The sequence below is a fragment of the Pedobacter nototheniae genome (assembly GCF_032678625.1).
In the GTDB taxonomy this organism is placed as follows: Bacteria; Bacteroidota; Bacteroidia; order Sphingobacteriales; family Sphingobacteriaceae; genus Pedobacter; species Pedobacter nototheniae_A.
In genome coordinates this window covers 1-115,343 of sequence record NZ_JAVTSO010000010.1, presented here as the reverse complement: position 1 = coordinate 115,343, position 115,343 = coordinate 1, and the positions used below count along the sequence as shown (strand labels likewise).

The 115,343-nt window shown below is 36.9% G+C and carries 98 protein-coding genes; 43 read left to right on the top strand and 55 right to left on the bottom strand.

Going from position 1 to position 115,343, the window contains the following annotated elements; genetic code table 11:
• Positions 1–161 precede the first annotated feature (161 nt).
• The gene (locus R2Q77_RS20510) at positions 162–1,142 is read left to right on the top strand and encodes an acyl-ACP desaturase (RefSeq protein ID WP_316805577.1); all 981 of its coding nucleotides are present in this window, start codon (positions 162–164) and stop codon (positions 1,140–1,142) included.
• A 60-nt stretch (positions 1,143–1,202) separates the two neighbouring features.
• On the opposite strand, the gene R2Q77_RS20505 is transcribed toward R2Q77_RS20510, so the two are convergent.
• The 5 genes from R2Q77_RS20505 to R2Q77_RS20485 form a co-directional block, all read right to left on the bottom strand.
• Positions 1,203–2,135 carry an MBL fold metallo-hydrolase gene (locus R2Q77_RS20505; RefSeq protein WP_316805576.1) on the bottom strand — a complete coding sequence of 311 codons (933 nt, stop codon included), beginning with the start codon at positions 2,133–2,135 and terminating at the stop codon, positions 1,203–1,205.
• A gap of 1 nt (position 2,136) precedes the next feature.
• Positions 2,137–5,526: a methylmalonyl-CoA mutase family protein gene (locus R2Q77_RS20500; RefSeq protein ID WP_316805575.1), complete on the bottom strand. Its 3,390-nt coding sequence runs from the start codon at positions 5,524–5,526 to the stop codon at positions 2,137–2,139.
• A gap of 132 nt (positions 5,527–5,658) precedes the next feature.
• Positions 5,659–6,027, bottom strand: coding sequence for a VOC family protein (locus R2Q77_RS20495; protein ID WP_316805574.1), 369 nt, complete (start codon positions 6,025–6,027; stop codon positions 5,659–5,661).
• 46 nt (positions 6,028–6,073) lie between these two features.
• The gene (gene pafA / locus R2Q77_RS20490) at positions 6,074–7,732 is read right to left on the bottom strand and encodes an alkaline phosphatase PafA (protein WP_316805573.1); all 1,659 of its coding nucleotides are present in this window, start codon (positions 7,730–7,732) and stop codon (positions 6,074–6,076) included.
• Positions 7,733–7,857: 125 nt separating this feature from the next.
• Positions 7,858–9,147: a folylpolyglutamate synthase/dihydrofolate synthase family protein gene (locus R2Q77_RS20485; protein WP_316805572.1), complete on the bottom strand. Its 1,290-nt coding sequence runs from the start codon at positions 9,145–9,147 to the stop codon at positions 7,858–7,860.
• A 436-nt stretch (positions 9,148–9,583) separates the two neighbouring features.
• On the opposite strand from R2Q77_RS20485, the gene R2Q77_RS20480 reads away from it, so the two are divergent.
• Positions 9,584–12,004, top strand: coding sequence for a gliding motility-associated C-terminal domain-containing protein (locus R2Q77_RS20480; protein WP_316805571.1), 2,421 nt, complete (start codon positions 9,584–9,586; stop codon positions 12,002–12,004).
• A 112-nt stretch (positions 12,005–12,116) separates the two neighbouring features.
• Here the strand turns inward: R2Q77_RS20480 and R2Q77_RS20475 are convergent, their stop codons facing one another.
• From R2Q77_RS20475 to map, 10 genes are all read right to left on the bottom strand, one after another.
• Positions 12,117–12,950 (bottom strand): energy transducer TonB, encoded by an 834-nt coding sequence (locus R2Q77_RS20475; RefSeq protein WP_316805570.1) that lies wholly within the window; start codon positions 12,948–12,950, stop codon positions 12,117–12,119.
• Positions 12,950–13,351 (bottom strand): biopolymer transporter ExbD, encoded by a 402-nt coding sequence (locus tag R2Q77_RS20470; protein WP_316805569.1) that lies wholly within the window; start codon positions 13,349–13,351, stop codon positions 12,950–12,952. The genes R2Q77_RS20475 and R2Q77_RS20470 overlap by 1 nt, the downstream gene beginning before the upstream one ends.
• Positions 13,351–14,058 (bottom strand): MotA/TolQ/ExbB proton channel family protein, encoded by a 708-nt coding sequence (locus R2Q77_RS20465; protein ID WP_316805568.1) that lies wholly within the window; start codon positions 14,056–14,058, stop codon positions 13,351–13,353. The genes R2Q77_RS20470 and R2Q77_RS20465 overlap by 1 nt, the downstream gene beginning before the upstream one ends.
• A complete protein-coding gene (locus R2Q77_RS20460; protein WP_316805567.1) occupies positions 14,058–15,509 on the bottom strand; it encodes an SPOR domain-containing protein in 1,452 nt (483 codons plus the stop codon). Before R2Q77_RS20460 ends, R2Q77_RS20465 begins: the two co-directional genes overlap by 1 nt.
• A 264-nt stretch (positions 15,510–15,773) precedes the next feature.
• On the bottom strand, positions 15,774–16,283 hold the full coding sequence (locus tag R2Q77_RS20455; protein WP_316805566.1) for a GNAT family N-acetyltransferase: 510 nt from the start codon (positions 16,281–16,283) through the stop codon (positions 15,774–15,776).
• Between the two features lie 142 nt (positions 16,284–16,425).
• The gene (locus R2Q77_RS20450; RefSeq protein WP_316805565.1) at positions 16,426–18,123 is read right to left on the bottom strand and encodes a TonB-dependent receptor; all 1,698 of its coding nucleotides are present in this window, start codon (positions 18,121–18,123) and stop codon (positions 16,426–16,428) included.
• Between the two features lie 4 nt (positions 18,124–18,127).
• Positions 18,128–21,151 (bottom strand): tetratricopeptide repeat protein, encoded by a 3,024-nt coding sequence (locus R2Q77_RS20445; RefSeq protein WP_316805564.1) that lies wholly within the window; start codon positions 21,149–21,151, stop codon positions 18,128–18,130.
• 357 nt (positions 21,152–21,508) lie between these two features.
• Entirely contained in the window at positions 21,509–22,438 is a 930-nt protein-coding gene (locus tag R2Q77_RS20440) for an aspartate carbamoyltransferase catalytic subunit (protein ID WP_109932580.1), read from the bottom strand.
• 8 nt (positions 22,439–22,446) lie between these two features.
• Entirely contained in the window at positions 22,447–22,992 is a 546-nt protein-coding gene (pyrR, locus tag R2Q77_RS20435) for a bifunctional pyr operon transcriptional regulator/uracil phosphoribosyltransferase PyrR (RefSeq protein WP_316805563.1), read from the bottom strand.
• 70 nt (positions 22,993–23,062) lie between these two features.
• Positions 23,063–23,827: a type I methionyl aminopeptidase gene (map, locus tag R2Q77_RS20430; RefSeq protein ID WP_316805562.1), complete on the bottom strand. Its 765-nt coding sequence runs from the start codon at positions 23,825–23,827 to the stop codon at positions 23,063–23,065.
• 63 nt (positions 23,828–23,890) lie between these two features.
• Between map and R2Q77_RS20425 the strand changes: the two genes are divergently transcribed.
• The gene (locus tag R2Q77_RS20425; protein WP_316805561.1) at positions 23,891–24,292 is read left to right on the top strand and encodes a thiol-disulfide oxidoreductase DCC family protein; all 402 of its coding nucleotides are present in this window, start codon (positions 23,891–23,893) and stop codon (positions 24,290–24,292) included.
• Here R2Q77_RS20425 and R2Q77_RS20420 read toward each other — a convergent pair.
• The 3 genes from R2Q77_RS20420 to R2Q77_RS20410 all read right to left on the bottom strand — a co-directional run bounded on the left by R2Q77_RS20420 (position 24,283) and on the right by R2Q77_RS20410 (position 26,564).
• Positions 24,283–24,492 carry a hypothetical protein gene (locus R2Q77_RS20420; RefSeq protein WP_316805560.1) on the bottom strand — a complete coding sequence of 70 codons (210 nt, stop codon included), beginning with the start codon at positions 24,490–24,492 and terminating at the stop codon, positions 24,283–24,285. The genes R2Q77_RS20425 and R2Q77_RS20420 overlap by 10 nt on opposite strands.
• Positions 24,493–24,628: 136 nt before the next feature.
• Entirely contained in the window at positions 24,629–25,003 is a 375-nt protein-coding gene (locus R2Q77_RS20415; RefSeq protein WP_316805559.1) for a DUF779 domain-containing protein, read from the bottom strand.
• Positions 25,004–25,058: 55 nt separating this feature from the next.
• Positions 25,059–26,564, bottom strand: a complete 1,506-nt coding sequence (locus R2Q77_RS20410) for an aldehyde dehydrogenase family protein (protein WP_316805558.1) — start codon at positions 26,562–26,564, stop codon at positions 25,059–25,061.
• A 220-nt stretch (positions 26,565–26,784) separates the two neighbouring features.
• Between R2Q77_RS20410 and R2Q77_RS20405 the strand changes: the two genes are divergently transcribed.
• Positions 26,785–27,708, top strand: a complete 924-nt coding sequence (locus R2Q77_RS20405) for an AraC family transcriptional regulator (RefSeq protein WP_316805557.1) — start codon at positions 26,785–26,787, stop codon at positions 27,706–27,708.
• An 18-nt stretch (positions 27,709–27,726) separates the two neighbouring features.
• Here the strand turns inward: R2Q77_RS20405 and R2Q77_RS20400 are convergent, their stop codons facing one another.
• The 6 genes from R2Q77_RS20400 to cmk all read right to left on the bottom strand — a co-directional run bounded on the left by R2Q77_RS20400 (position 27,727) and on the right by cmk (position 35,135).
• Positions 27,727–29,331 (bottom strand): beta-N-acetylhexosaminidase, encoded by a 1,605-nt coding sequence (locus R2Q77_RS20400; protein ID WP_316805556.1) that lies wholly within the window; start codon positions 29,329–29,331, stop codon positions 27,727–27,729.
• 240 nt (positions 29,332–29,571) lie between these two features.
• On the bottom strand, positions 29,572–31,506 hold the full coding sequence (rpsA, locus tag R2Q77_RS20395; protein ID WP_316805555.1) for a 30S ribosomal protein S1: 1,935 nt from the start codon (positions 31,504–31,506) through the stop codon (positions 29,572–29,574).
• Positions 31,507–31,837: 331 nt separating this feature from the next.
• Positions 31,838–32,551: an SH3 domain-containing protein gene (locus R2Q77_RS20390; RefSeq protein WP_316805554.1), complete on the bottom strand. Its 714-nt coding sequence runs from the start codon at positions 32,549–32,551 to the stop codon at positions 31,838–31,840.
• Positions 32,552–32,680: 129 nt separating this feature from the next.
• Positions 32,681–33,418 carry a hypothetical protein gene (locus tag R2Q77_RS20385; RefSeq protein ID WP_316805553.1) on the bottom strand — a complete coding sequence of 246 codons (738 nt, stop codon included), beginning with the start codon at positions 33,416–33,418 and terminating at the stop codon, positions 32,681–32,683.
• A 51-nt stretch (positions 33,419–33,469) separates the two neighbouring features.
• Positions 33,470–34,300 (bottom strand): DUF1080 domain-containing protein, encoded by an 831-nt coding sequence (locus R2Q77_RS20380; protein WP_316805552.1) that lies wholly within the window; start codon positions 34,298–34,300, stop codon positions 33,470–33,472.
• Between the two features lie 154 nt (positions 34,301–34,454).
• Positions 34,455–35,135 carry a (d)CMP kinase gene (gene cmk / locus R2Q77_RS20375; protein WP_316805551.1) on the bottom strand — a complete coding sequence of 227 codons (681 nt, stop codon included), beginning with the start codon at positions 35,133–35,135 and terminating at the stop codon, positions 34,455–34,457.
• A gap of 125 nt (positions 35,136–35,260) precedes the next feature.
• Between cmk and R2Q77_RS20370 the strand changes: the two genes are divergently transcribed.
• Together R2Q77_RS20370 and R2Q77_RS20365 are read left to right on the top strand one after the other, a co-directional pair.
• Positions 35,261–35,785 carry a ferritin gene (locus tag R2Q77_RS20370; protein ID WP_316805550.1) on the top strand — a complete coding sequence of 175 codons (525 nt, stop codon included), beginning with the start codon at positions 35,261–35,263 and terminating at the stop codon, positions 35,783–35,785.
• Between the two features lie 37 nt (positions 35,786–35,822).
• Positions 35,823–36,233: an aminoacyl-tRNA hydrolase gene (locus R2Q77_RS20365; protein ID WP_316805549.1), complete on the top strand. Its 411-nt coding sequence runs from the start codon at positions 35,823–35,825 to the stop codon at positions 36,231–36,233.
• Between the two features lie 34 nt (positions 36,234–36,267).
• On the opposite strand, the gene R2Q77_RS20360 is transcribed toward R2Q77_RS20365, so the two are convergent.
• The gene (locus R2Q77_RS20360) at positions 36,268–37,218 is read right to left on the bottom strand and encodes a lipid A deacylase LpxR family protein (RefSeq protein WP_316805548.1); all 951 of its coding nucleotides are present in this window, start codon (positions 37,216–37,218) and stop codon (positions 36,268–36,270) included.
• 84 nt (positions 37,219–37,302) lie between these two features.
• Complete coding sequence (gene lon / locus R2Q77_RS20355; protein ID WP_316805547.1) at positions 37,303–39,774, bottom strand: endopeptidase La; 2,472 nt, start codon at positions 39,772–39,774, stop codon at positions 37,303–37,305.
• 317 nt (positions 39,775–40,091) lie between these two features.
• Between lon and R2Q77_RS20350 the strand changes: the two genes are divergently transcribed.
• Entirely contained in the window at positions 40,092–40,712 is a 621-nt protein-coding gene (locus R2Q77_RS20350; RefSeq protein WP_316805546.1) for a tetratricopeptide repeat protein, read from the top strand.
• A gap of 51 nt (positions 40,713–40,763) precedes the next feature.
• Here R2Q77_RS20350 and R2Q77_RS20345 read toward each other — a convergent pair whose 3' ends face one another.
• Both R2Q77_RS20345 and gpmI read right to left on the bottom strand, forming a co-directional pair.
• On the bottom strand, positions 40,764–41,294 hold the full coding sequence (locus R2Q77_RS20345; RefSeq protein WP_316805545.1) for a hypothetical protein: 531 nt from the start codon (positions 41,292–41,294) through the stop codon (positions 40,764–40,766).
• The gene (gene gpmI / locus R2Q77_RS20340; RefSeq protein WP_316805544.1) at positions 41,294–42,817 is read right to left on the bottom strand and encodes a 2,3-bisphosphoglycerate-independent phosphoglycerate mutase; all 1,524 of its coding nucleotides are present in this window, start codon (positions 42,815–42,817) and stop codon (positions 41,294–41,296) included. Before gpmI ends, R2Q77_RS20345 begins: the two co-directional genes overlap by 1 nt.
• Positions 42,818–42,989: 172 nt before the next feature.
• Between gpmI and R2Q77_RS20335 the strand changes: the two genes are divergently transcribed.
• The 4 genes from R2Q77_RS20335 to R2Q77_RS20320 all read left to right on the top strand — a co-directional run bounded on the left by R2Q77_RS20335 (position 42,990) and on the right by R2Q77_RS20320 (position 45,991).
• Complete coding sequence (locus tag R2Q77_RS20335; protein ID WP_316805543.1) at positions 42,990–43,388, top strand: DUF4783 domain-containing protein; 399 nt, start codon at positions 42,990–42,992, stop codon at positions 43,386–43,388.
• Between the two features lie 94 nt (positions 43,389–43,482).
• Positions 43,483–44,325, top strand: coding sequence for a carboxylating nicotinate-nucleotide diphosphorylase (nadC, locus tag R2Q77_RS20330; protein ID WP_316805542.1), 843 nt, complete (start codon positions 43,483–43,485; stop codon positions 44,323–44,325).
• A gap of 50 nt (positions 44,326–44,375) precedes the next feature.
• Entirely contained in the window at positions 44,376–45,023 is a 648-nt protein-coding gene (gene plsY / locus R2Q77_RS20325; protein WP_131538956.1) for a glycerol-3-phosphate 1-O-acyltransferase PlsY, read from the top strand.
• Between the two features lie 95 nt (positions 45,024–45,118).
• Complete coding sequence (locus R2Q77_RS20320; protein ID WP_316805541.1) at positions 45,119–45,991, top strand: M48 family metallopeptidase; 873 nt, start codon at positions 45,119–45,121, stop codon at positions 45,989–45,991.
• A 130-nt stretch (positions 45,992–46,121) separates the two neighbouring features.
• On the opposite strand, the gene R2Q77_RS20315 is transcribed toward R2Q77_RS20320, so the two are convergent.
• The 5 genes from R2Q77_RS20315 to R2Q77_RS20295 form a co-directional block, all read right to left on the bottom strand.
• On the bottom strand, positions 46,122–47,378 hold the full coding sequence (locus tag R2Q77_RS20315; protein WP_316805540.1) for an anthranilate synthase component I family protein: 1,257 nt from the start codon (positions 47,376–47,378) through the stop codon (positions 46,122–46,124).
• Positions 47,379–47,686: 308 nt separating this feature from the next.
• On the bottom strand, positions 47,687–48,964 hold the full coding sequence (locus R2Q77_RS20310) for an adenylosuccinate synthase (protein WP_316805539.1): 1,278 nt from the start codon (positions 48,962–48,964) through the stop codon (positions 47,687–47,689).
• 38 nt (positions 48,965–49,002) lie between these two features.
• The gene (locus R2Q77_RS20305; RefSeq protein ID WP_316805538.1) at positions 49,003–49,500 is read right to left on the bottom strand and encodes a transcriptional repressor; all 498 of its coding nucleotides are present in this window, start codon (positions 49,498–49,500) and stop codon (positions 49,003–49,005) included.
• Positions 49,501–49,649: 149 nt separating this feature from the next.
• Complete coding sequence (locus tag R2Q77_RS20300; protein WP_316805537.1) at positions 49,650–50,285, bottom strand: hypothetical protein; 636 nt, start codon at positions 50,283–50,285, stop codon at positions 49,650–49,652.
• A gap of 83 nt (positions 50,286–50,368) precedes the next feature.
• Positions 50,369–52,576: a bifunctional (p)ppGpp synthetase/guanosine-3',5'-bis(diphosphate) 3'-pyrophosphohydrolase gene (locus R2Q77_RS20295; RefSeq protein WP_316805536.1), complete on the bottom strand. Its 2,208-nt coding sequence runs from the start codon at positions 52,574–52,576 to the stop codon at positions 50,369–50,371.
• Positions 52,577–52,686: 110 nt separating this feature from the next.
• Between R2Q77_RS20295 and R2Q77_RS20290 the strand changes: the two genes are divergently transcribed.
• The 4 genes from R2Q77_RS20290 to R2Q77_RS20275 all read left to right on the top strand — a co-directional run bounded on the left by R2Q77_RS20290 (position 52,687) and on the right by R2Q77_RS20275 (position 56,332).
• Entirely contained in the window at positions 52,687–53,301 is a 615-nt protein-coding gene (locus R2Q77_RS20290) for a DUF4294 domain-containing protein (RefSeq protein WP_316805535.1), read from the top strand.
• A gap of 8 nt (positions 53,302–53,309) precedes the next feature.
• Positions 53,310–53,822, top strand: coding sequence for a glutathione peroxidase (locus R2Q77_RS20285; protein ID WP_316805534.1), 513 nt, complete (start codon positions 53,310–53,312; stop codon positions 53,820–53,822).
• 4 nt (positions 53,823–53,826) lie between these two features.
• Positions 53,827–54,543, top strand: a complete 717-nt coding sequence (gene bshB1, locus R2Q77_RS20280; protein WP_316805533.1) for a bacillithiol biosynthesis deacetylase BshB1 — start codon at positions 53,827–53,829, stop codon at positions 54,541–54,543.
• Between the two features lie 427 nt (positions 54,544–54,970).
• Positions 54,971–56,332, top strand: coding sequence for an acyl-CoA dehydrogenase family protein (locus R2Q77_RS20275; protein ID WP_316805532.1), 1,362 nt, complete (start codon positions 54,971–54,973; stop codon positions 56,330–56,332).
• Positions 56,333–56,507: 175 nt separating this feature from the next.
• Here R2Q77_RS20275 and R2Q77_RS20270 read toward each other — a convergent pair whose 3' ends face one another.
• Positions 56,508–56,909 carry a hypothetical protein gene (locus R2Q77_RS20270; RefSeq protein ID WP_316805531.1) on the bottom strand — a complete coding sequence of 134 codons (402 nt, stop codon included), beginning with the start codon at positions 56,907–56,909 and terminating at the stop codon, positions 56,508–56,510.
• Positions 56,910–56,911: 2 nt separating this feature from the next.
• A complete protein-coding gene (gene lat / locus R2Q77_RS20265) occupies positions 56,912–58,243 on the bottom strand; it encodes an L-lysine 6-transaminase (protein WP_316805530.1) in 1,332 nt (443 codons plus the stop codon).
• A 365-nt stretch (positions 58,244–58,608) separates the two neighbouring features.
• Between lat and msrA the strand changes: the two genes are divergently transcribed.
• On the top strand, positions 58,609–59,103 hold the full coding sequence (msrA, locus tag R2Q77_RS20260) for a peptide-methionine (S)-S-oxide reductase MsrA (protein WP_316805529.1): 495 nt from the start codon (positions 58,609–58,611) through the stop codon (positions 59,101–59,103).
• A 72-nt stretch (positions 59,104–59,175) separates the two neighbouring features.
• On the opposite strand, the gene R2Q77_RS20255 is transcribed toward msrA, so the two are convergent.
• The 3 genes from R2Q77_RS20255 to R2Q77_RS20245 form a co-directional block, all read right to left on the bottom strand.
• The gene (locus R2Q77_RS20255) at positions 59,176–59,610 is read right to left on the bottom strand and encodes an SRPBCC domain-containing protein (RefSeq protein ID WP_316805528.1); all 435 of its coding nucleotides are present in this window, start codon (positions 59,608–59,610) and stop codon (positions 59,176–59,178) included.
• Positions 59,611–59,750: 140 nt separating this feature from the next.
• On the bottom strand, positions 59,751–60,314 hold the full coding sequence (locus tag R2Q77_RS20250; protein WP_316805527.1) for a Crp/Fnr family transcriptional regulator: 564 nt from the start codon (positions 60,312–60,314) through the stop codon (positions 59,751–59,753).
• 11 nt (positions 60,315–60,325) lie between these two features.
• The gene (locus tag R2Q77_RS20245; RefSeq protein ID WP_316805526.1) at positions 60,326–61,186 is read right to left on the bottom strand and encodes a hypothetical protein; all 861 of its coding nucleotides are present in this window, start codon (positions 61,184–61,186) and stop codon (positions 60,326–60,328) included.
• A 484-nt stretch (positions 61,187–61,670) separates the two neighbouring features.
• On the opposite strand from R2Q77_RS20245, the gene R2Q77_RS20240 reads away from it, so the two are divergent.
• The 6 genes from R2Q77_RS20240 (at position 61,671) to R2Q77_RS20215 (ending at position 71,684) form a co-directional block, all read left to right on the top strand.
• Positions 61,671–62,246, top strand: coding sequence for an RNA polymerase sigma-70 factor (locus R2Q77_RS20240; RefSeq protein WP_316805525.1), 576 nt, complete (start codon positions 61,671–61,673; stop codon positions 62,244–62,246).
• Positions 62,247–62,312: 66 nt separating this feature from the next.
• Complete coding sequence (locus tag R2Q77_RS20235) at positions 62,313–63,479, top strand: FecR family protein (RefSeq protein ID WP_316805524.1); 1,167 nt, start codon at positions 62,313–62,315, stop codon at positions 63,477–63,479.
• A gap of 287 nt (positions 63,480–63,766) precedes the next feature.
• Positions 63,767–67,078: a SusC/RagA family TonB-linked outer membrane protein gene (locus R2Q77_RS20230; protein ID WP_316805523.1), complete on the top strand. Its 3,312-nt coding sequence runs from the start codon at positions 63,767–63,769 to the stop codon at positions 67,076–67,078.
• Between the two features lie 21 nt (positions 67,079–67,099).
• On the top strand, positions 67,100–68,752 hold the full coding sequence (locus tag R2Q77_RS20225; protein ID WP_316805522.1) for a RagB/SusD family nutrient uptake outer membrane protein: 1,653 nt from the start codon (positions 67,100–67,102) through the stop codon (positions 68,750–68,752).
• Between the two features lie 271 nt (positions 68,753–69,023).
• Positions 69,024–70,319: a glycosyl hydrolase family 18 protein gene (locus R2Q77_RS20220; protein WP_316805521.1), complete on the top strand. Its 1,296-nt coding sequence runs from the start codon at positions 69,024–69,026 to the stop codon at positions 70,317–70,319.
• 132 nt (positions 70,320–70,451) lie between these two features.
• Positions 70,452–71,684: a hypothetical protein gene (locus R2Q77_RS20215; RefSeq protein WP_316805520.1), complete on the top strand. Its 1,233-nt coding sequence runs from the start codon at positions 70,452–70,454 to the stop codon at positions 71,682–71,684.
• Between the two features lie 115 nt (positions 71,685–71,799).
• On the opposite strand, the gene R2Q77_RS20210 is transcribed toward R2Q77_RS20215, so the two are convergent.
• Positions 71,800–72,714 (bottom strand): 1-aminocyclopropane-1-carboxylate deaminase/D-cysteine desulfhydrase, encoded by a 915-nt coding sequence (locus R2Q77_RS20210; RefSeq protein ID WP_316805519.1) that lies wholly within the window; start codon positions 72,712–72,714, stop codon positions 71,800–71,802.
• A 453-nt stretch (positions 72,715–73,167) separates the two neighbouring features.
• Between R2Q77_RS20210 and R2Q77_RS20205 the strand changes: the two genes are divergently transcribed.
• The 4 genes from R2Q77_RS20205 (at position 73,168) to R2Q77_RS20190 (ending at position 77,281) form a co-directional block, all read left to right on the top strand.
• A complete protein-coding gene (locus R2Q77_RS20205; RefSeq protein WP_316805518.1) occupies positions 73,168–74,196 on the top strand; it encodes an RluA family pseudouridine synthase in 1,029 nt (342 codons plus the stop codon).
• A 3-nt stretch (positions 74,197–74,199) separates the two neighbouring features.
• Positions 74,200–75,039, top strand: a complete 840-nt coding sequence (locus R2Q77_RS20200; RefSeq protein WP_316805517.1) for an aminotransferase class IV — start codon at positions 74,200–74,202, stop codon at positions 75,037–75,039.
• A 4-nt stretch (positions 75,040–75,043) separates the two neighbouring features.
• Positions 75,044–75,871 (top strand): helix-turn-helix domain-containing protein, encoded by an 828-nt coding sequence (locus R2Q77_RS20195; RefSeq protein ID WP_316805516.1) that lies wholly within the window; start codon positions 75,044–75,046, stop codon positions 75,869–75,871.
• Positions 75,872–75,955: 84 nt separating this feature from the next.
• Positions 75,956–77,281 (top strand): alpha/beta hydrolase, encoded by a 1,326-nt coding sequence (locus tag R2Q77_RS20190; protein WP_316805515.1) that lies wholly within the window; start codon positions 75,956–75,958, stop codon positions 77,279–77,281.
• A 78-nt stretch (positions 77,282–77,359) separates the two neighbouring features.
• Here R2Q77_RS20190 and R2Q77_RS20185 read toward each other — a convergent pair whose 3' ends face one another.
• Complete coding sequence (locus R2Q77_RS20185) at positions 77,360–77,785, bottom strand: SRPBCC domain-containing protein (RefSeq protein WP_316805514.1); 426 nt, start codon at positions 77,783–77,785, stop codon at positions 77,360–77,362.
• Positions 77,786–77,812: 27 nt separating this feature from the next.
• Entirely contained in the window at positions 77,813–78,721 is a 909-nt protein-coding gene (fmt, locus tag R2Q77_RS20180) for a methionyl-tRNA formyltransferase (RefSeq protein WP_316805513.1), read from the bottom strand.
• Between the two features lie 100 nt (positions 78,722–78,821).
• Between fmt and R2Q77_RS20175 the strand changes: the two genes are divergently transcribed.
• Positions 78,822–79,859, top strand: coding sequence for a DNA topoisomerase IB (locus R2Q77_RS20175; protein WP_316805512.1), 1,038 nt, complete (start codon positions 78,822–78,824; stop codon positions 79,857–79,859).
• A 32-nt stretch (positions 79,860–79,891) separates the two neighbouring features.
• Positions 79,892–81,745, top strand: coding sequence for an ATP-binding protein (locus R2Q77_RS20170; RefSeq protein WP_316805511.1), 1,854 nt, complete (start codon positions 79,892–79,894; stop codon positions 81,743–81,745).
• 34 nt (positions 81,746–81,779) lie between these two features.
• Here the strand turns inward: R2Q77_RS20170 and R2Q77_RS20165 are convergent, their stop codons facing one another.
• On the bottom strand, positions 81,780–81,995 hold the full coding sequence (locus R2Q77_RS20165) for a hypothetical protein (protein ID WP_316805510.1): 216 nt from the start codon (positions 81,993–81,995) through the stop codon (positions 81,780–81,782).
• A gap of 80 nt (positions 81,996–82,075) precedes the next feature.
• The gene (locus tag R2Q77_RS20160; RefSeq protein WP_410479315.1) at positions 82,076–83,344 is read right to left on the bottom strand and encodes an exo-beta-N-acetylmuramidase NamZ domain-containing protein; all 1,269 of its coding nucleotides are present in this window, start codon (positions 83,342–83,344) and stop codon (positions 82,076–82,078) included.
• 146 nt (positions 83,345–83,490) lie between these two features.
• Here R2Q77_RS20160 and R2Q77_RS20155 point away from each other — a divergent pair, with 146 nt between their 5' ends.
• The gene (locus tag R2Q77_RS20155) at positions 83,491–84,711 is read left to right on the top strand and encodes an ABC transporter permease (RefSeq protein ID WP_316805509.1); all 1,221 of its coding nucleotides are present in this window, start codon (positions 83,491–83,493) and stop codon (positions 84,709–84,711) included.
• 204 nt (positions 84,712–84,915) lie between these two features.
• On the opposite strand, the gene R2Q77_RS20150 is transcribed toward R2Q77_RS20155, so the two are convergent.
• From R2Q77_RS20150 to mnmD, 7 genes are all read right to left on the bottom strand, one after another.
• Positions 84,916–85,362 (bottom strand): hypothetical protein, encoded by a 447-nt coding sequence (locus R2Q77_RS20150; RefSeq protein ID WP_316805508.1) that lies wholly within the window; start codon positions 85,360–85,362, stop codon positions 84,916–84,918.
• An 84-nt stretch (positions 85,363–85,446) separates the two neighbouring features.
• A complete protein-coding gene (gene truA / locus R2Q77_RS20145) occupies positions 85,447–86,247 on the bottom strand; it encodes a tRNA pseudouridine(38-40) synthase TruA (protein ID WP_316805507.1) in 801 nt (266 codons plus the stop codon).
• Complete coding sequence (gene mazG / locus R2Q77_RS20140; protein WP_316805506.1) at positions 86,248–87,054, bottom strand: nucleoside triphosphate pyrophosphohydrolase; 807 nt, start codon at positions 87,052–87,054, stop codon at positions 86,248–86,250.
• Between the two features lie 180 nt (positions 87,055–87,234).
• Positions 87,235–87,531 carry a hypothetical protein gene (locus R2Q77_RS20135; protein WP_316805505.1) on the bottom strand — a complete coding sequence of 99 codons (297 nt, stop codon included), beginning with the start codon at positions 87,529–87,531 and terminating at the stop codon, positions 87,235–87,237.
• The gene (locus R2Q77_RS20130) at positions 87,532–88,644 is read right to left on the bottom strand and encodes an AI-2E family transporter (protein ID WP_316805504.1); all 1,113 of its coding nucleotides are present in this window, start codon (positions 88,642–88,644) and stop codon (positions 87,532–87,534) included. It abuts the gene before it with no gap.
• A 77-nt stretch (positions 88,645–88,721) separates the two neighbouring features.
• Positions 88,722–89,669 carry an aldo/keto reductase gene (locus R2Q77_RS20125; protein ID WP_316805503.1) on the bottom strand — a complete coding sequence of 316 codons (948 nt, stop codon included), beginning with the start codon at positions 89,667–89,669 and terminating at the stop codon, positions 88,722–88,724.
• 93 nt (positions 89,670–89,762) lie between these two features.
• Positions 89,763–90,425 (bottom strand): tRNA (5-methylaminomethyl-2-thiouridine)(34)-methyltransferase MnmD, encoded by a 663-nt coding sequence (mnmD, locus tag R2Q77_RS20120; protein ID WP_316805502.1) that lies wholly within the window; start codon positions 90,423–90,425, stop codon positions 89,763–89,765.
• A 158-nt stretch (positions 90,426–90,583) separates the two neighbouring features.
• On the opposite strand from mnmD, the gene R2Q77_RS20115 reads away from it, so the two are divergent.
• Complete coding sequence (locus R2Q77_RS20115; RefSeq protein WP_316805501.1) at positions 90,584–90,925, top strand: MmcQ/YjbR family DNA-binding protein; 342 nt, start codon at positions 90,584–90,586, stop codon at positions 90,923–90,925.
• Here R2Q77_RS20115 and R2Q77_RS20110 read toward each other — a convergent pair.
• From R2Q77_RS20110 to R2Q77_RS20095, 4 genes are all read right to left on the bottom strand, one after another.
• Positions 90,922–91,377 carry a DinB family protein gene (locus tag R2Q77_RS20110; RefSeq protein WP_316805500.1) on the bottom strand — a complete coding sequence of 152 codons (456 nt, stop codon included), beginning with the start codon at positions 91,375–91,377 and terminating at the stop codon, positions 90,922–90,924. The two genes, R2Q77_RS20115 and R2Q77_RS20110, sit on opposite strands and share 4 nt — an antisense overlap.
• 5 nt (positions 91,378–91,382) lie before the next feature.
• Positions 91,383–91,865 (bottom strand): tetratricopeptide repeat protein, encoded by a 483-nt coding sequence (locus R2Q77_RS20105; RefSeq protein ID WP_316805499.1) that lies wholly within the window; start codon positions 91,863–91,865, stop codon positions 91,383–91,385.
• Positions 91,855–92,643 (bottom strand): DUF2625 domain-containing protein, encoded by a 789-nt coding sequence (locus R2Q77_RS20100; protein WP_316805498.1) that lies wholly within the window; start codon positions 92,641–92,643, stop codon positions 91,855–91,857. Before R2Q77_RS20100 ends, R2Q77_RS20105 begins: the two co-directional genes overlap by 11 nt.
• 147 nt (positions 92,644–92,790) lie before the next feature.
• Positions 92,791–94,827 carry a M13 family metallopeptidase gene (locus R2Q77_RS20095; protein ID WP_316805497.1) on the bottom strand — a complete coding sequence of 679 codons (2,037 nt, stop codon included), beginning with the start codon at positions 94,825–94,827 and terminating at the stop codon, positions 92,791–92,793.
• 291 nt (positions 94,828–95,118) lie between these two features.
• Between R2Q77_RS20095 and R2Q77_RS20090 the strand changes: the two genes are divergently transcribed.
• From R2Q77_RS20090 to R2Q77_RS20065, 6 genes are all read left to right on the top strand, one after another.
• On the top strand, positions 95,119–97,116 hold the full coding sequence (locus R2Q77_RS20090) for a heavy metal translocating P-type ATPase (protein WP_316805496.1): 1,998 nt from the start codon (positions 95,119–95,121) through the stop codon (positions 97,114–97,116).
• 28 nt (positions 97,117–97,144) lie between these two features.
• Positions 97,145–97,768: a Uma2 family endonuclease gene (locus tag R2Q77_RS20085; protein WP_316805495.1), complete on the top strand. Its 624-nt coding sequence runs from the start codon at positions 97,145–97,147 to the stop codon at positions 97,766–97,768.
• A gap of 7 nt (positions 97,769–97,775) precedes the next feature.
• On the top strand, positions 97,776–98,399 hold the full coding sequence (locus tag R2Q77_RS20080) for a Uma2 family endonuclease (protein WP_316805494.1): 624 nt from the start codon (positions 97,776–97,778) through the stop codon (positions 98,397–98,399).
• A gap of 288 nt (positions 98,400–98,687) precedes the next feature.
• Positions 98,688–101,381: a valine--tRNA ligase gene (locus tag R2Q77_RS20075; RefSeq protein WP_316805493.1), complete on the top strand. Its 2,694-nt coding sequence runs from the start codon at positions 98,688–98,690 to the stop codon at positions 101,379–101,381.
• Between the two features lie 392 nt (positions 101,382–101,773).
• Entirely contained in the window at positions 101,774–103,129 is a 1,356-nt protein-coding gene (locus R2Q77_RS20070; RefSeq protein WP_316805492.1) for a Gfo/Idh/MocA family oxidoreductase, read from the top strand.
• A 94-nt stretch (positions 103,130–103,223) separates the two neighbouring features.
• On the top strand, positions 103,224–104,588 hold the full coding sequence (locus tag R2Q77_RS20065; RefSeq protein ID WP_316805491.1) for a DUF1080 domain-containing protein: 1,365 nt from the start codon (positions 103,224–103,226) through the stop codon (positions 104,586–104,588).
• Between the two features lie 2 nt (positions 104,589–104,590).
• Here the strand turns inward: R2Q77_RS20065 and R2Q77_RS20060 are convergent, their stop codons facing one another.
• Complete coding sequence (locus R2Q77_RS20060) at positions 104,591–105,052, bottom strand: type I restriction enzyme HsdR N-terminal domain-containing protein (RefSeq protein WP_316805490.1); 462 nt, start codon at positions 105,050–105,052, stop codon at positions 104,591–104,593.
• A 133-nt stretch (positions 105,053–105,185) separates the two neighbouring features.
• On the opposite strand from R2Q77_RS20060, the gene holA reads away from it, so the two are divergent.
• The 7 genes from holA to R2Q77_RS20025 all read left to right on the top strand — a co-directional run.
• Entirely contained in the window at positions 105,186–106,208 is a 1,023-nt protein-coding gene (gene holA / locus R2Q77_RS20055) for a DNA polymerase III subunit delta (protein WP_316805489.1), read from the top strand.
• Between the two features lie 11 nt (positions 106,209–106,219).
• Positions 106,220–106,582, top strand: a complete 363-nt coding sequence (locus R2Q77_RS20050) for a VOC family protein (protein WP_316805488.1) — start codon at positions 106,220–106,222, stop codon at positions 106,580–106,582.
• Positions 106,583–106,721: 139 nt separating this feature from the next.
• Entirely contained in the window at positions 106,722–107,402 is a 681-nt protein-coding gene (locus R2Q77_RS20045; RefSeq protein WP_316805487.1) for an aspartyl/asparaginyl beta-hydroxylase domain-containing protein, read from the top strand.
• 2 nt (positions 107,403–107,404) lie between these two features.
• A complete protein-coding gene (locus R2Q77_RS20040) occupies positions 107,405–108,370 on the top strand; it encodes a hypothetical protein (protein ID WP_316805486.1) in 966 nt (321 codons plus the stop codon).
• Positions 108,370–108,903 carry an adenylyl-sulfate kinase gene (gene cysC / locus R2Q77_RS20035; protein ID WP_316805485.1) on the top strand — a complete coding sequence of 178 codons (534 nt, stop codon included), beginning with the start codon at positions 108,370–108,372 and terminating at the stop codon, positions 108,901–108,903. Before R2Q77_RS20040 ends, cysC begins: the two co-directional genes overlap by 1 nt.
• Before the next feature lie 455 nt (positions 108,904–109,358).
• Positions 109,359–109,907, top strand: a complete 549-nt coding sequence (locus R2Q77_RS20030; protein ID WP_316805484.1) for a phage tail protein — start codon at positions 109,359–109,361, stop codon at positions 109,905–109,907.
• A gap of 213 nt (positions 109,908–110,120) precedes the next feature.
• The coding region (locus tag R2Q77_RS20025; protein ID WP_316805483.1) for an MBG domain-containing protein at positions 110,121–115,343 on the top strand (5,223 nt) is incomplete at its 3' end.

Sequence of the window (115,343 nt, the reverse complement as noted above, 5' to 3'; positions counted from 1 at the left end):
ATACCGCCTTAGAAAGATTATATTGATTTAAATCACAACTTGGTGTATAAGAATGTGATAATGAATATTTTTAAAACTGATTATGTGCAAATGTGTTAATATAATGAGGTTTGCCACATTATTTGGTTATCTTTGACAATAACAAATATATAAACACAACAATGAGTTTTTTTGCAGAAAAAAGAAGGGAAGTGATGTTGCATATTGAAAAATATATGCTGGAGATGATGGATACCTATCTTAAACCAATTGATACTAACTGGCAGCCATCTGATTTCTTACCGGATTCTACAAGCGAAACATTTTATCAGGATATTAGAATTTTAAGGGATAACGCTAAAGATCTTTCTTATGATTTAGTTGCTGTTTTGGTCGGTGATACCATTACAGAAGAGGCTTTACCAACTTATGAATCGTGGTTGGCCATGGTTGAAGGGCATAGTGGTGATGAGCAAGGTGGATGGATGAGATGGGTTCGTCATTGGACTGCTGAAGAAAATCGTCATGGCGATCTTTTAAATAAATATTTATACTTATCTGGCCGTGTTGATATGCGCCAGATGGAAATATCAACACAATACCTGATTGCTGATGGTTTCGATATTGGTACAGGACATGATCCTTACCGTAACTTTATTTACACCAGTTTCCAGGAATTGGCAACTAATATTTCGCACAGAAGGGTAGCTTCTTTAGCCAAAAAAGATGGGGATGCCTTGTTGTCTAAAATGTGCGGTGTAATTGCTTCTGATGAGGCGAGACATGCTAAAGCTTATAAGGATTTTATGAACCGTATTTTTGAGGTTGATCCTAATGAGGCTATGCTTGCTTTTGAAGACATGATGCGTAAAAAAATTGTAATGCCGGCGCACTTTTTACGTGAAGTGGGCTTGAAAATTGGCCAAACATTTGGTCATTTTACAGATGCAGCCCAACGTTTAGGTGTATATACTGCTGTGGATTATGTTGAAATTATGCAACAGTTAATTATCGACTGGAAAATTGAAGGCATGCGTGATTTAAATGAGGCTGGCGAAAAAGCCCGTGATTACATTATGAACTTACCTTCGCGGTTATTGCGCGTAGCTGAACGCATGAAAAACCCAACGATTGATTACAAATTTACCTGGATAGCAGGTTAAATATTTAACTCATATTGAAAGCCCCGATAAAATCGGGGCTTTTCTTTTATAAAGAATTTTTTAATAAATCACCAGGCCTTGAGTAGCAAGGTTGAACCCATTTTCGACTACTTGTTTTTGAGCCTTTGAATCCCAAAGTAATGGGTTCGTGTGGTTAAAGTGAATAAAATAAATTTTATTTTTTGTTTTTAAATCTTCGGCTTGAAATAACTTTTCAGTTTCCATAACCAAGGGGTGCGGAACTTCGCTCATTGATCTGTTCCCAAGTTCTGTATTGGCATAAAAGGTTGCGTCTATCATAGCAACATCTACGTTTTTTACTTCAGTTAGAATGTTTTTCTCCCATTTATTCCACTTGTCTACATCAGGGATAAAAAGATACTTTTTTGTTGGGGTTACAATTTTAAAGCCTGCAGTTTCTGAATATTCATCGCGATGTGGAACTGTAAATGCGGTTACAGCATTATTCATAATAGAAACTGGTTTATCTGGACTAAGTTGAATCAAATCAATATTATTGAGTTTTACCAATTGGCTCCATGGACCATTCTGCTCTAAAAATGATTTTAATTTTGGGAGCACGTATACTTTAAGCTTATTCGTAGACATTACTTCACGACCGAATTCCATTAAGCCAGTATAATGGCCTATGTGCGCGTGCGTAATAAAAACACCTTCAGGAAGGTAGGGGTATTGCCCCTTGGTTTGCAATTTAAAATCCTGAAACTGTTGCTTAATATCTGGCGTAGCTTCAAATAACCACCACTTTTTATTAACAGGATCAACCAGGGCTAAAGAAACTACATTTTTTCTCAATCCTGGATTTTTCCACGCCATTTTACAACAGTTCTTCTCACAGCCCATGTGTGGGTAACCGCCATCCTGAGCTATACCCAGCACAATAATATAATTAGACTTAGGCTCTTCTGCCGACCATACTTTTGTTTGCAGCATTAAGAACAATAATGCAATAATTATTTTTCTAAAAGCCATTTTACATGTTTCTACGGTATTGTCCACCCACTTCGTAAAGTGCGTTGCTAATTTGTCCTAAAGAACAAATTTTGCAAACTTCCATCAATTGTTCGAAAATGTTATCTCCTGCAACTGCTGATTTTTGCAATGATTTTAATACGGTTGAAGTTTTATCTTCATTTCTATTTTGAAACTGTTTTAGCGCTTCAATCTGGTATTGTTTTTCTTCTTCAGTTGCTCTGATCACTTCACCGGGAACAATAGTTGGCGAACCATTTTTATTAAGGAAAGTATTAACACCAACAATAGGATATTCTCCAGTATGCTTTAAAGTTTCGTAATACAAACTTTCCTCTTGTATTTTACCACGTTGATACATGGTTTCCATAGCACCTAAAACACCTCCACGATCATTAATTCGTTTAAACTCGGCCAATACTGCATCTTCAACTAAATCAGTCAGCTCTTCAATAATGAAAGCGCCTTGTAGAGGATTTTCATTTTTAGCTAAACCCAGTTCGCGATTGATGATTAATTGTATGGCCATTGCACGGCGAACAGATTCTTCAGTAGGGGTCGTAATGGCTTCATCGTATGCATTGGTGTGCAAAGAATTACAGTTATCGTAAATGGCATAAAGTGCCTGTAAAGTTGTTCTAATATCATTAAAATCAATTTCCTGCGCATGGAGTGAACGTCCTGAGGTTTGAATGTGGTATTTTAATTTTTGCGAACGATCGTTTCCTTTGTATTTGTTTTTAATGGCTTTGGCCCAGATTCGCCTTGCAACACGACCAATTACTGCATATTCGGGATCTATACCATTAGAGAAGAAGAATGAAAGGTTAGGTGCAAAATCATCAATGTGCATGCCTCGGCTTAGATAATATTCAACAAAAGTAAAACCATTACTCAAGGTGAAGGCAAGCTGAGAAATTGGATTGGCACCAGCCTCGGCAATGTGGTAACCTGAAATGGATACAGAATAGAAATTTCTTACTTTTTCGTCAATAAAATATTTTTGAATATCGCCCATCATGCGAAGCGCAAATTCTGTAGAAAAAATACAGGTATTTTGAGCCTGGTCTTCTTTTAAAATATCGGCCTGTACAGTTCCTCTTACCGAACTAATGGCGTAAGCCCTTATTTTAGCATAAACATCAGCCGGCAAAACCTGATCTCCTGTAACACCTAAAAGCATTAACCCCAAACCATTATTACCTTCAGGAAGCGTGCTATTATACGATGGTCTTTCCATCTTTTTAGCTTGATAAATACCATCAATTTTGGCTTTTACCTCTTCTTCCAATGCATTTTCGATAATGTATTTTTCACATTGCTGATCAATAGCTGCGTTCATGAAAAAGCCTAAAAGCATTGGTGCAGGACCATTTATGGTCATAGATACCGATGTTGAAGGCGCGCAAAGATCAAATCCTGAATACAGTTTCTTTGCATCATCTAAAGTGGCGATGCTAACTCCTGAATTGCCAATTTTACCATAAATATCAGGACGGATATGTGGATCTTCTCCATACAAGGTTACTGAATCAAATGCTGTAGACAAACGGTGCGCCGGTTGTCCTAACGATACATAATGAAAACGTTTATTTGTTCTTTCCGGTCCGCCTTCTCCGGCAAACATCCTGGTTGGATCTTCTCCATCTCTTTTTAAAGGGAATACACCCGCTGCATAAGGAAATTCGCCCGGTAGGTTTTCGGTTAATAACCAACGAAGGATATCTCCCCAATCTTCATATCGTGGCAAAGAAACCTTCGGGATATTTAACTTGGAAAGAGATTCGTAGTAAAGCGGTTGTTTAATTTCCTTATCCCGAACTTTATAAATAAAAAACTCTTGCTTGTAACTTCTTTTCGTTTCGGGCCATTGACGGAGCAACCGTCTGCATTCGCCATCTAATTGCTCTTCAAAAAAGGAATAGGCATCTTCCAGTCCATCGGCGGCAGGGAAGGATGTTCCGGTTTTTTGTAAGCTGGAGTCGTTTAGCAAATCGATTACGCCTTTAAGCTGATACATTTTGCGGGCAATACCAGCCTGCTTGTCTACCCATTCATTATAGCTTTGACTTGCTTCTGCAATTTCTGCCAAATACCTGATGCGATCTGGCGGAATGATATAAATTTTTTCAGACTGATCGGCGGTAAGCTCCATTTTTGCATGGAAATCGGCACCTGTTTTAACTTTAATTTGATTCATTAAAGCAACAAACAGATTATTCATTCCGGGGTCATTGAATTGTGATGCCATAGTTCCGTAAACAGGAATTTCTTCGTCTTTAGCATCAAAAATATTGTGGTTGCGTTTGTATTGTTTCCTTACATCACGCAAGGCATCTAATGCACCTCTTTTATCGAATTTATTAATGGCTACCAGGTCGGCAAAATCGAGCATATCTATTTTTTCCAGTTGGGTTGCGGCCCCAAACTCTGGCGTCATTACATACAAAGAAACATCACAATGTTCGGTAATCTCTGTATCAGACTGGCCAATACCGGAAGTTTCAACAATAATTAAGTCGTAACCCGCTGCTTTACAAATGTCGATACTTTCCTGTACGTTTTTAGATAAAGCTAAATTAGCCTGTCTGGTAGCTAAAGAGCGCATGTAAACCCTGGGATTGTTAATGGCATTCATGCGGATACGATCGCCAAGCAAAGCACCTCCTGTTTTTCTTTTAGAAGGGTCAACAGAAATAATGGCAAGCGTTTTATCTTTAACTTCTACTAAAAAGCGTCTCACCAACTCATCTACCAACGATGATTTACCAGCCCCACCTGTTCCGGTAATGCCTAAAATTGGCGCTTTATTATTCTTTGATATTTTTTTTAGTTCATCCACAAAGGCTTGTGCACCTTCAGGATCATTTTCTGCAACGGTAATGGCACCTGCAATTGCTTTTATGTCTTTTTTCGGAATGGTTTTTAGTTCTTCCGTTATGCTGGTTTTGGTTACGAAATCGGTTTGGCGAAGCATATCATTAATCATGCCTTGCAAACCCATTTTTCTTCCGTCATCGGGAGAATAGATTTTAGAAATCCCGTAGGCTTGTAGTTCTTCAATTTCGACAGGTAGAATAACCCCTCCGCCACCGGCAAATATTTTAATGTGTCCTGATCCCCGTTCCTGTAAAAGATCGTACATGTACTTAAAATATTCAATGTGCCCGCCCTGATAGGATGTCATGGCTATACCCTGAACATCTTCCTGTATGGCACAATTCACAACTTCATCTACAGAACGGTTATGTCCTAAGTGGATCACTTCGGCTCCTGATGATTGAAGAATACGGCGCATAATGTTGATGGTTGCATCATGACCATCGAAAAGCGATGCAGCTGTTACAAATCGGATTTTGTTTTTAGGCTTATATATTTCTACTTGTTGCATGTTAAAGGATTTTAAGCATCAGCATATAAACATTACTGATCCTTGTTTCCAAATATATTTGGTAGGTACAAATGTACTAAAATAAGTAGTTTACCACAGCGAATACCCTAAACCATTATGGCTTTTGGTTCACTATATTTCCTGGCCAAATTGCAATAAATAGCCATTGTTATCATATATGGCAAACTCTCTCATGCCGTATTCAAACTCCTCAATTGGATAGCAGACTTTACACTTATCTTTTAAGAACTCCCAGAGGATATCCACTTCGTTAGTGTTGATGTATAATGAACCACTCATGATGGATTTGGGCATATTACGATGCGCGTTGGGGGCGCTGAACATAATTTCTATTTCATCCTTCACAAGGATTAGCCAACTTAAATCATCGGATTTAGCGTCACAATTAAAATCTAAAACCTCTGTGTAGAATTTTAGCGTAGCTGGCATATCATGAGATTCCAGCATCGGAGTAAGTCGGTTTGCTATATATTTCGACATGATATTAAAATAAAAAAACTATGCCTTATGGGGCATAGTTTTAAAATTATTTGTTTGTGATTTCTGTAATGGGTTCTCCAACGCAGCCGCTCGGCATTTGAATGTGGAGTAGTGCAGCCAAAGTTGCTGAAATATCCGTCATGTAGTGCGTTTTATTAGAGGCGCCTGGTTTAATTCCCCAACCCATAAATACTAATGGAATATGCGAATCGTAAGGGTTCCAGTTGCCATGGGTAGTACCTGTTGGGCCGCCATTAAACCAGTTTGGATTCAGAATGTAATAGATATCGCCACTTCTGCGGGCGTTATATCCATTTGTAATCATTGTTTTCTGAATTTGTTGTAAAGTGCTTGATGAGATTTTAGAAATGTCAACTGCATTTGCAAATCCATCTAATCTTTTAAGAAATTCAACAGATGCAGCTTTAATTACATCAAAACTTACAGTACCGTTATCGGTTTTATCATGGTCAAAAATGATCTGGTTATTTTGAGATTTTAAAACGATGTTGTTCACCTTAAATTTATCATTCAGGTAAGCATTTAATTTGCTGGCAATTTCTTTATCGCTAACTACTCCGCCAGGTAATTTATTCTCCTGCATAAAAGCCGGAACGTGTGCTGCACCGTGATCTGCAGTTAAGAAAACCATGTAGTTTCCTTTACCAACTTTTTTATCAAGGTAATTGAAAAACTCTTCAAAATCTTTATCTAAACGTAAATAAGTATCTTCGGCTTCAATAGAGTTTGGACCATAAGCATGACCTACATAATCGGTAGCAGAACAACTAACGGCTAAAAAATCGGTAATATTATCCTGACCTAAATCTTCTGAAAGAATAGCCAGTTTAGCTAAATCAAGCGTAATGGTGTTGCCGTAAGGTGTACTTCTGATGGCATCGAAATTACGATCAACGAACTGAGTAAGATTATGGGGGAAAGTACTGTTTTTTCCCTCGTATGCTTTTTCATCGCCGGTGCTGTTCACATAGGTGTTAATTGGGTAAAGTGTTTCCCAGTTTTTAGCATAAAACTTGTTTGCAAGTTTCAGCTTATTATAATCTGCTATCCAGGTTGGAACTTCTTTCATATAATAGCTACTGGTAATCCAGTTGCCGGTGCTGCCCTGATACCAGTAAGCTGCATTTGCCGCATGGCCTGCAGGAAGAATAGAACCTCTATCTTTTAGCGAAACCCCAATTACTTTTCCTCTGAAATTGGTTGCCAGTCTCAATTCATCAGTAATGGTTGTTGTTAACATATTTTTAGGCGACATTTCTCCCTCCGAAGAAGGCGTGCTGCCAACAGTTACTACCGAAGTATCCTGCGTGCAATACATATTCTTTTTTGTCTCCGGGTCGTACCAATCGTTACCAATAATACCATGAACTGCAGGAACTGAACCTGTATAAATACAAGTGTGGCCGCAAGCAGTATAAGTTGGAGTATAAGGAATGTAGGTGTTTTCAACAGAAAAACCGTCGTTAATTAACCTTTTAAAACCACCGTTCGTATATCGGTTGTAGTAACGGTATAAATAATCCCAGCGCATTTGATCTACAACTAAACCTACAACTAACTTCGGACGGGCGACTTCTGCCGGATAAGTTTTGGGTTGTGCAGCAACTGTTTTTTTCGTTTGTCCGATGGCTACTGAAAGCGAAAAAACGGAAAGAGAAAAGAATAAGTAAGCGGTTTTTTTCATTCTATTGTATGTTATTATATAGTGGTTAAAAGTAATTGGCGACTTAACAAGTGGTTATTTACTTTTGTTAAAAGGCTAAAGTAACAACTTTTGGATGAAGTATCTTTGAAGTTATTGTAAAGATTTTATATCGATTCTGCCACCACAAAGGTACTTCCGCCAATAAAAACTAAATCTTCTTTTACTGCATTTGAAACTGCAGCTGCCTTTGCTTCTGCAACTGAATTAAACACATCACCCTTTAAACCAAATGCCGCTGCCTGTTGCCTTAGTTCATCAGCAGCCAGGCCTCTTTCTAAATCAGGTTTACAAAAATAATAAGTCGCTTCTTTGGGTAATAAAGACAGTACTTTTGAAATGTCCTTATCTTTTACCATACCAAATACGAAATGTAAATTTTTGTAGGGTGTTAAACCAATATTCTTAACAACTTCGGTTATGCCTGCTTCGTTGTGCCCGGTATCACATATGATTAATGGATTTTTACCAAGCGTTTGCCATCTGCCTTGCAGGCCTGTTAGTTTTTTAACTTGCTTAAGTCCATTGTAAATACCTTCAGTATTTGTTTTTATTTGTGTTTTTTGATTTAATATCTCTAAAGTTTCTAATACAGTTATGATGTTTTTGGGCTGATAAATTCCAGTCAGATCACTTTGGAGCTTATTGTACTTTAAATCATTTTCGTGGTAAACAGATAAAGAAAGCTTGCCGTTTTTTACAGCTATATTTTTAGCTTTTAGCTGCTGATCTGCAAAAATAATTTCTGAACCGGTTTCTTTAGCTTTATTTATAAATACAACGCTGCTTTCATTTTGCGTTTCGCCAATTACAGCAGGAATGCCTCTCTTGATAATGCCAGCTTTTTCTCCGGCAATTTCAGTTAAGGTATTGCCAAGCATATTGGTATGATCCATACTAATATTCGTGATTACCGAAATTTCAGGTGTGATTATATTTGTAGAATCTAAACGACCACCTAAACCAACTTCAATAACAGCAATGTCTACTTCGTGTTTGGCAAAATAATCGAAAGCCATTGCAACTGTAACTTCAAAAAATGAAGGTTCTAATTTTTCGATCAGTTGTTTTTGCTGCTGCACAAAGGAACAAACTTCGGTTTTAGCCATCATTTTCCCATTTATACGGATACGCTCACGGAAATCTTTTAAGTGGGGGGAAGTGTATAAGCCTGTTTTATAACCCTGTGCTTGTAAAACTGACGCCAGCATATGCGATGTTGAGCCTTTGCCATTTGTGCCAGCTACGTGTATGGTTTTGAATTTGTTTTGCGGATTATCTAATGCTTCGCAAAGGGCTATAGTGTTGGTTAGATCTTTTTTAAATGCCGATGCACCTACACGGGTAAACATTGGTAGTTTAGTGTATAAAAAATCAAGCGTTTGCTGGTAGTTCATAATTATGCTTCAAATATAAGCCGACAATTATTATTATGGAACAAAATGAGAGAGATTTTATAGTATAATAGACGAACACAGACTTAAGTAGACCTTTAAAATTTTTAAGGGTTCCCCAAAGAGGATTAAAAATCCTCAGCTCATACGATCAGGAAAATATTTCCTGACTAACTACGCCGAGTTTGGTGATGCATCAATCAGTTCGATAATGATAAGATGGGTATTTATTTTCGTTTTGTTTTTTTGCGATGGTACTGAACCACATACCATGGGGAAGAAGATATGTGTTTTCATGGCTTTAGAGATATTGTAATAGGCAGGAGAAATAACCAGAAATTGTTAATGGCGTAATGGTAAAAAAGAATAAAAAACAACTTAATTTTTTGAGCAATAATCTGACTATATTTGGCCTTTATATTAACAGTTCTCTTCAATAGTGATCAATAAATTTAGTTTAGTACTCATCGTGCTTCTTGTCTGTTTCTTCAAGCTAACGGCACAAACTTTCTATGTAAGCTCTATAATTAATCCGAATTACGCTCCTGGTGGAAGTTGTATTTATAAAGTAGAAATTACAGATGAAGGAGTAAAATCGACTAAAATAACAGATTGCGCACCTGGCGATCAGTATTTTTCAATCGCTATGAATAGGGATAATCTGTTTTGGCTCGGAAGTTCTGGTATCTATGCTGCAGATGTGAAGGAAAGCAGCATAGAAAATTGCAGGCGCTTATTTCCGAGTATGGCTTATTCAAATTCGCTTACACTCGGTTCCGATAATAAATTATATTATTGCTCTACTTTTCTATTTGCTACCGATATCAATAACGGAAAAACAGATATTTTGGGGCCGCTCAATTATTTTCCGATGGGCGATATGTGTTTTTATAAAAAGGAGCTTTATATGGCGGCGGCTCAAGGGATAGTTAAGGTAAATATTAAAGAACCTAATAAAAGTACACTCCATATTCCATTAACAGATAATAAGCTGGTTTATGGAATCGTGAGCGTTTCTAAGGGCCTTAGAAAAAACACTGTTTATGGATTGGAAAATGTTAATAATTCTCAAACCAACATTATTGAATTTGATATAGAGAATCAAAAAGTAGTTGGTGTTGTAGGTACACTTCCTTACACCGTTTTAGACGCGGCAAGTATGGTGGAAGATGGTAGTATAATAGGAATAGAATTGGATAAAGTGGATATCACACAGGACTGCCTCACGGGGAACACCGCAAACGTAGATATTCTTACTGCACCACATATTGAAGATTTTACCTATACCTTAAATGGTGTTACCAATACAACGGGTAAATTTGTCAGTTTACCAAAAGGACAATATACACTTTCCATTAGTTCCGCATCGGATGCATACACCACAACAGTAGATGTTCCTGAATTTAATTTAATAAAACCAGATTATAGCTGGCAAATCAAAAATCAGCTTTGCGAAACCCTTGGTGAAATTACTTTTAAAACACCTGAACAAAGTAGCACTTACCAGATTAAATATGAGGGGAAGTTGTTTCCGTTAAATAACACCTTTTCTAATTTGATAAGTGGTAAAACATATCATTTCGAAATTATAAATAAAAACGGATGTAAGGTTGATGATTTAGATCTTGTTGTTGGCAAGGATAAATGTAAAATTCAATTTGATAAAGCGGAGGTAGTGCAACAATGCGATGTTTACCATAAGGGGGTAATTACTGTTTTAACTAAACCACATACTGCTGCCTACACTTATACCTTAAATAATAATATAACAAATGCGACGGGAATATTTAAAAATTTAACTCCCGGAACATATAATATTAAAATTATTTCTGATGAAGATGAATTTGAAACTACTGCAATTGTACCCAATTATAAACAATTACAACCTCAAATCACTTTTACAAAAGTCAATCCTGTCTGTGTCTTAAAGGGCAGTATTAAATTCGATCCTGTTTTGGGAAGTGAATCTTATAAAATAAAGTTTAAAAATGATATTTTACCATACGATCATTTATTCAATAATTTAGAGATTGGAAATTACCATTTTGTTGTGATTAACAAGGATGGGTGTTTAATAGATGAGTATGATACCGAACTGGTTTATGAACCTTGCCCAATTGTTATAAATGGGATCGAAATACTTGCCGAATGTAATGTGCTCAATAAAGGCATTATCAAAATTAATTGCCCGCCCATTCCAGAGACATATACTTTTATACTTAATAATACAGTAATCAATAGCTCAGGGGTTTTTAATACGCTTAGTCCCGGTAGCTATAATATTGAAGTAAAGGCTTCAGGTGGTGCTCCATCAACATACAGGACTGTTATAGTTCCGGATTATTCTTTAACCAAGCCGTTTACTATAGTTAATGCCAAAAACCCTGTTTGCGATTTAACTGGTGAAATTTCATTTTCTATTGGCAATCGTTCTGCAGATTATAACATTAGGTATAACGGCGTAGTTTATCCTGGTAATTATGTTTTTTCTAGTTTATATGAGGGCAATTATACATTTTCAATATTGAAACTTAACGGGTGTATTGTAGATGAGCTTAATGTCATTTTAGAAACTGAAGCTTGTAACGACGTTGAGTTCCCGAGCGCTTTTAGCCCTAACTGGGATAATGTAAACGATAGTTTTAAAGCGAAAGAAGGAAGTAGGGCCTTTAATTTTCAGCTGCAGATTTTTGATAGGAGAGGGGTAATTATCTTTTCTGCAAATAAATTATACGATGCCTGGAATGGAGATTATAAAGGTCAACCAGTTCCTGTAGGTACTTATTTTTGGATTGCATCGTTTACCACGCAAGAGAATAAAAGAATAACCAAAAAAGGATCGGTAACCTTAATTCGATAATTTATTTAATGCTATTGACTTGAAGTTTTTAGGTAAACTTGATAGATGCAAATGGCATATATGAAAAAGGGCGGATGATTATCCGCCCTTTTTCATATATTTTAAATGCTTATTACTTCACTTTAAAGTTAAATACTACAACCCCAGTTTGGTTGTCGCCACCAACATCAGATTTACTTAATGAAGATTTTAATACAGCCTGGATACATTTATTAACCAATTCAGTATCTGTAATGGTAGAACCTCTTAATTCCTGATTTGCCCTGGTAATATCTCCTGCTTTGTTGAAATAGATTCTGATGGCAATTTTTCCGGTCTTCTGCCCGTCATCCTGCGGAATCACCAAATTAGAAAACTGGCGTAAAGCAATAGGTTTATTTCCAAATCCGGAACCACCTTCGCCATAATTATTGGCTAAAGGATCTCCGTTAACCGAGCCCTGGTTACCAGGTGTATTTCCTGTTCCATCACCACCACCCTGGCCAGTGCTTTTTTTACCTTTATACAGGGCATTCTGGTTAATAGCCGGTTTAGAAGGTTTCTCTTCTGTTGCAGTGGTTGGGGTTGTTGTTTTTACTTTAGTAGGCTTGGTATTTACCGCAATGGCATCTTCTGTATTTTGCGTCTGTATGTCCTTATCGCTTGATTCTACAGAAGTTTTTGGCGTTACCTTTTCTTCGGGTACAACCTTATCGGGTACCTTATTATTTGCATTCGGATCTGCAGAAGGTTCTTCTATACTGGTATAATCATCGCCCATACCCTCAGCAGAAGTTCCATAATTTACAACCATACCACCCATACCCAATTCTTCAGGTGGCTGGAAAGAACCAATCACAATAAAAAAGCTAATCAACAATAAAAACCCCATAATTCCACTGGCTATAGCAATGGCTTTGGGATAATTATTTTCTTCGCTGGATATGTTTTGTGCTTTGTAGTTCATTATTTTTTAGGCTCAACGGCTACAACAAGTTTCAACTTTAATTTATTGGCAATATCGTTTACCACAAATCCATCCTGATAGGTCACATTACGCGATACATATAAAAGAATGGTCATATCTGGTGCCGATTTTTGATAGGCTTCTAACGTTGGCTGCAATTCTGCAATGCTAACCGGTTTTTTATCTACAAAATATTTCAAATTTTCGTCTATCGTTACGGTAACTGCTTTTTTGGCTGTAGATTGTTGTCCACTTGATGATTGAGGCAATAATAACTTTACCACGGTAGGATTTACGACTGCAGAAGCCAACAGGAAAAACAGCATCAGGAAGAACATAATATCGTTTAATGCCGATGTATGTACTTCTACACTTCCTTTTGTTCTTTTTCTTAAATTCATTATTTACCTGGTTCTTCTAATAAGTCAATAAAGTCAATTGCATCGGTTTCCATTTTAAGAATGATTTTTTCGACCATAATGTTTAAAATGTGGTATAAAACATAAGCGATGATACCAATAATTAATCCGGTAGCCGAGGTAATCATTTTTGTATAGAGACCTCCCGAAATGGTGCCAATTTCAATAGCACCTTTAATAGATACCTGGTGGAAAATGGTAATTACCCCCACAATTGTACCTACGAAACCAAGCATAGGTGCAATACCGGCAACAATACCTAATATACTAATGTTCTTCTCTAATTTAGAAACCTCTAGTTTACCTACGTTCTCAATAGCACCTTCAATATCTTTAATCGGGCGACCAATACGTTTTAGTCCTTTTTGCAACATGCGCGAAAGCGGAGAATTGTTGTTCCTTAAAAGCGCCGTGGCACCATCCAAATTACCAGATTGAATGTACTGTCTGATTTGGACCATCAGGTTAGATTCGTCTTTAGTTGATTTTCGAATGGTTAAGTAACGTTCAACAAAAATAATTAACGCTAAAAAGGCTAAAAAAGCCAGCGGGATCATTACCCAGCCGCCTTTAAAAAGCAAATCAATAAAATGAAGTTCGGGAGCTGGCTGGCTTAAATTAGAATTAGCCGCATTTAATGTGTCTTGTAATGCTTTTGAAGTATCCTGAATGGTTAATAGTGTAATCATTATTGTGTGTTGTTTATCTGTTGTATGTAAAGTCCTATAATGTTTGTTTTTTCTGCTAAAATTTGTTTTTGTGCTTTTGCCTCTGCTTCTGTTTTAAATGAACCTAAACTCACTTTAATTAACTTGCCTGGCATTCCGGTTATTATTTTAGCCGCTATTCCATGTTTTTTCATCGACTGAACAAATTGTTCGGCTCTTTTTGTTGTTTTTACAGAGGTTCCAATAACTTCAAACGTAACCGGACCTGCATTTGGTATAGGGGCAACAGCAGATACTGGTGTTTTGGCTTTTTTTGTGGTATCTGTTTTTACCGTTTTTGCTGCGTTTACCTGGTTAGCTTTTAAAATACTGTCTGTTTTAGCAATAGAATCCCGTTTAAATTTGGCACTGTCAATAACCACTTTGTTGGTGTCAATCGTTGCAGCTGGTTGAGTTTCTACTGTTTTAGATTGCCCAAATAAATCAGGTTTAATATAATACGTTACTCCGACAATAATAATCAGGATAATAACTGCAATTAATACCTTTAGCCATGTAGCCATGCGCTGCTTTGCATATTCAGGGTTTATAGGGTCATGGCCGAAACGATTAGGATGTTCAGCATGTTGTTCCTTTATAAAGGCGGGCGCCTCATGGACAATTTCCTCTTTAGGAAGTTCTTCATGTAAATTGATATAGGTTTTAGGTACTTCAACTTCAGAAACCGGTATTTCTTCTACATGCTCTTCAATAGGTTCAGGGCTTGTTGCTTGCAGGTGATCTTCTTCTGATTCAGGCTTATGTCCAAAACGATCGGGATGTTCTTCGTGTTGCTCCTTAATTGATTCGGGAACTTCTATTTCGTTTTCTGCAGATTTTTCTGAATGTTTTAACGTGTTTTTTAAATCATCGTTTACTTCATCCAATTCTACATTCTCTATTTGCGGAACAATTTCCGTTGGGTTATGGTTTTCATTTGCAGCAGGGGCCTCGGCTATTTCTTCATAAACATCATCTTCTGTTAAAGAAGAAATAGGTAAATCGGCTGTCTTTTGTATTTTGGTATCTGCTTCGGCTAAAGATGGAAGCCCGAAAAATTCTGATCCGTAATTAATGTTTTTCTCTGCCTCAAAAGTTAGCCCTTCATGTTCGGTATAAAATAAACGACCCAGGTTTTCAAAATTTGCTTCATGCGCCAATTCAAGTTTTTCATTGGTTTCTACTACAAACTGATCAATGTAGTATTGTGCGCTTTCAACTGAGATATTCCTTTTGGAAGAAATAAATGTAGCCAGCGCATTTTCTTCTTTAAGCTCTTTTGTAAATTGAAGGGCGTAAGCGGGTGGTAAAAAAGATTGTTTTTCTTTATCGTACCTGCCTGGAAATTTCTTTTTATAAAAAGTACCCAAGCCGGTAATACCAACTTCTTTGCTTTGTTGCAAGAGCTCTAAAAGGTATGATAAGATATCCATTCGGGTAAAATTAAGCGTTTTAAATTTATAACTATGCGTTTAGACTATATAAAACGCTACTTTATACTATTGTTTTTAAAATGAGGCTGTTTATTTTCAACAATGAAACTGTTTAAAGGATTAATTTACTCCATTTTTATGCAATTTCAAATATAGCAGATACAAAGATAAAAATGGTATTGTTCTAAGCAAATTACTGTAAATGATTAGAATAGATTAACGGTTGCCTTTAAGGTTTTATTTTGTGCTGAAATGTGGCTCAAATTATATTACTTTTTCCATTACCATAAGTTCTATAGCTTGCTTTGGTTCTCCAAAACGGCCCTGTGTATTTAATGGTTGAATTTCGCCGGTAAAAGAATAACCACGGCGCTCGTACCAGCTAATAAGTTCTTTACGGGTTCTAATCACCGTCATGGTAATGGTATGGCAATTTAACTGTTTTGCAACCCCTTCGGCTGCTTCTATTAATGCCCTTCCAACGCCATTGCCCTGCAAAGTTGGCACTACGCTAAACATGCCCAGGTATAACTTCGGCGTTTTAAGCTCGAGGTAAACACAGCCTATAATCTGGTTCGTATCGTTTGTGTATTTGAGTATGGTAATGTTATCGTTGTTCAAATATTCAGTTAACATTTCTTCATCTATCCTGATTCCATCAATAAGATCAGCTTCTGTTGTCCAGCCTTTTTTTGATTCATCGCCACGATAGGCGCTGTTAACAAGTTTGTTTATTTCTGATATATCTGATGACGTAGCTTTGGTAATGGACATAAATATGATTTAAAAAGCAAATTTAATATGAAATGGATTTTTAAACAAAGGCACAAAGGATATAAAAAGGCCAATCTTTTAGGTAGAAGATTGGCCTTTTTGTATTGGAAAGATTGTTTCGTACACTGTTTTCGCGATAATATTAAAACGAGTAGCTAAGGCCTCCGAAAACATTAATGCCATTTACCTGATAATAAAGGTATCTGCTGTAGTTTTTGTTTAAAAGATTATTGGCTTTTGCAAAAACAGAGAATTTATTATTGATGCGGTATTCTGCTCCTAATCCTAAATCAACATAACCTTTAACATTTACAATAGATTCTATTGAAGGGTTAGGCACAATATATTGTGCAGCTGGTACCGGATTAGCAGTATAAATTTTGGCTTTCACATCATCCTGGATTACAACGGCAGCATTAAAACTTAATTTTTTATTATAAGTGTAATTAAAGTTCGAACTTACTTTTAAGCCTGGTTTAAACCAGCTGTAAGTTTCTGCAGCAGGCTTATAGTCATCTACATTTAACTTACCCGTCCATTTTAATGCATTGCTTACCTGTACAGAAATTTCACCTTCTAAACCGGTTACTTTGGTTTTTCCGAAATCGTAGATTACATCAAATTTATTAAAATCGGTAAAGTTATTTACAAACAGTGGCATATCATCTATTTGTTTAATATAGAAACGTGCTTTATAGCCAAAGCCCGGGCCGCCTGTACCTTTAATACCTGCGCTAATGCTTAACTTTTCTACGGTGTTTTTAATCAGGATATTGCTATTTAACCATGGGTTTTCATCAGTTAAACTTTTTAATGAATTTCTGGTTACATCGCCTTTAACCTCTCCAAATACCTGTAAATAATCAGGGATTAAAGTAAAGTCAGCAGTTATGGCAGGAAAGATTCTTGAACTGCTGGATGCACCAAACTCCTGTACAAAATTAACACCTGCAGTAATTTTAGCGCCTTTAACCTGTAAACGGATGTAAGGATTTAAGCGAAGTAAATTGTTGCCTACACTGGTTAAAGCATCTTTGGTATTCCCAAATTCAGCTGCTGCCGCAAGGCCAAGATTTAAAGAACTGATGCGCTTATTTAAATATCCATTTAAAGTAATGTAATTTTCTTTTGCACTGTATTTATCACTCCAAACATAGCCATTGGCTTTAAGGGCGTAACTTAATGCATCTTCATCCTCGGTATAGTTTTTAACCAATTCTCCTTCTGCTTCAAACAGGGTTAAGGCTTGTCTTTCAGGATTAGGGTTAAGCGTAGGCCGGGTATCGTCAATGCCATAAAAATACAAGCCATTACGTTCAAAATTAACACGTCCGCTTACGGTGTTCTGGTCTAAAATACTGCGTCCAAATATGCTTAATTGCTGGCTGTTGCTATTTTGTTTATTTAGCTTGCCTTCCTGGCTGAAGTGTTTAAAATAACCACCAACCTGCAAACCTTCATCTTTACCCATGTTAATGTAAACCTCGCCCAATAAAGTTCCTAAATTACCAAAGCCTCCCTTAATGTAATTGTTTATTAATTCGGTTTGTTTTTCATCAGCAAGTTGTTGTGCCTGCAATTTTTTAATATCGCTGTTTAATTCCAGTTTCCTGTCGGTAATGCTGTAGTTAAGCTTAGCTTTATAGATTTTGACATCGTTTAAATCCGGGCTTCTTCTTAGTTTTACAGCTTCTGCCAAAATGGGTTTATAAGGACGAACAACTTCAATTTCTTCGTTTACTATTGATTTTTCCTCTGTTTTTTTCTCCTGAGCCTGAACGGTCATCATTCCGGCAGCTAAAAAAAACAGTGAACAATATATATATTTAATCGACTTCATAATTCTACTTCTTCTGGTTAAGTTTTTCAAGTTTCTGTTTGGCCGTAGGGATAATGTCATCCTTGCCATCGTAATTATCAATAATGCTAAGAAGCGTACTTTTTGCCTGTAAATTATCTTTTAAAGCCACATAGTTATCAGATAACAGGATAAATGATTTGGCAACCCAATAATCATAAGAAGGCATGTTGTTAATCAAATCGAAACAAGTTTTTGATGAGGTTTTGAAATCTCCTTTGGTGTATTGGAGTAATGCCAGGTTATATTTAGCTTCTGCAGCTGCAATAGTTTTAGTGCTGGCAACAACATTTTTAAAGGCGGTTACCGCGCTTGTAGTATCACCTTTTAATAAATAAGCTTTACCAGAAAATAAATCCGAACTGTTTTTCTCTTCTTGCGAAGCCTTTTCTGATTCTTTGGTTAAAGCCGCATATTTAAGCATATCATCAGGCAGGTTTAAAGCTGTATATGCTTTTAACAAATTGTTGATGGCATAACCATAATGCGATTTATAATCGGTTGTGGTTTCTAATCTTTTTAAATAAACAATAGCTTCATTATATTTTTTCTGATCTAAAAACACCTGAGAAATGCTCAATAAAGAACGTTCAGTATAATCACTTGTCCAGTCATTTAAAATAAATTCATAATCCGGAATTGCTTCATCAGGACGTTTTAATTTTACCAAAGATTCTGCACGGATAAATTTAGCTTCCTTCTCGTGGATAGATTTTGGAAATTTATCGAAATAAGCATTTATGGCTAATAAGGCACCACTTGCATCGCCTTTTAAGTATAAATTATTGGCTGCACTGAATACAATATTATCTTGTTCTGCATTTGAATAATTACCCAGTGGGGTAGTGCCTGCATAGGCAATAAACCCGTTGGCATCACCACGGTCAACATAAATATTCTTAATGGATTCTAAAGCTTGTTTAGCTTCATCAGCACTTGGATAATCCTGGATTACTTTTTTGAAAGAAGTTAAAGCAGCATCATCCTGGTCCTGGTTATACTGAACAAGGCCAATGGTAACCAATGCTTTTGGAACGTAACTGCTCCGTGGGTATTTAGCCACCAACTCAACCAAATCTGATTTAGATTTATCGAAATCGCCTTTATTAAAATAAGTATAAGCCGTTTCAAAACCTGCATCATCAGCATAGTTAGAGTTAGGGAACTGTTTCAATAAACTTTGCATAGTTGCAATTTTAGTGTCGTATTGATTTTGCAGCCCCTGGATCATTCCTTTTTGGAAAAGGGCATAATCTTCAGCAGTGGTTTTGCGACTGATGATTTTATTGTAATTTGCCATTGCATCGCCATAGTTCTTGTTTACAAAATAAGAATCGGCTAAACGGATGGTTGCATCATCAATTGTTTTTTGGTCTTTATCGTTTCCGGCTAAGAATTTTTCAAAATAATTTGCAGCCTTGCTGTACTTTTCGTCTTCAAAAGCGGCATAAGCCAAAGCATAGTTGGCGAAATTATAAACACCCGTTTTATCTGCATCAGGCATTTTTAAAAACTTTTCGAAAGTTGAAACCGCTTCTCCATACTTACGTAATTCGTACATCGATTCTGCTTTCCAGTACATGCTTAAAGCACTGATTTCATTATCTTCAGGAAATTTCTCCGAACGCAGAAACATAGATAAAGCATTTGGAAATGCCCTTTCGTTATAAAATTCAAGACCACGGAAATAAGTTACTTTTTGAAAAGCTTCCCTTGCTTCTAAAGTTTTATTTGGAATAGGCTCTAGAATATCTACGGCAGCCTGATAGTTTTTTGTCGTTAATAAAACCTCACCCAGTAGGGTTTTGGCTTCGTTAAGCTTTTTCGAATTAGGGAATTGCTTTAAGAAATTTTGTGTGGCATCCAAAGCCTGCTGATGAAATTCTAACTCATAGCTTAATTTTGCATAATTTAACCAGGCATCTTCCTGGATGGCTTTATCAAAATCTAAACGCGAAGCCCTGAAAAAAGCACTTTGTGCCTTTTGTTTATTGGCCAGCTGGATAAAAGCCTTACCCAAGGTGTACATACCATTTTGAAGGTAAACATCATCTGAGTTTAATTTTTCTAAAACCGCTACAGATTCTTTGTATTTCTTATTCTGAAATAAAGAGTAGCCATACTGGTAAATAAATAAATTATTTTTGGTCTCGCTTTGGTCTTTAGCGTAAAACTCTGTGAAATATTTCTCAGCATTTTTAAATTCGGATTTTGCGAAATAAGACGCCGCAACCAAACTCAACATTTCAGGTTCGAATTGTTGTTTGGTTTTTTGCATCGCTGGGATGGCATAGCTAATTACGTCATCGTAACGCTCATCCAGATAATACATTGAAGTGATGTAATACGGGTAACTGGCTTCGTAAGTTGGCGAACCTTTTAACTTTTCGAAGTTTGCCAAAGCCGTTTTATATTCCTTATTCAGGTAATTGATATAAGCGAAATAGTAAGTAGCACTTTCCTGAAAATCGCCGCTTTCTTTTTTAACTTTTTCAAATAATGGCTCAGCCTTATCGTAATCTTTCAATTCGAAATAAGTATAACCCTGTTTAAACTGGTATTCTAAGCGTTGCTTGCCCGAAAGGGTAGAAGGATCTGTTTTTTCGAACCATTCTAAAGCCTTTTTATAGTTTTTTTGGTTGAAATAAGTTTTTCCAACATAAAAATAAGCCAGTTTAGTGTTCGGATTTAAAGGATAATCGCGGATAAAAGACTGAAATAAACTCTCCGCATCACTGTTGGTTAACTCTAAAGCACATACGGCAGCATAAAATTTTGCATTTTCTTTTAATAACGACAATTCAGCATTGCTCTCTGATTGTGTTGAAGGTTTAAAACGTTGCAGTTCAACTAATTTAAATTGTTGGGCAGCTGCAGTGTACTTTTCTTTGTCTAATAATTCTAACCCGGATTGATAGTTTTTATTGAGGTTTTGCACAGCGCTTATTTGCGCATAACTGCTAAAACTTCCTGCTAAAAGTAGCGGAATTAGTAAATATTTTTTTTGCATCGGTTTCAAATATGGTTGGTACTAAATTATAAATAGTATCAAAGTTTATCAACATAAGTAATTAACATCTGTTAATAACACAACTTTAACGAAGGGATTTTGGAATTGGTATGATGAAAATGAGAATGTGTGAAACTATTAAGTAAATGGTCTAATTGGCTAATTATTTGATCCGTCCCCCTGAATTTATTTCAGGGTATTTCCTGCTAAAAAAAGATGCTGAAATAAATTCAGCATGCCGATACATTTAGTGGTATAGAAAGGTAATTTTTCTAAATTAATCATCGAACCCAGGTTAACGGTTTGAATTTACAGTTTAAACTTACGACGGTAGACTTAAAATACTCAATTTCAAATTTAGCCCTGGCTTGCCAATAAATAAAGCACTGCCATTCTAACCGCTACACCATTTTCTACCTGTTCTAATATGATGGATTGCTTGCTGTCGGCTACATCACTGGTAATCTCTACACCCCTGTTTATCGGGCCAGGATGCATAACGATAATTTCCTTATCGAGGTTATCCAGAATTTGTTTATTTAGGCCGTACATCATTGCATATTCCCTGAGAGATGGGAAATATTTAATGTCCTGACGCTCCAATTGGATGCGAAGCATATTTGCTACATCACACCAGTTCAGTGCTTTAATTAAGTTGTGCTCAACCTTTACTCCAAGTTGATGGATGTGTTTCGGGATTAATGTAGTAGGACCGCATACCATTACTTCGGCACCTAAACGTTGCAAGCAAAGGATATTGGAAATGGCAACCCTCGAATGCAGGATATCGCCCACGATAACCACTTTTTTCCCGGCAACATCGCCAAGTTTCTGGCGGATAGAAAAGGCATCTAATAAAGCTTGTGTGGGATGCTCGTGTGCACCATCGCCTGCATTTACAATTTGTGCTTTTACGTGTTTGCTTAAAAACTGTCCGGCACCGGCATAAGGATGACGCATCACCACCATATCTACTTTCATAGATAAAATGTTGTTTACGGTATCAATCAGGGTTTCGCCCTTACTTACTGAAGAGGATGATGCTGCGAAATTGACTACATCGGCTGAAAGCCTTTTCTCCGCAAGTTCAAAAGAGAGTTTGGTGCGTGTAGAGTTTTCAAAGAAAATATTGGCAATTGTAATATCACGAAGTGAAGGCACTTTTTTAATAGGCCTGTTAATCACTTCTTTAAAATTATCTGCAGTTTCGAAAATCAATTCTATATCATTCCGGTTAATATCTTTAATGCCTAAAAGATGTCGGGTTGATAGTTTGTCTGCTGCCATTTTTTCTGCTATTGCTTATCTGATAATAATAAAACCTTGTCTTCACCTTCTTCGTTTGCCCAACTTACTTTTACTTGCTGAGAATTTAAGCTATCTACCTGATGCCCAATGTAATCCGGCTCGATAGGTAAATGTCTGCTAAACCTGCGGTCAATTAAAACCAACAATTCAACTTTCTCTGGTCTGCCGTAAGCCAATAAAGCATCAAGTGCCGCTCTAATGGTTCTTCCAGTCCAGAGTACATCGTCAATCAGGATCACTTTTTTGCCTTCAATGATAAAATCAATAGAATTACTGCTGGCCGTAACCAAACCATCTTTTCTCCGAAAATCATCTCTGAAAAAAGTAATATCAAGGTTGCCCTTAAGTATTTTCTTATTTTTTAAAATGTTTTGAAGTTCAGTTTGAATGCGGTCTGCTAAAAAGATTCCCCTTGGCTGGATGCCAATTAAAACGGTATTCGCAAAATCGTCGTGGTTTTCAATTAACTGATGGCAAAGCCTCTTAATTGTAATCTGTATTTTTTGTCCGTCAAGAAGTGTTTTCTTTTGCATTGAAGAAGGATTGGGCAAATATAGAAAAATGTTTTAAGCTTGGAAAGCCGAATTTGAAATTAGATAATCATTAAGCCCAAATATCGTTTGCAGAGGTCAGGATAATAGGTTTATCGCCTGTAACCATAATTGTATGTTCGTGCTGCGCAACATAACCACCTTTATTTCCCGTTAGTGTCCAGCCATCGTTCTCAGTTTCAGCAATGCTCGATGCTGTAGAGATAAACGTTTCAACGGCTACCGTTGTATTTTTTCTGAACCTGTCGTGATTGTATCTGTCGTAATAATTGGCAATGTCGTGAGGCGCTTCATGTAAACTTCTGCCAACACCATGGCCAGTTAAATTTTTAATTACACGAAAACCTGATTTTCTCGCTTCAGTTTCTATTAATCTTCCAATTTCAGCAATGCGAACACCACCTTTAATGTTATTTATGGCTTTTTTTAAAATCTCCTTAGAAGCGTTAACCAATATGTTGTGGTGGTGTAGATCTTCACCCAGCACAAATGAACCACCATTGTCTGACCAAAATCCGTTCAATTCAGCAGATACATCGACGTTAACCAGGTCGCCTTCTTTTAAGATTTTCTTATCAGTTGGAATACCATGTGCAATCTCATTATTGATGCTGATACAAGTCCAGCCTGGAAAATTGTAAGTTAAGCGCGGTGCAGATTTTGCTCCGAAATCTTTCAGGATTTCACCACCAAAATCATCAAGTTGTTTAGTAGACATGCCCGGTTTTGCGAAATTGCGCATTTCTTTCAGGGTATAAGCAACAGCTTTGCTTACCTGTTGCATGCCGATTAATTCTTCTTCTGTAGTGATTGACATAACTTTTAATTTAATGCGAAGATAGAGATTATCGCTAATAAATTAGCTAACTTTATAGGTGTGATGTCTCAGAATCCGGTAATCTTTTTCGATGGAGTTTGCAATCTTTGCAATGCTTCAGTGCAGTTTGCAATTAAACATGACAAAAAAAATCAGTTTAAATTTACGGCCCTGCAAGGAGATTATGCAAAAGCTACCTTGCCCGCTTTTAATATCGATCTGACAAAAATTAATTCCATTATACTTGTAGAGGATGATAAGCTGTATACAAAGTCATCGGCTGCATTAAGAGTTGCTAAACGGTTAAATGGTTTATGGCCTTTGCTTTATGGGTTTATAATTGTACCCAAATTTTTAAGAGACTGGTTTTACGACATCATTGCACGTAACCGATATAAGTGGTGGGGCCGACAGGAGAGTTGCTGGGTACCTACGCTGGCACTGAAAAGCAAATTTTACCCTTGATTTTCTTCTTGGTTTTTATTGCGCGGTTTCCAAAGCCAAAGTGATAAAATAATTAAAGGAATACAGATGCTTAGTGCAATTACAATCATAATGGCTTTTTGCTTAACCATATCTGGCTCAGTAGAAGTAAAAACGTATACTGTTTCTTTTAGTGCAAAAATTGTAATAATGGTGCAGATTACTGCAAATACTTTCCTCATGGTTTAATTTTATGCAAAGATTGCATTTATTTTTAAAAGTTTATAAACAGGGTTTATATTTTTACCGCACAAAGATGCCAAATAAAAAGGTCAGCTGGATTATTCCAAACTGACCTGATTAACCTTAAAAAATAAATTACTCTGCAATTTTAACGGGTTCAAGATTTTTTAATTCCTCTTCTGTAAAAAGCTTATAATGAATTTTGAACGTTTTTTGTAAAGGGGTTTCCAGCGAAAAACCACCTACGCCAAAACCATCCAATACATCAAGCGTAAAATGCGAAAACTTCCAGTATTCGTAAAGATCTCGGTCTACCCAAAATTCGCATCCTTCAACTTCTCCAATGCAAACATCGCGCATTCTCAGGTAGTAGCCTCCTTTCTCGAAACATTGCGGTTGGGTTCCTTCACAGCAACCACCGGCCTGGTAAAACATCAGTTCGCCATGTTTTTCTTTGAGCAAGGCAATAAGTTCTTTTGCGCTATCGGTGCTGTTTATTCTACTGATCATCGTTTCGGAATTAAAAGGGTACATCCTATTAACGTGTACCCTGAATTAATGTTTACTAAAAGAATCCCAATTTATTTTTATCGTATGAAATTAACATGTTTTTGGTTTGACGGTAATGACCCAGCATCATTTTATGATTTTCACGTCCTACGCCAGATTGTTTGTATCCACCAAATGGAGCACCGGCAGGGTAAGAATGGTATTGATTTACCCAAACACGGCCAGCCTGAATTGCCCTTGGTACCTGATACAATTCGTGTGCATCGCGTGTCCATACTCCAGCGCCTAAACCATATAAGGTATCGTTGGCAATTTCAATGGCTTCTTCAACCGTTTTAAAAGTAGTAACGGCCAACACCGGACCAAAAATTTCTTCCTGGAAAATTCTCATTTTATTGTGACCTTTAAAAATGGTAGGTTTAATGTAATAGCCGGTTTCCAAATCGCCTTTAAGTGTGTTTACATCACCACCGGTTAAAACCTCGGCACCTTCTTCTTTACCGAGTTTAATGTATGCGGCTATTTTCTCATACTGGATTTTAGAAGCCTGCGCACCCATCATCACTGTTCTATCTAAAGGGCTGCCAATTTTAATGGCTTCTGTTCTTTCAATTACTTTGGCAATAAATTTATCATAAATATCTTCCTGTACTAAAAGCCTTGATGGACAGGTACAGATTTCGCCTTGATTTAGGGCAAACATTACCGCACCTTCTACAGCTTTGTCTAAAAAGGCATCGTCTGCATCCATTACAGAACTGAAAAAGATATTTGGCGATTTTCCACCTAATTCTAAGGTAACCGGAATAATATTTTCAGTTGCATATTGCATAACTAATCTGCCGGTTGGGGTAGAACCTGTAAACGCAGCTTTCGATATTTTTGGATTGGTAACCAAAGCCCGGCCAAGTTCGGCCCCAAAACCATTAACTACATTTATTACACCGGGAGGAAGCAAATCGCCGATTAATTCCATGAGTATCATAATGGAAACCGGAGTACTTTCTGCAGGTTTTAAAACCACACAATTTCCGGCTGCAAGGGCTGGAGCCAGTTTCCAGATGCCCATTAACAAAGGGAAATTCCATGGGATAATTTGTGCAACAACGCCTATGGGTTCGTGTACAATTAAAGAAACCGTATTTTGATCGAGTTCTGAAAGTGAACCTTCTTCTGCACGGATTACGCCTGCAAAATACCTGAAATGGTCTACACCTAAAGGCAAGTCAGCTGCAAGGGTTTCCCTCACCGCTTTTCCATTATCAATGGTTTCTACCGTGGCTAAGTATTCTAAATTATCTTCCATGCGTTGCGCAATCTTATTCAGGATAATGCTTCTTTCGGTTGAAGACGTTTTACTCCAGGTTTTAAAAGCTTCGTGCGCAGCATTAACAGCTAATTCTAAATCTTCTTTGGTAGAATGTGCTGCTTTTGTAAATACCTTCCCGTCAATCGGCGAAATGTTATCGAAGTATACGCCTTTTACCGGAGGCACAAATTTTCCGCCAATGTAATTATCATAGTGTGGTTTAAAGGATGGTTTTTCAATTAGATTTTCCATAATTATTATATTTTTAATTTAGAAAGCGATACAAAACATAGATATGTGCCTGTATTACTTTTTCGAAATATGATTTGGTTAATACAAACCTACTTGCTTATAAAACTGTTGTGTAGTAAAATTGTAGCAATTGATAGCATTATTGTTTCAAGGCACGTAACAGTAATGAAATAAAGTTATATTTGAATAAGTCCTTTTTTATCTAACCAATTTTAAATGTATGATGCACCATAAATTAGATCTGGTTAATCTGAGTCACGAATCAAGATTACAAACCCTTATTGAAAACAGAACCGCTTATACGCTTGAGCGTTGCGAGCTCAATGTTTTTGAAACCTATACGCAATCTTACAAAGTGCCCTTAACTTTTAACGATTTTGTAATTACGAGTATGTTGCGGGGTAAAAAGGTGATGCATCTTTTTGATAAAAAAGAATTTGATTACCTGCCCGGTGAAACGGTTATTGTTCCGCCAGCTCAAATGATGAAAATCGATTTCCCTGAAGCTTCCGATGCTAACCCTACGCAATGTATTGCGCTGGCAATTGATAACGATCAGATTAAACAAACCATCAGGTACCTGAATGAATATTTTCCTAAAAGTACCTCTGGTGAACTTTGGACTTTAAACTACGACGAATATCATTTTTATAATAATGAAGAAATCGCTTACCTGATTAATAAGGTGATCAGGATTTGTTCAGAAAAATCAACTGAAAAAGATGTATTGGCAGATTTAACTTTAAAAGAATTGCTGGTTAGGATTATGCAGACTCAGAATTTAATGAGTACCCAGGCCGAAAGCAATAATCATAACCCGCTGGCTTATGTAATTGGTTATATCAAAGCCAATTTAAATGAAAAAATCAGCATTAATAGCCTGAGCGATAAAGCCTGCATGAGCAAGGCAACATTTTACCGTTTATTTAAAAGAGAATTAGGCATTAGCCCGAATGATTATATTTTAGCGGAGAAAATGAGCCGCGCAAAACAACTTTTAGCTAAGCCTGGTGCTAAAATCAGCGCCATTAGTTATGAGCTTGGTTTTAGTGATTCAAATTATTTTATCCGTGCGTTTAAAAAACTGGTTGGCATTACACCTGGTTCTTATCAAACACAATTACTTAATCATTTGGTGCATTAAGGCTAAAGCAAATTTAAATTAAAACGAATCAGTCAGGTATCTTTTGCTATAAGTAATACCCATTAAATCGTAACGTTTAAATTGCGTATTTAACCTTTTTCTAAAATCAGGGTAATTTCTTTTACTTTTCGGGCTCCATAAAATCTCACTCAGGGCGTCCAGTCGGGGGAAAAGCATATACTGCACTTTCGCAGGATTAGTAATGTATTCACTCCACAAACAGCCTTGGCCGCCCCAAATGTACTGGGCTTGCGCTTCAGTTAATTCAGCAGGGATAGGTTCATAGTTGTAAACATCAATCAGTGGTGATAATTTATTGGCTGTTAAACTATCTTCTTTAACAAATTGCGCATGGTTAAAATATAACTTTAACTCTGGCGTCATAATGGCTTTGTGTTTCTGTTTTGCAGCCTCAATTCCTCCTTTTTCTCCTTGCCAGCTCATAACAATTGCATTAGGGGCAAGGCCGCCTTGTAAAATCTCATTCCAGCCTATAATGGTTTTTCCCTTGCTGTTTACATATTTTTCCATTCTTCTGATGAAATAACTCTGCAGGCCACTTTCATCTTTTAAGTTGTTGGCTTTTATAATTTGCTGGGAAACGGGAGATTGTTTCCACCACATTTTTGCAGCTTCATCTCCGCCAATATGTATGTATGGCGCAGGGAATAAGTTCATTACCTCAGTTAAAACATCTTCCAGAAAGGTAAAGGTTTTTTCTGTTGGCTGCAGTACATTATTAAACTTATTAAATATACCCCAGGTTTGCGCTACGTCATATTTTTTTCCGGGTTCGGTACCCAGTTCTGGATAGGCAGCTAAAACGGCCATGTTGTGCGCGGGCATTTCAATTTCTGGAATAATGGTAATATATCTGTCAGCAGCATATTTAATAACTTCTTTAATTTCATCCTGAGTATAAAATCCACCATATCTAATTCCGTCATTGCCTGTTCCCGGATATAAACCAATAATACTTCCGTTGCGCCATGCACCAACCTCGGTTAACCTTGGGTATTTCTTAATTTCTATTCTCCATCCATGGTCATCGGTTAAATGCCAGTGAAAGTAATTCATTTTATGAAGCGCCAGGTAATCGATGTATTGCTTTACAAAAGCAATGTCAAAAAAATGGCGGCTTACATCAAGGTGCATTCCACGGTAATCGAAGCGGGGATAATCGGTAATTTCTACCGCAGGAATAATTAATTGTATTGTTTTTGAAACAGGTAATAACTGAATAAGCGTTTGGATACCGTAAAACGCAGCTGTATCTGAGTTTGCCGTTATTGTAACTGCATTTTGGTTGACCGTTAAGGTATATTGATTTGCTTTTGCCTGCGTTTTATCTATAATCACATTGATCATATTTTTACGCTTGATATCTGGATTTTTGAACCATTTTAGCTTTAAATTATAGTATTTAGCCAGATAATCATCAAGAAAACTAATGCATGAGGTTCCACCAAAATCTGTATAAAGACTCGTTGTAATATTTAATTGGAACGGCAAATCCTGCTGATTTAATTTAACTGTTACCGGCTGCGGGATTATATTCACTTCCTGGGCCGAAAGTTTAAAGCCTATAGCCGATAGTAAAAACAAAAAGATAAACTTCTTCATAACAGAATGGGGTAGGTTAAGCTGTTCAAAAGTACAGAAAAAGCTTTATTTAATCAGATTCTTACGTTAACGTCATTGCGAGGAACGAAGCAATCTTACCGCGGTGGGCGGGTTTAATGTCTTATCAGCGTTCGCATTAAGATTGCTTCGTCGTTCCTCCTCGCAATGACGAAAAAATTTAGAAACAAAAAATCCCGATAACTTTCGTTACCGGGATTTTTTTTATTTAGTTAAAAAGAATTATCCTTTTTTAGCTTTGCTTTCTTCGCCTTCTAATTGCGATTTCAATTGAGCCAATACGTCTAAGTCTCCTAAAGTAGATTTCTCTACAGAATCTTTAACTTTTTTAACAGCAGTTACAGCAGCTTTAGCTTCTTTTTTCTTAGTTGCTCTTTCTTCTGCTACAGCTTCAGCTTTAACTTCTTCCCAAATACGAGCGTGAGAAACAACGATGCGTTTAGCTTCTTTGTTAAACTCGATGATTTTGAAGTCGTTAGTTTCTTCAGCTTTAACTGAAGTACCATCTTCTTTAACCATGTGTTTAGTTGGTACGAAACCTTCTACACCATATGGTAAAGCAATAACAGCACCTTTATCAGTTACTTTAACAACTGTTCCCTGGTGAACCGAATCTAAAGTGAAGATCGTTTCGAAAGTATCCCAAGGGTTTTCTTCTAATTGTTTGTGACCTAAGCTTAATTTACGGTTATCAACGTCTAATTCTAAAACAACTACGTCTAACACATCACCAACTTTAGTGAATTCGTTAGGGTGGTTTACTTTTTTAGACCATGATAAGTCAGAAATGTGGATTAAACCATCGATACCTTCTTCAATTTCCACGAAAACACCAAAGTTAGTCATGTTTTTAACAACAGCTTTGTGTTTGCTTCCTACTGGGAATTTAGCAGCAACTTCTTGCCAAGGATCGTTAGATAATTGTTTAATACCTAAGCTCATTTTGCGTTCGTCTCTGTCTAAAGTTAAAACTTCAGCTTCGATCTCATCACCAACTTTTAAGAATTCCTGAGGATTTCTTAAGTTTTGTGACCAGCTCATTTCAGATACGTGGATTAAACCTTCAACACCTGGGATGATTTCCAAGAAAGCACCGTAATCTGCAACAGTTACGATTTTTCCTTTTACTTTAGAACCAACCTGAATGTCAGCACTTAAGTTCTCCCAAGGGTGTGGAGTCAATTGTTTTAAGCCTAATGCAATACGTTTTTTCTCATCATCGAAATCTAAAACAACAACGTTGATTTTTTCATCTAATGATAATACTTCTTTTGGATGCTCTATGCGGCCCCAAGAAATATCAGTAATGTGAAGTAAACCATCAACACCACCTAAATCGATGAATACACCGAAATCAGTAATGTTTTTAACAGTACCTTCGAGTACCTGTCCTTTTTCTAATTTAGAAACGATTTCTACTTTTTGTGATTCTAAATCGTCTTCAATTAACACTTTATGAGAAACAACAACGTTTTTAAACTCATGGTTAATCTTAACAACTTTGAATTCCATTGTTTTACCAACGTAAATATCGTAGTCACGGATAGGTTTAATATCAATTTGAGATCCTGGTAAGAAAGCCTCAACGCCCATGATATCAACAATTAAACCACCTTTAGTACGGCTTTTTACAAAACCATTGATGATTCTATCATTTTCAAGTGCCTCGTTAATAGCTTCCCATGATCTTTGAGTTTTAGCTCTTTTACGAGAAAGGATTAGCTGACCGTTAGCATCTTCTGGTGCTTCAACGAAAACGTCAACTGAATCGCCAATTTTAAGATCCGGTGTATCACGGAATTCTGAAGTAGAAACTAAACCGTCAGATTTGAAACCTACGTTTAATACTACGTCTTTGTTGTTAATTGAAACAACAATACCACTGATAATTTCACCTTTAGTGATCTGATTGAAGGTTCCAGCATACATATCTTCAAACTTTTTACGGTCTGCATCATTGTAATTACCGAAAACTTTTTCATCTGCATCCCAATCAAAATCTTCTGTTGGTGTTGCTAATGATGATTTGATCGATTCGATCGATACTGAATCAGCTTCTGATTCAATAGTTTCTTTTTCAGTCAAGCGTCCGCCTGCATCCTGAAGTTCAGCTGTCTTAGCTGCTAGTTCTTTTTCTGCTACTTGTTTTTTAGCCATTAATTAATTATCTCCTTTTTTCCCTATTTAGGGACTGCAAAGGTAAAAATTTTTTAATTAATAGAAAAGATTTTTTTAATAAATGTTGCTGATTTTTAGCGCATTAAGAAAGCTTAGTTCATTATTATGAATTTATTTCAAAATATAAGCCCTAAAAACCAAGTTTGCGCTGGATTGCTTTTTGTAATTATTTGAAAATGAATGTTTAGTAATACTTTTAGAACGCCAGTCCTGCTATCGCTTATAGTCGCTCCGACGTAAAACCGGAATGTGGGCTATTTAGCTCTATCAGGTTTATAAAACAAGGTTAGGGCAACAAACTCAGCTAAATTTAGTGCTTAACAAATGTTCCTTTTGTAAAACCTTCACCAATTAAAGTATTTTCATCCCTGATTAACAATAGGATGGTATTTTGATCCTGTTGCAATTTAATCATATCGCCTTCAATTACATAATGTGCCGTAAATAACGAATCAACATAGATATCCTTAACTACAACAGAATCTTTCGTTTTGAAATCGAAACTTTGGTACTGCGCATCTCCGCTGCTGGTGTAAGAACCGGTAACCACTTTTTCTTTTATAAAAGTAATGTAGCAGAAATAGCCGGTTACCAATACAACCAATGTAGCAAAAGCAATTAGAATTCGGTTTTGTCTTAAATACTTAAATATAAAAAATAATATAACAAACAAGATCAGGGCTACAACAGCAAAAAAGATCAGATTAGAATGATCAGCAGCAACTTTAGGCGCTTCAACCGGTACCGGTTTTACTACAGGCTTAGTATGAACCGGACTAATTCTTGTTAAAAATTCTTTGCTTACCCAGCCTTCACCATTGGTTAACTTAACCTTAAAGTAGGTTGCATTTGTAGAATCGAGAACCGCAACATTTTCATTCTCCGGAATAAAACCTATGATTTTGCTTTTTGGATCGTTTGTTTCCCTTACCCTTAATTTATCTGCCGTTACACGGTACAAATCTTGTGCACTTAAATTTATAGATAAAGTAATTAAAGCAATAAACAGGAATATTCTTTTCATAATCATAGGTAATTAAAGTAGCAAGCGAGCGTGTACCAAATGCCTCAAAAGTATGAAATACTTTCTATAAGGCTAAAGAAGATTAAAAAAAGAAATGATTTAGCTTCGTATATACGAAATGAAGGAAGATTAATAGCGCTTTAAATCCGGTTCAACAATATTGCTATATGGGTTAAGTTCATAGATGTAGTAAAAACCATTTTTTGCGTTGATATTGTTTTTCTTTACATATTCCTTAAAAGGGTATTTTTTTATTTCAGCTTCAATTCTTTTTTTTGCAGTATCGTTATCATTAGTGAAGAAATGAACATTAACAACGTTTAGGTTAGGATCTAATTTTACTGAAACAAGTGTATAGTCACCAATTTTTTCGCTGCCGAATGTTTTATAATTCTCGTACGAGAGGCGAGGAGAAGAGCGTGGGTATTTTTCAGCTAACTGATTTGAGTTTTCTTTTAATGTTTGCAGAATAAATGGTATCTTTTGGTTTTTAAAGTAATAATCATCGGCTCTTCGCATACTGCAAAATCCAGATGATATGTACCCATTTCTATCTTTATAACCAAATATTAACCATTTGCTGCCAGGGACAAGGATGATATCGCAAGAACTCCATTTATCTTTCACTTTATTAAAACCATCTACATTAATTGAATTTATAGAGTTTCCCTTATAGAGATTTTTAATAATAATATCGGTTCGGTAATATTCATGACCAACATCGTTTGTATAGGTTGTCTTAATTTCTGCAGTTGCAACAAAATCAGCTGATAAAAAATGTTGTGTTGTTTGATAAGGTGCACAAGAACAAGCAAATATTTTGGCAGATATAAGAAATATTGGTATAATCGAAATTAACTTTTTCATAAACTGAATGCTAAATTTGGCTTATTTCATAATGAAAAGAAAATTAATCTTTTATTCTTTTAAAATTTTATCCAACACCCCATTTAATTTCACTTTATCTTTTGCAAAGGGTTCTAAATTATATAGTTGCACCGTTTTAAATTCAATAGGATGGCTCTCGCTTTGCAAAGAAATATAGCCGCCGGTTAATGCTTTGCCATCAACTTTTACTTTCGGGTCAAAATTGGCAACGTTTCCACCACCAATTTGCGGTTTGGTATATTCCAGCACTACTTCATGGTTAATGATGTGTTTAATTACTGAATCGCCAAGAACCAAAAATTCTGCTGTAACCCACTGATCGCCGGCGTAGGTTTTAGATTTGGAATCAAGGCAATGTGGGGTAAATAATTTACCTTCATAAACAATCTGTGTGCCAGGTGTACATACATTGCTGGTATGGCGTTCATGTTCACCGTCGCCACCTAAAATTTGCCCTTCAACGGATATTGGAAAATCCTGATCTTTAAGCATGGTTTCTGGAGCCTGGCAGTGGAGCATTGCGCCACTATTTCTTAAAGCCCAGCCTTCGCCACCTTTAGCCTGTTCGCCAATAAAACGGTAGGTAACCCTTAATAAATAATAAGAAAAAGGTTTTTTATAAAAGATATGCCCGTATTGTTTGTCAAAATCCTGATAACCATCATAACTTACTTTTAATAAGCCATTTTCTACCCGAAAAGTATTCGCATAGTTTTCGTTATAATTATGTTTAGAGATTTTAATATTCCAGTCTTTTAAATCCTTTCCATTAAAAAGGTTAATCCAGCCTTTTTGAGCACTGGCGTTTAGGTGTGCAATAGATAAAAATAATGCAAGGAGGCATATCGATCTTATTTTCATAGGTACATTTAGGTTAGATGCTAAAAATATGAATTTTTTTTGTCCCAAAAAATACTAATTTGGCTAAGAACCAGCTGCAATGCCTCATACAATTTCTAATAAAACTGTTTTACCTCCTGAAAATTAAGGCTCAGAAATGACGATAAACTTCGGGTTATTGAGCCAATAAAGGTTCAACTCTATCTAAAGCGAAAGCCAGCTGCTCTTCTTGGGTAAGTTCGGTATTGTCTAAAATTGTAGCGTCGTCGGCTCTTACCAAAGGGCTTTCTTTTCTGGTTGTGTCAGCATAGTCACGATGAGCCAGGTTTTCAAAAACCTCTTCTAAAGTTGTTTTATTATTGCCTTTGCTCTCAAGCTCTTTAAACCTGCGTTCCGCCCTGATTTTTGGATCAGCCGTCATGAAAAATTTAACCGAAGCATCAGGGAAAACAGTTGTGCCAATATCGCGTCCATCCATCACAATATTTTTAGATTTCCCCATTCTTTGTTGCTGTTTTACCATTTCATGGCGCACAATTTTATGGGCAGATACTTCACTCACGTTTTCTGAAACCGGCATTAATCTGATTTCATCAGAAACTTCTTCTCCGTTTAATGTAATGTGAGATTCGTAATCGCGCGAATGGAAATTCAACTCAATGTGCTTTAATGCATCAGTAACGCTGGCATCATCGGCAATATTGATTTTGTTTCTTATGAAATATAACGTTACTGCCCTGTACATGGCACCGCTATCTACATAAATAAAACCTAATTTTTTAGCCAGTGCCTTAGCCAAAGTACTTTTTCCACAAGATGAATAGCCATCGATTGCTACTACTACATTTTTTCTCATCGCCTGCAAAGGTAAAAAAATAGAAAGGTATTGATGAATTTTTTAAGTGTATAAAGAAGAATTCTAAACAAGGTTTAGCTGAAACATTAAGCTGTACAGACTGTTTAAACTTAAAAATTAATATTATGTTACTATCAGAAAGAATGTTGGTGGCCCTGAATAATCAGGTTAAATTAGAAGCAGATTCATCGCAGGTGTATCTTGGTATTGCCTCGTGGTTAGAAACACAGCCAGGGCTTGAAGGTTATACAGAGTTTTTTTACAAGCAAAGCGATGAAGAACGTCATCATATGCTTAAGTTAATTCATTATATAAACGATAGAGATGGACACGCCGTTATTACTGCGCTGGATATGCCTAAAAATAATTACAACCAGGTTGTTGAGGTTTTTCAGGATTTTTTAGACAATGAATTGCTGGTTTCTAAAAGTATCAACGATTTGGTTGAATTGTCATTAAATGAAAAAGATTACTTAACCTTTAAGTTCTTGCAATGGTATTTAGACGAGCAGCTTGAAGAAGAAAAAATGGCTAAAACGATGTTGGAAAAATTACAGCTTGTTGGTAACGACAGAGGCGGAATTTATCAGCTTGATAAAGATATTGTGGGTTTAAGAACCAAGGTAAGCGAAAGTAAAGAAGAGGAATAAAGTTTTTAATTGTTAAGGCAATTTATACTTTTGTGGAATGTTACCCACAAGAGAAGAAATATTAAAGTCGGCTGCTTTTAAAACATCAAGAAGTGGAGGTAAAGGTGGGCAAAATGTAAATAAAGTTTCGAGTAAGGTTGAACTTGTTTTTAACCTGGAGGAAGCTGATTGTTTTACAGATGAAGAAAAGTTGTTGCTAAAATCAAGGCTTGAAAACCGTTTAGATACAGAAGGACTGTTGCATATTGTTTCTCAGGAAGACAGAAGCCAGCTTTTGAATAAAGAAAAAACGGTAGCAAAACTGCTTGATTTATTAAAACGTTCGTTAATTGTACAGAAAAAGCGGAAGCCAACAAAAATTCCGAAGGTCATTATTCAAAAGCGCTTAAAAACAAAATCGGTAACTTCACTTAAAAAAGAGAGCCGTAAAAAACCAAGTTTCGATTGATTTTTTACGGCCATTTATTGAAAGATAATTTCTTTTATATTTTTCCAAATCTGTAATACAAACTCAAGCCGCCGTAATTTTGTGCTTTTGCCACGCTTTTAACTTCCTTAGTTTTAAAAATTACGTTAAAGTCAGCTGTAAATCGTCTCGAACTATAATTTAATCCAAATTGCTGTTCAAAAACGATGGGTTTAACACCAAAAGTTACCGGGCTGTTGTTGTTAAATAAACTACCTTGTATGGTTGCATCATAAGCTACAACGTTTAACTGGGGCTTTAAATAAAAGAAAAACTCAGATTTGTTTAGCATTTTCGTTTTAGATTCGCCAATTACAGCATTATGGTAGGCACTGTTAAAAAGCTGGTTTAGTTTTCCGGCCCTAAACAATACAGATGTACCTAAACCCGAAAATGTGGTTCCCAGGTTGGCATAACCCTGTCCACTAAAATCGATAATGTTATTGTTGCTGCGGTAAAGCAGTTTGCTGTAGTTTCCAGACAGGTTAAGGGCAATCTCGTTTTTAATTTGGTAGTCCCAGCCAGCCGGAGTGTAAAACCCAACAGTTTGATGAAGGAATTTTTGCGCATCGCGTGCCAGCGAATTAGGGCCGACAGTTCCAATTTCAGCACTTAATTTTAAAACACTTTCCTTTTTATAAAAAATAGAAAATGCACCACCAGCATATAAATATCCTGCAAAAGGCCGGTCCTGATCTTCCTTATTTGGAACAGATCCCCAATAGGGTGTATACATTTTTTGTCCGATAGAAATTTCGTAGGTTTTCTTTTCGATCTTATCCGTAAATTTTTCAGGATTTATTGCCCTGCGGAAATAAATAAATAAGCCATTGGTATAATACCTATCGTTTAGGGTTGCTAAATAAGCATCGTTTTCGGTTTTAAAGCCAAATTCGTTTTTAAAACTTTGCGCTGTAACACTTAAAGAAATAAAAATAAAGCAAAGCAAGGATAAAATTAATTTCATAAAAAAGCCCGGGCGTTTGATCCCGGGCTGTAAAAGTATTTATTGTAACTGAAATTATTGACTGTTAAGCCAAAAGATTACAAATTAGTTTACAATTGGTGCAATTTTAATGCTCAAGTCTAAAGGTTTTTTAACCTTGTTTTTAGTTAAAGCCAAATCAATCACCTCGCTCATTTCAGTAACATAGTGGAATTTTAAATCCTTAATGTAGCTTTCTTTAATTTCTAAAATATCCTTGCGGTTGCTTTTACAAAGGATAATTTCTTTAATATTTGCTCTTTTTGCAGCTAATATTTTTTCTTTAATTCCGCCTACCGGTAAAACTTTACCGCGCAGGGTAATCTCACCTGTCATGGCTAAATGTTGTTTTACCTTGCGTTGTGTAAAAGCAGATGTTAAAGCAGTGAGCATCGTTACCCCAGCAGAAGGGCCATCTTTAGGGGTTGCGCCAGCGGGCACGTGTACATGAACGTCCCAACTGTCGAATAACGAATAATCAATGCCAAATTCGGCAGCATGTGCACGTAAATAAGCCAAAGCAATTACCGCTGATTCTTTCATTACATCGCCTAAATTACCCGTTAACGTTAATTTACCTTTACCCGGGCTTAAGCTCGATTCTATAAATAAAATGTCGCCACCAACGCTGGTCCAGGCTAAACCTGTAACCACTCCGGCAACTTCATTACCTTCATATAAATCTTTATCATAAATAGGGGCGCCTAAAATACGTTCAACATCCTCATTTGTTAAGTTTGGACTGTATTCTTCTTCCATTGCAATTTTTGTTGCAACGCCACGCACCAGCGAGCCTACTTTTTTCTCTAAACCACGTACACCAGATTCTCGGGTATAATCTTCAATTACTTTTTCAATTAAAGCGGGCTTAAGGTTAATGTCTTTATTTTGTAAGCCATGGTTTTCCTTTTGTTTTGGTAAAAGGTACTTTTTGGCAATTTCTACTTTTTCTTCAATGGTGTATCCGTTTACTTCGATAATTTCCATACGATCTAACAAGGCAGGTTGTATGGTGCTTAAAGAATTTGCAGTTGCAATGAACAAGATATTGGATAAATCATAGTCCATTTCTACATAATGATCGTAAAAGGCACTATTTTGTTCTGGATCTAAAACTTCAAGCAAAGCCGAAGAAGGATCTCCACGGTGGTCGGTACCAACTTTATCAATCTCATCCAGTACAAAAACAGGATTATCTGCACCTGCCTTTTTGATAGATGAAATAATACGACCGGGCATTGCACCGATATAGGTTTTACGGTGACCACGAATTTCGGCTTCATCACGAATACCACCTAATGCCATACGTACATATTTACGCCCTAAAGCTTTGGCAATTGATTTTCCTAAAGATGTTTTACCAACTCCCGGAGGGCCAACCAAACATAAAATAGGCGCTTTCATATCGCGTTTAAGCTTCAAAACCGCTAAATATTCTATAATACGTTGTTTAACTTTTTCTAAGCCAAAGTGGTCTTTATCTAAAATACGTTGTGCTCTTTTAAGGTCGAAATTGTCTTTAGTAAATTCGCTCCAGGGCAAATCTAAAAGCAATTCCAAATAGTTTAACTGAATGGAATAATCTGGTGCTGCCGGATTCATACGGCCAAGCTTATCCAATTCTTTGTCAAAATGCTCGGCAACTGGTTTGGCCCACTTTTTCTTCTTTGCTCTTTCCTGTAAAGCATCAAATTCTAAATCTGCAGAATTTCCTCCAAGTTCTTCCTGGATGGTTTTCAATTGCTGATTTAAGAAATAATCGCGTTGTTGCTTATCAAGATCGGTACGAACTTTAGACTGAATCTGATTTCTCAGCTCAAGCATTTGCAACTCTACCATTAAAAGCTCCATTACTTTTTGCGCTCTTTCCTGCAATTTATCCATTTCAAGGATTTGTTGCTTATCCGCCATTTCGGCATTCATATTTGATGAAATAAAATTGATCAAAAATGAATTACTTTCTATGTTTTTTAGCGCAATGCTGGCCTCACTTGGTATGTTGGGCGAAAGTTGTATAATCTGAGAAGACATTTCACGGATAGAGGCAATTAATGCTTTAAATTCTTTATCCGTTTTATGCTTTTGTTCCTCAAATTTTTTAACGGTTGCCTTAATGTAAGGCTCATTTTGTACTTCTTCTAATAACCTGAAACGTTGCTTACCCTGGATAATCACTGTTGTATTTCCATCGGGCATTTGCAACAGCTTAATGATATTGGCAACCGTACCAACGTTATTTAACTGGTCAAACGTAGGGTCTTCAATAGAAACATCTTTTTGAGATACAACCCCAATAATCTTATTTCCTTTGTACGCTTCTTTAATTAATTTGATTGATTTATCCCTGCCAACCGTAATTGGAATTACTACACCAGGAAACAAAACTGTATTTCTTAACGGCAATATGGCCAATATTTCAGGAGTCTCCTCATTGTTCATATCTTCCTCATCCTGTTGAGACATTAGCGGGAAAAATTCGGTATCCTCGTTTATCATGGGCATTGCAGAATTGAAATCAAATATATCGTTTTTACTCATTCTTGAATTTATATATAACGACAAACTGGCAGTTCGATCGTTAAAAGTTTGTTTATATTACTTAACAGGATAATAAATTCAACTCTTGTGCCAAAGTGAAAATTATATTAATCTTATGTTAAAAAGGCAGTAGAATTTTAAATATTTTAGACAGACAATCATATAAACCAATATTTAACGTTTATGTTGTTTACGTGGGTAAGTTTAGTTAAAGAAAAATAAAAATCTTTTAAATTATCGGATTTCGATTATATTGCGCAATATATTCTATGGAAATCTTAACTGATGCGTTAGATTTGTTAACTTATTATTAATACATGAACTATTTTAAACAAACCATTTTAGGATTAATTATTTTCTCATCAAGCGGTGCTTTTGCCCAAAACAGTTCTGATAAGAGTATGCAGGCCATGATGAAAGGTGATTATAAAACTGCTATAGCACAGCTGGAAAAAGCCGATACCAAAGATCCTAACAATGCAGATGTTTTAAAAATGCTTGGTTACTCTTATTTCCAGAAAGGAGATTTTGAAAATTCTATAGCAACTTATAGTCGTTTAATTATTTTAAAACCAACAGAGGTTTCGGCTTATTATTACAGGGGTAAGGCCAGGTTAAACATCGCGAATGATCCTAAAGAATCATTAAGTCAAATGCGGGAAAGTTTTTATACCACAGCGATTAAAGATTTTACAAAGGCAATTGAAATTAGTGGAGAAGAAGATACTCAAGGTCTTCAAAACAGGGCGCTTGCTTATAAAGATTATGCTATTTTCAGATCGTACAAGGCTAAAAAAGGACCTGAAAAAGTTGCTTGTGTAGCTTTGTTTAACAATTCTATTGCCGATTTTCAGAAGGTTTTAACCATGCAGCCTTTAAGAAAGGATATTATCGACTGGATTACTTATGACAAAGCTCAGATAGCCAGTTTAAAATAAGAACAGAAATACTAAAAAAAAGGAGCTTCGAATTTTCAAAGCTCCTTTTTTTTATTTCAACTTTCCTATAATGATGTATTTTTTAGGATTAAGCAATTTGATTTTTTGTTGCTTCCTGATTTCATATAAGCTATCAGGGAAGTAAGACAGTGTATCGGTAGAGTGGTAAATGATATTTTTATTCTCCCGGATGATTTCGATACGGGTAATTTTACCATTTAGTTTAACTACTGTAATTCTTTTTACAGGAATCTTTCTGTTGTCAGATGTGTAATTGTCGGCAGTAGCAGTTTTATTTACTTTAAAACTGCCTTTCCACGATGTTTTATTAATATCAGCATCTATAAATGTAGAAAGTTCCTTTTCCCAGTCGCTAATTTTTGTGGCTTTATTTTCTGTTGAGCCATTGATGAAAACAGATTTTTGGACCAAAGGATTCATTTCTTTCAATCGTGAGGCCTCTTTTTCAAAATAGCCTTTGGTATCAAAGTACAGTAAATCGGTATTTGCTTCTGATTCTTTCTGCTGGTTACAGGAGAAGAATGCCAGTGCAAATACCAAAATGTAGCGGTTTTTCGTCATTATACTAAAACATTTCCTGTCATTTCTTCTGGAATGGCAACACCTAATATTTTTAAAACGGTAGGAGCAATGTCGCCTAATTTGCCATCAGCAATACTTTTGTAATCGTTATCAATTAAAATGCAAGGAACCAGGTTTGTGGTGTGTGCTGTATTTGCCGATCCATCACGGTTAACCATAAATTCTGAGTTGCCATGATCAGCTAATAGAATGAAAGAATAGCCATTTTCTAAACCTTTATTTACTACAGTTTCAGCACATTTATCGGCCGTTTCAACTGCTTTAATTACCGCTTCAAAAACGCCGGTATGGCCTACCATATCAGGGTTTGCAAAATTTAAACAGATAAAGTCTGCCCATCCGCTTTCCAATTCTTTTGTAATGGCTTCAGTTATACCTGCAGCGCTCATTTCAGGTTGTAAATCGTAGGTAGCAACCTTTGGCGAAGGTATAAGGATGCGTTTCTCATTTTCAAACTCTGCTTCACGGCCACCTGAAAAGAAGAAGGTAACGTGTGGGTATTTCTCCGTTTCGGCAATGCGGATTTGATTTTTCTGGTTTCCGGCTAAAACTTCGCCCAGCGTTTTACTCAAATCATCTTTGGTAAAAATTACATTTACTTTTTCAAAGCTTTCGTCATAAGTTGTCATGGTTACATAGTACAATGGCAGTTTATGCATTTGCTTTTCAGGAAAATCTTTCTGTGTTAGGGCGGTTGTAATTTCCCGGCCTCTATCGGTACGGAAGTTAAAGCAAATTACAACATCGTCATTCTGAATCGTTGCTACGGGTGCACCGTTATCCTGTGTTAAAACAATTGGTTTTAAAAACTCATCGGTAACCCCATTTTTATATGATTGTTCAATGGCGGCTAAAGCATCCTGAGTTTTTTCTCCAACACCATTAACCATTACATCATAGGCTTGTTTAACGCGCTCCCAGCGATTATCTCTATCCATTGCATAATAACGACCTACCAACGAAGCAATTTTAGTTGAAGAACCTTGAATATGATTTTGAAGATCAGCGATAAAGCCTAAGCCAGAATTAGGATCTGTATCGCGGCCATCTAAAAAAGCATGAATAAAAACTTTATTTAAATCTGCTTCCTGAGCAGCATCACTAAGGGCTTTTAAGTGTTCTATATGGGCATGTACGCCACCGTTTGATACCAAGCCTATAAAGTGTACAGGCTTGTTGTTTTTTTTAGCATAGTCAAAAGCTTCCAGTAAAACCGGATTGCGATGCAATTCATGATCGGTAATGGATTTGTTTATACGGCCAAGTTCTTGATACACAACTCTCCCGGCACCTAAATTCATATGCCCAACTTCCGAATTTCCCATTTGACCGGCAGGTAAACCCACGGCTTCTCCGGAAGCTTCCAGTTTTGAATTTGGATATTTTTTTAACAACGAATCAAAGAAAGGCGTGTTGGCAGCATATGCAGCATCAGAGTTGTCTTGTTTTCCGTAGCCCCAACCATCTAAAATAATAAGCGCGAGTTTTTTATTTTTTGTCATGTTCAATTAAATAATTATAATAATATTAAAACATTTTGGTGCTTAACATGTTTTAATGTTTTATTTACAAAAGCAAATATAGCTTTATTGGAGGTGATATAAATCAACAATTCCTTTTTTTGATAAGCTAATGGCATAATTTTAGCTGTGGTGTTATGTATAAAATACAGAAATGATCCGGAGCTTATTTTTATTGTTTATCTCTATTACTTCAATTTATCGTCCTGCAGCCTTTCAGGCGGATATTATAGATGATTTGTCTTCGTATTTTAAGGCAAGTAACTCCAAAGAAATTGCTAAAAAATTCGCTTCAACTATTGAATTGATCATCGTTGATGAAGAAGATGTATACTCTAAAGCACAGGGAGAGCAAATATTAAGAGATTTTTTTATTAAACACCCACCGGTTAAAACCAGTATCTTCCATAAAATAAATACCAACCCAAGTTACCGTTTTGGAGTTATTCTTCTAAGCACCGCCAAAGAAACATTCCGGATTTCTATAACCATGAAGAAGTTTAATGCTGATTTCCTGATTACGGAATTGAGAATAGAGCCCGCTAAAGATTAATTTTACTTTTCATTTATTTGAAGGTTGTTAATCGGCGATCATAAATTGCCTGATAACAAATAATTCTTATTTTTACGGCATAAATATTTCTATTTTGGACAAACAATTAGTCGATCAGTTTATAAAAAATGCCCTTACCGAAGATGTTGGTGATGGCGATCATACTTCATTATCTACCATTCCAGCCAATACCCAGGGTAAAGCCAAACTTATTCTTAAAGAAGATGGCATTTTAGCAGGGATAGAACTGGCTGTTGAAATATTTAAAGTGGTTGATGCCAATTTAAAAGTTGATGTCTTATTAACAGATGGTTCCCAGGTTAAAGTTGGTGATATTGCACTTACCGTAAGCGGAAGCACCCATTCTATTTTAATTGCAGAAAGATTGGTTTTAAATTGCATGCAGCGCATGAGTGGCATTGCGACCAAAACCAGCAGAATTGTTGCTTTACTTAAAGATACCAAAACTAAAATTTTAGACACCCGGAAAACTACGCCAGGATTACGCTACTTAGAAAAATGGGCTGTTAGAATTGGTGGCGGTGTTAACCATCGCATTGGTTTGTACGATATGATTTTAATTAAAGATAATCATGTAGACTATGCCGGAGGTATTGCAAATGCAATTCAGGCTGCACAAAAATATTTAACGAATGCACAAAAATCTTTACAAATTGAGATTGAAGTTAGAAATATTGAAGAACTGAATCAGGTTTTAGCTATTGGTGGCGTTGACCGTATTATGCTGGATAATTTTAGTTTTGATCGTTTAAACCAAGCCGTTCATTTAATTAACGGGCGTTTTGTTACGGAGGCTTCGGGCGGAATTACTGAAGAAAATGTAGCCGAATATGCCGCTTGCGGTGTTGATTTTATCTCTATGGGTGCACTTACCCATTCAGTAAAGAGTCTGGATATGAGCTTAAAAGCATATTAACTGTGGTTTGCTATAAAATAAGAGGCTTATTTTTTGTATCATTGTAGGCTATGGTTACGGTTTATTCTCTCAGCGCTCTCTTGGTAGCGTACTTATTTGGATCAATACCAACGGCTGTATGGTTAGGACAGGCCTTTTATGGTGTAGATGTTAGAGAATATGGCAGCGGTAATGCCGGTGCTACCAATACCTTTCGGGTTCTGGGTAAAAAAGCAGGTATAACCGTAATGATTATCGATATTGCTAAAGGTTATACAGCAACAAACCTTGCTTATTTAATAGGCATGTCGGTAACAGGACCACAAAATTCAGTTGTTTTTGTCAATTATCAACTCGCTTTAGGTGTAACCGCCGTAATGGGACATTTGTTTCCTGTTTTTGCTGGTTTTAGAGGAGGAAAAGGAGTTGCTACTCTTTTTGGAATGATTTTGGCAGTTAACTTTTCAGCATCTATGCTTTGTGTTCTGGTTTTTGTGGTGGTATTGCTTTTAACAAAATATGTTTCCTTGAGTTCGATATGCGCAGGTTTTACTTTTCCGCTTAGTATCGTATTTCTCTTCCATGTATCCATAAAATCTGAAGTGTTGTATGGTATGGTTGTATGTATTTTAATCCTCGTTACCCATCAAAAAAACCTCGAAAGGTTGCTGAAGGGCAAAGAATCCAAAGTGTATTTGTTTAGGAAAAAGACTAATTAACTAACAAATTATTCGTTCGATAAAACTTAATTTAAATGCTCCTGTTAATAGGTATATTTAAATCAGGCATCAGATAACGGATTAACACTAAACTCATGAAAAAAATATTATTAACAGCAAGTGTCGCTGCAACTATTTTGTTAAGCGCTTGTTCAAGTTCAGTTGTTCCTTTAACAGGAAGAAAATTTTCTACGTTTGGCGTAGATCCATCTCAATTAGAGCAGCAAGCTGCATTAGGTTATTCACAGTTATTAAGTGATCCAGGCACTAAGGTTGTTTCTGCGAATACTGCTGATGCCCAAATGGTAAAATCAGTAGGAAATAAAATTGCTGCTGCGGTTACGCAATACATGAATACCAATGGTTTTGGAGAGCAAATAAAGAACTACAAATGGGAGTTTAATTTGATCGAAAGCCCCGAGGTTAATGCTTGGTGTATGCCAGGTGGAAAGGTAGCTGTTTACACGGGTATTTTAAAAGTTACCAAAGATGAAACAGGTTTGGCAACCGTAATGGGGCATGAAATTGCACATGCTATTGCACAACACTCTCTACAAAGAGCTTCGCAGATGCAAACAGCACAAATTGGAGCTGCGGTAGTAGGAGCAGCCACCAGTGGGAAATCAGAAGCTACACAATCTACTGTTAATCAGCTTTTTGGTTTAGGTGTGCAAGGTGGTTATATTTTGCCTAATTCAAGAGCACAAGAATCAGAAGCTGATAGAATGGGACTTTCTTTTATGGCAATGGCAGGTTATAATCCTGAAAGGGCTGTAGATTTTTGGAAAAGAATGGCTGTGGCTGGTGAAGGTCAGGCTAAGCCACCTGTGTTTTTTAGTACACACCCTACAGATGCTAATCGTATCCAGCAAATTTCTCAGGATTTACCTGAAGCACTTAAATATTATAAAGTTCCTTCTGCTACAAAAGTGCCTGTAAAAACTCCTGTTAAGAAAAAGAAGTCTTAATTTAATCCTTCAGATTTAACAATAACTTAGTCTTAGCATTTCGCTAAGACTTTTTTTGTTTTTCAAGGAGTTGAAAATGACTTTACCAACCTGATTACTTTTGGCTTGTATTGTTGATAAGTTAGGGAAATTAATTTTTTAATACTTTCAAAATAGCACTTGCTTTTAACAGGCATTCCTGATATTCCTGTTCAGCATTACATTGGTAGGTAATTGCACCACCAACCTGGAAAGATAAATATTTGGCCTCCGCATTGTATAAAATGCTTCTAATGACAACATTAAAGTCGAAATCTCCATCAGGACTAATGCAACCAAAAGAACCAGAATAAACACCTCTCTTGGTAACTTCATATTCCTCAATTAACTGCATGGCTTTAACCTTTGGTGCGCCCGTCATGGAGCCCATTGGAAAGGCATTCTTAATTGCATCAATAAAGTGTACATCAGGTGCTAAATTGCAACTTATGGTCGAAATCATTTGGTGTACCTGAGGGAAAGTATAAATTCCGAAAAGCTCATCAACTTTAACAGAGCCTTTTACAGCAGATTTAGTAAGGTCGTGACGCACTAAATCAACAATCATTACATTTTCTGTTTGTTCTTTAAGATCATTTCTTAAACGAAGTTTAATCTGCTCATCTTCTTTCAGATCATGGCTTCTTTTAGCTGTTCCTTTTATGGGTTGAGAAATTAATTTTGTACCACGTTTGCATAAAAAACGTTCTGGCGTGGCAGATAAAATGTACTGATCATGAACTTTAAAGTAACCGGCAAAGGGAGTAGGCGAGATGGCATTCAGCAATTCAAATGTGCAAACGGGGTCTATTTCTGCATGTTCAGCGAAAAATTCCTGACAAAAATTAACCTCATAAATATCACCGCGAATAATGTGGCTTTTTAAGCCTTCAACCGTATTAAGGTATTGGTTTTTAGTTAAACGTTGTAATATGTTTAACTTGTTTAATGCTCTTGTTGGTTTGGTTCTGAAATTTTGGATTTCATCTAAAACAGATTTAACCCCAATTAAAACCTCCGCTTTTTCATCTTTAAAAGCAATTAAAAATTTTGGAACAAAAAAATAAAGATCGGGGAAGTTTAAGTGATCTGAATTATTTGACCGGAGTTCTTCCACTTCATTTTTAAGATCGTAACCTAAAAAACCAAAAAGCCATTGCTTATTTTCTGTATGAAATGCTTTTAACTGGTCAAAAGCATTGCCCGAAGAACATTTTAATTCGTTTTGAACACCTGCCGCGATAAGAAAATCATAAGCAGAGTAAGTGTCTTTATATTGATTGGAATCCAAAAGACAGCATACATCAAACTGATTTGCCCAGTGCAATGCCTTTTCTTTAAAATCTGATATGTTTTGTGCGTTTTTCAAGCTGCGGCAAAGGTAAAAATAGCGCTGATAATTGTACGAAATTAATTTAATCCTGACCGATTATTTATTCTTTATGGCGCTGTATTGGAAAGTAGAAACCTTTTTTTATTAATATCATAAAAATCTCCAAATGTCAATTTATCTAATCCTGATTAACTCCAGTTTTGAAGCTATAGAAAATTGCTGTTCTAAAAACAAAAAGCAATCCAACTTAATGGATTGCTTTTTTATGATTTGTTTATACTCGTCGAAAGATTGCTCTACTGCGGTCGGAATAACGACTCGACTCAAATAAATGATCTTTTATATTAATTCAACTCTAATGTTTGTGCCCTGTCTGGACCCACTGATAAGAATTTAACAGGCACTTCTAATTCTTTTTCAAGAAATTTGATGTAATCGGTTAATTCAGCAGGGATCTGATCAGTCGAAGTAATTTTAGTTACATCAGTTTTCCAGCCTTTAATTGCTTTTAATACCGGTTTTGGTTCAATCGAAATAATGTCGTACGGCATATAATCAATCGTTTCTCCATTATGCTCGTAGTGTGTACAGGCATAAATGGTATCAAAACCATCTAAAACGTCAGCTTTCATCATAATTAATTCGGTTACCCCGTTTAACATGATGGCATATTTTAAGGCAGGAAGATCAATCCATCCGCAACGACGTGCGCGACCTGTTGTTGCTCCGAATTCGTGGCCAATCTGGCGTAAATTTTCACCAACTTCATCATTTAATTCTGTTGGGAATGGGCCGCCACCCACACGTGTGCAATAAGCCTTGAAGATGCCATAAACAGCACCAACCTTATTAGGTGCAATACCTAAACCTGTACAAGCACCTGCAGTTGTGGTGTTACTTGATGTTACAAAAGGATATGATCCAAAATCAACATCTAATAAAGTTCCTTGTGCACCTTCAGCTAAAACAGCTTTTCCTTCTTTTAAATAACCGTTAACAAAATGTTCGCTATCTACATGAGGAATGGTTTTTAAGAATTCGATGGCTTCGAAAAAAGCAGCTTCTTTTTCAGCCAATTCATATTCAAAATTATAATGCGAAAGAATTTCGGTATGTTTTTCTACCAGTTTAGCATAACGAGCTGCGAAATCAGGAAGGGTAGTATCGCCAACACGTAAACCATTACGACCGGTTTTATCCATATAAGTTGGGCCAATACCTTTTAAGGTTGAACCAATTTTATTTTTACCCATTCTTGCTTCATTTGCTGCATCTAATAATTGATGTGTAGGCAAAATTAAGTGGGCTTTACGTGCAATTACCAATTTACCTTCTCCAACAGGATCATGGCCAGCTTTTTTTAAGTTATCTAACTCTCTTTTAAGGATAATAGGATCTATTACAACACCATTACCAATTAGGTTCATGGTTTTTTCATTAAAAATACCTGATGGAATGGTATTTAAGACAAATTTTTTGCCATCAAACTCTAAGGTATGTCCGGCATTTGGTCCGCCCTGGAAACGGGCGATAAGATCATATTTTGGACTTAGAACATCAACGATTTTTCCCTTTCCTTCATCGCCCCATTGCAGGCCGAGAAGTACATCTACTTGCGTCATTATTAATAAATTAAACTGGTTTTATTTTGTGGATTTATTTAATTTGCTTTAATTTTTGCAGCCTCAGCAGCATTTTCACTAACTTTTCTGGCTACACTACAATCAGAGCAAAAGCCATAAAGATTTAAGGAATGGTGTTTGATATCGAATTTTAATAAATCACCAACCATCGTTTGGATTTGATGGATACGGGGATCGCAAAATTCTACAACTTTACCACATTCAATACAAATTACGTGATCGTGCTGGCGGTAACCATAAGATTTTTCGAATTGAGCCATGTTTTTACCAAACTGGTGCTTGGTAACCAAATCACACGAAACCAATAACTCTAAAGTATTGTAAACCGTAGCACGACTTACGCGGTACTTTTGGTTTTTCATATGAATGTATAAGGTTTCAACGTCGAAGTGATCGTCTCGTGAATAGATTTCTTCTAATATTGCGAAACGTTCCGGCGTTTTCCTAAGATTTTTGTTTTCTAAATAAGCCTCAAAAATCTTGCGAACGAGCTCATTTGTTTTTTGTTCAGACATAGTTTTTAAACTCCATTCAAAGGTAGGTAAATTGTTTGATTGTTGTAGCGTTCAATTGTTTAATTGTTGTAAGATTAGTCCGGAGTCGGAAAGTCAAAGGTTGTAAATCCAGAGTTCAATTTTCAAATATAAATGTAAGTAGTAGTTTTTTAATTGAAGTCTTTGTATTCTTTATTTATTAAATCTTTAATTTCCATTCCAGGAGAAATAAAATGTTGTTTGGGTTGATCTAAAAATTGTTTTTCCTCACCCATTGCAAAACCGAGTTTGTATCCAATATTGTCGGAAGTCGTTAAAAATACATTGTCGTGTTCTGTGTCGTCTGAGGGAATAAATAACATTACTTTTTTGTTTGTAACTTTATCAGCTACCCAATTTTGCCCGCTTTGTGTTGTTGTCCAGCCTTTTACATAAAATGACCTGTTAAATCCCATTGGATAATGAACATAGTTTATGAAGTAGCAATAGATCTCAAAATCTATGTCAAATGGAAAGGTAATTGCAAATTCGTTTTCTTTAAGTTTATAAAGTCTTGGTTGAGCCTGAAAGGTCTCTTTGTTATACACATTACAAAAACCTTTTAAAATACTGTCAACTTCTAAGTTTGAGATGTTTTCAACTAAAACGAGCTTGTCATTTTTGCGTTCTTCTTTTCGTAAATGTTCATTTGAAGGTCTTGCCGTATTATTATCCGGTTTAATTTGCTGATTTAGTAGTTTTGTCTTAACAAGATAAAACGCTATAGTTACTAATATGATTCCAATAATTATAGATTGTATCTTCATTTTTTTTTTGTATGTCTGAATAAGGTTCTTTAAGATTGAGATCCTGTACTGCTCTCTATTTAGTTGTTCGGATTTCTAACTATCTAAGCATCAAATCTGGTTACTCCTGTAACACCTCTAACTTTCAGTAAATTCTTAATCAGGTTTTCGAGGTGTTCGGTATCATTTACAAAAATCATAATCGAACCATCAAATATTCCTTCATTGGTATCAACTGTAATGGAGCGCATGTTTACTTTAAAATCGGTAGAAATTACACGGGTAATGTTGTTAATTAAACCAACATCATCAATACCAACAATGTGTAAGCCTGTTAAAAAAGTAAGTTCCTGTTGTTTGTTCCATTTGGCTTTAACAACCCTGTAGCCATAATTTGCCATCAACTGTGCTGCATTAGGGCAATTGGTTCGATGGATTTTGATGCCTTCACTTACCGTAATAAATCCAAAAACATCATCACCGGGAATTGGGTTACAACAGGCTGCAAGAGTGTAATCAATGCGTTGCATGTCTTCTCCAATCAGTAAAATATCAGATTCTGAACCTTTAATTTTACTCTTTATCCCGTCAACGGATAAGTTTTCCGGACGTTCAGGTCCGCGGGTTTCAATTTCTTTTTCGCTCGACAGGTATTCTTTAATGTCTTTAAGTTCTATTTTGCCTAAAGCCACATTTACAAAAAGTTCTTGTGTAGATGGAAGTTTAAAGAAGTAGCTTAATTTGTTTAAGTTATCGGTATTGTAAGTAATCTTCAGCGATTTTAATTTACGTTCTAATATCTCCTTACCATTCTCAGCAATTTTGCGCTTTTCTTCTTTTAGAGATGATTTAATTTTTGATTTGGCTTTTGCTGTAACAACAATATTTAACCAATCCTCTTTAGGCGTTTGTTTATTAGAAGTAATAATCTCTACCTGGTCGCCATTTTGAAGTTTATAAGATATTGGTACCAGTTTATGATTTACTTTGGCTCCAATACAGGTAGCGCCTACATCAGTATGAATTTCAAAGGCAAAATCTAATGCGGTTGCGCCTAAAGGCAATTGAATTAAGGCGCCTTTTGGTGTAAAAATGAAAATCTCATCTGAAAAAAGGTTCATTTTAAAATCATCCAGAAAGTCTAAGGCATTGGCCTCAGGATTGCTTAACATTTCCCGAACCTTTTGAATCCATTGATCCAGGCCGTTATCATTGCTCGATTCTTTGTATTTCCAGTGTGCGGCAAAACCTTTTTCGGCAATCTCATTCATTCGTTGGGTACGAATTTGTACTTCTACCCATTGCCCTCTCGGCCCCATTACCGTGGTGTGTAAACTTTCGTAACCATTTCCTTTTGGGGAAGAAACCCAATCGCGTAAACGATCAGGATTGGGGCGGTACAAGTCGGTAACAATAGAATAAGCCTTCCAGCAATCTGCCTTTTCATTTTCAGGTGCGCTATCCAGGATAATCCGGATGGCAAAAAGATCGTAAACTTCCTCAAATGGGATGTTTTTCTTTTTCATTTTATTCCAAATGGAATGGATAGATTTTGGACGGCCGTAAACATCGGCCACCAGGCCTTGTTCGTGAACAATTTCATCTATTGGCTCAACGAACTTTTTAATGAATAAAGCACGTTCAGCCTTTTTCTCATTTAATTTTTTCGCAATAAATTTATAGGTATCAGGGTCAAGATATTTCATGGAAAGATCTTCCAGCTCTGATTTTATGGCATATAAACCCAGGCGATGGGCAAGTGGGGCATATAAATAAATGGTCTCTGATGCGATTTTAAGTTGTTTATGACGAGGCATAAAATCCATCGTCCGCATATTATGGAGCCTATCTGCAAGTTTGATCAAAATTACCCGAACATCATCAGCAAGGGTAAGCAACATTTTACGAAAATTTTCTGCCTGTAAAGAACTATTGGTATCAAAAACACCCGATATTTTGGTTAAACCGTCGATAATTTTGGCCGTTTTCTTGCCAAATTCGCGCTCAATATCTTCAAGGGTAATGTCAGTATCTTCAACAACATCGTGCAATAAAGCACATACAATAGAAGTGGTGCCCAGGCCAATTTCCTCGGCAGCAATTTGTGCTACCGCAATTGGATGGTAAATATAAGGTTCTCCAGATTTCCGGCGCATGTCTTTATGGCTTTCGAGGGCCATATCAAATGCTTTTCTGATTTCTTTTTTATCCCCACGTTGTAAAGTGGATTTACTCGCCCTTAATAATGCCCTGTATCTTTTTAGAATTTCTTGTTTCTCAGCCTCTAAGTCAATCACTAACTCTGTTTTCATTTGTATTTTTTGCGTAAAAAATTGCGTCTTATTATTGAATAAAACTTATATTAGTTCTATGAAACACCTAATATATGAAATAACACCTAACTTTGTCAACGTATAAAATTATGAATTTTAAAGGGCTCTTTTTTCTGTTTATTGTAATCATTTTTGGCTGTTCGCTAAAAGCGCAGGAGAATGTTGCACCAGTTTTCCCTAAAATGGGTAAAAGTGATACGATTAGAGTGGCTTCTACAAATGATAACGGAATTATGATTCCATGGATGCAGCTTAATGATGTAAGCATTTATGCTTTACGGATTTGGAAATCGCCGGAAGAACAGGCTGCTTATAACCGGTTGCGTTATAATGTTTTAAAGGTAATGCCATATGCTTTGTATGCCAAACGCAGATATGAGCAGCTGGAACAGGATTTAGTCGTTAATACAGAAAAAAAGAAACAAAAAGAACTGGTTAAAGCTTGCGATAAAGAGATTAAGGAAATGTTTAACCGCGAAATAAAGGAGTTAACCATTGCCCAGGGACAGATATTAACCAAGTTGATAGATAGAGAAGTTGGAAGAACCACTTACGATATTGTTAAACAAACAAAAGGTGGTTTCGCCGCATTTTCTTATCAGATTATTGCACGTGTAGTTGGTCATAATTTAAAAAGTACTTATGATCCTAATCAGGACCGGGATATCGAATCCATTATTCGTACATCCGGATTCTATCAATAAATTGCCTAATGAAGGAAACCATCCCAAATATTTACCCATTTAAGGTAAAAAAAATTAACGGTGAGGATCAACACTTATCGGCTTACAGAAATAAAGTTCTTTTAATTGTAAATACAGCTTCTGAATGCGGTTTTACCCCTCAGCTCAAAGAATTACAGCAATTAAAGGATGAAATTAACAATCCTGATTTTGAGATTTTAGGTTTCCCTACCAATGATTTTGGTAAACAGGAACCTTTAAATGGAGAAGAAATCAGTTCTTTTTGTGAAATAAATCACGGTGTTCAATTTCCTGTTTTTGATAAAATTATGGTTCGTGGAGATCACGCACACCCACTTTATCAATTTCTGAGCGACAAAAAGCAAAATGGGAAATTAAGTTCGAAGCCGAGATGGAATTTCCATAAGTTCCTGGTGAATAAAAAAGGAGAGGTTGAAGATTATTTTCTTCCTTTTACAAAACCATTAAGCTCAAAAATTAAAAAGAAAGTTCAACGCCTGTTGGGCGAAAATTCCCTTTAAATTAATGAAATTAGATATTTTAGTTATAGCCGTTCATCCGGATGATGCTGAGCTTTGCTGTTCGGGAACGATTTTAAAACACATTGCCCAAGGAAGAAAAGTTGGTATTGTAGATTTAACGAGAGGTGAACTGGGTACACGTGGTACTGCAGAAACGCGGGATGAAGAAGCTAAAGAATCGGCCAGAATTTTAGGCTTACATGCCCGCGAAAATTTAAGATTCAGGGATGGTTTTTTTCAGAATGATGAATTTCATCGCTTAGAAGTAATTAAAGCCATTCGTAAATATCAGCCCGAAATTATTTTAAGTAATGCTTTACACGATCGCCACCCAGATCATGGACGTGCAGGAGATTTGGTTTATGATTCCGTTTTTTTATCGGGCTTACCTAAAATAGAAACGGTGGTTGATGGAGTAAATCAGGCCGCACACCGTCCGAGGTTGTTATTGCAGTACATTCAAGACAGGTACATTGAGCCTGATGTAATTGTGGATATTACTGATTTTATGGATACTAAAATTAAATCGATACAGGCTTTTAAAACCCAGTTTTATAATCCAGATGTTGATGGTTTGGATACTTACATATCTTCTCCAGAGTTTTTTGAAAGTACCATAGGCAGAGCTCGAGAATTTGGTAAAAGTATTGGCGCAACCTTCGGGGAAGGCTTTACTTCAAGGAAGTTGCTTGGCGTAGATAATTTATTTGACTTAAGGTAAAATTGTTTTAATCTTACCAGGTAAGGACACATATGGGTTTGCGTATTAAATAGATCTTAGATTTCCTTTGGCATCTTAGGTTGTTCTGGAATATTACTTTTATTTACCACCTTAGACAACTAAGAACACCTGAGTTGGAGTATTAAATAAATCTTAGATGCCCTTAGGTGTCTTAGGTGGTTCAGGAAATGTTACTTTTGTTTACCACCTTAGACAACTAAGAACACCTGAGTTGGGTTGTTAAATAGATCTTAGATTTCCTTTGGCATCTTAGGTTGTTCTGGAATATTACTTTTGTTTACCACTTTAGACAACTAAGAAGACTTGTGTTGGGGTGTTAAATAGATCTTAGATGAGCTAAGTATTGAGCTGGTTAAAACTATCCAACAAAAGCCATCTTTATTTGTTACTCTAAAAACGAATAATAATGGCCAATATATTTTCTTCTCTAAAAAACGCATATAATCTTTTTAAACATGTAGATTTTGATAAGCTCGAAGCGCTTTCAAAAAAGGTAGATCTCCCTAAAATGGTCGAAACCATTTCGAGTTTAGATGATAAACAAATCCAGGGCATGATGAAAATGATGGGTGGATCTCACAAAAAAAGAGAATTGCCACCTATTGAAGGCGATTTTTATCATTTAGGTGATGAAGCATTAAATGATGAAGACCGGGAACTACAGCTAAAAGTACGTGCCTTTTTAGAAAAGGAAGTAAAGCCAATTGTAAACCATTATTGGAATAAAGCCGAATTTCCTTTCGAAATTATACCGAAGCTCGCCGAGCTAAATATATGTGGTTTAACTTACAAAGGTTATGGTTGTCCGGGTAAATCTAACCTGATGGAAGGCATATTGGCGATGGAAATGGCCCGTATAGATACTTCTATTTCTACTTTCTTTGGTGTTCAAAGTGGCTTAGCCATGGGGTCTATTTATTTATGTGGCTCAGAAGCGCAGAAACAGCAATGGTTGCCTTTAATGCAACAATTTAAAGTTATCGGCGCCTTTGGTTTAACTGAACCCGAAGTCGGGTCTGCTGCGGCAGGTGGTTTAACTACAACCTGCAAAAAAATTGGCGATAAGTGGGTTTTAAACGGACAGAAAAAATGGATAGGCAACGCAACTTTTGCCGATATTTTAATCATTTGGGCAAGAGATGAAGACAGCGGTGAAGTAAAAGGATTCATCGTTAAGAAGGAAAACCCAGGCTTTGCTGTAGAAAAAATGCAGGATAAAATGGCTCTACGTATTGTGCAAAATGGGATTATTACTTTAACCAATTGCGAAGTAGAGGAAGCTGATCGCCTGCAAAATGCCAACTCTTTTAAAGATACAGCTAAAGTTTTACAAATGACCCGAGCAGGGGTTGCCTGGCAGGCAGTAGGTTGTGCGCGAGGTGCGTATGAAAATGCACTGGATTATACCCGCACTCGTAAACAGTTTGGAAAGCCCATTGCGTCATTTCAGTTGATTCAAAATCATTTGGTGGAGATGTTATCCAATCTAACCGCAATGCAAACCTTGTGTTATCGTTTATCACAATTACAGGATCAGGGTTTGCTTAAAGATGAACATGCCTCTTTGGCTAAGGTATTTTGTTCTTTACGCACACGCGATGTGGTGAGCAAAGCACGTGAGGTAATGGGGGGCAATGGTATTTTACTCGAATATAATGTGGCCCGTTTTGTAGCTGATGCAGAGGCGATTTATTCTTATGAAGGTACAAAAGAGATTAATACGCTAATTGTTGGTCGTGCAATAACTGGTTTTTCGGCATTTGTATAAAATTAAGATGAATGTTTAGAGCGCCTTTGAGTTTATTAAATATATTAAGGGCTAAACCCGATTGGAACGGATGCGGATTTTTTCAACCAGCAGAAGGGAAAGCGGGGTTAAAGATGCCAAGGTATACCAAACCGTTCATTTCCAATTAATAATTTAATGCTAATAAAATCTGTTGTTAAAATGGATGTTTATTAAAGGCAACCTGACTCATGGCGCTTTTTTCATATAAAGCTATACACGATTGATTAAACTGAGAATCAAAGTTTACTTCTCCTGGTTGCAGCGTTTTGGGTGTTGCTGTATTTTCCATAAAGAAGTAAACCTTGGTATTCCCATATTTGGTGTGCGGCATTAAATTGCCGTAGTCCTGCAATTCTTTCCAAATGCTATCTTTAACCGTTACAATATAAATCCTTTGCACGGGGCCAGTATTATTGGCGTTTCTGTATTTAACAACTTCGGTAAAACCGGCTTTCATATCTTCAGCGCCAGGTTGGTTAAAAGTATCTCTCACCATAAAGAAAGTTAAAGCTAAAACAACCACAACAATTAAATAAGAAAGGATTTTTTTGTTCATGCCTACAATAAAGGCAATATTTTTTCCATAACTGTCAATCCCTCGTCAATATGTTTTTGCTCAATACATAAAGCCGGGCGAAAGCGAATGGTTTGGTTACCACAACCTAAAAACATAACATTGTTTTCCAGTCCTTTGGCTATAAAAGCATTGCGCATTTCTTTGTCAGGGAAATCGAAAGAGCATAATAAGCCTCTGCCACGTACATTCGTCATTTTATCAAATTTCTGTGCCAGTTTTCCCAGGTTATCTTTAAGATAATTACCCATTTGTGCTGCATTATCACAGAGTTTATCTTCTTCTATAATTTGTAGAATTTGAGTAGAACGTACCATATCTACCAGATTTCCGCCCCAGGTAGAGTTAATGCGACTTGGTACTTTAAATACATTTGTTTCAACCTCATCTACTTTGTTTCCTACTAAAATACCACAAACCTGCATTTTTTTTCCAAAAGCAATAATATCGGGACGGGCTTTTTCTCCAAAGTGCTGATGACACCAGAATTTTCCTGTTAGGCCTACTCCAGTTTGTACTTCATCGTAAATTAAGAAGGCATCATTTTCATCAGCCAAGGCTTTAAGCTGTGTTAAAAACTCTTCACGCAGGTGGTTATCTCCGCCTTCTGATTGAATGGGTTCGATAATGATTGCACAAATGTCGTCTTTATGATCAGCAAATGCTTTTTTAACCTGTTGTATTGATGTTTCTTCTGTTTGAATGGCATGGTTTAGGTGATCACCCTCCAATGGGAATTTAACATCAGGCGTACTAACCCTTGGCCAGTCGAATTTTGCGAACCATTTGGTTTTATCGGGTAAAGTATTAGTTAAACTTAAGGTATAACCTGTTCTGCCATGAAAGGCCTTTTCGAAGTGTAAAACCTTAAAACCTTTTTCCTCAGTATAACCTTTGGCAAAGTTTTTTTGAACTTTCCAATCCATAGCTACTTTAATGGCATTTTCTACAGCAAGGCCGCCGCCCGCAATAAAAAAGGCATGCGGTAGATAGGAGGGAATGCCTACCTGAGAAAACGTTTCAACAAACTGTGCATATTGTTGGGTATATACGTCGGAGTTTGAAGGATTGGCAATAGCCGCCTGTAATAAACTGCTTTTAAAAGCTTCATCATTTATCATTTTGGGGTGGTTGTAACCCAAAGGAACGGAAGCAAAGCAGGTAAAAAAATCAAGTAAAGTTCTGTTGTATTTCGAATCGTAAATGTAAGCGCCATGGCTTTTCTCCATATCGTAGGTTAGGTCGAAACCATCTGCTAAAATATGCTTTTTAAGAGACTCGTTAACGCGATTGGCGGGTACTGTTAATTGGTACATAAATTTGGTTTTGGTGTATTTCAAATTTAGTAAAAAGCCCCTGATTTTAAAATTTAGGCACTTTTTGTACTCTTAAGGCAAAAAATAGGTTTAAACTGTTTAAAGTATGTTTTTAGACAAAATCGCATTTTGGACTTTAGAAATGTGGAAAACTTTTTTGATGCAGATTGAGAAACAACGGACATTAAATTCAGTTTTTGATTCATAATTACCGAAAAATTATGCCTTGTAATGATAAATATTCAATTTGTCGTTGGTTGGTAATTTTGCAAATCCATAAGGCATAAACGCTTTTTGAATGCAGTTTCTGTTTGCCATTTACACTTCATCGCCGTACTTTTAATTAATTAAAAAAGGAGATAGATATGAATACTGAAAAAGCCATTCTTGCTGGCGGTTGTTTTTGGGGCGTAGAAGAACTTATCCGTAATTATCCGGGTGTAATTTCTACAGTAGTCGGTTATACCGGAGGCGATGTGCACAATGCAACTTACCGCAACCATGGTACACATGCCGAAGCTATTGAAATAACGTTTGATCCTGAACAGTTATCCTATAGGAAACTGCTTGAATATTTCTTCATGATCCACAATCCTACAACCCGCAACAGGCAAGGAAACGATGTGGGTACGTCCTACCGATCAGCTATATTTTTTACAGATGATGCACAGGAAGAAACTGCAAAAACATTAATCGCTGAAATGAATGCTTCTGGTAAATGGCCGGGCCAAATTGTAACAGAGGTTGTGCCGGTAACTGATTTCTGGAATGCGGAAGAAGAGCATCAGGCTTATTTGCAAAAGAACCCTTATGGTTATACCTGCCATTTTGAAAGACCAGAATGGACGTTGACCTCATAAAAATTTTATCGTCATTGCGTGTGTTAGCGCGTAATGACGGTAATTTTTCGCTAAACTGATTTTAAACTTAGTTTATTTTTCAGCCATCTCTTTAAGTTTCTCGTTCATTAAATTAAAACCATTGGTTGTATTATTATGCAATTGGCTTTTAAATAAAGGAACAAGGATGCCTTTGAATTTTTCGCTCTGTTTGAAGGTAGTTGTTCCGTTGCCATGGTCGATAAGTTCAAATTGATGTTCGCCATCAAAAAGACCAGTAAATAATAAGTGCCCAATCCAGCTGAAACGTTTATTGGTTTCAAAGGCTAAAACTTTAGGCTTAAAAATCATTTTTTTAGCTCCGGGTGGAGCAATTTCAACCTTTATTTTTTGTCCTGTTTTAACTGTTCCTTCAATCAATTTTATAAAAGGATTCCAGTTTGGATATTCGTTAAAATCAATTAAAATATTCCAGATTTTTTCGGGAGTGGCGTTTATTAAAATGTCGGTTTCAATTTCTGTTGGCATAAGTGTGCGGTTAAATAATTAAGGGTATAAAATCAGAAAACGATTTTTTAAATCAAACTTTGTTTTTCCGTTTTTCTATACACAAAGGTGTAAAGCATTCAGCAGCTTTGCACTTGATAAAAATCAAGAATTAATAAAACTTATTTTTTCCTTATTCGGCTAAAGGTTTCGGGCGTCATCCCCAACATAGAAGCAATATATTGTAAGGGCACCGCATTAAACAAAGTTTTGTTGTTGTTGAAGAAATGGTGATATCTTTCTTCGGCCGACATAGACAGGTGGCTAAAAATACGATCTTCCATTGTAGAAAAACATTTGGTTATAAACCTGGTTTCGAAGGTTTGCCATGCCGGAATTTGTTTGCCTATTGTGCTGTAATCCGTTTTACTAATAGAATATAGCGTAACATCTGTTAGGGCCTGGATGTTCCACCGTGCAGGAGCTTCCAGTATAAAACCCGAGAGGTCGGTTAAGAAATAGGCTTCCTGAGCAATCCATTGCGTAATTTCTTTGTCCCCATGGTTTACAAATATCCTTAAAAGCCCGGATTGAATAAAAGCAAGCCGATCAACAGTTTTACCTGCTTTTAAGAAAAATTCTCCTTTTTTTAGCTTGGTGAGTTTAAATCGACTCGTTACTACAGTTAAATCCGTAGCGGTAATAACACCAAAGTAATCAGCTAAATGTTTTTCGAGTGCTGTCATTTTATAAATCCTTAAATGGCTTTAAGCGCCCAGGTTTCTCTTATTTTTCCAATGGTACCAGCCTGTTTAATTAAGCTGTTCATTAATTCTGTATTTACATATTTTACAGACGACAACTGGTGCCAAACTGAGGTTGCTTTGGTGATTAACTTAAAACCCTGATTTTTAAAAAAAGCTTCAGCTTGCTCAAAACTGTCAAATTTGTTGTCTTCAACATGGTGTGCATCTAAAAACTGGTTAAAAGCGTCGCGTTTAAGGCTTTGGCCTAAATCCTTTTTAATATAAATATCTGCAGTTATCCAGTAACCGCCTCTTAATTTTAGTGCTTTATGTATAATCTGGGAAAGTTTAGCTTTTTCTTCCATATTTAAATACATCAGCAAGCCTTCATTTATAATGCTCAGTTTACCTGCAGGCATTTGATTAACCGCTCCATAAAAAGCAGTTTCATCTAAGGCATTCAATACTTTGGTTTGCAATTTTCCTTTTAGGTGAAGCTGTTCCTGCCGGATAAGTAAATCCGTTAATTCCTGCTTAATTTCTATTACCGGTGCTAAATCGGTATCGAGGTAAAAAACATTAGGATGATTTAAAGCCATGCTCAGGCCCCTGAAAGAAAAGCCCGAAGATATTTCGAGTACATTTAAACTGCCTGAAGCAAAAAGTAAACTATCTAAAGATAAGTAACGGCTTTCGAAATGTAATAACCGCTTTAAAAAAGTTTCATCATGTGTTTCGGCTGCTAACTCATTAACCACCTCATTGCCCAAAATTAATCTTGCCGCATCCGAAATAAATGGAATTGTGGTTAAGCTTTTGGTCAGCAGCAGGGCTTTGGCTGATGGGCTAATGGAACTGTAATCGCGATGCATTGTTGGTCGAAAAGGTAAATCAAAAATAGTATAAAATTATAATTATATCCTGAAATCATAATTTGATTAAGTTTTGCTCATTACAGCAATCATTTTGCTAAATGCATTTAATAAGTAGTCTGTTTTTAATGCTAATATTAATAAATACTTATAAATAACAACACTATATCTTACCGTATAGAAAAATAGTAATACACTAATTCTTATTTGGGAGGATTAGATGGCAAGATTGGCTTATGGCAACCCGTTTTTAAAACAGGATATGTACCTTTTAAGCTACTTATTCTGTGATATTCTCTATTCAGACTTGTATCTATTGAATATTTTTCTATCCTTTGTTATTAGAAAACAGTTGATGTTTTATGTCATTATTGAATTTTTTTATCAAAAATCAAAGGGCTTAATTTTATCAAAATTTTCTGCCAATTTATTACCATCCCATTTTAAACAATTTTTAGATTTTCATTAACTAATAAAAAATGTGATGCGTAGTCAAACATTATCTTCATTAACTGATAACGATCTTGTTCTGTTATTACAGGAATCGAATCATACGGCATTTGAAGAATTGTATAACCGCTATTGGAAAAAAACGCTTAGCCTCGCTATACATAAATCAGGCGATTTAAATGAAGCGGAGAATATGGTTCAGGATATTTTCGTTTCGTTATGGAACAGGAGGGAAATTCTTGTTATAAACACTTCTTTTAATAACTATCTTTTTGTTTCTGTTAAATACCGGGTTCTTAAATATTTAGATAAACAAAGATCCATACGTTTGTACCAGGAAAACACAGCCTTTTCTGCTGATATTTTAGACGATTCAACGCAGCAATACCTGGATTTTGAAGAACTGAAAAATAAATTAGAAAAACTAATTTGTGCCCTACCCGAAAAAACATCTTTGATTTACAGGATGAATAAAGATGAAGGAATGAGCCATCGCGAAATTGCTCAATCTTTAAACATGACAGAAAAAGCAGTAAACTCTCAACTGGTTAGAACAAAAAAGATTCTGAGAAATGGTTTAGATACTTTTCTGTGCAATTTTCTGCTTTAATTTTTTTTAAAATAAAATGAGTCATTTATATACTTAAGGGTACTTGTATATATAAGCCAAATATAAATGACTAAGCTTGATCAAATTCGACTACAAGAATTAGCGAATAAATACCTCAGGGGAACTCTGAATGCTGCAGAAGAATTAGAATTTGATCAATGGTTTAATTCCATCCATGAAAAATCGGATTTAGGTCAGGTTCGGTTAAATTATACTGAGGATGAACATCGTGTAGCAATTTTTAAGGAAATCGAAGACCAAATTTTTTCCAATCATAAAAAGTCTTTAAGCTTATGGAAGCTATTAAGCATTGCCGCATCATTTATTTTATGTTTTGGGTTAGCAGCTTACTTTTTAATTACTGCATATAAAAAACCACAACAAAATATTCCTCAAAACTTGACCAATGATGCAAGGCCCGGAACCAATAAAGCTTATTTAACCCTATCTAACGGAAAGCGCATTCTACTCGGCGATTCACTCATTGGTACACTGGCCAATCAGGCTGGAGTGGAGATCACTAAAACAGCCGGTCATCAGTTGATCTACAAAATTATTGATCAACCAAAAAATCAGGCTGCATCAACCTATAATACCATCGAAACACCAAGAGGTGGGCAGTATCAGGTACTTTTGCCTGATGGCACACATGTTTGGCTAAATTCTTCCTCTTCGCTGAAATACCCTACTTCATTTGCCTCAATGAAAACCCGTAAAGTTGAATTAAGTGGGGAAGCCTATTTCGAAGTAACAAAAAATAAAAAAATACCTTTTTTGGTTAAGGTGAGAGATAAGGCAGAAATACTTGTTTTAGGTACTCATTTTAACATTATGGCATTTGATGATGAACCCGTTATTAAAACAACTTTGCTGGAAGGGTCAGTAAAAATTGCAAATAAGAGTTTTAATAATTTGTTAAAACCGGGAGAGCAGGCTCAACTTACTGCTGCAAGTAAAATAGACATTAACGAGGTGGATGTAAATGAAGCCATAGCCTGGAAGAATGGCATGTTCAAGTTTAAAAAAACTAAGCTTGATGAGGTAATGCGACAACTCGCTCGTTGGTATGATGTTGATGTTTTGTATCCTAATGGTATCCCTAATACTGTATTTACTGGTGAAATGACGAAGGATGTGAATGCATCTCAGGTATTGGATATGCTGGCCTATTTTAAAATTAATTATCAAATTATACAACAATCCAACGGAAAGAAAATTATTATAAAACCATAGCAAAAAAATTACTAACCAAATATTAACTACTAAACTAAAAAAGAATGGAAAATTATTTACACCGAAGAAACTAATTTTTAGCAAGGGTTCTTTTAAAACCGCAGAAGTGGTTCCACGCACTTCTACGGTTACGTCTGAGTAAACCCTTCCGATTTAAATCGGTAAAACAATAGGACTATTATCTTAAAGCATTCACCCAAAACCTAACAAATGTAATGATTTTTACAGATCCAGATTCATTGCGATGCCCCAAAAAAGGCATGCAACACCATAAACTTACCATAGTTATGAAACTAACAGCTATCTTTTTAACCATCTTTTTCTTACAGGCAAGTGCCAGCGGCTATGGTCAGAAGATTAACTTAAATGGAAAAAACACTGACTTAGAAAAAGTATTATTGCAAATAAAAAAACAATCAGGCTATGTTTTTTTGTACACAGATCAGGAACTTGCGAACACCCTCGTTACCGTTAAAGTTAAAGATGCTTCTATAGAAGAAGCGTTAAACGCCAGTTTCAAAAATACAAGGATCAGTTATAAAATTGAAGGCAAAAACATTTTACTAAAAATTACTACTTCGCCAATTGAAGCAGGATTAATAAATGTTATTAAACCGCCTGTAAATATCAAAGGCAGAGTTGCAGATGAAAAGAACAACCCGCTACCAGGCGTTAATGTTAAAATAAAAGGTACAAATACAGGTACTGTTACAGATGCACAGGGAAAATACCAGCTAACGGTACCTGATGGTAACAGGATATTGGTATTTAGTCTCATTGGGTACCAAACACGAGAGTTGCCTGTTAATGGTTCAAACACTGTCGATGTTGTTTTAAAAGAACAATCTTCAGCACTTGGTGAAGTAGTGGTTACCGCCCTTGGTCTTGAAAAATCTTCAAAATCTATTACTTATGATGTACAGAAGCTGGATGCAAGTGATATAAATACCCAAAAAGACGGGAATTTTATGGCCGATCTTTCTGGTAAAGTAGCGGGTGCAACCATAAATGCCAGTGCTTCTGGTCAAGGTGGGGCGGTAAGGGTAGTACTAAGAGGTACAAGGTCACTTACTGGAAACAACAATGCACTATATGTGGTTGACGGTATACCTTTACAGGATTTAAGGTCTTCACAGCCCTCAAGCACCTTTGGTGGAACAGATAATGGCGAAGGAATTAGCAGTCTTAATCCTGATGATATTGCAAGCGTTTCGGTCCTTTCGGGGCCTTCTGCTGCAGCCCTTTACGGTTTCCGCGGAGCCAATGGTGTTATCCTGATTACGACAAAAAAAGGTAGATCTGGCAAAACATCTGTTAATTATTCATCAAATGTATCTTTTAGCAGTCCTTTTGTTTTACCAGAATTTCAAAATACCTATGGTTCAGTGGCTCCTCTTCCTGGTGCAGGCCCAACTTTTAGCAGTTATGGAGACAAATTAAGTACGCCATCTTCTTATAAACCATCCGATTTTTTTAAAACTGGAACAAGTTATACCAATTCAGTAAATGTAACATCGGGTTCTGATAAAACACAGAATTATTTTTCTGTAAGTTCTGCAAATTCAGGCGGTATAATCACCAACAACAAATACAATCGTTATAATTTTACCGATCGCGTTACTGCGGTGCTGATACCCAACAAACTTACGCTTGATGTAAGTGCGATGTATGTTATAGAAGAAAGGCAAAATCCAATCGGTCAGGGGCAATACAACAATCCCTTAGTTGGTGTTTATCTTTTTCCGCCAGGGGATGTTAATTCCGTTAATTTGAAAGATTACGCCCGTTTTAATGCCACCCGTAATTTTGATACGCAATACTGGCCCTATGGCGATTTGGGTTTAGTGGCACAAAACCCTTACTGGATTGTAAATAAAGAGTTTACTAACATTCAAAAAAACAGATTTTTGGGCACTGTATCTCTAAAATATAATGTAACGCCTGATTTGGATCTGATTGGTCGCGTAAAATACGATTATAACAACGATCAAAATATACAGAAGAAATATGCTTCTACAAATGAATTTCTTACAGGTGGTGCTAACGGAAGTTTTGGGGTAAGTAACTCGACAACAAAAACTGCATATGCCGACCTACTCGTAAACTATACTAAAAAACTTAATCAGTTTTCACTAAATGCAACTTTAGGTGGCAGTTTTGAAGATAACAGAAGTAATGGTGTATCGGCTGGAGGTGCATTATCCGTTATTCCTGATTTTTTTTCGTTATCTAATGTTGATCAGCAACACCTTGGTGCAGGTTACTCGCCTTTAGCGGTACAACAAAACCAGGCCGTATTTGCGAGCGCTCAGTTAGGCTATAAAAACCTTTTATTTTTAGAAACTACAGCAAGAAATGACTGGAATTCAGCACTTGCCTATTCAAGCAAAAAATCTATATTTTATCCTTCTGTTGGGTTGTCAGGAATCGTTAGCGACATGGTTAAGTTACCTGATTTTATCAGTTACGCAAAACTAAGGGTATCGTATGCAGAAGTAGGTAACGCTCCAGCTTCTTATTTAACCAACCCGCTGCCAAGCATCAGTAACGGTACAATTAATACAGTTGGCGCAGCTCCATTTACAATACTCAAACCCGAAAGAACAAAATCTATAGAGGGCGGTGCCGACCTGCGGTTCTTTAAAGACGCGGTTAATTTGTCTGTAACTTATTATAATTCAAGAACAATTAATCAAATATTTAGTGTTTCCGTTCCGCCTGCTGTTGGTTTTAGCAGTTATTACATTAATGCCGGCCAGGTAAATAACCAAGGTATACAAGCAACGCTGGGTTACACGGTTAAAGGCGATAAATTTAGCTGGAATCCTAATCTTGTTTTTTCGCTTAACCGCAATAAGATTGCAAAATTGTTAAGCGGTTTCCAGGATCCTTATACCGGAAAAATAATTGACCAGGATACATTAGACGTTGCCGGTGGAAGTGGCTACTTGCAAAGGGTGGTAAGAGGACAATCTGCAAATGACATTTATGCCCTTGATCTGGTAAAAGATGCAAACGGTAACCTGGTTACTGTTCCAAGTACCGGTTTACCGTCTATATCTAAGTACAATACAAAAGTAGGTTCAGCAGCTCCAAATTATACTTTGGGTTTCAATAACAGGTTTACTTATGCAAATTTTAACCTTGGCTTTTTAGTTAGTGCAAGAGTTGGAGGTCAGGTAGTTTCTGCCACGCAGGCCTTAATGGACCAGTATGGAGTTTCGCAAGCAAGTGCCGATGCCAGAAACAATGGAGGAGTAGAAGTTAACGGCAAAAAGGTTGATGCCCAAAGTTATTATAAAGCAGTTGCAGGTACAAGTGGTGGCAGCGGGGCTGCTTTAGCCTTGTACACCTTTAGTGCTACCAATGTACGCTTAGGCGAGGTTACTTTTGGTTATACTATACCTGGAACAGTATTTAACAATAAAATACAGAGCATTAGTATTAGTCTTGTTGGCCGTAACCTGTGGATGATTTATAATAAAGCGCCATTTGACCCTGAATCTACGGCTTCTACAGGTACTTTTTACCAAGGGTTCGATTATCTTAATCAGCCCAGTTTAAGAAGCTTAGGTTTCCGTATAAATGTGTCTTTATAATTAAAAAAATCGAAAAACATCATGAACGTTTATAAATATCAGAACAAAAAAAACTGGAAGCTTATCCAGCTTATTGCAGTTGTTGTGTTGCTGCAAACTGCATGCACCAAAAATTTTGATGAATACAACACCAATCCCGATGGGATTACGCGCGATTTACTCAATAAAGACAATGTGGGCATAGGTGCTTTTTTTCCACAAATGGAAGAAAACGTAATTATTGCTGCAGCAGGTACCGGAGATGCGTCTGTATATCAGGTTGCGGAGAATCTAAATGCCGATTTGTTTTCGGGATATATGGCTACCTCAACCCCATTTGGCGGAGGGCAAAATAATTCTCAATATAAAATTAACGATGGCTGGAGTGGCGCTGCCTTTAATAATCCTTATAACAAAATCATGTCGGCATGGCTTCAAATCCAAAAAAGTGCGGAGACGACAAAACCAGATCTTTATGCCCTGGCCAATATAATTAAGATAGCGGGCATGCACCGGGTTACCGATATTTTTGGCCCTATTCCGTACAGTAAATACGGGTCAGGAGGTTTCGCTGTAGATTATGATGCACAAGAGGCTATTTACAACTCTTTTTTCAGTCAATTAGATGCGTCCATTGCAATACTTACCGATTATGTAAAACAAAATCCCGGGGCTACACCAGCAATTAAATTCGATCTTGTTTACAAGGGCAATTATATGCAATGGATAAAGTTTGCAAATGCTTTAAAACTAAGATTGGCCATGCGCATAGTTTACGCAAATCCATCGTTGGCACAGAAAAAAGCAGAAGAAGCTGTAAACAATAGTTATGGAGTTTTAACCACTAATGGAGATAATGCTTTTCTAAGTTCAGGAAATGGTTTTACCCTGGTTAACCCGCTATGGGTTATCAATGCACCTGGTTATGCAGATATTAGGGCTGGAGCTGTATTGCAATCTCTTTTAAGTGGCTATAATGATCCTCGTCTGGCTGTATACTTCCAGCCATCAACATCATTTCCTGGCCAGTATTTGGGGATCAGGAACGGTATTGCAATCGCAAATAAAGATGATCGCATTGGTTTTTCACAGTTAAATGTTGGGCAAAATCAGCCCCTGCAATGGATGACGGCTGCTGAAGTTTACTTTTTACGTGCCGAGGGTGCCATAAGGGGTTGGAATATGGGCGGAGCAGCTCAGTCATTATACGAAACAGGTATCCAAACTTCGTTTAGCCAGTTAGGGGTTGTGGGCTATGCCTCTTATATTGCGGACGCTACAAGTACCGCGGCTCCCTACACCGATCCGGTTAATAGCGCAAATAATGTACAAAAGGGCGATCCTATATTAAGTACTGTTACTATTAAATGGAATCAGGCTGATAATTTTGAGAAGATGCTGGAACGTATAATTACCCAAAAATACTTGGCCATGTACCCAAATGCTCAGGAAGCCTGGACGGAGTTTAGGCGTACCGGCTATCCTAAAGTGTGGCCGGTGGTGGTTAATTATAGTGGCGGAAGTATCGATACAAAAGCACAGATCAGACGCCTGCCTTATATTCAAAGCGAATATTCCAATAATGCAACAGCTATACAAAAAGCAGTAAGCCTGCTTTCAAATGAAGCATATGGATCATCGAAAGCAGATAATGGGGGTACAAGGCTATGGTGGGATAAAAACCCATTGCACTAATGAAATATTAGATTTTTTTGGAGACCATTTTCAAACAATTTAATGGAAACTGCAAAAATTAAAAAGAATCTTTCTTCGGAAAGGTTCTTTTTAATATATCCCTGAAAACTAATTATTAAACCTATGAAGAATAAAAATTAACATCTGCTAAAGTTACTCTGCCATGAAAAAGCTTTGATAACAGGAAAATTTAAGCTTAGTAAAGTAACCACCTTTTCGAAGGCGAACCTCAATCCTAATTAATTAATCTACTAACCATTATCACCTAATAATGAAAAACACTAAATTTTTGATGCTATTGATAACCATGGTTACTTATAGCATGTTTCAACTATCATGTAAAAAGGCAGAAACACTTCAAAGTGAATCACCGGGCTCATCCTTAAAAAAAATAGATTTAGCCAATGCAAATTCTTTAACCAGCAATGCAGATTTAATTGCTTACAAAAATACTGTTCATGAAATTACGATGGGGTATTACAGAACATGGCGTGACAGAACCGTTTCGGGAAATGCCAATGATCCTATTATGACCGATTTGCCAGACAGTCTGGATATGGTGAGTGTTTTTACCAATTTTACGCCTGATACCAGCCCGTACTGGACCGCGCTTAAAGATACCTATGTGCCCTATTTGCACTCAAAGGGAACTAAGGTTATTGTTACGGGTGGTTATTTCACGGGTGCCTCTACCAATGCTGCCGGTTTGGCTACATGGGTACAGGGCGTTAGAGATAACATTGCAAAGTATAATTATGATGGTTACGATATCGATATAGAATCTACAGACAGTGGTGTTAAACTTCAAGATCAGATTGCAACTTTTCAAGCTTTGTCTCAATATCTGGGGCCGTTATCAGGCACAGGTAAGTTACTGATTTATGACACCAATCAAAATGGCAATGCATTAATGAACGGCATTAAAAATATGGTGAGCTACGTTTTTTTGCAGGCCTATGGTAGGGGAGCAAGTACCCTTCAAAATACCTGGAATACTTTTTCGCCATATATCAGTTCAACTAAGTTTGTTGTTGGCTTTTCGTTTTACGAAGAAAATGGCGCTCCAAGTAATGTATGGTACGATGTTACTTACCCGCAAAACGGTACTGGCCGTGCTTACGATTACGCCAGGTGGGAACCTTCTTCTGGTAAAAAAGGCGGTGTACTTAGTTATGCTATTGACCGTGATGCGCCCCTTACTTCAGCAACTGATAATACAATAAGAACTGCAAATTTTAGAGTAACCAACGATATAATAAAGCTCATGAATCCTGGCGGTCCTGTTGCCCCTTCTACAGACGGAGTAACATTTTATGCCGATGCAAGTTATGCCGGTACAGCCAGCCAAAAACTGACTAAAGGCACTTATACATTAGCTCAGTTAGCCGCAAAAGGCGTAGTGAACGACTGGGCCTCTTCTGTGCAAATTCCTGCGGGATGGAAAGTAATTATGTATGCGGATAATAATTTTACCGGTACCTCCTGGACACTTACTTCAAGTAATAGTTGGTTTGGTGCCTTATCTCCAAGTGCCAATGATAAAATGTCGTCCGTAAAAATTCAATAAAAAACTTAAGCCAGGTTACTTTGCTACGAAAAAGTTTTAATAACAGGAACATTAAGGCTCAGTAAAGTAACCTCCTTTAAGAAGGAGAACTTCAATTCTAATAATTAATCTACTAACCTTTATCACCTAAAAATGAAAAACACTAAATTTTTAATGCTATTGATAACTATGGTTACTTATAGCATGCTGCAGCTATCATGTAAAAAAGGAGAAACACTTCAAAGTGATCCATCTGATTTATCATTTAAAAAAATGAGTGCAGCCAACACCAACGGGCTAACCAGTAATGCCGACCTGATTGCCTATAAAAACAGCCCTCACCAATTAATGATGGGCTATTATAGAACCTGGGGTGATTTTGCTACAGATCCCGCTAATTATAAAACTAAAATGACTGATTTGCCGGATAGCCTGGATATAGTAAGTATTTTTACCGATTATACACCTGATACCAGTCCCTTCTGGACAACATTAAAAGATACCTACGTACCTTATCTGCACTCAAAAGGAACTAAGGTTATTGTTACAGGTGGTTATTTCATAGGCGCTTCTACCAACCCCAGCGGCCTGGCTACCTGGGTACAGGGCGTTAGGGATAATATTGCAAAGTATAATTATGATGGTTATGATATCGATATTGAATCTACAGACAGTGGCGTCAAACTTCAGGATCAGATCGCAACTTACCAGGCTTTATCGCAATACCTGGGGCCAAAATCAGGCACGGGTAAACTGCTCATTTATGATACCAACCAAAATGGTAATGCTTTAATGACTGCGATTAAAGATCAGGTTAATTATGTGTTTTTACAGGCCTACTGGAGAAATGTTAACAGTTTACAAGGAACATTTAATACTTACAGTTCTATGATTAGTCCTAATAAGTTTTTGGTAGGTGTAAGTTTCGAAGATGGTACAGGATACAATGCTGACCAGATGCCTGCCTACGCTGCATGGCAGCCAACACAAGGTACAAAGGGCGGTGTTTTTTCTTACGGCATTGATATGGAAGGGCCTAATTCTGGCCGTCATTATGTTACCACCAATGCGGCCATCAAAACCATGAATCCTGGGGGTACAACAAATCCTTCTGCAGACGGAGTAACATTTTATGCCGATGCAAGCTATGCAGGTGCAGCAAGCCAAAAACTGGCTAAAGGCACTTATACATTAGCTCAATTAGCAGCAAAAGGCGTAGTGAACGATTGGGCTTCTTCTGTAAAAATCCCTGCCGGATGGAAAGTGATTATGTATTCGGATAATAATTTTACCGGTACCTCCTGGACGCTTACTTCAAGCAACAGCTGGTTTGGTGCATTATCTCCAAATGCCAACGATAAAATGTCGTCAGTAAAAATTCAATAAAATATTTTTTCAAAAGCTGGACTGGATAGGTCGTTCAGCTTTTGAAATTTAATTTAAGCCATACTACCCAACCCGTGATGCTGAATTTATTTCAGTATCTTTTCCCATAATTGCGTTAAGCAAATTTTTCTTTCATGCCTAAAATTCCCAGCAAGCCACCAGTGTGTACGGCTAATATTTTAGCATCTGCATCGATTACATTTTTCTGTTGCAAATCAATAATAGAAAAGAACATTTTTGCGGTATAAACCGGGTCGATTAACAAGCCGGTATGTGCTGTAAAAACTTTAATAAACTCAATCAGCTCGGGTGTAGTTTTGGCGTAGCCACCAAAATGATAATCGGCGTGTAAAACCAGGTTTTCGGAAATGGATACATATTTTTCAATTTCGTCCTTAATAAAATCTCCACCTTTTAAAACGGGTATAATGTGCAGTTTAGTTTTTAAATTATTTTGCTGTATACCTTTTAATAACCCTGCCGCAGTAGTCCCTGTACCTGCAGCACAAAAAATATGATCATAGGCAACAGGCAGTTCTTCAATAATTTCTGCACAACCCTGAATAGCTTCAGCAGCGGCACCTCCTTCGTTGATGAAGTAGGCGGTTTCATCATTTCCAAAATGGGTATTGAATAATCCGGTTTTGTTTTTATAGCTTTCGCGATCGGTAAAAATAAGTTTCATTCCAAACAACTTGCATAACATCAACATTTCATTGTTTACGGTTTCGCCGCGAACAAAAGCTGTAGATTTCAGATTAAGTTTTGACGCTGCAGCTGCGGTGGCCAGCAAATGATTGGAATAGGCACCACCGAAAGTTACAATATGCGATTTTTGTTCAGACAGCAGTTTGTGGATGATGTACTTTAATTTTCGCCACTTATTGCCCGAGATGTAAGGGTCTATTAAATCATCTCTTTTAACAAACAGATTGCTTAAAGAAGCAAATTCTATTTTATGTACAGGGCTATATATTTTTTCAAACACGTGTAAAAATAAAAAACACCTGCAATTTGCAAGTGTTTTCATAAATTTTAAAGAATTTATTTACTTAAAATAGATCTTTCTTACCAGGTAAGGAAAGAAATTAAGTACGATTTTGACATTCTGTGTAAAATTTTTCATGGTCATTACTATTATTAGGTATTGCACCTTGTACAAATAACACGCCAAATTTTTATAATGTATGGATGTTTACATAACTTAACATAGAATTAATATTAAAAGCTTTGTTTGATTTAAAGTAGGACATGTATATAAGGGAAATGCAATAAATAAGGAGACAAAATATTATTCTATGTATAGAAAATAGAACGTGTGGACTATTATGTAGAATCTACTGTATTATATAGTAAATTAATGGTTGCATTAATTACTCAAATTTCCCCAATTTTGCACTAAACTCAGGCAACAGATTAAAATAGTTTCTCAATTCTAAAATCATTTAAAAAAATCTTAGTCTTAAAAGTTTATTTTTGCAGCATGGAAAACGAAGTAGAGCTTCAGGAAACAGAAGAGCAGGATTTATACGAGCACTTAAGAGTTATTGTTGATAAGGGGCAATCCTTGTTAAGAATCGATAAATTTTTAATGCACAGGGTGGAAAATGCATCTCGAAATCGTATTCAAAATGCAATTGAGGCCGGTAATGTACTCGTTAATGAAAAGCCGGTTAAAGCGAGCTATAAAGTAAAACCTTTCGATGAGATATCAATTGTTTTGCCACATCCACCGCGTGATACGGAGGTTTACCCTGAAGATTTACCTTTAAATATTATTTACGAAGACAACGATTTGCTTGTGGTTAATAAAGCAGCGGGTATGGTTGTACATCCTGGATTTAATAATTATACCGGAACACTTGTTAACGCTTTAGCCTTTCATTTTGAACAATTGCCGCAATTGCCTGGCAATGATGGCCGGCCGGGTTTAGTGCACCGTATAGATAAGGATACCTCCGGACTTTTATTGATTAGTAAAAATGAACGCTCTATAACGCACCTTGCCAAGCAGTTTTTTGATCATAGCATTACCAGAAAATATATTGCCTTGGTATGGGGAGATCTTGAAAATGATGGTACAGTAACCGGTTATATCGGCAGAAGTGTAAAAGATCGTCGTGTAATGGATATTTACGATGACGAAGAAAAAGGAAAGTGGTCGGTAACGCATTATTCTGTTTTAGAACGTTTAGGTTATGTAACCCTAATCAGTTGCCAGTTAGAAACAGGCCGAACGCATCAAATCAGAGCGCATATGCAGCACATCGGGCATCCGTTATTTAACGATGCAACCTATGGCGGTGATAAGATTTTGAAAGGAACAACGTTTAACAAATACAAACAATTTGTAGACAACTGCTTCCAGTTATTACCAAGGCAGGCCCTACATGCACAATCACTGGGCTTTATTCATCCCACAACAAAAGAATATATGCTTTTTGAATCCGAATTGCCCGAAGATTTTAAAGCAGCCTTAACTAAATGGAAAAATTATACCACTACATCATAAAATATGCCCCAAGAGTACCTTTTATTTAATGATGAATACCATACGATAGATGCTCCGGTTCTAACCGCATCTAACCGGGGCTTTAAATTTGGCGATGGTCTTTTTGAGAGCATGCGCATGATGAACAATAAACTTCAATTTGCAGATTTACATGCCGACAGGCTTATTGAAGGGATGAAAGCATTAAAAATGGATGGTCATGCCTTAATGGATGATTATTTTTTGCGTCAAAAAACTGCTGACCTGTGTAAAAAAAATAAATGGAACGGAAATGTTCGGTTTCGTTTATCCGTATACCGTTCAGGCGCGGGAGTTTATACACCCGAAATAAATAAGGCCGGTTATGTTTTAGAAGGGATTCCGCTAAAAAGTAATCTGTATGATATTAATACCAAGGGGTTGATTATTGATGTATTTGATGAAATGACGAAGCCGGTTAATAAATTATCAAACTTTAAAACATCAAATGCCCTGTTGTATGTAATGGCTGGTATTTACAAAACCAATAACCGTTTGGATGAAGCCATGATTTTAAACCAGCATGGTTTTTTATGCGAAAGCATCAGTGCAAATGTTTTTGTGGTGTACAATAAGCAAATTTATACACCAGCTTTAACCGAAGGATGTGTAGGGGGAGTAATGCGTACCGCTGTAATGCAAATTGCAAAAATGAATAATATTCCGCTTATAGAAGCTCAAATAAATCCTGAAATTTTAAAAGAAGCCGAAGAGGTCTTTATTACCAACGCCACCCAGGGTATACAATGGATTATGGGCTATGGCAGAAAACGTTATTTTAATGAGTTTTCAAAGTTCTTAGTCGAAAAATTGAATAGCCTTTAATGCGGTGCAGATTCAGTTTTATCAAACCCGGAATGAATTATTAAAACCTTTTTTAGAGGGTTATTACTTCCTGTCAAAGCATAAAGCCGAAGGCGATATAGAATACCTTACTTTTCCTAATAATTTTGTGAACCTATCGGTTTATCGAAATACGCAGGTAGAATTAAAAAATAATGAAGTTGTTATTTCTGAAAACAGTGAGTTGCCGTTTTCTTCTGTGCTGGTATCCAACTATACCATACCTGTAAAAGCAATATATAGCGGTGAAATAACAGAAATCACTTTTCATTTTAAACCATTGGGCTTAAATGCTTTTCTTTCTGATTTAAAGCCCTTTCCTAATGGCCTTCTGCATCATTTCAACCCCTATACGGATTATCAGACTGTTTTGAGTTCTGTTTTAAATGAGGATGATGTACAACTCAAAATCAATCAGATTGAAGGTTACTGGCTCTCAAAGCTCAAAGGATTCCGCCAGATTTTAATGGAGAATTTAATAAGCGATTTGGTAAAAGCTGATGAGAACCTAAGTATTGGATCGCTTGCTGTAAAATACAACACAAGCAGACAAAATATACATAAATTATTCAACAGATATTTAGGTAAAAGTCCGGCAGATTTTCGTAAGATCCATCGGTTTAGAGAAACTTTAGCCAATAGAATAATTTCTTTGAAAAATGAAGAGAATCTTACGGCCCTTAGTTATGAATCTCTTTTTTACGACCAGTCTCATATGGTAAAAGAATTTAAATTGCTTACAGGGCTAAGTCCTAAAAAGTTTTTTGAAAATGTTAAGCTAAAAAAAGGTGCCGGAAACTGGCTTTTTATGTAGTTGGTTTACATTTTTACAATTTTCATCGGCATTCAACTATTAGTTTTGCTTCAGTAACTAATCTTCTACTTAAAGCAAGCAAACATGAAATTTTTTCTTTCTATACTTTTTATTCTTGGTGTTATTTCGGGTAATGCCCAGCAAAAACCTACCCTGAATGATATTATATTGGTTAAGGAAATTCCGGCTAAAGAATATGCCGGATTGGAGTATGAGCTTATGGCCGAAATAAAAAGTAATGTAACGGGCGAAGAGGGGAAGGCTGGGCTTTCAGTATTACAGATAGGCAAAAATAAATGGGATTATATTGAAGATACCAGAAAAATCCCATCACCATTGCCTCATAATAATGGCTGGCAGAAAAGTATAATTTCAGGCGTTATTGATGCAAAGGCAAGTAAAATATGGCTCTATCTTCACACTTACGGTAACGGTGATTTTTATTTTGATAATATTGAAATGAAGATTAAAAACAAAGAAGGTAAATGGTTGAATGTAGTTGTAGAAAATGGTGATTTTGAAATGTCTTCCACAAAAAATCCATTTAAGGGCTTAAGCAATGTAAAATCAATCGAAGGAAAAAAAGATGTTAAAGCAAGTTTATTCTTTAATGCTGACGCAAAATATAATCAAAGTCTTTATATCCATGCCGAAAATGCAAAAATCGATGAAAGAGTTGTTTATGGATACAACAAAAAAGCTGGTGCCTATGTTAAAGTGAATAACGGTAAACGAATTTATTACGAAACCTATGGCAACGGCGAACCATTGTTGCTATTGCATGGCAATGGCGGCTCAATCAATAGTTTTTGGCAGCAAATTCCAGCATTTTCGCAAAAATATAAGGTTATTGCCATAGATACGAGAGGGCAGGGCAACAGTAAAGATCTGACAACCGAAAATTTCTCTTATAATTTGTTTGCCGAAGATTTAAAAACGGTTTTAGATACGCTCCATTTAAAAAATGTTAATATTTTGGGTTGGAGCGATGGTGGTAATACCGGTCTTATTTTGGCCAGTAAATATCCAGATTACGTTAAAAAATTAATTACAATGGGTGCTAACCTTAACCCTACGGAAACTGCACTTTCTAAAAAGATACTCATCCAGACCGCAAAAGACATTAAACGACTTAAAGAAGAAAATAAAGCAAGTAACACCGTTATTATTCGATTGTTGGAAATGTTGCTGAAAGAACCGGATATTAAACCGGAGCAGCTAAAATCTGTTAAAGCAAAAACGCTGGTGATTGCAGGTGGAAAAGATTTAATTCTGGAAAATCATACACGATTGATCGCTAAAAGCATTCCCGATGCCCAATTAATTTTACTTAAAGGGCAAACACATTATGTAGTTACCGAAAATCCTACACTTTTTAATAAAACCGTACTGACGTTTTTAGAAGAGTAAAAAGCTGTATCATAAATAACATCCTGTTTAGGACCATCCGTTTTATTGATGATACAGCCACTGTTTTTGCCAACAGGATTATCTTTCTAAATAATCTTTAAGGCTTGTTCTAACAATGTGATTCCATCCGGCTTCAAAGCTTTTACGCGCAAAATTAGGGTCATCTTTAGGAAAACTTTCCGTTCCGGTATGGGTAAGTTTTACTCGTGTGCCTTCTGCAGTCTGAAAAATCTCCCAGGTTACTACAGAATTGCCTTCGTAATTGTCGTATTGCCAGGTATGCGATAATTTTGTGTTTTCTTCAGCCTCGGTCACTTTACAGAGATGGAGGTACTGTTTATCTTCAGCTCCACCGAGGAAATCAAATTTAAACCCAACTTGAGGTTTAAAATCTTTTAGCTCAAAATACCAGTTTTTCATTTGGTCTTTATCCGTTAAGGCTTTCCATACCTCTTCAGTTTTTGCATTAATCTGATGCTCTACTATAATTGGGTCTGTTTTCATAGGTTAAAGTTTAATGTTAAAGGAGGATTATAACCTCATTCCTCTTAAAAAATCTTCAATCGGCATTCTTTTTTTGCCTTCGTACTGTATGTCTATAACTTTTATAAATCCATCCTTAGTTGCAAACTTCAGATAAGTTTTGCCATCTGTTAAAAAACTCCCGGCAGAAATTCCCGGTTCTTTATCTTCAAATTCAGCTTTGAAAATTTTTAAGGTTTTATCATTAAATAAAGTAAAAGCAGTAGGGTATGGACTTAAACCTCTTATTAAATTATAAACAGTTTGTGTATGGCTATTCCAGTCTATTTTACAATCCTCTTTAAATATTTTTGGAGCGTGTTTTAAATCGGTGCTCTGCGGCTGCGGTTGCTCGGTAAAATTATTTTCTTCAATGGCTTTAACCGTTTTAACGAGTAATTTTGCACCAACCAGCATTAATTTATCATGCAGGTCTCCGGCAGTTTCATCATCAGCAATGGCAATACTATCGCTCACAATTACATCACCTGTATCAATTTCGTGTTTTAAAAAGAAGGTAGTTACACCGCTCTCTTTTTCTCCGTTAATAATTACATGGTTTATTGGTGCGGCACCCCGATATTGAGGCAACAATGAGCCGTGCAGGTTTACTGTTCCTTTTGGAGGCATATTCCAAACCACCTCGGGCAGCATTCTGAAAGCTACCACAATTTGTAAATCAGCATTAAAGGCTTTAAGCTCCGCTAAAAATTCGGGGTTTTTAAGTTTTTCGGGCTGTAACACCGGAATTCCTTTTTCAGCAGCATATTTTTTAACAGCACTTTCATTCAATTTTTGTCCACGTCCGGCAGGTTTATCAGGCGCTGTAACTACAGCAACTACATTAAAACTGGCCTGAACCAGCGCATCTAAAGAGGCAACGGCAAAGTCGGGCGTACCCATAAAAACTATTTTCATCAGAATATGTTGTGTTTCTAACTATTTATAAAAACTAACGTGTGTATCCACATTAAGTTTTACAAAATAACTAAAAAATAAATCATACTTATAGGTTAAAATGGTACAAGGCAAAGATGTTGTTAAGGCAAGCGGATTGGTTTACGTTACGGATGCCATGCCTGGGATTTACCGCAAAGGTAAAGCTGGAAAGTTTTTTTATGAGGATAAAGAAGGGCATAAAATTACAGATGAGAAGCACCTGGACAGGATAAAAGCACTTGTAATCCCGCCGGCCTGGCAAAACGTGTGGATTGCCAATAAGCCTAATGCTTATTTACAAGTGACCGGAATGGATGCTGCGGGAAGAAAACAATATAAATATCATGCAAAATGGACCAGCAGAAGATCAGACGATAAATATTATCGTTTATACGAATTCGGGCGAGCTTTGCCCGAGGCACGCAAACGGTTGGCAAAGGATTTAAAACGTAAAAATTTTGACGAACGGAAAGTGCTGGCCATTTGTGTGGATGTACTGCAAAAAACACTTATTCGTGTGGGAAATGAGAGTTATAAACAGCTTTATGGTTCTTTTGGATTAACAACGCTCAGAGATAAACATGTAAAAATAAACGGAAGTAAAATTAGCATGGATTTTGTGGGTAAAAAAGGTGTGCTTCAAAAGGTAGAGCTTAATGATCGGAATTTAGCAAAACTGGTTAAAAAATGCAGGGACATACCGGGGCAGGAGTTGTTTCAGTTTTATTCTAACGGGAAAGAGCATAAAAGCGTTGATTCAGGAAAGATAAATAACTATATTAAAGAAATTACCGGTGATGATTTTACCGCTAAAGATTTTAGAACCTGGGGCGGCACTTTAGAAGCTTTAAGACAGTTTGCAAATTGCAGTACAGATGAAAGCCTTAATTCAAAAAAGGTAATCGTTACCGTGTTGGATTGTGTGGCAGAAAAATTAGGCAATACACGGGCCGTTTGCAAAAGCTCTTATGTATACCCGCTTTTACTTACTGCATACGAAAACAATGAATTGAAAAAATACATGAAAAAGATGGGCAAAAGTAAAACTGCTGGAAAAACAGGTTTTGAGCACGATGAAAAAGTATTATTGTCTTTTTTAAAAACAACAAGTAAGTAAAACAAATTATATTTGCGCCCTCTATCCAGTGTATGCACCTTGACCTTAACAATAATTCAGACTTATTTAATCTTTTAATAGAAGAATCGGCTATGCCGATAGCTTTGTATACAGGAGAAAATATGGTGATTAAGGTGGCAAATAAAGCTATTTTAAAGGCCTGGGAAAGGGATATATCTGTAATTGGAATGGAGCTTGCTAAAGCGCTCCCCGAATTGGAGGGACAGCCATTTATGGAGATTCTAAAGCAGGTTTATAATACAGGAGTGGCCTACGAAGCTAAAGAAGATAAAGTTGAACTGATTAATGATGGCATTTTAAAAACATTTTATTTCGATTTTATTTATAAACCATTAAAAGATGCCAATGGTAAAGTATGTGCCATTTTAAATAATGCAACAGATGTTACCGAGCTGGTTAATGCGAGGCTTAAAGTAAAACGAAACGAAATTCTTTTCAGAAGAATTATTAGAAATGCACCTGTTGCAATTGGAATTTTAAGAGGTGCTGACCTTATTATTGAAGAGGCAAACAAGGATTTACTCGTTTTATGGGGAAAATCTAAAGATGTTATAGGAACTAAGCTTGCTGAGGGCTTACCAGAACTGGTTGGACAGCCATTTTTAGGTTTACTGAAACAAGTTTACAAAGAAGGTATTTCTCATTATGGCAATGAAACATTAGCAAGGATAGAACGGGATGGGCTATTGGAAGAATGCTATTTTAATTTTGTTTATGACCCGATAAAGGATGAAGACAATCACACTACGGGGGTTATGGTGGTTGCTAATGAAGTAACCAGTCAAGTTAAAGTAAGGGAGCAGATTAAGGAAAGTGAAGAGCGGTTTAAAAATCTTTTGCTGGAAAATCCAATGCCTATGGCTTTATACGAAACAGAAGACATTGTGATAAGAATCGCCAATGATGAAATGCTTAAAATGTGGGATAAAGACGCCAGTATAATTGGAAAACCTATGGCAGAAGGCATTCCGGAGTTGGTTGGACAGCCATTTATTCCAATTTTACAGGAAGTTTACCGTACCGGAATCCCTTACCATACAGACCAGCAGGAGGCGACTTTAATCATTAATGGTGAACCCACAAAAGGATGGTATAATTTCACCTATAAACCTTTAAAAAATGCAGAAGGGCTAACATACGGCATCTTACACGGTGCTACTGATGTAACTAAATTAGTGCATTTGCAAAAACAAAAAGACGAATTTTTAGGCGTTGCCAGTCATGAATTAAAAACACCGGTTACCAGCATTAAGGCTTATACGCAGGTTTTAGAAAAGCTGATCAGAAGTGAGGGCGATGAAAAGAAAGCCAATATGGTCAAGAAAATGGACTTACAATTAAACAGGTTAACGGGTTTAATTGGCGATTTACTTGACGTAACTAAAATCCAGTCGGGTAGAATGGTTTTTAATCCTGCTAAATTTGATTTTGACCTGGCGGTGGTAGAGGTGGTAGAAGAAATACAACACACCTCCAGCAAACACCATATTAATGTCGATTTACAAAGTAATGCCCTTGTTTATGCCGATAGAGAAAGGGTAGGGCAGGTAATTACTAATTTTCTATCAAATGCCATTAAATATTCTACCGATTCAAATGGTATTGATGTTAAGAGTTATTTACAAGATGATGAGGTGATATTAAGTGTTAAAGATTATGGGATTGGAATTTCCACTAACCTGCAACATTTAGTTTTCGATCAGTTTTACAGGGTTGGTGGCCACCTTTTACACACTTATCCAGGCCTGGGCCTTGGTCTCTATATCTCTTCAGAAATTATTAAAAGTGAAGGCGGCAGAATTTGGGTAGAAAGTACAGAAGGTACGGGCTCTACGTTTTATTTTGCCTTAAAGGTTATGCCATAACAATTTTCTAAAAAAAAATAAATCTAAAATCTTATTAGGGTTGTTTGGGCGCTTTTTTAATGGGATGCACAGGCTGCTCACTCTGCTCACGTTCTTTTGCAAGGTTCGTGTCATCAGCTTCCCTTGTGTCATGTTTCTCCTCTTTCTCTTTTTTTACCGTTTTATGGTCTACAGGTTCACGTCCTTTAGGCACTTCCTCTTCGTAATTGCTTCCGGGTTTTTTGCTTTTTTCTTTTGGTCCGCTCATCATAAATTTGTTTAAACGTAAATGGCAGAATCAGTGAAATTGTGTGATCGCCATAAGCCATTTACGTATAGTATAACGCTACATTAGTTATACAACAAATATTTCTTGCGCATTGTTTTGTACGCGCTTAAACCAGGTTCCCAGCTTGCCTTAATTTCTTTTTCAGATTTGCCGTCAATAATTTGCTGCCTGAAATCAGCCACGCCAACCAAACGTTCTATTACGCCCATCTCCTTACTCAAACTTGATTTGAAAAAATCTGCTTTATTAGGTGAGTTTTTATACAGTTCTATAATCCATTGCAATTGAATGGTTTTGCTCTTTCTGATCTGCTCGATGTCTATATTTCTTAAATCCAGGCCATAACAAACCTGATCCTGGAACAAAGGTGTTTCTGACATGCCTTTAATGCTTTTAGGTGTAAAACTAAAGCTGTATTTACCTTTTAAAGCAGGTGCACCAACAATTGTGAAAGGATACATGGTTCCACGACCATGGTTTAAATATGTGCCCTCAAACAAACAAGTTGTTGGGTATAACATAATCGATTGTTGCGTATTTAAATTTGGTGATGGTTTAACTGGTAAAGTATATTCCATATCGTGGTTATAATTGGCTACTTTAATAATATTGATTTTACATTTAACCTTATCTTTTAACCAGCCTTCGCCATTTAGCATTTGCGCATACTCACCAACGGTTAAACCATGCGCAATTGGGATGGGTTGCACGCCAATACCTGATTTAAACTGCGGATCTAAAATTGGGCCATCAATTAAATAGCCATTAGGGTTAGGGCGATCTAAAATTAAAACCTCTTTATTGTTTACTGCACAAGCCTCCATTACGTGTTGCAGGGTATTTATGTAGGTATAAAAACGAACGCCAACATCCTGTATATCAAATACCATAATGTCGATGTCGGCTAAATCTTCGACCGTTGGTGTGCTATGTTTACCATATAATGAAATGGCTTTTATCCCGGTTTTAGTATCTATAGCATCATTTACGGTAACACCTGCACTGGCATTTCCTCTAAAACCATGTTCAGGGCCAAAAATCTTTTCAATTTTAACGCCTCTTTTCAGCAGGCTGTCTACAACGGTTTGGTTGCCAATTATAGAAGTAGGATTAACCACCATACCAACACGCTTGCCTTTTAAAAGCGGCAGGTACTTTTCTGTTTGCTCCGCACCGGTTTGCATTGCAGCTGTTTTTGCAGTGGTTCTATCGCGATCTATTAAAGTTGTACTGTGCTTGGTTTTTAAATCACCATCCAAAGGTCTTGGCTGCCCACAGGCAGAAAGGCAAATAAAGCCAGAAAGTGCAATACTAATGTAGGTTCTCATCATCTAAGGTTCTGAAAATTATTCTCCAGGTTTAAGCACATCTGTGCCAAATGGTAAAATAATTTTATGGTTAAACTTCTGCTTTTTCTAAATAAATGCCTTTATTTAAAAGGAATTAAGCATTTTTGCTAAGTTACAAATTTATCAAATTGAATTTCGAATATTTTATAGCCGGGCGAATAGCCATTAAATCAGAACGGACTTTTTCAAAGTTGATTGTTCGCATCGCAATAGCAGGTGTAATGCTTAGCCTTGCTGTAATGATTCTTTCTATTGCAATTATTAAAGGCTTTAAAACCGAAATTCAGGATAAAGTACGTGGTTACTTAGGCGATGTGCAAATTACGCGGTACGATTTAAATAATTCTTTTGAGCATTCGCCATTTGTGCTGGATGCAGCAACCAAAAAAAGATTAGATCATAATTCTGCTATTAATTATTATTATCCTTTTGCAACCAAACCCGCAATTTTATCTGCAAACGATGAGATTGAAGGAATTAATTTTAAAGGGGTTGATAAAAGCTACAACTGGGATTATATTAAAAAACACCTGATTAGTGGTGCAGTAATCAATTTTGCAGATAGTGCAAAAGCCATGCAGGAGTTATTGATCTCTAACTATACCGCAAACCGGCTAAAACTTAAAACAGGGGATGATTTTATCATGTATTTTGTACAAAACCAGTTAAGGCCGCGTAAGTTTAAAATTGCTGGTATTTACGATATTGGAGTAGAAGATATAGATAAAGGTTTTGTACTTGGTAATTTGAATATTGTAAAGCGTTTAAACAACTGGAAGCCAAATGAAATCGGTGGGATTGAAATTAAAATTAAAAATTTTAATGATTTAAAACCCGTTGCTGATCAAATTTATGATAATCTCCCTACCACGCTGCGGTCTTTTTCTATAACAGAGAATTTTCCAAATATTTTTACCTGGCTCGGTCTTTTAGATGTTAATACAAAGGTTTTATTAATTCTGATGCTTATTGTTGGGGTAATTAATATGGTTACCGCCTTGCTAATTATGATTTTGGAGCGAACCAATATGATTGGTATGCTAAAAGCATTTGGCGCGAGTAATTTTAGCATAATGAAAATATTCCTGTACAATTCTGCTTACCTGATTGGTATTGGCTTATTGCTTGGTAACCTGCTGGGACTGGGTTTAGGCTTTTTTCAACAGGCTACGCATATTTTCAAACTTAGCCAGGCTTCCTATTTCCTGGCCTATGCACCTATAGAATTTCACTTTATGGATGTACTTCTTTTAAATGTGGTTACAATAGTAGTGTGTTTAACCGTACTTATTATCCCGTCGTTATTAATTAGCAAAGTTTCGCCACTTAAAGCCATCCGTTTTAAGTAATAGGTTTAAGCCCTGGGTTGTATTGGTTGTTAAATTCTACTGTTTAATCATGGTCCGGTAGACATTGAAAAAAAACGAACCGGAGCGTTTACCCAATAAAATGGAAAGCATAATAATCACCTTACAAATTCCAAACTTAGGACGCCCCGATTCGTTCTTTAGAAAACGAGGTGTTTTAAAAACTGCCACATTTTAAAAATAAAATTATTCGGCGGGCATATCTTTAACTCTTTTTAACCTGTACTGATAAGTGGAAGCTAATGCATTTGATGGGGCATTATCAATATGGGCAAAAGATTTAGTGAGTATTAAACTATCACCCATAACCTTATATGCATAATCGCCGTTTAAAATTAATGACCAGTCAAAATCGGCTGTCCAAATATGTGTATCTGTAAACTTAAAAGAATTGGAATTGAAAGTATACTTTCCAGCGCCACCAGCAGGCTTTCTGCCAGGTTGCGCAGCCGAAGAATAGGTAGTTGGTCCAAATGAAATTTTAGCAGGCGATACAGCTGTTTTATTGCCGTTTGTATAATTAAAGGTGCCTTCATAGTTGCCAGAAATAAAAGGTTCGCCTTTTACCTGGTCTTTTTTACAGCTCAACAACAAACACCATGTTGCCAAAGATAGGAGTAGATTAATTTTCATTATTTATTCAAGCCATAGATGAAATAAGCATCTACATTCTAAATACGAGTGAAAGATTAAAAGCGCTACAACATCAGGTAAAAATTAAATAGAAAGCCACTCTGTGCCTTGCATGGCGGTTAAAAACTCTGTTCTTGGCGGCAGGTTTAAATAGGGGTAGGTTACTTTAGATAAATATAATCCGGTGGGGTGTGCAGGCTCTAAAAGTTTGGGTGTTTCCAATGTTATAAGTAAGCTTTCAAATTCATCAATACTTAAATTTCCCTGGCCAATCTTTAAAATTTTTCCCATTAAAATACGGATCATTTTGCTTAAAAAGCGATTGCTTGCAATATGAAAGCGAATCCTGTCGCCTTTGGCATTTACAAATAAACCTGCATCCATTACATTACATATTGTATGTTCGTATTTATTCGGTTGTGTGCAAAAAGCGCGATAATCTTTATATTTAGGGAGTAAATCCACTGCCGCCTTCATTTGTTGTAAATCCAGCTGCTCTTCTAAATAAAAAGAACTTTGATTGCTTAAAAAAGGATCCTTATAGGTATGGATAAAGTAATCGTACTGCCTTTGCACAGCGTCAAAGCGTGCATGTGGCAATCCTTTCATCTTAATGATGTCAAAAATGGCGATGTTTTGGGGCAGCCCTTTATTTAAACGGTAGCGCAAATCGAAATCAAAATCCTGCTCAATATCAGCGTGGAAAAAGAATTGACTGGCATGTACATGAGCATCTGTACGGCCACAGCCAATAATGGGAATAGTGGTTTTAAAAATTTGCTGAAGAGACTTTTCCAAAACATCCTGCACACTTAAAATGCAGGGTTGTTTTTGCCATCCATTATAATGTTGGCCCTGGTAAGCAATATGAAAAAAATACCTCATTTATAATTTCTTCGCCTCGTTCCAGTAAATATCCATCTCAGTTAAAGTCATATCAGCTAAAGCCTTTCCGTTTTCTTTGGCTTTATTTTCCAGGTACTGAAAGCGTTTAATAAATTTTTTATTGGTTTTTTCAAGCGCATTTTCAGGATTGATATTGATGAACCTGGCATAATTAATCAACGAGAAAAGTACATCACCAAACTCTGCTTCTGCTTTTTCGTGATCAATTGCGGTTTGATCTTCAACGTTAAACTCAGCCTTAAATTCCTGCAATTCCTCTTCCACTTTTTCCCAAACCTGGGCTTTGTTTTCCCAGTCGAAACCCACACCACGAGCCTTTTCCTGTATTCTTGATGCTTTAACTAAGGCTGGTAAAGAAACTGGAACCCCTGCTAAAACAGATTTATTGCCCTCTTTAAGCTTAATCTGTTCCCAGTTGCGTTTAACATCTTCTTCATTTTGCACTTCCACATCACCATAAATATGCGGATGGCGGTTTACCAGTTTATCGCAAACACCGTTTAATACATCTGTGATGTTAAAATCATTGTTCTCTGATGCTATTCTCGAATAAAAAACAAGGTGCATCATCACATCTCCTAATTCCTTTTTAATCTCCTCAAGATCTCCCTCCAAAATCGCGTCAGAAAGTTCGTAGGTTTCTTCTATGGTGAGGTGACGAAGCGTTTCCATGGTTTGCTTTTTATCCCACGGACATTGCGTACGCAGTGTATCTAAAACGGTAAGTAAACGCAAAAATGCATCAGCAGGATTAGTGGCACTGGATGGAATTGGATTATTAGGCATTGCAGATTTTATTAAGCGGCTAAATTACCAAAACATAGTGCAGCTACCAAAATAAATGATTTGATAGGTAGGGTTAAACAAAAATAATCAAGTTAATGGATCTGCATTAATTTAATACTGAAGTTGGTATTCTTGTTCCTGCGGTTTGTATTCTTGCTCATGCTAATTAACCCCAAATGGTTATTTAATGATATTAAAAGCAATTAAAATGGTTGCCACAAACAGTACCACCAGGCCCGAAAGAAATATTACATCAGCTATTTTTTCCAGCTTTTTACTGGCAAGCCTTTCTCTGCGCATAGAAATAAAAGAAAGAATACAGCTCGCCATAAAAATAATCACTGCCAAAACTGCAAATTCATCAATTAAAGAACCATCCGCGAGGTTTAATTTCTTTAATGAGGTAAGTACAATAAAACATATACCCAATAAATTGGCAGATGTACTTAATATGTGCGGGGATCTGTTTTCGGGCATTTATTCTTTTTCCTCGAGCTTAATTTTCTTGGTAATCTGATAGACCTTTCTTTTCTTGAAAGGTTTAGCACCTTCACCCATTAAATGACCCCAGGGCTGTAGTTCATCAATTCTGTCGAAGATAATTTTCATCATGGCCAGGTAAGGAATACACAAAAACATGCCCGAAATGCCCCAGATCATTTCGCCCACTACAATGCCTATAAAAGCAATTAATGCATTAATTTTTACTTTAGAACCCACTACTAAAGGCATCAGGATGTTTCCATCAACCGCATGTACGGCTACAAAAGTAATTAGAACCAATAGAACTTTGGCGGCACCAGCGGTAGCGAAAGTAATTAAACAACTGATTAACAAAGCTGAAAATATGCCCAGATAAGGTACTACATTAAAAATACCCGCTACCAAGCCTAATAAAACAGCGTATTTAACACCAAGTATAGATAAAATGGTAATCATTAAAACCGTAACAATAAGCATTTGAAGAAACAGGCCAATGATGTATTTTTTTATAATGCTTTGAATCTGACCCACAATTTCAGTTACTTTTTCACGGTGTTCTTCCTTAAAAACTGAGGTTAGAAAAGTGAATAAAATGTGGCGGTAGTTTAAAATAAAGAAGGTAAATAGTAAAGTAAAACCTAAAAATAAAAATGTTGATGATACCGTAAGCAATGTTGCACCAACTACCGTAGCACTTGTGGCCAATGCTTTTTCAGCGCTATCATTTAAATAAGATATTTGTTTTTCGGTATTTACATGGAAAGTAGCCGAAATCCAGTGTTGCAATTCGTGAAAAGAAACATTTGCCTTTTCTTTTAATAAAGGCCAGTCTTGCCACAAATCGGTAAGCTGGTTGCCAAAGAAAAATATGATGCCGCCAATTACTGCAATCATTAATATAACGGAGAAAATGGTTGATAAACTACGTTTAAACCTAAAGCGCTTTTCTAAAAAGGTTGCTACCGGTAAAAGCAGGAGCGCCATTAAGAACGAGAATAATAAAGGTGCAAGTAATGATTGGCCTAAAATAGCAATATAGGTTAAACTGATTAAACAGAATAATACAAGGGCAAGTTTAGGGAGAAAAGATAGTCCGGTAGTTTTCATATAATTTTTTATGTCCCGTTATATACAAAATGCCCGACTAATTGTTTTAATCAGGCACTTAAATATATAATTATTTTCTAATAGATACTTGCTTTATCTAATAATGAAATATCCGCAGGGCTTAATTTCAAGTTTGCCGCATCTGTAAAAGATTTTAACTGATTTAGATTGGTAACGCTGGCAATTGGTGCTGTAATAGAAGGGTGGTAAATTAACCAGGCTAAGGCAACGGCTGCGGCTTCGGTATGATGTGTTTCGGCAACCTGATCTAAAGCCTTTAAAATTCTAAAACCACGCTCGTTAAGGTATTTTTTAACACCGCCACCACGCTGGCTTTTGTTTAAATCATCCTCACTACGGTATTTACCCGTTAAAAAGCCACTGGCTAAAGCGTAATAAGTAACTACACCTAAGCCATGCTCTAAACAGATTTTTTCATGGTCGCGTTCAAAATCTTCCCGGTCAAATAAATTATAACCTGGTTGGTAAACCTGGTATTGCGGTAAATTATGCTGATTTGAAAACAGCAGGGATTCCTTTAAACGATCTGCCGAAAAGTTTGAAGCACCAATCCACCTAACTTTTCCGGCTTTTATTAAAACATCGTAAGCGCTTAATGTTTCTTCAACAGGTGTGCTTTCGTCATCAAAATGAGAGAAATAAAGGTCAATATAATCGGTTTTTAGCCGAGTTAAAGAATGCTCAACTTCATTGATGATGTAATCTTTTTTCAAAGATTTTCCGTTTCCCATATCGCCACCAACCTTGGTTGCAATAATTACATCGTGCCTTTTGTTTTGCTTACTGAGCCAGTTGCCTATAATTTTTTCTGATTCGCCACCTTCGTTACCGGGTACCCAACGCGAATACACATTTGCAGTATCAATAAAATTAAAGCCCAAATCAACAAACTGATCAAGTATTTCGAATGATTTTTGTTCGTTAACAGTCCACCCGAAAACGTTTCCACCAAAAACTATTGGCGCTATATTTAAATCTGATTTTCCTAAAATTCGTTTTTCCATAATATTAATTCTAATCTTAGTTTAACAAATCTAACCCGAATGGGTTTTAAGCAGCAGTCTGAAGTATGTCAATTTTTGCCAAAAACAGTAAAACTATGCCTTTACGGCCCTTAGCATTTCCCTTTTGCCAGGTGCCCCGGGAAGTTTTTCAATGGTAAAACCACAGGCCTTAACAGCTCTTTTTAATTGGCCTGTTATGGCATAAGTTACAAAAGTTCCACCTGGTTTTAAAAAACTGCAGACTTTGGCAATAATTTCATCGGTCCACATTTCGGGTTGGTGCCGTACCGAAAAGGCGTCATAATAAATTACATCAAATTTTTGTTCTGTTTCAAACGCAGCAAGGGTAGTATTCGGAATCTGTAGATTACAAAGCGCAGATAAACTTTCAACACTGATTAACGCTTTATCGTAATGTGTAATAAAATTAGTCCATGTTTCTTCCTTTACGTAAGCAGAGTATCCTGTTTGGTTGATCACTTCCTTTGTTAATGGAAATGCTTCTATACTGGTATAATTTAATTTTAAATGTTGATCGGTGCAATATTCAAAGCTTAGAATAAAGTTTAAGCCTGTGCCAAAACCCACTTCTAAAATAGAAATTTCGGATTTTTCATTACCTGCAAACTTTAATCCTGCATCTATAAAAACATGTTTGCTTTCTTGTAAAGCCCCGTGCTTGCTGTGGTAATGTTCGCCTATGGTTTCATTATATAAAGTATTAGAACCATCGGCTGTTGGTGTAAGAATATTCATGGTCCAAAAATAAGTTTTTAGCGATGGTTTTCGGGCAGAATTGGAATTAAGTTCAGCATCATTTTATATGATTTCTGAAATATTGCAGATATTTGAATAATAATTTAGGATAGGGTAATATGTAAGGGGTATTTTTAACGTATAGTAAATTTTAAAAAATGGATATAGAAACTTTCAGGGAATATTGTTTGAGTTTGCCCGGTACTACGGAAGGCATGAAATGGGGGCATTTATGTTTTATGATAGAAGAAAAAATATTTGTCATTATTGCTATAGAGGAGGGAAGTCGTTTTTCTATAAAATGTAATCCGGATGACTTTGATGCATTAACTGCAAGAAATGGCCTTATGCAGGCTTATCACATGGCCAAACGCCAATGGATACAGATTGAAAACCTGGAAGTTTTACCTGATGGGGAATTAAAAAGCAGAGTAGCCGATTCGCGGGCATTGGTACTGGCTAAACTACCCAAAAAAACACAGGCAAAATATAATAGCTAAACCAGTTTTTTTAAAGCCATAATATAACCAATGTGCATACCTTCATGGAAAGGAATAAAATTTATGGCATCCTCTATCGAATTTAATTTCATGCCGTAACGCTTACTCCAGGGATCAAACTGCACGAAAATACCATTGGAATAATCTGTTTCAAAACTGTCCATGCTGTTTAAAAGAACTTCGTAAATAAAATTTATCTCAGGTTCAGTGATAAATTTTTCTGGTTTTGTTCCGCTTAAAAAAGGTGTGAAATGTTGATCTTCAACGGCAATGTTAAGCCCTGACCTTACATAACACATATTCTGCTGTGCGGCAGTAAGGTGTGCAATATTCCAGATGATGTTATTGTTAAAGCCTTCAGGAATTTTGTTGAGTTGTTCTACTGATAAATCTTTTACCAATTCTAAAATATATTTACGGGTATTTTTAATTTGCTGTATGGTAGGCTGCATTTTTTTTATTTCTGTTTTATTGCATTTAACATATTAAGTCCGGCAATTGCCAATCCATTATTGGCGTTTAAAGCTTTGGCTTTTTCGTAATAAACAATGGCTTTTTCGCCCTCACCAATCTGGCTGTAGGCAAAGGCAATGTTGCAGAGATCCATTTCTTTATATGATAATTTTGAGGAACTAAATAAGGTAATAAACCTATATTGATCTACCCAGTTGTGCCGCTCAATAAAAACAATACTTTTTTCAAAGTATGGAATAGATTCACGGAACTGCTGCTGCTTAATAAGCTTTAATCCTTTTCGGTGGTTACCGGCAATTGTTTTTCGGAGAATAAAAGCCAATATCACATAAGCCAATGATGCAAATATCAGGGGTTCGCCAATGCCTAAATATTCAAATGCATAATAAAATAAAATGATAATAATAAATTGGATAATTAACGCTGTCCATGCAATTTGACTTGTTACAGGTACTTTACTGCTCATTTTTATCCTCTTCTTTCTTCTCTGTTTTTGGGTTTTCCTGTAATTCCTTGTGTTTAGTGATATTAAATTTATAAAGGTCTTCTGTAGCGACTAATTTTCGGGTACATTTTTCAACGTCGGTTCCTTCTTTTTCCCATAAATACGGTCGGAAACTATAAGATTTATTTCCATCTAAATTGGCAATAAACTGGTTCCAGGTAGACCACCTTAAACCTTTGTAAAATTTATTAAGGTCGCTATCGAAACAAAATAGAATAAACTCTCCGTAACCAGCACCGAGTGGTTCCCAGTTTAAGCTGTTAGGTGCCAAATAATAAACATTTTTTAAATCGGTTCCCAGGCTTCCATAATTAATCGCGAAAAAGCCACCAGCAGCATCATCAGCCACTAAAAGGTAGCCAGGTTTATCTCCATATTCGGAAATGGTTTTGCCTTTATTCCATTCGGGCAGCGAACGGTTTAATTTGGTATTGCCTGAACCTAAAATCCTGATCCAGCCATTGTCTATCATGATTCCGCCCGTATTGTACACAACGGCACCTAAGGTAGAATAGGTAGAAATTTGCGCATTATAAAGTGCATCTTTTGCTTTTGCCGAATCAACTTCAAGTACTTCAACTTTGTTTTTAGCACTATCTATCCATTTCTGAACGATTGGCCAGGCCGGATCGGTTTTGCTGATTAACTCTTCAAGGCTTTGCATTTTGTTTTGTGCCATACTCCCTACAGAAGCAATGGAAAGACAAAAAATAGAAAGGACTTTAAATGTTTTTATCATGAGGTAAATCTTATTTTAACCAAATATAGAATGATAAATCTGATCCTGATTAAAAAAGGGGTTAAAAAAAATCGCCCCGAAAACTCGGGACGATTGTAATATAGGTTTGATATTCCTCTTTGGGATGAATTGTTTAGGGAAATAAGTTTACCACATTCTAATTCTATCTTCAGGCTTTTTGTATAATTTATCGCCAGGTTTAACATCAAAGGCTTCGTACCATGCATCCATATTTACTGGTGCGCCAATTGTACGGAATTCTCCTGGCGAGTGCGGATCTGTTTTAATTAACTGCGCGGCACTTTCTGGTAAAATATTGCCTCTCCAAACCTGTGCCCAAGCCAAAAAGAAGCGTTGATCTGGTGTAAAACCGTCAATTTTTTCTTTGCTCTGGCCTTCTTTTGTCATTTTAAAAGCAGTATAAGCTGCATTTAAACCACCTAAGTCTCCAATGTTTTCGCCCATTGTTAATTTACCAATAACATGTACAGTATCTAAAACAGTGTAAGCATCAAATTGCTCACCCAAGGCTTTCGTTTTGGCTTCAAACTTAGCTTTATCTTCTGGTGTCCACCAGTTTTTAAGGTTACCGGCAGCATCATACTGGCTTCCGCTATCATCGAAACCGTGGCTCATTTCATGACCGATTACTGCACCAATGCCACCATAATTTACAGCGTCATCTGCATTCGGATCAAAGAACGGGAATTGTAAAATTCCTGCAGGGAAAACAATTTCATTTAAAGTAGGGCTATAATATGCATTAACGGTTGGAGGAGTCATACCGAATTTTTTACGATCTACTGGTTTACCCAATTGATTTACCATTTCGTTGTATCCCCAAACACTTGCATTTTTGAGGTTTTGAAAATAAGTGCCCTTGCTAATCACCAACCCATCATAATTTTTCCATTTTTCAGGATAACCTACTTTAGGTGTAAATGCATGGAGTTTGGCCAAAGCTTTTTGTTTGGTTTCTGCACTCATCCACTCTAAACCATTAATTCTGATTTCAAATGCTTTACGCAAATTCACAATCATCTGGTTCATGCGTTCTTTAGCTTCAGGCTTGAAATATTTGGCAACATATAATTGCCCTAATAATTCGCCAATGGTGCCATCCGTTAAAGATGACATGCGTTGCCAACGTGGCGTTTGAACTTTTTGTCCGGTTTGAGCCTGGTTAAAGGCAAAACTGGCTTTAACAAAAGGAGAGCTTAAGCTGGAAGCTGATCCTTTTAATACATTCCATTCCAAATAAGTTTTCCAGTCTGTAACTGAAACACTTTTCAGCATAGCATCTAAACTGGTAAAAAACTTAGGGGAAGAAACCAAAATCGTATCCTGACCATTGATTTTGAATTTTGGCAGGTAAGTATTCCAGTTAATATCGGGCGTGGTTTTGTTAAACTCCGTAACCGTAAATTTATTATAGGTTTTATAAGGATCGCGCATTTCCAGGCGGCTCATCTGTGCTTCTGCAAATTGTTTCTCGATATTAAAAACAGTGGTTGCTTTTTGTTGCGCTTCGGCAGGTGTGCTTCCTGTTAAAGTAAACAAGGTTACCATGTAAGTGTTATACGCTTCACGAATTTTTACGCTGCGTGCATCGTCTTTTAAATAGTAATCGCGATCTGGTAGGGTAGTGCCACCCTGACCAAGGTTAACCATGTATTTGTTTACATTTTTACGATCCTGGCCAACACCTAAACCAAACATTCCGCCAGCTAAGCCATTGGTGCGCATATATGCAACATGGTCTAAAATTGCTGTAATGTCTTTAAGTTGTTTAATTTTTTCAAGTTCAGGTTTGATTGGAGAATAGCCTAACTTTTCGATGGTTAAACTATCCATTGCTGCGGTATAGAAATCGCCTACACGTTTTTTAACAGATCCGGCAGGCGCTGACTTATCTGCTGCAGCATCTTCAACAAGGCTTTTTACCGCATTAATGTTGAAATCACGAAGCTCGTTGAAGCTACCCCAGCGGGTTTCTTTTGCCGGTACAGGATTGTTTTTAATCCAGGTACCACTTGCATATCTATAAAAATCATCGCCTGGTTTAACAGAAAGATCCATGTTGGCAGGGTCGATAAATTTTTTAGGAACTTGTGCATTTGCAGAGAAACTGGCTGCAACAATACCCAATGATGCAAAGTATCGTTTTAAATGTTGATATTTCATTCGCTATTAAAGTTAGTTATAACAGCGAAAATTAGGAAATACTAAATGATATATAATTAATATAATAGAAATATTACTTATTGAACCAGTAGTATATTTTAGCTAAACCGAGGCGTCGGATAAATTCAGCTGGCGAAAATATGGTCTTAATAGATTTCATGATTTTTAAATCTTAATACACTATTAACATTTTTTAACACTATTTATTGTGTAAGTGTAATAATTTTTCTTATTAAGAATGATTCGGGATAGCAATTATATTTTGATTAATTTTGACTATTATCCAGAAAGATGAACGAATCAGGAACTCTACATAAAGAAGATAGCTGCTGTAGCAGTAAAACAAAACCAGTGCATCAACACCATCATAATCACGGGCATTCTCATGGCGACGATGATCATGGCCACGACCATAGTCATGCTGAAGATCCTGCCCAGTTTAACACTTATTTGCCGGCAATTGTAACCTTGGTAATGTTGCTTATAGGCATTGCATTCTATAATCTATTTAAAATCGAGGCTTTCAACCTCATTCGGCCATATTGGTATATTTTAGCTTATTTGCCTGTTGGTTTGCCTGTGCTGAGGGAGGTTTGGGAAACGTTTAAAAACAAGGATTTTTTTACTGAGTTTTCGCTCATGTCTATTGCAACTATTGGTGCTTTCTGCATCGGGCAATATCCAGAAGGGGTAACGGTAATGCTTTTTTATACCATTGGAGAATTATTTCAAATGGCTGCAGTTAACCGGGCTAAAAAAAATATTAAAGCCTTGCTTGATGTCCGCCCGGATGCTGCAAGTGTTTTAAGGATGGGCCACTACGAAACTGTAAAACCAGAAACGGTTAAAATTGGAGAAACCATACAAGTTAAAGTAGGAGAAAAGGTGCCTTTGGATGGCGAATTGTTATCGGATAAAAGCAGTTTTAATACCGCTGCCTTAACTGGCGAAAGTAAACCCAAAACCATAAATAAAACTGAAAATGTACTGGCCGGGATGCTAAACCTGGATGGCGTAATAGAAATTAAGGTTGCTAAATTATTTGAAGAAAGTGCCATTTCCAGAATTTTAGAAATGGTGCAAAATGCCACAACCCGTAAAGCAAAAACGGAGTTGTTTATCCGCAGGTTTGCTAAAGTGTACACGCCAATTGTGTTTTTCCTGGCCTTAGCCCTTGTTGTTATTCCTTTATTGTTTTTAGGCAATGATTATGTTTTTAAAACATGGTTGTACCGATCCCTTGTTTTTCTGGTAATTTCCTGTCCCTGTGCATTGGTCATTTCGATTCCTTTAGGTTATTTCGGAGGTATAGGAGCAGCTTCGGCCAATGGTATTTTGTTTAAAGGATCTAACTTTTTAGAGCTTATTACCAAGCTAAATACGGTGGTAATGGATAAAACCGGAACCCTAACCAAAGGTGTTTTTAAAGTGCAGAAAGTAGAAAGCCTGATTGATGAAAAAGATTTTATAAACCTTTTAGCCGCTGTTGAAACTAAATCAACCCATCCAATAGCAAAGGCAATTGTGGAGTACGCTGGTGGAAAAGCCATCTCCCAGGCAGAAAACATCAGGGAAATATCGGGTATGGGCTTAGTGGCAAATGTAAATGGTAAAGAGGTTTTAGCAGGTAATGTTAAATTATTAGAGAAATTTAAGGTTAATTATGACCAAAAGTTAAATGATATTGAGGAAAGCATTGTTGTTGTAGCTGTAAGCCAACAGTATGCCGGCTATGTATTAATTGCCGATGAAATTAAAGAAGATGCCTTAGAAGCGATAAAAAATTTACATGCCAACGGCGTAAAGCAAGTGGTTATGTTAAGTGGCGATAAAACTTCAATTGTTAAAAAGGTGGCTACTGATTTGGGTATCGACACATTTTTTGGCGATTTGTTGCCTGAAGATAAGGTTGCAAAATTAGAGGAAATTAAAAAGGATACGACTAAGGTAGTTGCTTTTGTGGGCGATGGCATAAATGATACGCCCGTTTTGGCCCTTAGTGATATTGGTATCGCAATGGGGGCAATGGGGAGTGATGCAGCCATTGAAACTGCCGATGTGGTGATACAAACAGATCAGCCCTCAAAAATTGCCACTGCTATAAAAATTGGCAAGGCCACTAAAAACGTAGTGTTTCAAAATATAACACTTGCATTTGCTGTAAAAGCTTTGGTGTTGATTTTAGGTGCAGGCGGTATTGCAACCATGTGGGAGGCCGTATTTGCTGATGTTGGCGTAGCTTTATTAGCCATATTAAATGCAGTAAGAATACAGAAAATGAAATTTTAAAATACTATTAAAATTAGTATATTTGGGTGTGAGTAAGCCAATTCCATATCCAGAGCTACAGGATGAGCCTATACAAAAGTTCGAAGATATTGATGCGTCATTAACGTACAGCTATGGTGATTATTTGAAATGGCTTTTTGATGATCGGGTAGAACTGATCAAAGGAAAAGTATTTAAAATGAGCCCCGCACCTTCAAGGGCTCATCAGGAAATTTCGGGGAACATCTTCATAAAAATCAGAAATTTTCTGGAAAATCATTCCTGTAAAGTTTATAATGCTCCATTCGATGTTCGTTTTTCGAAAGAAAGCATTGCCGATGCGGCTATTTATACGGTTTTACAGCCTGATATTTGTGTAATTTGCGATAAAAGCAAACTCGATGAACGTGGTTGTGTTGGTGCCCCTGATTTGATTGTCGAAATTTTATCTCCCGGAAATAATAAAAAAGAATTGCTTTACAAATATAAAATATACGAGGAATTTGGTGTTAAAGAATATTGGGTGGTGAGTCAAAGTGATCTAACTATTTTAATTTATACACTTAAAGCAGGTAAATTTTATCCCTCTAAAATTTTTACACTAAGCGAAAAGATAACTTCTTCCGTATTGCCGGGCTTTGAGGTGCTTTTGGATGATATTTTTGCTGATTAACTATGCCATGAAGAAGCCAACACCATACCCAGAGCTACAGGATGGACCTATACAAAAGTTCGAAGATATTGATGCATCATTAACGTACAGCTATGGTGATTATTTAAAATGGCTTTTTGATGATCGGGTAGAACTCATAAAAGGAAAAGTATTTAAAATGAGCCCCGCCCCATCAAGGGTTCATCAGGAAATCTCTATTAATATTATAAACTTATTAAGCAATTTTTTAAACAGGAAGGAATGTAAAGTTTACTGCGCTCCATTTGATGTTCGTTTTCCTAAAGAAAGCATTGCTGATGCGGCTATTTATACGGTTTTACAACCCGATATTTGTGTAATTTGCGATAAAAGCAAGCTCGATGAACGCGGTTGTGTTGGTGCCCCTGATTTGATTGTCGAAATTTTATCTCCCGGAAATAATAAAAAAGAATTGCTTCATAAATATAAAATATATGAAGAATTTGGTGTTAAAGAATATTGGGTAGTGAGTCAAAGTGATCAAACTATTCTAATTTATACACTTAAAGAAGGTAAATTTTATCCCTCTAAAATTTTTACGCTAAGCGAAAAAATAACTTCATCTGTATTGTCGGGTTTTGAGGTGCTTTTGGATGATATTTTTGCCGGATAGGTTTTATCATTTGAATAGTTGTTTTTTCTAAATTGTTTAACTGCTGCGGAGGCATTTTTTATCGACTTAATTAATTATAGTTTCGTTGCTTAAAGGTTCATAATACCATACAGTTTTTTCATAACCATGAGTTGATCAATTTAGTTTAACCTTTATTGTGCTTAGCAGAATGTTTTTCTGCAATCCGTATTTAAGCTTTTCAGCGTCATGAAGCGGCTCTTTTTATACTTTAAATTTTGCCCTTAAAAACGTATTTTTGCTGGCTCAAACAGATATTGAATAATTTTCATGAGCATATCCACTAAGTACAATCCTGCAGAAACCGAAGATAAATGGTATAGCTATTGGCTATCGAAAAAATTTTTCCACTCCGAGCCAGATGAACGCGAGCCTTACACTATTGTAATTCCGCCGCCAAATGTTACCGGTGTGCTGCACATGGGGCATATGCTTAACAATACCATTCAGGATGTTTTGATCCGTAAAGCCCGGATGCAAGGTAAAAATGCCTGCTGGGTTCCGGGAACAGATCACGCTTCTATTGCAACTGAAGCAAAGGTTGTAGCGATGCTTAAGGAACAGGGAATTAATAAAAAAGACATTTCGAGAGAAGAGTTTTTGAAATATGCCTGGGAATGGAAAGAAAAATACGGTGGTATTATTTTAGAACAGCTTAAAAAATTAGGTGCAAGCTGCGATTGGGATCGTACTCGCTTTACGATGGAAGATGATCTTTCGGAAGCCGTTATTGATACCTTTATTCATCTGCATAAAAAAGGATGGATTTACCGTGGCATCCGTATGGTTAACTGGGATCCGGCGGGTAAAACTGCTGTATCTGATGAAGAAGTTATCCGTAAAGAGGTGAACCAGAAATTGTATTACATCCGTTATACTATTGTAGGCGACGGGACTTCGAACGCTGAACTTCAGACTCCTGACTACCTTGTGGTTGCCACTACGCGTCCTGAAACAATTATGGCTGATGCTGCAATTTGTATTAATCCTAATGATGAGCGTTTTACCCATTTAAAGGGTAAAAAGGTTTTCGTTCCGCTGGTTAATCATGAAATTCCGGTTATTGAAGATGAATATGTTGATATTGAATTTGGTACAGGTTGTTTAAAAGTTACACCTGCACACGATTTAAATGATTATGAGCTGGGTGTTAAACATCATTTGCCGGTAACAGATATTTTAAATGATGATGGTACTTTAAATGAACTTGCAGTTATTTTAGTTGGCGAGGATCGTTTCGTTGCACGTAAAAAAATTGCTGTTTTACTGGAAGAAGCTGGCCATTTGGAGAAAGTAGAAGACTATAAATCGCAGGTTGGTTTTTCTGAACGGACCAATGCGGCCATAGAGCCAAAGCTTTCTATGCAATGGTTTGTTAAAATGGAGGAAATGGTAAAACCTGCTTTGGCCGATGTATTGAATGGCGAAGTAAACCTGATTCCAAATAAATTTGAGAATACTTATCGCCACTGGATGGAAAATGTTCGCGATTGGAACATTTCTCGTCAACTATGGTGGGGACAACGCATTCCTGCATGGTATGATGATAAAGGGAATTGGGTTGTTGCTAAAACTAAGGATGAGGCGTTAGAAGAATTCTGGAAAAAGAAAAACCTCGATCAAACATGTTCTGATGCTGAAAAGGCTGGATTTAAAAACCAATTGGAACCTTTTTTAAGGCAGGATGATGATGTAATGGATACCTGGTTTTCTTCCTGGTTATGGCCAATTTCTGTTTTCGATGGTTTTAAAAATCCAGATAATAAGGACATCAACTATTATTATCCAACAAATGATTTGGTAACTGCGCCCGAAATTTTGTTTTTCTGGGTGGCCCGTATGATTATGGCTGGGCACGAGTTTATGGGAAAAAAACCATTTACCAATGTTTATTTAACAGGTATTGTAAGAGATAAACAGGGTAGAAAAATGTCTAAATCTTTAGGCAATTCTCCCGATCCGATTGAATTGATTGAGAAATATGGTGCAGATGGTGTTCGCGTAGGTATGCTAATGTCGTCTCCGGCAGGAAATGATTTAATGTTTGATGAAAGCCATTGTGAACAAGGGCGTAACTTTGCCAGTAAAATATGGAATGCTTTCCGGTTGGTTAAAGGTTGGGAAATTAACGAAAACCTGGAAAATCCTAATAATCAGGCCATTTCATGGTTCGAGAATAGATTTAACGAGGCTTTAGTTGAGATAGAAGACAACTTTAAACAATACCGTTTATCTGAAGCGTTAATGATTACCTATAAATTGGTATGGGACGACTTTTGTGCCTGGTATCTGGAAATGGTTAAGCCTGCATATCAACAACCTATTGATGCCGGTACTTACAAAGCAACCGTTTCATTTTTTGAAAATATTTTAAAGCTACTTCATCCTTATATGCCTTTCTTAACAGAAGAATTATGGCACGATGAAGTATTTGGCGAACGTACAGAAATGGATTGTTGCATTGTAGCTGAATATCCAAAAGGTGGCTCGTTTGATGCCGCTTTGTTAAAAGATGCCGAAGTAATTAAAACTGTTGTTGCTGAGATTAGAAATATTCGTAACCAAAAACAAATTTCTCCTAAAGAGGCATTGCCTTTAAACCTGAAAGTAAATTCTGGTCTGGATTATCAAACATGGTTAAATGTTATTTTTAAACTCGCTAATGTAAGCGATGCTGCATTTGTGAACGAAAAAATACCAGGCGCAACAACTTTTATGGCAGGGAAAGATGAATTCTTTATCGCCCTGACAGATAATATTGATGCCGATGCCGAGCGTATCCGTTTAAATGCTGATTTGGTGTATTTACAAGGGTTCCTAAAATCTGTTGATGCGAAATTGAGTAACGAACGTTTTGTGCAAAATGCTAAACCGGAAATTATTAACAACGAACGTAATAAAAAAGCAGATGCCGAAGCCAAGATTAAGATTATTGAAGAAAGTTTAGCCCTTTTAGGATCATAAAACTGATAATATAAAATGTTTAAGCCTGTTAGAATTAATTTTTAACAGGCTTTTTTATTTGAATACGCAGTCTACACGAATAAATTTACTTCAGTTGCTGTTCATTTTGCACTTTTCCTGTAATAAACGTTCAGGAAAAAAGTATTGCCCAGCCCTATATTACAAAGCAAACAAAATCTCTGCATCAAAAAGACAAGGAATTATCCCCGTATTGATGGTTTTATGTACTCTTTGGCCTTAAAAAATTATAATTGATATCGTTCAAGTTTCTAAAATGTTACTTGAGTTCGTTTATTTCTTCTCTTAAAAATCTTATTTTGTGGAGTGTTAAATGCTGAAATTTAAGTGTTTACATCATTTGAGTGCTAACCTATATAACTTCATCCTACTAAATGGAGAATTCCAGAAGAACATTTATAAAGCAATCGGCCATATTTACTGCTGCAGCCTATGCAGGTACAATGGGTTTAAGTGCCAAAAGTTACGGCCGTATCATTGGCGCTAATGATAGGGTAAGAGTTGGTATTGTCGGGTTTTCAGACCGATTTAAAGACACACTTTTACCTTGCTTTCTCAACCACAGCAAAGAACTGAATTTTGATATGGTTGGACTTTCAGATCTGTGGAATTACAGGAGAGCGTTAGGTGTTGCACACCTTAAAGAAAAATTTGGACACGATATCCAAGCTTGCCGAAACAATGATGAGCTCTATGCAATGAAAGATCTGGATGCTGTAATTATTAGTACGGCCGATTTTCAACATGCTTTGCATACCATAGAAGCGGTTAATGCAAATTGTGATGCTTATATAGAAAAACCGTTTGCCGAAACAATGGACGATGCAAAAGCAGCACTAAGCGCTGTAAAAGCAAGTAAACAAATTGTGCAGATTGGCTCCCAGCGCAGAAGCGGAGAAAATTATTTCAACGCTGCAAAATATATTCAGGAAGGGAAATTTGGGCCGATTACAGCTGTAGATTTGGTTTGGAATGTAAACCAGCCGGGAAGGTGGCGCCGACCTGATTTAGTAACCAAATTAAAAGAAGAAGATATAGACTGGAAGCGTTTTTTACTGAACAGACCAAAAGACACCTATGATCCTCGGAAATATTTAGAATACCGCTTATTCTGGCCATATTCTTCCGGTATGCCCGGACAATGGATGTCGCACCAAATTGATACGGTTCATTGGTTTACTAAATTAAGTCATCCAAGAAGTGTGGTGGCTAACGGAGGAATTTATACCTGGAAAGATGGTCGTAGGAATTGGGATACAATGGTTGCCGTATTTGACTACGGGCCCCAAAATGGTGCAGATGGTTTTCAGGTAACTTTTACCTCGCGTATGCAAAATAGCACAGGCGACGTTGGGGAAGTTTATTATTCTAATGGTGGCGAATTAAATTTAATAACCAACAAGGTTTCGCCAAAAGGCGGGTTAAAAGAAAATGAAGCCGCCGCAATGAGCATGAAAGCCAATTTATTAGCCAATTTTGATTTATCCAAAACTGAAATTAAAGCGGCAACAGGTGCAAATATGGGTGGCGATCCTTTAACTTCAGCGCACATGCGAAACTGGATGGAGTGCATCAGAAGCCGCCAAACACCAAATGCGCCGGTAGAGGCCGGTTATTCGCATTCTATAGCAAATATTATGACCAATGCCGCAGTGCGTACCGGAGCTAAAGCTATTTTCGATGAAGGCAAGCAAGAAGTAATGGCAAACGGAAAAGTATTTAAATATTAATTAATGAATTCGACATTTCGAGATACAAAGAATCCTTATTATGGATTAAATTGATTCGCATCCCGCAATGATGGTAAACATACAAATCAATCCCATGATAAACATCAAAAAATACAGCATTTTAGCCCTTTCATTCATCAGTTTCTCAGCCGTTGCGCAAAAATCAAAACCATTATTTGATGGTAAAACCTTAACCGGATGGAAGGCCGTTGCTGGTGCGGCGCCCTATAAAGTTGAAGATGGAATGATTGTTGGCACTATGACTAAAGGAACTCCAAATTCATTTCTAATTACGGAAAAAGAGTTTGGGGATTTTGTTCTCGAACTGGATGTTAAACTGGAAGGGGAAACGACTAATTCGGGTATTCAAACCCGAAGCCATATTAAACCGGAGGGAAATAATGGAAAGGGTTTAGTGTATGGCCGGCAAATAGAGATTGATCCAACAGCCCGGGCATGGACGGGGGGCATTTATGATGAGGCCAGAAGGTTGTGGTTATACCCTTTGGAGCTGAATCCGACGGCAAAATCATTATATAAAAAAGAAGACTTTAATCATTACAGGATTGAATGTATTGGAAACGAAACTAAAACGTGGGTTAACGGAATACCTGTAGCTTATGTGATTGATACTTTAGATAAAACGGGTTTTATTGGCCTTCAGGTTCATGGAATTGGCTCCAGCCTGCAAAACGAGGGTAAAAAAGTTTATTTTAAAAATATCAATATTCAAACAGAAAACATCAAGTCCAAAGCGTTTACTAAAGGTGTGTATGTGGTTAATTTAACCCCAAATGTTTTATCTGATTATGAAAAATCTAACGGGTATAAATTGTTATTTGATGGAAAAACCGATAGTGGATGGATTGGGGCATATAAAACAACATTTCCAGCAAAGGGATGGAGAATAGCTGATGGTATAATCAGTGTAGAGCCATCAACCGGTGCTGAATCTACTAACGGAGGAGATATTGTAACTAAAGATCAGTATTCGGCTTTTGATTTATCTTTTGAATTTAAACTTACACCTGGTGCAAATAGCGGGGTAAAATATTTTGTAACGCTAAGTGAAAATAATTCAGGTTCGGCAATTGGCCTTGAATATCAGGTGTTGGATGATGAACTTCACCCGGATGCAAAATTAGGGCGTGATGGCAATAGAACATTAGCATCTTTATATGATCTGATGACCGCTAAAAAAGAAGCAAGGTATCTCCGTCCTGTTGGAAGCTGGAATAATGCGAGGCTAATTGTTTATCCAGATAACAGGGTTGAACATTATTTGAATGGGGTTAAAGTTTTGGAATATGTAAGGGGATCTGATGCATTTAAAAAACTGGTTGCCCTAAGTAAATATAAAGACTGGAAAAACTTTGGCGAAGCAGCTCAAGGACATATTTTACTTCAGGACCATGGAAACAAAGTCGATTTCAGGACAATTAAGATTAAGACATTATAAAATCAGAGCAACGAATATTCGGGCAGTTCCTGTACAAAATCAAAGCTGCCTTTTTCACGATCTATTTTTGCGTAAACATGCTGTAATCCATTGGTTAAGGCAATCCATTTTGCCTGATGAATGGAATTATACCTTGCCGCCTGATCAAAAACCGATTGATTAATTTTAACCTTTGGCGCTTTGCATTCAATCAGCATTAACTTTTCGCCAGCGGTATTGTACACCAATATATCGCTGCGTTTTTGCAATTGATTTAAAATTAAACCGCCTTCAATCTGAATTAAAGTTTTAGGGAATTTACCTTGCCGGATCAGGTTTTGAATAAAATGCTGACGAACCCATTCTTCGGGAGTTAACACTAAATGCTTTTTCCTTAATTCATCAAAAATAAAGATGGTATCATCCTTTTGGGTAATTTTAAAGGGGTATGGCGGAAGGTTTAGCGGTGTTGGATCGAAAGTCATGGTTTCATTAATTTAATGGTTCAGCGATCGATTCGCATGTCATTAACCATTATCGGCCAAAGTTACCAATTTGTGTATAAACAATTTCTTAAAAATCTTTAATCCTGAAACCTAAATTGTAATTTTACAGGCAATGACTGCTGCCGAAATTATCAAAGATCTTAAAGCCCGAAAGTTTAAACCGGTGTATTTATTGCATGGTGAAGAATCTTACTATATTGATGAAGTAACGGATTATATAGAAGATAAACTGTTAAATGATGCTGAAAAAGGTTTTAATCAAACCGTTTTATACGGCAAAGATACCGATATGGCTACAGTTTTAGGTGCTGCGAAGCGTTACCCAATGATGTCCGAATTTCAGGTGGTTATTGTAAAAGAAGCACAGGATTTAAAATGGGCTAAAGAAGAGGGTAATAGTAAAGAAGCAGAATTTGTTTTAAACTATTTTGAAAAACCCTTACCCAGTACCATATTGGTTTTAGCCTTTAAATACGCTAATTTCGATAAACGGAAAAAAATATATAAAGCCATCAGCAAAAGTGGTTTAATCTTTCAGTCTGATCCTGTTCGTGATTATAAACTTGTACCGTGGATTGAGGATTTTATTAAAGATAAAGGGTATAAGATAGATCAGCAGGCATCGGCCCTGATGGCTGAATATTTGGGGACAGATCTTTCTAAAATAGCGAATGAAATTGAGAAATTGATGCTCAATATCTCTAAAGAAGTAACCATTAATACCGATCTGGTTCAAAAAAATATTGGTATCAGTAAAGAATACAATGTTTTTGAATTGCAAAAGGCTTTAGCCATCCGTGATGTATTAAAGTGTAACCGCATCATTACCTATTTTGCCAATAACCCAAAAGCCAACCCAACGGTAATGGTTTTGGCCAACCTTGCCGGTTATTTTACTAAAATATTAAGGTATCATTATTTGCAAAACAAGGCAGAAGCGGCCTCGGCACTGGGTATTCCTCCATTTTTTGTTAAAGATTATGAAGTAGCGGCAAGAAATTATAATATTGGAAAAGTTTTCCAGATTATTGGTTTGTTACGGGAATACGATTTGAAAAGCAAGGGTTTGGATAGCACCGGTAATGTAAGTGACGGAGAACTTTTGAAAGAACTTATTTTTAAAATGATTCATTAATTTTAAGCAATATGTTAAAAGGACTTAGAACTATAGTGTACTACGTTGGTGATTTGGAAGCGGCTAAAGAATGGTATAAAAAGGTTTTTGAAATAGAACCGTATTTTGATGAGCGCTATTATGTTGGCTATAATATAGGCGGTTTTGAATTGGGGTTAAATCCGGATGATTCTGGCTATAGCAATGGAAACCATTCTATTACTTATTGGGGTGTTGACAATATTGAAAAAACTTTTGCCAGCTTTGAGGAACTTGAGGTAGAAATACACCAGAAACCAGAAAACGTTGGGGGGAATATCTGGGTAGGAAGCATTTTTGATCCGTTTGGTAATGTAATCGGATTAATTGAAAATCCGGAATTTAAAGTGCTTTAAGTTCATTTTTTCGTCTGGAAATTCGGCCCGATAAACAAATATGCCCAGATGTTTGATATTGCATCAAGCCGTTATTTTTCTTAAAATATTCTGAAATGATTTGAATTCTTTTTAAGTTTACGAAACATCCCCAAATAACGTGCTCAAATTTATTCACTTTAACGAAAGCTACCAGGTAGCAACCCTTGTTCAGGAGTTTGAAACCTGTCTGGAAAAAAACTGGCAGGATCATTTTAATCAAAAAGACTATAATGGCTCCTGGCAAAGTATAGCGCTTCGGTCTGCATCGGGTATAGAAACCGATATATATGCAAATTATAACACTTCAGGTTATAAAGATACACCCTTGTTGCAGGGCTTACCTTATATAAAGTCTATTTTGGATTCGTGGCAGTGCGAAAAGGAAGCTGTTCGGTTGCTTGCACTTCATCCTGGCAGCGAGATTAAGCCCCATCGCGATATGGGTTGTGGTTATAAATATGGAACATTCAGGCTTCATGTGCCAATCATAACCAACGATTTGGTTATTTTTAATGTTGGAGAAAATAGCTTAAAACTACTTCCGGGAGCTTGCTGGTACATTGATTTTAACGAAACCCACAGCATCCGGAATAATGGCAATACAGTTCGTGTTCATTTGGTTATTGATTGCTTGAGAAATGAATGGACGGACCAGCTTTTTTCTGCAAATGGCTACAATATAAAGGAGGAGAATGAGCAGAAGTTTGATGATGCAACCAAATTACTCATCATTCAGGAACTGGAAAGGATGAATAGCGATGCCGCCAAAAAGTTAATTATCGAAATTAAAAATTCATAACAATGGATTTTTTAAAGAACTGGATTCCTTATAAACTGAATTACGATTCAGGGGTATGGGATATAAATTGGCTCGATTTAAGTGACCACAAAATAACAGAGCCTTTCTTTGATGAGACCATCAGTATTTGCCGGTTTAAAATGCTGAATCGGTCGAAGTATTGGCCACAGAGTTCAACAGAATTTTTAACCGAATCCTCAAAACTTATAGAGGGAATAACACCTGTTTCATTTATTTTTCATGTTTCCAGATGTGGATCAACCTTATTATCACAGCTTTTAAGTACCCGTAAAGAAAACATTGTAATTGCTGAAGCGCCCGTAATTGATGAGATTTTAACCGGGCAGTTACGTGATGAAAGATTGAGTGATGAACAGATAGAAGAATGGCTTAAAGCTACTTTAAACCTGTTGGGACAAAAGCGGACGGGGGATGAGAAACATTTTTTTATAAAACTGGATAGTTGGCATATTCATTTTTACGATAAACTACGGAAATGGTTTCCAAATACCCCATTTTACTTTTTATCCAGAGCGCCTCAGGCAATTATTGCTTCGCATGCCAAAAGGAGGGGGATTCATAGTGTCCCGGGAATGGTTTCGGCAAAACTATTGAAAATTGAATTGAACGAATTGCACAATCAGGATTTCAATTTTTATACTTCAGAGGTATTAAAGCAATATTATTTCTCCTTATTGGACATTGCGAAAGCAGGGCATGCCCTCGATTATTTTTTCGATTACAGCTGGGGAATGGAAAGAATGGCTGAAAATTTTTTCGATGTTATCGGGTTGAAAAATGAACAGGACGCTTCGGTGTTGGCCCGGCTAAAATACCACAGTAAATATCCTAATCAGGTTTTTGCAGAAGAGAAATCGAATGTTGCACCTGATGCATTTGTTGAATCCATAAATGCCTATCATAATTTACTGTCGATTATTTCTATCGCAAACATTTCTCCAAAGTAATGGCTGTTATTCTACAGTTTACAGGTTTATCGGGTGCTGGTAAAAGTACATTAGCCATGCAGGTATTACTGGAACTCTCTAATTTGGGCTACCGGGTAAAAATTATTGATGGAGATGTGTACAGGCAAACTTTATGTAAGGATTTAGGTTTTAGCAAAGCAGATAGAATTGAAAATATCTGTCGATTGGGCAATCTGGCAAATGAGTTAAGCCCGCAATTTGATGTGATTATTATTGCAGCGATTAATCCTTATGAAGAAGCGCGAACGCAACTAAAGCAAAGATATAATGCAGCGCTTATATTTGTACATTGCGAATTGTCTGTATTGCGAATAAGAGATACAAAAGGGTTATACAAAAGAGCCGATTTGCCAAACGGTAATGAGCAGAAAATTTATAGCCTAACCGGTGTAAATGATATTTTTGAAAGACCTTTAAATGCAGATTTAACCTTAGATACAACTCAGTCATTTATTTCTGAAAGCGTTGATATACTGATAGGTTACGTATTAATACGCATAAATAAAAATTAAATCCAACCTTTATAAAAGCTGTTTTTAGCTTTTCTGTACTTGTAATCAACCTATTTCTCAAAAGTGCATGACAAATGTCAATAGTGACTTTTTTTAGTTACAATTATACATTAGTTTTACTTAGTTAATAATTAAAAACGATTTCTTATTTCATCCTTTAAGAAAGTTAAAGATCATTAACTAAACCTATTTTTAATGCTTTCATCCCATGATAATCAACCTCTTGAGTGATCAAGGAAGCTTGCGATATGCAATGTTTTCTATCTCTAAAAATTGTTTGAAATCAGCTACCCCAGCTGATTATGTAGTTTCTATTTATTTGTGGGTTAAAAGAATAGCAAGCGGGCTAATTAAGGCAAGTTTAAGCAGCCCTTATGCTTGTATTATATGCCGGATAACTTAACAGCATTCAATTAAATAAACATCATAAACAACAATTACAAACAATTTAAATTATGGATGAGTACGTAGGAATTATTAAAATTTTTGGAGGAAACTTTGCTCCACGTGGGTGGTTGCTTTGTAATGGGCAAATTGTTTCCCTTTCGCAATATCAAGCCCTATTTGCTATTATAGGCACAACTTACGGTGGCAATGGGCTAAGTACATTTGGTTTGCCTGATTTACGGGGCAGGGTACCAATTGGAACGGGACAGGGGGTTGGTTTACCTCTTGTTAATTTAGGCGAAATTGGCGGTACTCCTTCAGTATCTTTAATTGTTAATAATCTGCCTGCTCATAATCATCTAGTAACAGGTACGGTAAAACAGGCGGTTAATGCCGATTCAGCAAATACAGATAGCCCGGAATCAACTTATTTAGGCCCTGTATCAACCGGTAATCTTTACAATAATCAACCTTCTCCAAATGTGTTTGGTGGAAATTTGGCCGTAAATCTAACTACAGCAACTACAGGAGCCGGTACACCGGTAAATAATCTGCAACCTTATTTAGGGTTAAGTTACATCATCTGCTTCGAAGGATTATTTCCAACAAGAAATTAATACAAATTGCCACATCTAAAAAATCTGATGTGGCAATTACAATAGTTTAATTAAGGCATTTCGCTTTATTAAAATATTAATCAGCATACAATACCAAATATATTTTAATGAACAAATACAGTGGTGTGTGTTCAAAGACTTTCAATAAATCAGATACAATATTTTTTATGGTAAAATTTTACAGCAATTAAGATGTATAAAAAACTACTAATCATGCTCCTCCTCATATTGGGGGGAATAAGTCTCAGGGCACAAACTGCACTTGTAGCCGGAGATATTGCTTTTACAGGTTATGTTTCAAACCTGAGCGGTGGTGTTTTAGGAAATGAATTTTCTTTTGTTATTTTAAGAACAGGAGGGATATCTGCTACAACAACCATTAACTTTACCGATAATGGCTGGAACTCTTTAACTTCCAGTTTAGGTACGGCTGAAGGAACACTTACCTGGACCTCGACTACGGCCCTGGCGCAGTTTACGGAGGTTAGGATAAATATTGATGCAGCAGGTGGTGCATTAGAAAATCTCTCAGCAGGTAGTGTTAGTGCCATATCTGCGCCGTTTATTCTAAGTCAAGCTGGCGATCAGGTATTGGCTTACCAAGGTACTTCGGTGAGCCCGACATTTATTTCAGGTATTCAAATGAATAGTGAAATACAAAGTGGCGGTAATAGTGCATCAACCAGCGTGAATTGGGATGTATTGTCGGCAACAGGCTGGCCGTTTGCAAGTAGCCGCTCTGCTATTCCTCCAGGCCTTACAAGTGGTGTTTCTGCTTTATGGGCCGTAATAGGATCAGAGTTTGATAATGCAATTTTCAATTGTGTCAATTCTACGGCATCATCTCTTGCTAATTTAAAAACAAAATTATTTGATCCGGTAAACTGGAGGCTCGAAAATCCAGGTACAAGCGGAATATATTTTTCAACGCCAAGTGGTTGTACTTATGCTATTGCTTCGCCGCCGGTAATTACCGGAAACCCGCCTAACAGAACAATTTGTGTAAATGGTAGCACAACTTTTGGTGTTTCAGCTACTGGCGCAAGTAGTTATCAATGGCAGGTTAGTACGGATGGAGGCACTAATTTTTCTGATATATCAAACGGAGCACCTTATTCGGGGGCTACAACAAGTGTATTAACAGTTACCGGAGCACCAGGCTCATTAACCAGTTATAGATATAGAGCAATAGCAACCAATACAGAAGGCTCTGTAACTTCTAACAACGCAACCTTAACGATATCCAACATGGTTTCGTCTGTATCTTTCCAAACCAATGTATCCTGTTTTAATGGAACAAATGGTTCGGCAACGGTAAGTGTTTCTGGAGGTATTCCTCTTTATTCTTATTCATGGTCTCCGGCAGGTGGTACAGGAGCAACGGCTACAGGTCTTGCAGCCGGAACATATACGGTAACCATTACGGATAATATTGGCTGTACAAAAACGCAGACTGTTACTATAGCACAGCCTGCAGCAGCAATAACTGCAACAACCTCGCAAAGCAATGTAAGTTGCAATGGAGGTTCAAATGGTGTTGCTTCTGTAAATGTTTCAGGAGGTACACCAGGTTACACTTATTCATGGGCTCCATCGGGTGGTACTGCTGCAACGGCTTCAGGTTTAACTGCCGGGGCTTATACCGTAACCATTACCGATGCAAACTCTTGCACGACTACCCGTTCTTTCACCATTACTCAACCATCACTTATAACCGCAACAACTTCGCAAATAAACGTGAGTTGTAACGGAGGTTCAAATGGTGTTGCTTCTGTAATTGTTTCTGGCGGTGCAGGTAATTATACTTATTCATGGTCACCTTCTGGTGGTACTGGAGCCACGGCTTCAGGTTTAGTTCCGGGAATTTATACGGTAACCATTACAGATGCAAATTCTTGTACCGCTACCCGTTCTTTCACCATTACTCAACCATCGCTTATAACCGCAACAAGTTCACAAACCAACGTGAGTTGTAACGGAGGTTCAAATGGTACAGCTACAGTAAGTGTTTCAGGCGGTGCTGGTAGTTATACCTATTCATGGTCTCCATCGGGTGGTACTGCTGCAACGGCCTCGGGCCTTGTTGCCGGAGCCTATACCGTAACCATTATTGATGCAAACTTTTGTATAGTCAGCAGGAATTTCACCATTACTCAACCATCACCTATAGCCGCAACAAGTTCACAAACCAACGTGAGTTGTAATGGAGGTTCAAATGGTACAGCTACAGTAAGTGTTTCAGGTGGTGCCGGCGGCTATACTTATTCGTGGTCACCATCGGGTGGTACTGCTGCAACAGCTACAGGACTAACTCCTGGGATTTATACCGTAACCATTACGGATGCAAATTCTTGTACGGCTACCCGTTCTTTCACCGTTACACAGCCTACAGCTATAACCGCAACAAGTTCACAAACCAACGTGAGTTGTAATGGAGGTTCAAATGGTGTTGCTTCTGTAAGTGTTTTAGGTGGTGCTGGCGGCTATACTTATTCATGGTTTCCATCGGGTGGTACTGCTGCAACGGCTTCGGGCCTTGTTGCCGGGGCTTACACCGTAACCATTACGGATGCAAATTCTTGTACGGCTACCCGTACTTTCACCGTTACACAGCCTACGGCTATAACTGCAACAAGTTCACAAACTAATGTGAGTTGTAACGGAGGTTCAAATGGTACAGCGAGTGTAACACCTTCAGGTGGTGCAGGTGGTTATACTTATTCATGGTCACCTTCCGGTGGTACAAATGCTACAGCCTCAGGCTTGGCTGTCGGAAACTATACGGTAACCATTACAGATGCAAACTTATGTACGGCTACTCGTTCTTTCACTATCACACAACCTTCGGCCATAACCGCTACCACTTCACAAACTAACGTGAGTTGTAACGGAGGTTCAAATGGTGTTGCTTCTGTAAGTGTTTCTGGTGGTGCAGGTGGTTATACTTATTCATGGGCGCCATCGGGTGGTACGGGATCAATAGCGACCGGCCTTGCTGCCGGAGTTTATACCGTAACCATTATGGATGCAAATACGTGTACAACTTCCCGTTCTATCACTATAGCACAGCCTACGGTAATAACCGCAACAACTTCTCAAAGCAATGTAAGTTGCAATGGTGGGGCAAATGGTGTTGCTTCTGTAAGTGTTTCAGGTGGTGCAGGCGGCTATACTTATTCATGGTCACCATCAGGTGGAACTTCGGCAACAGCTACAGGACTAACTTCTGGGATTTATACGGTAACCATTACAGATGCGAATTTCTGTACGGCTACGCGTTCTGTAACCATAACACAGCCTACGACAATAACTTCAACAATTTCGCAAACTAATGTAAGTTGCAATGGTGGTTCAAATGGTACAGCTACTGTAACGCCTTCAGGTGGTGCAGGTGGTTATACTTATTCATGGTCACCTTCTGGTGGTACTGCGGCAACAGCTACAGGATTAACGCCTGGAACTTATACAGTAACCATTACAGATGCAAATTCTTGTATGACTACGCGTACCTTCACCATTACACAACCTTCGGTAATAACCGCAACAAGTTCACAAACCAACGTAAGTTGTAACGGAGGCACAAATGGTGTTGCTACTGTAAGTGTTTCAGGTGGTGCAGGCGGCTATACTTATTCATGGACACCGTCAGGTGGCACCGGAGCAACGGCTTCAGGGCTTGCTGCCGGAATTTATACGGTAACCATTACAGATGCAAATTCATGTACAGCTACACGCTCTTTCACCATTACTCAACCTACAGCGATAACCGCAACAACTTCGCAAACCAATGTAAGTTGTAATGGCGGGGCAAATGGTACAGCCAGCGTAACACCTTCTGGTGGTGTTGGTGCTTATACGTACTCATGGGCACCAACAGGTGGAACTGGGGCAACCGCTACAGGATTAATTCCTGGAGTTTATACGGTAACCATAACAGATGCAAACTCATGCACAGCTACGCGCTCTTTCACCATTACACAACCTTCAGCAATAGCAGCAGCTGCTTCACAAACTAATGTGAGCTGCAATGGAGGTTCAAATGGTACAGCTACTGTAACGCCTTCTGGTGGTACTGGTGGTTATACTTATTCTTGGTCGCCATCTGGTGGAACAGCTGCAACCGCTACAGGCCTTGTAGCAGGCGCATATTCTGTGCTTATTACCGACGCGAATGGTTGTGCCTTTAATAAAAACTTTACCATCACACAGCCTTCGGTACTTGTTGCAACTACTTCTCAAATTAATGCAGTTTGTAATGGAAGTTCAACTGGCATGGCGGCGGTAGCCGTATCTGGTGGTGCTGGTAGTTATACTTATTCATGGTCGCCATCAGGTGGAACAGCAGCATTGGCTACAGGCCTTACTGCCGGAAATTATACAGTAACCATTACCGATGCAAATTTTTGTACCATCATTAAAAATGTGGTCATTACGCAGCCACCGGTTTTAGTGGTTACCCCATCTCAAACCAATGTGTTATGTAATGGCGGATCAAACGGTTCGGCTACTGTAGCTGTTTCTGGAGGTACTGGTGCTTATACTTACGCATGGGCACCGTCGGGTGGTACAGCTGCAACCGCTTCTGGCCTTACAGCCGGAACCTATACAGTTACCATTAAAGATGTTAACCTTTGTCAGACTACGCAAAGTTTTATCATTACCCAGCCAAACCCAATTGTTTTAGCATCTGTAACATTACCACAGGCGCAAGTAGCAAATATTTATAATTCGAGCGTTAGCGCTACCGGTGGAGTGGGTACTTATACATACACCATTACTTCGGGTGCTTTGCCTGCTGGTTTAACCTTAAGTACAGGAGGTTTAATCAGTGGAACACCAACCGCATCGGGTACATTTAATTTTGATATTAAAGCTACCGATAGTGGTTGCAGTCAAAGTTCAACATCTGGGTTTAGCATCACTTCTATTACCAGTGATCAAACCATTACTTTTAATTCCATTCCAACACAGGTATTTGGAAACGGTCCGGTTACCCTTACTGCAACATCAACTTCTGGTTTAAACGTTAGTTTTGCCTCAGATAATGCAGCAGTAGCTACCATTAGTGGTAATGTTTTAACCATCAATGGAGCTGGAACGGCAAATATTACAGCATCACAGGCCGGTGGATCAGGTTATAATCCTGCTCCGGATGTGATCGAGGTTTTAACTGTTGATCAGGCAGCCGCAAGTATCGCATTAAGCAATTTGGCGCAAATTTATGATGGCACGGCTAAAGCTGCTACGGCAACAACAACGCCAGCCGGTTTAAGTGGGCTGAGCATTACTTATGACGGTTCTACAACGGTTCCAACGGCAGCAGGTACCTATGCTGTGGTGGCCAGTTTAAACAATACCAATTATACTGCGCCGGATGCGACAGGAAGTTTAGTTATTGCCCCCAAAGTAATAACGGTAACGGCCGATGCGAAGAGC

Coding starts and splice junctions, on each gene's coding strand:
- R2Q77_RS20450 (WP_316805565.1), bottom strand. CDS start 18,123: ATGAAGTCGATTAAATATATATATTGTTCACTGTTTTTTTTAGCTGCC.
- R2Q77_RS20165 (WP_316805510.1), bottom strand. CDS start 81,995: ATGATGAGCGGACCAAAAGAAAAAAGCAAAAAACCCGGAAGCAATTAC.
- R2Q77_RS20420 (WP_316805560.1), bottom strand. CDS start 24,492: ATGAGGAAAGTATTTGCAGTAATCTGCACCATTATTACAATTTTTGCA.
- R2Q77_RS20225 (WP_316805522.1), top strand. CDS start 67,100: ATGAACGTTTATAAATATCAGAACAAAAAAAACTGGAAGCTTATCCAG.
- R2Q77_RS20405 (WP_316805557.1), top strand. CDS start 26,785: ATGATGCACCATAAATTAGATCTGGTTAATCTGAGTCACGAATCAAGA.
- R2Q77_RS20440 (WP_109932580.1), bottom strand. CDS start 22,438: ATGGCAGCAGACAAACTATCAACCCGACATCTTTTAGGCATTAAAGAT.
- R2Q77_RS20365 (WP_316805549.1), top strand. CDS start 35,823: ATGTTACCCACAAGAGAAGAAATATTAAAGTCGGCTGCTTTTAAAACA.
- R2Q77_RS20335 (WP_316805543.1), top strand. CDS start 42,990: ATGATCCGGAGCTTATTTTTATTGTTTATCTCTATTACTTCAATTTAT.
- R2Q77_RS20505 (WP_316805576.1), bottom strand. CDS start 2,135: ATGGCTTTTAGAAAAATAATTATTGCATTATTGTTCTTAATGCTGCAA.
- holA (WP_316805489.1), top strand. CDS start 105,186: ATGACTGCTGCCGAAATTATCAAAGATCTTAAAGCCCGAAAGTTTAAA.
- R2Q77_RS20415 (WP_316805559.1), bottom strand. CDS start 25,003: ATGATCAGTAGAATAAACAGCACCGATAGCGCAAAAGAACTTATTGCC.
- R2Q77_RS20495 (WP_316805574.1), bottom strand. CDS start 6,027: ATGTCGAAATATATAGCAAACCGACTTACTCCGATGCTGGAATCTCAT.
- map (WP_316805562.1), bottom strand. CDS start 23,827: ATGTCAATCACTACAGAAGAAGAATTAATCGGCATGCAACAGGTAAGC.
- R2Q77_RS20095 (WP_316805497.1), bottom strand. CDS start 94,827: ATGAAATATCAACATTTAAAACGATACTTTGCATCATTGGGTATTGTT.
- R2Q77_RS20295 (WP_316805536.1), bottom strand. CDS start 52,576: ATGAAAACAGAGTTAGTGATTGACTTAGAGGCTGAGAAACAAGAAATT.
- R2Q77_RS20370 (WP_316805550.1), top strand. CDS start 35,261: ATGTTACTATCAGAAAGAATGTTGGTGGCCCTGAATAATCAGGTTAAA.
- R2Q77_RS20205 (WP_316805518.1), top strand. CDS start 73,168: ATGGAAAACGAAGTAGAGCTTCAGGAAACAGAAGAGCAGGATTTATAC.
- gpmI (WP_316805544.1), bottom strand. CDS start 42,817: ATGACAAAAAATAAAAAACTCGCGCTTATTATTTTAGATGGTTGGGGC.
- R2Q77_RS20175 (WP_316805512.1), top strand. CDS start 78,822: ATGGTACAAGGCAAAGATGTTGTTAAGGCAAGCGGATTGGTTTACGTT.
- R2Q77_RS20170 (WP_316805511.1), top strand. CDS start 79,892: ATGCACCTTGACCTTAACAATAATTCAGACTTATTTAATCTTTTAATA.
- R2Q77_RS20455 (WP_316805566.1), bottom strand. CDS start 16,283: ATGTCCATTACCAAAGCTACGTCATCAGATATATCAGAAATAAACAAA.
- R2Q77_RS20380 (WP_316805552.1), bottom strand. CDS start 34,300: ATGAAAATAAGATCGATATGCCTCCTTGCATTATTTTTATCTATTGCA.
- R2Q77_RS20460 (WP_316805567.1), bottom strand. CDS start 15,509: ATGGATATCTTATCATACCTTTTAGAGCTCTTGCAACAAAGCAAAGAA.
- R2Q77_RS20080 (WP_316805494.1), top strand. CDS start 97,776: ATGAAGAAGCCAACACCATACCCAGAGCTACAGGATGGACCTATACAA.
- fmt (WP_316805513.1), bottom strand. CDS start 78,721: ATGAAAATAGTTTTTATGGGTACGCCCGACTTTGCCGTTGCCTCTTTA.
- R2Q77_RS20400 (WP_316805556.1), bottom strand. CDS start 29,331: ATGAAGAAGTTTATCTTTTTGTTTTTACTATCGGCTATAGGCTTTAAA.
- R2Q77_RS20110 (WP_316805500.1), bottom strand. CDS start 91,377: ATGCAGCCTACCATACAGCAAATTAAAAATACCCGTAAATATATTTTA.
- R2Q77_RS20290 (WP_316805535.1), top strand. CDS start 52,687: ATGAATTTTAAAGGGCTCTTTTTTCTGTTTATTGTAATCATTTTTGGC.
- rpsA (WP_316805555.1), bottom strand. CDS start 31,506: ATGGCTAAAAAACAAGTAGCAGAAAAAGAACTAGCAGCTAAGACAGCT.
- R2Q77_RS20255 (WP_316805528.1), bottom strand. CDS start 59,610: ATGCCAACAGAAATTGAAACCGACATTTTAATAAACGCCACTCCCGAA.
- R2Q77_RS20125 (WP_316805503.1), bottom strand. CDS start 89,669: ATGGAAAAACGAATTTTAGGAAAATCAGATTTAAATATAGCGCCAATA.
- R2Q77_RS20320 (WP_316805541.1), top strand. CDS start 45,119: ATGAAAAAAATATTATTAACAGCAAGTGTCGCTGCAACTATTTTGTTA.
- R2Q77_RS20305 (WP_316805538.1), bottom strand. CDS start 49,500: ATGTCTGAACAAAAAACAAATGAGCTCGTTCGCAAGATTTTTGAGGCT.
- R2Q77_RS20040 (WP_316805486.1), top strand. CDS start 107,405: ATGGATTTTTTAAAGAACTGGATTCCTTATAAACTGAATTACGATTCA.
- bshB1 (WP_316805533.1), top strand. CDS start 53,827: ATGAAATTAGATATTTTAGTTATAGCCGTTCATCCGGATGATGCTGAG.
- R2Q77_RS20475 (WP_316805570.1), bottom strand. CDS start 12,950: ATGAACTACAAAGCACAAAACATATCCAGCGAAGAAAATAATTATCCC.
- R2Q77_RS20270 (WP_316805531.1), bottom strand. CDS start 56,909: ATGAACAAAAAAATCCTTTCTTATTTAATTGTTGTGGTTGTTTTAGCT.
- R2Q77_RS20210 (WP_316805519.1), bottom strand. CDS start 72,714: ATGAAAACACTTGCAAATTGCAGGTGTTTTTTATTTTTACACGTGTTT.
- R2Q77_RS20150 (WP_316805508.1), bottom strand. CDS start 85,362: ATGAAAATTAATCTACTCCTATCTTTGGCAACATGGTGTTTGTTGTTG.
- R2Q77_RS20065 (WP_316805491.1), top strand. CDS start 103,224: ATGATAAACATCAAAAAATACAGCATTTTAGCCCTTTCATTCATCAGT.
- R2Q77_RS20385 (WP_316805553.1), bottom strand. CDS start 33,418: ATGAAAAAGTTAATTTCGATTATACCAATATTTCTTATATCTGCCAAA.
- lon (WP_316805547.1), bottom strand. CDS start 39,774: ATGAGTAAAAACGATATATTTGATTTCAATTCTGCAATGCCCATGATA.
- R2Q77_RS20465 (WP_316805568.1), bottom strand. CDS start 14,058: ATGATTACACTATTAACCATTCAGGATACTTCAAAAGCATTACAAGAC.
- truA (WP_316805507.1), bottom strand. CDS start 86,247: ATGAGGTATTTTTTTCATATTGCTTACCAGGGCCAACATTATAATGGA.
- R2Q77_RS20060 (WP_316805490.1), bottom strand. CDS start 105,052: ATGACTTTCGATCCAACACCGCTAAACCTTCCGCCATACCCCTTTAAA.
- R2Q77_RS20090 (WP_316805496.1), top strand. CDS start 95,119: ATGAACGAATCAGGAACTCTACATAAAGAAGATAGCTGCTGTAGCAGT.
- R2Q77_RS20240 (WP_316805525.1), top strand. CDS start 61,671: ATGCGTAGTCAAACATTATCTTCATTAACTGATAACGATCTTGTTCTG.
- R2Q77_RS20230 (WP_316805523.1), top strand. CDS start 63,767: ATGAAACTAACAGCTATCTTTTTAACCATCTTTTTCTTACAGGCAAGT.
- R2Q77_RS20390 (WP_316805554.1), bottom strand. CDS start 32,551: ATGAAAAGAATATTCCTGTTTATTGCTTTAATTACTTTATCTATAAAT.
- R2Q77_RS20245 (WP_316805526.1), bottom strand. CDS start 61,186: ATGCATCGCGATTACAGTTCCATTAGCCCATCAGCCAAAGCCCTGCTG.
- R2Q77_RS20220 (WP_316805521.1), top strand. CDS start 69,024: ATGAAAAACACTAAATTTTTGATGCTATTGATAACCATGGTTACTTAT.
- R2Q77_RS20500 (WP_316805575.1), bottom strand. CDS start 5,526: ATGCAACAAGTAGAAATATATAAGCCTAAAAACAAAATCCGATTTGTA.
- R2Q77_RS20070 (WP_316805492.1), top strand. CDS start 101,774: ATGGAGAATTCCAGAAGAACATTTATAAAGCAATCGGCCATATTTACT.
- R2Q77_RS20200 (WP_316805517.1), top strand. CDS start 74,200: ATGCCCCAAGAGTACCTTTTATTTAATGATGAATACCATACGATAGAT.
- R2Q77_RS20285 (WP_316805534.1), top strand. CDS start 53,310: ATGAAGGAAACCATCCCAAATATTTACCCATTTAAGGTAAAAAAAATT.
- R2Q77_RS20130 (WP_316805504.1), bottom strand. CDS start 88,644: ATGAAAACTACCGGACTATCTTTTCTCCCTAAACTTGCCCTTGTATTA.
- pafA (WP_316805573.1), bottom strand. CDS start 7,732: ATGAAAAAAACCGCTTACTTATTCTTTTCTCTTTCCGTTTTTTCGCTT.
- R2Q77_RS20470 (WP_316805569.1), bottom strand. CDS start 13,351: ATGAATTTAAGAAAAAGAACAAAAGGAAGTGTAGAAGTACATACATCG.
- R2Q77_RS20190 (WP_316805515.1), top strand. CDS start 75,956: ATGAAATTTTTTCTTTCTATACTTTTTATTCTTGGTGTTATTTCGGGT.
- R2Q77_RS20345 (WP_316805545.1), bottom strand. CDS start 41,294: ATGACGAAAAACCGCTACATTTTGGTATTTGCACTGGCATTCTTCTCC.
- mazG (WP_316805506.1), bottom strand. CDS start 87,054: ATGCCTAATAATCCAATTCCATCCAGTGCCACTAATCCTGCTGATGCA.
- R2Q77_RS20105 (WP_316805499.1), bottom strand. CDS start 91,865: ATGAGCAGTAAAGTACCTGTAACAAGTCAAATTGCATGGACAGCGTTA.
- cysC (WP_316805485.1), top strand. CDS start 108,370: ATGGCTGTTATTCTACAGTTTACAGGTTTATCGGGTGCTGGTAAAAGT.
- plsY (WP_131538956.1), top strand. CDS start 44,376: ATGGTTACGGTTTATTCTCTCAGCGCTCTCTTGGTAGCGTACTTATTT.
- R2Q77_RS20250 (WP_316805527.1), bottom strand. CDS start 60,314: ATGACAGCACTCGAAAAACATTTAGCTGATTACTTTGGTGTTATTACC.
- R2Q77_RS20510 (WP_316805577.1), top strand. CDS start 162: ATGAGTTTTTTTGCAGAAAAAAGAAGGGAAGTGATGTTGCATATTGAA.
- R2Q77_RS20235 (WP_316805524.1), top strand. CDS start 62,313: ATGACTAAGCTTGATCAAATTCGACTACAAGAATTAGCGAATAAATAC.
- lat (WP_316805530.1), bottom strand. CDS start 58,243: ATGTACCAATTAACAGTACCCGCCAATCGCGTTAACGAGTCTCTTAAA.
- R2Q77_RS20275 (WP_316805532.1), top strand. CDS start 54,971: ATGGCCAATATATTTTCTTCTCTAAAAAACGCATATAATCTTTTTAAA.
- R2Q77_RS20100 (WP_316805498.1), bottom strand. CDS start 92,643: ATGATAAAAACATTTAAAGTCCTTTCTATTTTTTGTCTTTCCATTGCT.
- R2Q77_RS20135 (WP_316805505.1), bottom strand. CDS start 87,531: ATGCCCGAAAACAGATCCCCGCACATATTAAGTACATCTGCCAATTTA.
- R2Q77_RS20185 (WP_316805514.1), bottom strand. CDS start 77,785: ATGAAAACAGACCCAATTATAGTAGAGCATCAGATTAATGCAAAAACT.
- R2Q77_RS20300 (WP_316805537.1), bottom strand. CDS start 50,285: ATGAAGATACAATCTATAATTATTGGAATCATATTAGTAACTATAGCG.
- R2Q77_RS20310 (WP_316805539.1), bottom strand. CDS start 48,964: ATGACGCAAGTAGATGTACTTCTCGGCCTGCAATGGGGCGATGAAGGA.
- R2Q77_RS20160 (WP_410479315.1), bottom strand. CDS start 83,344: ATGATGAGAACCTACATTAGTATTGCACTTTCTGGCTTTATTTGCCTT.
- pyrR (WP_316805563.1), bottom strand. CDS start 22,992: ATGCAAAAGAAAACACTTCTTGACGGACAAAAAATACAGATTACAATT.
- msrA (WP_316805529.1), top strand. CDS start 58,609: ATGAATACTGAAAAAGCCATTCTTGCTGGCGGTTGTTTTTGGGGCGTA.
- R2Q77_RS20425 (WP_316805561.1), top strand. CDS start 23,891: ATGTCTCAGAATCCGGTAATCTTTTTCGATGGAGTTTGCAATCTTTGC.
- R2Q77_RS20350 (WP_316805546.1), top strand. CDS start 40,092: ATGAACTATTTTAAACAAACCATTTTAGGATTAATTATTTTCTCATCA.
- R2Q77_RS20445 (WP_316805564.1), bottom strand. CDS start 21,151: ATGCAAAAAAAATATTTACTAATTCCGCTACTTTTAGCAGGAAGTTTT.
- R2Q77_RS20215 (WP_316805520.1), top strand. CDS start 70,452: ATGAAAAACACTAAATTTTTAATGCTATTGATAACTATGGTTACTTAT.
- cmk (WP_316805551.1), bottom strand. CDS start 35,135: ATGAGAAAAAATGTAGTAGTAGCAATCGATGGCTATTCATCTTGTGGA.
- R2Q77_RS20075 (WP_316805493.1), top strand. CDS start 98,688: ATGAGCATATCCACTAAGTACAATCCTGCAGAAACCGAAGATAAATGG.
- R2Q77_RS20050 (WP_316805488.1), top strand. CDS start 106,220: ATGTTAAAAGGACTTAGAACTATAGTGTACTACGTTGGTGATTTGGAA.
- R2Q77_RS20410 (WP_316805558.1), bottom strand. CDS start 26,564: ATGGAAAATCTAATTGAAAAACCATCCTTTAAACCACACTATGATAAT.
- mnmD (WP_316805502.1), bottom strand. CDS start 90,425: ATGAATATTCTTACACCAACAGCCGATGGTTCTAATACTTTATATAAT.
- R2Q77_RS20115 (WP_316805501.1), top strand. CDS start 90,584: ATGGATATAGAAACTTTCAGGGAATATTGTTTGAGTTTGCCCGGTACT.
- R2Q77_RS20030 (WP_316805484.1), top strand. CDS start 109,359: ATGGATGAGTACGTAGGAATTATTAAAATTTTTGGAGGAAACTTTGCT.
- R2Q77_RS20360 (WP_316805548.1), bottom strand. CDS start 37,218: ATGAAATTAATTTTATCCTTGCTTTGCTTTATTTTTATTTCTTTAAGT.
- R2Q77_RS20485 (WP_316805572.1), bottom strand. CDS start 9,147: ATGAACTACCAGCAAACGCTTGATTTTTTATACACTAAACTACCAATG.